Here is a 115343-nt window from a genome sequence, read left to right as displayed (position 1 = left end):
TCGGATCCTTTCCCTGATCTTGCTATGTCCTCTTCTTCTTTCCATTCCTTTTTTTCCCGCCGCTTGGAAGGAATCCTTTTTCTTTTCTCCCGTTCAGATTCTGAATCGAGCCTACCTCGTAAAAAAAGAGAAGTTTGCCGGAGAACTCCTAAATCGATTTGCGGATACATATTACGATTTCGGGCTAAGAATCGAATATATCATTCGGAAATATCCGTATTCGAATACGGAAACTCCCGTCAAGGACATTGGTAGAGAATTACTTTTGTCGAATCGTTTGGACTTCGTACGAATTTACGAAGCTTCCTTTCGACTTGCGTATTCTTCCGACACGGTGAAGCCGATTTTTCAGGTCGATTTAAGATTGGGAGGTTTGGAGATTCGCCCGGGCGAGTGGGCTGTGGATGGACAAGGGGACCTTCTTTATCGGACTTCGGACGGCCTTTTGTATTTCCAAATGTCCAAGGAAGACGCGGATCGCATCGTTGCCGAATCCAAGTCGACCCGCAGATCGTATCTTCCCAGTTTTGCCTACGACGGTTTTTTATACATAGCCTTCCAAAAAAAAGGACAACAATTCGATCTTCTGGAAACGAACCTGGCTCCCACTGCTTCAATATTGCCGGGCAAAGACATCGGTTTGAATTCCTTTACCGATGACGAATCCTCAGGTCATGAGATTTATTCCGCCGTTTTGAAATCTTCCGAAAGAAAGACCTTCTTTGAAGGAGCGACTTGGAAAAGATTTAGAAAGGGATCCATCGAATTATTTTTGAGTTCGCCGCAGCAGTCCCGGCCGCAGCAGTTGTTGTATATTTTAGGTGCTCTAGGCGCTTCCTTTTTGGCTTTGCTCGGAGGTTTGCTGGGCGGAAGTCTTTACGGCTCTCTAAAGAACGAGGCAAGATTCACGGAGAGGGAGAGTCGATTGAGGCTGAAATTGAATCTTGCGGACGTCTTGTCTAAAATTCGGGGTGAAAATCGATGATCGGATCAAAATTACGCGTGCTTCTCGCTTTTGCCTGTCTGTTTTCGGTGCTCGTCCTTTGGATAGAACCTTATTTTCCCGACGGCGTATATTACCGATCCAAACTCAAGGCGGCGTTTACATCGTTTAACAAAAATCTTGTAAACTTGGAACGTGAAATACGAACTAGCGATCCGAACCTATTGGATACGCAAAATCTCCCCGTGCCCGTGCGAAAATTCGCCATTTGGGACTCTTTGGATAGGACGGGTTCTTCTCCCGAGTTCGAAAACCGTGCGGTAAAGCAGTTATTGATCCAAGCTTGGGAAGGAAAGACGAGTCGCCTTTTGAGTCTCGAAGGGGAGCCGGTATTCTTTGTTCCGATTTACGATAAGCAACTCGCGGTTTTGGCCGTCTTGGACAAGGATAAATTCTATTTCGATGTCGAAGGTCGCAGCGAATATTTTTTTCCGGAATTGAAAATCGGATCCTTTAAAGAATGGGGCACCCCGAAAGGGGGAGTTGCTCCGATTCGAATTTCGGAGGACTTGCTTCTATCTTTAAAGGAAAACGGAAGCGATTTTCAGGCAATTACCATAGGAGAATCCGAATATCGGGCATATTATTTGTCTTTTCCTGAAAATCAATCCGCGTTTATACAAGGTTTCTTTCTTATAGTTCCGGAAGTAAATTCCAAACTTTTAATGTTTTTCCCGCTCTTATTCGCGGCTTTGTTGACTTTGGATCTGGCGATTTTTTTCCTAAGGAGAAGATCTACCGGATCCCTTCATAAAAATTCGGATATCTCTAGGCTGACGAAATTATTATCGGAGAGAATCGCGGAGGAAACCCTGAAAAAGATCGAATCGGCCAGGTCTTCGGCGCCTACGGAAATTCCGCCGCCCCCACCCCCGGTATACGAAACGATGAATTTATCGGGCGATACGTTCTACGTTTTACCTTTCGATCTGCCGAAGGATTCCTTTTTGACTCCGAAATTTTTAAGGGAACCGAAACGCCAAGTCGCGGGATCGGTACCGCATCGGATACCCGAATTGGTTTCCGTAGCCGAACCTTCGACGGATTTTGCGGAAACGATTCAAAGGAAAAGGGACTCCATTTTTACGGAGGAATTGGCAAAGCTAGTCGATAAGGTTCGATCCGGAAGTGCGGAGGAAATTCCGGCGACGTTGGAAAAGCCGAAAGATACCGGACTGCTTGCGAAGGCCCTGCGTGTCAGCGGACTCGCGGAAATCGGTTTGAAGGCGGCCAGAGGGATCGCTCTCCAGCACAAGTCCAGATTTTTCCTCTGGGCCAGAGCATGGTGGGGAATACGCAAGACGGATCCGAACGAGGAAATCGCCCTTTCGGAGCGTTTTCGAACTTGGTTGGACGAACAACCGATCCGGGAAAAGAGAAAAGTCTTGGAGGTTCTGGATGAAATTCACCAAGGTTTGGATTCTTCCTCCTCCTCTCTATTGAAGTACTATCTAACGATTTTTTCGTCCTATCGTCTGAAAGCCTTCACTATCCATTTTTATGATAGAAGAAGGGGAGCGTATCTCCCCGTGGTCACGTCCGGAATGCAGCCGTACACGAGGCAAAATATGATATTCTTGTACGGGGACCAATTTTTGGGGGAAGAGAACAATCAAGTTTCCATTATAGACGTTACGGAAGAACGCAGAAACGATCATTTCTTCAGGAAAAAATTCGATCCTGCGGATTTGGACGGAGTGATTCGGATCATTTCTTTTCCGTTGTTCAGGTCCGGTTTGGATTTTCGTTTTTTTCTGATGTTTCCGGATCCGCCGAATTCCGATTTTGCCGACCGAATCATGGAATCCGTGGAACGATCCATCGATCCTGTGGAGGAGGCCTTTCTTCAACTCGAAATAGAGCAGGCTTCGCACGCGATTCAGGACAAACGGGATCTTGTGCAGATTCAATTCTTATTGCTTCGTTGGGCGACCCACGGCGAAAGAAGTCGATGCAATCTGTTTAAGATTCTACTGAAAGGACAAAGAGACTATGACTCCGCCGAAAAATGGAGAAAGACGGTTTTGGAGCGGGTGCAACCTTTGTTAGGAGCCGAGGACTATGCGTTTGGGGTATCCCCGAGCGAGATATTCGTTCTTTCTCGGGAAGAAATGAAAGAAAGTCTTTCCGAAATTTTGGAACATACCGGCGAGAGTTGGGAAATCGTGTCTATGCCTTATCCCGAAGGCGGTAAGAATCTTTACACGTACATCTGATCCGATCGGGATCGGGGCACGGATTTCCATGCTCAAGATTTTTTTTGCTATCGTTACCATCATCTTCGTTTCCGGTCCTTTGATTTCCCAAGAGGAAAACCGTAGAGAATGGAATAAGAACGCGAAACAGAAGATTTTGATCCTGCACCAAAGCGGACAAGAAGCGCAGAGTCTTCCTTTTTTGGAGGAGTATGTAAGAAAAAATCCCGCTGAACTGATGTTCAGATTGTATTTGGCAAGAGCCTTGCTTTGGAGGTCCGATTTGGAATTGCCTAGGTACGACGAAGACGTTTTTTCCAGAATGGAAAAAACGAAGCGGATCCGGGACAACTATCTAAGATCGGCGGGCATCTTCGAAGAATCTCTCGATCGTCTTTCTAAAATTTCTCCTAGGGACCCGGATCTGGGCAAATGGTTTTTTTTGTGGGCGTTGGCGGAATGGTATGCAGGGAGAGAGGACAGAGCCGTTCAGATTTTTCGCAAGTCCTTCAAATACGATTTTCGATTAAACCAAGCGAATTATAATATAGGGGCGATCTACGAAAGCTTGGGACAATTAAAAGATTCTCGGATTTATTTCGGAACGTACTTGAAAAACGAAAAGGAGCTGAAAGAAGAGGAGTGATGGCACGCGTAGAACGCAGATTCCAGATGCTCCTGACCGAGGAAGAATTCGAACTATTGCGGAAAGAGGCGGGCGAAAGGGAAATGTCCGCTTCCGAATTACTTCGGACCTGCTTTCGAAACGAAATCTTCCGTTCCGATACGTACCGTCGACTGGAAGCGCTAAAAGAACTGACCCAGATCTATTCCGGAACCGAGATTTGAAATTACTTCTCGCTAAGAATTCCTTTTATACCTTGCTTTTAGGCGAACCTAAAGCCAAGAAAGAAATCCAAAGAGCACTCGAAGCGCTTACTAAAAAAAACGCTTTGTTTTGCGTTTCGCTGGCATCCGTCCATGCGATCCTTTCCGCGGAACGTGACTCTTCCCGCAGGGAAATTCTTTGGACCCAATCCAAAAAATTTTTCGCCGAGATCCTCCCCGTCAAAAAGGAGGAAATCTCCCTTGCATTAAAACTGTCGGCCTCGACGGACTTGAACTGGGAGGAATGGTTGGACGTGGCCTCCGCGTCCCTCTCCGACCTCGACGGAATTTTATCTCTGGATTCCCGGTATAGGAAACAGACTTTGATGAAAGTTCTACTCGCTGAGGAAATAGACCTCGACGGGATCGCTTAACGGACTGATCTGGTCCGCACCGTCCGCAGGATCATAGAGCGAATTGTAAGCTGCGATTTTAAAATAGAAGGTCAGTCCTTTTTGTAAAAACAGAAGTTTTTTGTCATACGGATCCGAAACCGGTTTTTTCTTTTTTTCCTTTGAGGGCTTATGAGCGTCTTCTTCAGGTTTTTCCGCATTCAAACTGATCAATCGATTGTCGATACACTGGCAAAGTTTTTGCCCTCCCGTATTTTGCCTAGTCGGGCAGGACGGATCTTCTCCGCGGATCGGATCCAAATATTCGCTCATCGGATGTTTTTCCCGATCTGAGATCGAAAGAACGGGCATTTTTCCTTTTTCCAAATCCGTACGAGTGCCTTTTAGAATTCCGACCATTCTGTTCGGGCCGACTCCATAATGAATCACATATCCGCCGGATTTTCCCCGAACCTCCTTTTCAGGATTCGGGGTCCAACTCAGACATAAGCGCGGACTTCCCGTATCAGGATAGGCATCATCCATGTACACGACCTGCAAACCCATGGGCTTGACCGGCGGGAGGTTCTCGTTATAAGAAAAAGACAGACTTTCCAGTTCGGGGCCTGTGTTTCCGGAAGCGTCCGGCTTGAATTTCAGTTTCGCTTGAAAATACTTGAAACGAGGAAGATTTTTATCCAAGGGGATCCTGTACGTCTGAAATTTTCTCTGCACCGACGGTGTTTCCGTTTCTTCGTCGGAGGAAAGATCTTCCTGCAAATAGTCTTCGAGTTTTCTTAGATCCACGGACTTCCAATTCGGTCCGTCCTCACTAGATCGAGGAAAGGGTCGGGGAGAAAATCGAAAATACAATTCTAGAAAGGAGGATTTCGGTATCTTTGCTTTCAGGGTCAGGCTTTCCGGCACCGAATTCGTGTATTTCGTTTTATATACCGGAGAGACGGCGGTTCCGAATTTGGCTCCGGCGGTAAAAGAGGACTGGTCGTAGGTTTGTCCGCTGTAGGGTGTGGAAAGTTCCTCCAAGTCGGGCGTTCCCTTTGCCGCCAGAAAGTCGTCCAACCAACCGTAAAAATTCTCTCCCAAAATGAACGGAGTGGTATCTTCCGGATGGAATCCGATTCGGAGGATCGACTCGCGGCGCGGAAGAGTCGCCCTATCGTTTTCCTTTCCGTTTACGTAAAATACGATTTCCCTCTGTATCGGTCGAAAATGGACCACGAGGTGATTCCATTTCGATCTGGAGATTCTTTCCCTTCCCACGATCCTAAGGGATGAGAAGGTTTTGTTCTCTTTTTCAAAGAAATTATAAAATTCTAATATGGGAATCTCGTCCTTTATTTTTAGATCCCAACCGAAACGCTTTCCGCGAGTGTATAATCCTCTGCTCAAGAGAGTGGCCTCCTTGTCCAGAGTTCCCGGTAAAAGAAATAGGGATATGTAATATTCCTCTTTTATATCGGAAGAGGTCAGGATACCTTTCGTTTTACCCGAGATTTTGATTCCGGATCTTTTTCCCGCGAATCTAGCCGATCTTTTTCCCGTATGCGATTGGGACTCGTCCACCATGTAAGAGGAAGACAGGACGCGATATCCGCCGGTCTTGTCCTGTAACTCTCCCGCCTGTTCTTCCTCGAAATCGAAAAAGAGATCGGCCCCCTGTTTTCTATCCCTAGGGGCTAAGTCCATAAGTAGAGTACCGTTGTCGGATTTTTTCAGTCTTAAATCTTTTGTATGAAACGAGTTTAAGACGAAGGACGCCTTTTCCGGAAAAAGCGCCGTGATATTCAGGAGCAATAGGAAAAAGAATACGGAGATTTTACCGAAGGAAGTACCGAATTTCCTCATCCTAGTCATCCCGATCGGCATTCGCTATTTAGCTGATCGAATCCAATTGACCCACGCGTCTCTCGTGACGTCCCGCTTCGAAAGTAGTGGTTAACCATTTTTGCGCGATACGAGCGGCGAGATCTTTTCCAAGAACTCGGCCTCCCAAAACGAGGACGTTGGCATTATTATGGCGTCTTGACATTTCCGCAGTGAATTCGTCGTGACAAAGCGCCGCCCGGATTCCTTTGAATCTGTTTGCTGCTATAGAGGCTCCGATCCCCGTCCCGCAAAGGGCGATCAGTCCTTCCACTTCGCCCGACAGCACCTTTTTGCAGGCTTCGCTTATGACGAGGGGATAATCCACGGAAGATTCGTCTTTAGTACCGTAGTCAAGGATGTCCACAGAATTTGCCAATTCGTGTCTAAGATATTCTTTTAACTCGAATCCTCCATGATCGGAGGCGATGCCTATTTTTTTCATATCCTAACGTTAACGTACGGGCGGGAATTTACGGATTCAAGCAAATTCCTTGAAAAGGCGGATTTTAATCTCCGACGCTTTCTTTCAAAAATTCGGGAGCGGTTTGAAAGAATTCCCAATGTTGCAATAACAAGGCTAAATAGAGATTCGTAAAGGATTCCAGCGGCAAGGGTTCTTCCGAAAGAGAAAGAGCTTCTGCGTCGAACAGACGGTTAAAAAATTCCTTTTTGGATTGTAGAAACGTACGGACCTCTTTTTCTTCCGTCGCCGAAAAACGGATCGTTTTTTCTTCGGAGAGAAGGTGGTTTTCGTAGAACGAATAGAGTAACTCCCGAGTTTCCCGGTAGCGTTCGTAATCCGACAAGAGAAGAGTTTTTTCTTCCTTGGAAAGTCTTAAACGGTGTACGCATTCCAAGCTCTGGTACAGCGACTTGGCTTCCGAAATGGAAATCCGTTCCACCCACCGGGCTTTTTCCTCCGTAGGCAGCTTGGAATGATAAAAATCCTTGATCTCTTTCGGAAAATTTCCGGCGGAAAAGCAGACGGAGGCACGCGTCGAGGTGCGGAAATACAAGGGCGCGGATCGGAGGTCAGTCGAAAATATTCCGGCCACCAAAAGGAGCCCGATACATTCCAAGCGATTCATTCTTTTAAACGGAGGCTTCGAACTCTTTCATGAATTCGATCAGGGCCAGGATTCCTTCCTTCGGCATGGAATTGTAGATGGAAGCACGTAGGCCGCCTACTAGACGATGTCCTTCCAATCCGTGTAGTCCTTGCTCTTCGGCCTTTTCCACGAACTTCGCTTCTAAAGATTTGTCTTTTAACGTGAACACTGCATTCATCGTGGATCTATACGGCTTTTTCACCGGAGCGCCGTATAAGGAGGAGGAATCCAGATAATCGTAGAGTAGCTTCGCTTTTTCCTCGTTTTCCCTTTCGATCGCCTCTATGCCTCCCTTTTGTTTGAGCCATTCGAAGACCAGCTTTGCCATATAAATAGAGTAGGTCGGCGGAGTATTGTACATGGATTTGTTTTTGATCGTCAGGCCGTAGTCCATCAAAAGCGGGATCGCACGGCCGGAACGACCGATAAGATCTTTTCTGATGATTAAAACGCTGAGTCCGGACGGGCCGATGTTCTTTTGGGCTCCCGCAAAAATGATCCCGAACCGGGATATATCAATTTTGCGGGAAAGAATCTCCGAAGTCATATCGGCGACTAACGGTGTTTTGGTGAATTCCGGTATGATCGGATACCTGGATCCGAGCAGGGTATTGTTGGAAGTGATATAAACGTAGGACGCCGTTTCGTTTATATTGGCGTCCGTCAACCTGGGAACTTCCGTATAATGATGAGAATCGCCGTCGTAGATTTTTTGGACGGGGTTATAGCGAAGGGCTTCTTCCATCGCCTTCTTGGCCCAAATCCCCGTTATGGAGTAGTCGGCACTTTCTCCTTCTTTCAATAAATTCAAAGGGATCGCGGAAAAATGCAATGTGGCTCCGCCGGAAAAAAAAGCGACTTCGTAATTTTCCGGAACGTAGAGCAACTCCCGTAAGAGTGAAAGTGCTTCGTCCAAAACCTCTCCGAATAATTTGCCACGATGGCTGTCTTCCATTATGGACATTCCGGAAGCTCGGTAATTCAAGAACTCCGAGGCCGCCTTTTCCATCACGGGCGTGGGAAGCATGGCCGGTCCGGCGCAGAAATTGTAGATTCTCCGATGAAACTCGCGCATGGAGCTAGGGTAAAAATCCTCCGTTCGGGGGCAACTTTCTTCCACCGAACGGGATACTCGTCCGGGAAAAATCCTTGGCAGCGGGGTCGGAAAGAGCGTAGGATAGCCATTCGTATCTCGCGTTGCGTTCATCGCAAACTTGCATTTCCAAGGAGTTCAAACATGTCACGGATTCGACCGATCGTCCTCTTGATCGCTTCCATCTTCGTTTGCGGGCAAATTTTAGCCCAAACGGGTCCTCGTTTGGGGGAAAGGGAGATTCGTTCTTCCGGGAGGGTCAATTTCGTAAACCGTTCGGCCGCTAGAGCCGACGAGGAAACGAGAGGGAATAATGCGAAGACAGGCGCGGATTTGGCGGAATCCCTGAAAAAGAACCCTCAAACTCCCGCTAGCGAAGAAGGAATCACGGTCGTGAGAGTCCTGCCCGAGGAGAAAAAATTCGGTGCGGACATTTTTAGCTTAGGTAAGGAAACGGAATTCGGGCACATCAATTCGATCCAACGGATTTTGGCCGGTTACGTAAAGGCGAACTTCGGCTACTCCGAACAGAATTCGGATACTCTCGCCACTTATATACTCTATTACAATGCGATCCATAGAAAAGGTACGGCTTATGTGAAAGGAAAGTACGGCGCCGAAGTGGTCAAGAACCTGACTCCGGAAAAAATAGGAATCGCGAGACGGTACAATGAATGGCCCGATAAGACTCAGATCATTATTCCGATCGTAGGCAATATTCTTTCCGAAGACGGAAGGGACGTACACACGGACGAACTCGAAAAGGAAGTCAATAAGGATCTGGATAAGAAAAAGGAAGGTCAGGAAGATAAGAAGAAAATGGACGACCTCCAAAAGGAAAAAATCCAGGACGAAAAAAAGAAATTAGAAGAGAAGAAAGAGGAAAACAAAAACCAGCAGAAACAAGCGGCCGAAAAAGAAAAGAAAATCGAAAGGGAGCTCCAGGAATTAAATAAGGACCCTGTAAAAAACAAACAAAAAATCACCCAAAAGCAGGAAGAGAAAAAACAGGTCCAGCAACAGCAGCAGCAAGCCAAAAAAGAAGAGCAGCAGCTGAAGGAGAAGGAAAAGGAGATCTCCAAAAAAGAGGAAAGCCGCAAGTCGGATACCAAGTCCGATTCTAAATCTTCCGTGAGCGATTCTTCCAAGACCGAATCCGGTAAGACTTCCTCTGCAGATTCCAAAAAGACGGATAGTCCCGACGATAAAAAGAGCAAGGAAGAACTTCAAAAAGAACTGAAGGACACCAAACAGGAACTGCAAACCGCCAAGGAAGAGCAGAAGAAAAAAGAGGAATTCGATAAAAACGTGGTCGGCGGAAAAATCCTATTTTTAAAGACCTTAAAATATCTTTCCGACGGGCATTACAGTAACGAACTTCATGTACTGGATCCGAGTAACGACGACGAAATTTCCAGAGGGGAATTCAATAAGATCTGCGGAAGAACCTTCGAAGTATTGGACGGCAAGGCTCTCGTGGTCGGTTACGAATCCGACCATTCCGCGGAACACAAACTCATACTGATAGACCAGGAGACACTTAAACCGGCTGTTTGGTCCAAGGATTCCGTATTCTGGCGATCTCCCATGATTTTGAAAGGAGAGGATGTATACGCTTTCGAAGAGAAGGACGGAAAATATTTCTTGGCCCGCTTCGACAAAGGACTTAAGAAAACGGCATCTTCCGAAGATGAAATCAGCCCTAACTCCAACGTAACCTTTTATGGAGACAAAATTTACGTAACCGGAAAAGAGGAAGGGTCCGCTTCGACTCAGATCAGCGTATTTAACAAGGCGGATTTAAAACTGATCAAGAAAATCAAGCCCTGAGAGAAGGTAGGATACCCCCCGTTCCTAAAACGGGGGTGATTCTTAAAAAGAGGATTACCTCATCGAGGTAAGATCACGGTACCCGCGGACCACTCCGTCCGCCAATGTCTTAGTGAACGTCAACGCGACTCTCGCTTTTTCGGATGCGATCATCACTTCGTGCGCGTCCACGCTATTCGGATCGTAGACCATTTTTTGCGTAAGCTCGTCTGCTTCGACCTGAAGATCATTTACTGATTTGAATGCGTTTCTCATCGCTTCGGAAAAACTTTCGGCAACGTAATCGGGCGAAACCGGCTCTTTGACGTCCTTATAATGTCTATCGTCCGCTGCATTTACCGAAACCTTGTCTCCTTTGGGAGTCAGAGGAAAGCGCGCATCCGAATATCCGGAGTTATAAGTGTACCAAAGTTTAGAATTAAAATCTATCTGCATCGTATTTTCCTAATGATTAAGCTCTTCCGATTTCGAGGGCTTTGTTGAACATCGCCTTCGAGCCGGTGATCATTTGCACGTTCGCTTCGTAGGATCTAGAGGCCGAAATCATGTCCGTCATTTCGGTGACTATATTAACGTTGGGCATTTCCACATAACCTTTTTTAGGGCCGATCTGGATCGCATCCGGATGAGTCGGGTCGTACACCATGCGCAAAGGAGACATGTCCTTTTCTATCTTCATCACTTTTACGCCTTTTCCCTCGCCGGGAGAAATCCCGAACGGGTAGACGGGGCTTTTCCAGCGAGTCCTGAGATTGACCGGGGTCAGAACGACCCTGTCCCTACGAAAAGGGCCGTCGCCGTTCGTATTTCTCGTCGTCGTCGAGTTGGCGATATTATTTCCGATCACATCCATGCGTAGACGTTGTGCCGAGAGACCTGTTGCAGAAATATTAATCGAAGTAAAAAGTCCCATGATCTTCCTTTCCTATTAGGCTATGTCCCATTTCGGGGATTAAGCCAGCCTCATTACGTTCTTTAAATCTCTATAATTAGCGTTCAAGCGGTCGGCCATAAGCATGTATTGCATTTGGGAATTGGAGGCATCTACGACTTCTTTTTCCGGATCCACGTTATTTCCATCGGCGCGCATGGTTGTAAGATAGTCTATGTTCGACTTCGGTTGCACTTGACGGTAATCCAGAGGGGTAAAGAAGGAAATATGTCTTTCGTCCTCGATTCTGGTGGGAATCGCTTTGGATGCTTCGATTTTTTCCGATTCCATCGCTCTCTTGATCATGGATTCGAAAATTACTTCGCTTCTTTTGAAATGCGGTACGTCCGCGTTCGCGATATTGTCCGAAATCACCTTTCTCTTCAACGTGGCTGCGTTCATGCCTCTTTCGAGCAGGTCTTGAGTTTTCATGAAATGGGTTTTTTCGAACATACGACACTCCCAACAAAAATTTCGGTTGAATTCGGGATTTCCCGAAGATAAAAAAAGATTCCGGCAGAAAAATTTCGTTCAAAAAAGCCGGTGTGAGGGATAATAGAAACATGGAAGAAGGTTCCGAGATAATCGAAATTAAGCCGGAATTGACGGCTCTTTTTAACGACTATTACGCCTTCCGAAACCAGTTGATGGATGCAATCGCCAAGAAACCCAAAAAAATTGTTCTGAATTTAGGGCGTATTCCCGTTATGAATTCGATTTCGATCAGTTCCCTTGTTTGGTTCTGTAAAAACGCCCGTAACGAGGGGATCGACATTAAGATTCTGGAAATCCATCCGGATCTGATGAAAACGTTCGAAATGTTGAAAATCGACGAGTACTTCCAGCAAATCTAGTGCCAACCCTACAGCTCAGGAGTTAGCCTAGGAAATTCCCTCGACAAAGGACCCGAAACCGATAGCCTGGGTCCGGATGAAAAAAGCGATCTTCTCTTTTGCTCTGATTTTATTTTTGTCGGACTGTCGTAAACCTTTACCGGAACGGATTCTGGGCGTTTGGGAAAATACGAAGACCTGTGGCGCGGAAGGGAATTGCAGATACCCGAATCTCGCTCTCGGTCCGAGCAAATTGACAGTTCTGGAAAACGGTTTGGCCTTGTATGCCGATCCGGAACTCGAGGGACCGAACAAAGGAAAGGAATTTCACATCGAATACCTTCTCGAGGAAGAAAACACGAAATCCAAATCACCGGAGTTGGTGTTTCGTTTCCTGAACTTGGGCTTCGAAATCCGTTATGTCATCGCCAAATTAGACGAAGAGGAATTGGAACTTTTCAATCCGAAAAAGGAGAATACGGAAACCTACAAACGGGTCGGAAAAAAATAGATGTTCGGTTCGGGCAAAAAGGGTTCGCTGCTGGTTCTTTCGCTTTGCCTTATATTGGGGGCAGTCCCTCTGCTTTCGGAAACGAATTCCGAAGAAACTCAGACTTCAGTGCCTGCCTCTCCCGAAGGAGAATTACCTCCGCCTCCGCCTCGGACGGACAAAAGCGAACTTTCTCGTCGTAAGTACCAGATCCTGGCGTTAAACACCGAGACGATCAACCTCCTTAGGGTGAATAATCTGGTCCGCTCCCTAGCCAATATTGAAAAGATCAAAAAATTGGATCCGGATTGTTTGGAGTACCACTATCTGAATGGAGCCTATCTGTATGCGATCGGACGCTATCCTCAGTCTAAAAAATCTTTGCTAAAGGCGATCGAAATCCATCCCGGACACGATCCTTCCTATTACTTGTTGGGGATGATTTTCGTACGGCGGAGTAAATGGGAATCTTCCGTTCCTTATTTTCAGAAAGCGGTGGAATTGGCGACTTACAACCCTTTCTACAGATTGAATCTGGCCCTCGCGTATTTCGAAACCGGACAATATCTGCGGGCGAAAGCCGAGGCGGAAAAGGCGGTGGAGTTAAAGCCGAATTTTCGGAACGCCAAATTGGTCCTGCTGAAATCCGATTTTGCTTTGGGAAACAAGGCTAACGCGTTGAGTCTCTGTAAGGAGTTTGCCAAGGAAGGATTTCTTTCCAAGGAATTCGCTTATATATATGCGCGCCTCGCGATGGATATCGATAAGAATTTCCGCAAAGCGATCAAGCTATATAACCAATTTCCGGATCTTCCGTTTAACGAGCGTAGATTTTTGGGTCACGCGTATTTCCACACGGGTAATTTTCGAGCCGCCGCCAACGTATATTCCGGTATTTTAGGCGCGAAAATATTAAGCGAAGAGGATAAGATCAACTATCTGCGATCCTTGGTGTTCACGAAGGATTACAGACGTCTTGAGACTTTCGTCGCGGGATGGATTTTGGAAGAACCGGATAAAAAGGTAAAAATCCAGGAGGCCCTGGACATAGCGGAATTATTGAAGGATAACGATCCGAAAGTTTATCACATGCTTCCTTCCCGATCGCCTTACTGATTTTCGGCCTCTTTTCGCTTCGTAGGAAAACGTAAAAGATAAGCGATGACCGCGATTCCTATGATCGCCATTCCGATCCTAACTCCTAAAACCGGAAGAAAAAAAGCGCTCAATGCCATGGTCACAACGATTGTGGAGATCGCGATAATTTTGGCGCGCAAAGGAATCGCTTTATGGATCCGCCAGTCCCGAATGAAGGACCCGAAATACCTGTTGTTCATGAGCCAATTGTAAAAACGTTCCGAGGCTTTTGCATAGCAGGCGGCGGCAGCCAAAAGGAACGGTGTGGTAGGGAGGCCCGGGACGAAAATCCCTATAATTCCGAGAGCGACGCAAACGGTTCCGATAAATATCAGCAGGAAACGTACGATTCGGGATTTGTGAGGTCGAACCTCGTCGCTGTAATCCTTGTATTCTCGAACCATGGAAAACCTCTAATATTCAATTTAGAATAAAAAAGGGAGGATCTCTCCTCCCTTTTTTAGAGAACGTGAATTTTTCGAACCGAAAAGATCAGGTATCTTTCAAGGCGGTTACGATTTCCTGAGTGGCCTTTTTCCCGTCCTGGAAGTACATCAGACAGTTGTCCTGAATGAACAGAGGGTTCGGAACGCCTGCAAATCCGGGGCTGAGAGAACGCTTGATAACGATGATCGTCTTTGCCTTTTCCACATCCAGGATGGGCATTCCGGCGATCGGAGAACCGGGGTCCGTTTTTGCCAGAGGGTTCACCACGTCGTTAGCTCCGTTGATGATGACTACGTCCACGGTATCGAAGGTCGGATTGATTTCGTCCATCTCCTTCATCTTATCGTAAGGGATATCCGCTTCGGCCAATAACACGTTCATGTGGCCGGGCATCCTTCCTGCGACGGGATGGATAGCAAACTCGACCTCTATGTTGCGATCGGTCAGTTGATTGTATAGATCCCGAACTGCGTGTTGGGCTTGAGCGACCGCCATTCCGTATCCGGGAACGATGACCACTCTCTGCGCCATATCCAAAAGCATGGCGACCTCTTCGGCAGAAGTGCTTTTCGTTTTTCCGGAATAGATGTCTCCGGAATCCGTAGTAGTGGTCGCTCCGCCTAGTCCTCCGAAGAGTACGTTTGGTAAAGAGCGGTTCATCGCCTTACACATGATCTGGGTTAGAATGATTCCGGAAGCTCCGACGAGGGAGCCGGCGATAATCAATACATTATTCCCCAATACGAATCCGGTGGCGGAAGCCGCAATTCCGGAGTAGGAGTTCAATAACGCGATTACCACCGGCATATCGGCTCCTCCGATCGGCATAACCAGAAGAATTCCCAAAATGGAACCTGCGATAACTACGTACCAGTACCATGCAATTACGGTGGGTTGGGTGACGTTTAAATAACCTAAATAGAGGGAAACTGCAAACAGCAGGATTTTTACGATTTGGTCACCGAAATAACGGACGGATTTTTCCGAAACCAATCCTTGCAGTTTTCCGAAAGCGATCACGCTTCCGGTAAAAGTCACTGCTCCGATGATACCGGTTGCGGCGGTGGAAATCGTGAATTGGTAATTGGAAAGAAATTCGGTATTCTTGCCGGTTTCCAAAATCTCCATGAGGGAATTTCCCCCGACCAAGAAGGAAGCCAAACCGCCGAACCCGTTTAAAAGTGCGACGAGTTGGGGCATTCCCGTCATTTCCACTTTGAGAGCGATGTACGTTCCGATTACCGTTCCGAGAAGAATTCCGGACGCGATCCAGATGATATCCTCTTGGCCGATTTTACCGTATTCTAGGAAGACTCCGACTACGGCTAAGAACATCCCTACGGCTCCGGTGAAATTCCCGCGTACGGCCGTTTTAGGATGGGAAAGCAATTTTAATCCGACGATAAAAAGAATGCTCGAAATTAAATAGAGTACGTTGATGAAAGCCTTATCCATTTAGATATTAATCCTTTTTCTTAAACATACCGAGCATGCGGTGGGTGACTACGAATCCTCCGACCACGTTGATCGTCGCACCGACGATCGCAAGGAAACCTAAAATCTTGACCAGCGGACTGTTGACAGCATGGAGAGTTAAAACGGCTCCGATGATCGTGATTCCCGAAATCGCGTTGGACCCCGACATCAGCGGAGTGTGTAAAAGGGGCGGAATACGGGTGATGACTTCGAATCCTACGAATACTGCGAGGAGGAAAATCGTTAGGTAGCCTACGAACTGTTCCATATTAAGCTTCCTTGGGGTTAGATCGGCGGAAAATCGTAAAAAAGCCGAAACCCTAAAATCTGTTCGTTCACTTTTCCGGGATGCCTGCTTCCTGAAAACCCTTTTTTCGAAGCAAGCAAGAGTCGCATCTTCCGCAGGGTTTTCCTCCGATCGGGTCGTAGCAGGAATGGGTCATGGAAAAAGGAACGCCTAATTTCGAACCGAGGAGGACGATTTCTTTTTTTCCGAGATGCTGCAGGGGAGCGCATATTTCCAGTGGATGCCCTTCCGCACCAGCTTTTGTCCCCAGGCGAACCGCATCCGCATAAGCTTTTAAAAATTCGGGCCTACAGTCCGGATAACCGGAATAATCCAAGGCATTCACACCGATGTACAGTCTCTTTGCTTGGATTCCTTCCGCCAAAGACACTCCAAAGGATAAAAAAAGGATATTACGACCCGGTACATACGTATTCGGAATACCGGTTTTTCCCAGGGAATTCTTCGGAACTTTCAGCTTTTTTTCGGTTAAGGAAGAACCCAAAAAAAATTTCGGCTGCAGTTTTTGTATTAAATGCGGGATTCCGAGATTCTTTGCGATACGTTTGGCGGATCTCAATTCGATCTTATGCTTTTGTTCGTAGTCGAAGGAAAGAGCCGTAGGATGATAACCGTCCGCTATTGCTTGGTATAGGCAAGTAGTGGAATCCAATCCGCCTGAAAAGAGAACCACCGCCTTCGGTTTTTCGGATTTCGAGGAGGTAAGAACACTGTTAGATTCGGATTTTGAAAGCATCGTAGAATATTGCGCTATACGATATCTTTCGGCCCTTCGTAAATACAGGCACTCGTACAGGTTTCATGAAGTGTGATTTTTCGCAGGAGAGGGAGATGGGGTTTCAGACGTTTCCAGAGCCAGAGGCAGATGTTTTCGCTCGTAGGGTTCTCCAATCCTTCCACATCGTTTAACAAATAATGATCCAAATGATTTTCGAGTAAGGGTTTTACCGACTTGCTCACTTCGGCAAAATCCATCAGCCAACCCGTGCCCGGATCTATTTTGCCTTTTAAATGAAGTTTGAAGCGAAAACTATGGCCGTGCATTCTCCTGCACTTATGTCCCTCCGGGACATTGGGCAGGAAGTGCGCGGCATCAAAACGGAATTCTTTTGTAAGTTCGATTTCTTCCATCAAGCTGGCCTAAGAAGGGTTTGCGGAAGGAGCACGAGGAAAGGGAATCTTGGATTCGCTCCCATAGACCCGGAACTCGGATCTCCGAAGAAAAAAAGGGAGGAAACTTCCCTTATTTGACCAATTCTTTAAGGATTTCCTGGCGCTTGGCGTCTTTTTGTTGTTGGTTCAACACTAGCCATTCGCGCTTGAGTTGCTTCTCGCTGAACCCCTTGGCTTCGGCGTATTTTTTGAGGAGTTTTGCGGTCTTCTGGTTCATACCTAACCAAATTTTCGGGTTTAAATCCGGTGTCAAGCAGTCTAGCATTCCTTGTAAGGGCAGGATATGCCGACAGGTTCGATTTCCACGGTAGCATGCGGGATATGAAATTCCTCAGCTATGTCTCGAATTCGCTCTTTCAATTTTTGCGCGTGGGAAATGGACGTGCCAGTCACTCCGACATGCAAAGTAAGGACGTGAAAATCCCCGTCCATGGACCACAAGTGCAGATCGTGGACGGACTCCACTCCCTTTACGTCCAGGATACGGGCTTCCAGTTCTTCCGTATCGATTCCTTCCGGTGCGGATTGTAGATGTAGGAGTAATATCTTTCTCAAATTCCGGAAAGCTTGGACCCCGACCCAGACTGCGATTAAAACCGAAAGGAGCGGATCCACCCAGGTCCAATCGAATAACAAAAGTGTAATGCTTCCGAAGAATACCGCGATCCATCCTAAAACGTCTTCGAGAAGATGCAAGGCTACGGTTTTGCCGTTCAGACCGTCCACTTTTTTCATTTTGAATAATGCCGCGCCGTTAACGGCGATTCCTAAAACGGACAAACCGAGCATTCCCCAGCCGTTCGGCGAGGAGGGATTCCACAATTTGGGAATCGCAAAGAATAGAATCAGAACGGCTCCACCAAACAATGCGATGGAATTGACCAGAGCCGCCGACAGCCCTAATCTCTTATATCCGAAGGTGAATGTTTGTGTTCTGGGCTTGGCGGCGATTTTTTGGAAGGCCCAGGCTAAAGCCAAGAAACCGCTATCTCCGAGATCGTGCAACGAATCGGAAAGAATCGCCAAGCTACCCGAAAAATACCCGCCTACGAGTTCCAAAATCGCAAACCCGAAGTTCAATACGAAAGCGTACAAGAAAGCCCTCGAGCCGTCGGGTGTTGGGCCGTGGGAATGGAAATGCCCGGTTTGTCCCGACCCATGATCGTGGTCGTCGTGGCTGTGCAAATGTCCGTGCATACGCCTAGGTTCTCTTTTCACTTTCGTTTCCGCCAAGTTCTTTTTTGGAAAGTGGTTGCAGGATAACGGTATCTACGTATCGATTAAGTTCCAATGAACACTTTGGATAAATCTGACAAGCTCCAATCGATCGCTTCCGAGGTTTCTAAATGCACGAAGTGTAAACTGCATACTACGAGAACTCAGACTGTGTTCGGAGAAGGAAATCCGGATGCGGAAGTCATGTTTATCGGGGAAGGACCGGGTAAGCAGGAGGACCTGACGGGAAGGCCTTTCGTAGGAAAGGCCGGAGAGTTGCTGACCCGAATCATAGAAAAAGGCATGGGAGTACCTAGGGAAAGTGTGTTCATCGCGAACGTGACGAAATGCAGACCGACGGTGGATCTAAAATTCGATAAGGACCGTCCGCCTGACGAAGAAGAGACGATCGCCTGCTCTCCCTTTTTGCTCAGACAGATCGAGATCATTAGCCCGAAAGTGATCATCACTCTCGGCAATCCTTCTACTAGATTCATTTTAAGAACCCAGGAAGGCATCACGAAATTGCGGGGAAAATGGGGGGATTTTCACGGAATTCCGGTGATGCCTACATACCATCCCAGCTATGTGATCCGAAACGGCGGCGACAACAGCCCGTTGAAACGGGACGTTTGGGAAGATGTCAAACTAGTCCTCCAAAAGTTAGGTTGGAAACGGGCCTAAACGGAAAGCGGTTTTACGGTCCCAACCGGATCAAACCGCGGATGAAGATCAATCTCCCTTTTTCTTTTTCAGCCAGTCGGCGATTTTTTGATAAATCTCCGACGCTGCATCTTCATGGGCGAATAGGGAGAGATGGTCGTAATCTATGTTCGCGCGATTGTCGCGACCGATTTCCACGAATTGAGAGGCCCCTTTTTTTCTACGATACACCGGGTGGATCGATTCCGAAGGAGCGACATTGTCTATCTTTCCCGCGATGAACAAAGTGGGAAAATCGGAGGATTCGAACTCCGCCCAGTTTTTGGGGTTTTCCTCCAAACTAGGAAGGTAATTCCAGAGATTCCTATATACGAATAGCGTGGAAGGATCGTCCTGATCGTAAGAGATAAAACGAGAACAGAACGTATCCTTTCCCTTACAGATGTCCGTCAGATCCTTGCCGAATCTCTTTTCCTTTTTCATGTCTTCCAGGAAACTATCGTTATATTTGTAATCCATTCCGGTCCCGAGAAAGAAACTTTTATAGATGGAAGAATCTTTTTTTCCGCGAAGGTAGTGAAGGACGGCTTGTCCGCCGAGAGAAACTCCCCCCAAGATATAATCCTTTCGGTTGCTCACTCTTTGGATTTGCGAGATCGCTTGTGGAAGGATTTTATCCCCGATTTCCTTTAAATCCAAATCCGCATAAGAATCGAAATGCAAAAGCCAGACCGAAAATCCGTTGCCGTTCAATACTCCGATCAGTCCGGAATAATCGCCAAGATACAGCGCCTTTTTGTTCACCAAAACGGGGTCGAGGATCAGAACCGGAGGATACTCCGAATCTATCTCGGAGAAGGTCGTTAAATAAACGTTCGGAGCAACGTTTGCCGTCTGCTTCGTGAATTTCTCCTCGGTGATCCTTACGTATCGAGTGCAGGAGGCGAATAAGGAAAAGATGAAAATCTGAAAAAGGAAGGTCGATGCTATTTTAAATTTCATTTTTTTGTCCGGGTTAATTCCTTTTGTTCAACCATTGTAAGAGAACGGGGAAGACCTCTTCGTCGGCTTTCTTTCCGATCAAAAGATCCGTGTGACCGTAATCGTCGGAAAGGCCTTTTCCCTTGGATGCTACGAACATGGTTTTATCCGAGGATCCGATCGTGTCGTAAACGTATCTAAGGGAATACATAAAACCGAGTTTATCCCTTCTACCTCCGATCAATAAGGCGGGAATTTTTATATTCGCCAATCCATCCGCGTAATTCGTTTTTCCGTCTTCGGACCGGAAGGATCCGGTTTCGATGACTTTATCCATTTGCCTCGCTTCCCGCTTCGTGACGGAAGCGATCGAAGAGGTCAAAACTCCGCTAACGATCTTGGGATCTATATTGTCCGCATGCCAAAACAATTCTTCGAAATTCTTTTTGGGTAAAAACGGAATTCCCGTACCCCCTCGGATTCGGGACCAAGTTTCCGTGGGAACCACGGGCCATAAATACAATCCCCAAGTGAAGTCGGACCACAGTTGGAGCGCTCTGGAAGGAGGATCCATGATCATGGGCGAGCCGATGGTGACTAGGTTGGCCACCCTCGTTTCTCCCAAGCTTCCGATACGGGCGTAGGAAATCATACCGCCCATGCTATGGCCGATCCAATTGACTTTCTCTTTTCCCGTAGCGTCCAGCACGTACTTAATAGCCGCGCCCATATCCTGCTTGATGTATTCGTCTATGGAATAGTCGAAGGTTTTCTCTCCGAAAAAGAGGGAAGGGGAACCGGCGTCTTGTCTTCCGCGCAGGTCCAAAAGCCAAACGTCGTACCCCTCCTTTTGGAGATTCGCGACTAAGGAGGATTTTTCGTTGATCTTAAAGTATTTCCGATTCGCTATGAAGCCGTGGCAGAGAATGACCGGATATTTTTTAGGATTCGAGCCGGTTGTCGGAGAAAAATGTTCTATCGTTAAATTCCAATTATCCGAAGTCTTCGGGTGTTGAAGGTCTCCGTTCAGGGCAATATTCGCGGAACACGAGGCGAATATCGAAAGGAAGAGGATCCAGAGGATTTTGGTACGAACCATACTCTGCGATACTCCCGTTTTCATTACGGACGATCAAGAAAAATTCCGGGTTGCCGGGCTCTGGCTCGTGGGTTCCCGAGTAGGGAGGAAACGCCGTTCATTCGTAGAAAGCGCGATTCTGTTCAAGTCTTAGGAGGGCCCTTCTTCGGAAATCGGAATTCTTTAAGGACTTTTCCCGCAAAGGCTAAGGTCGGAATTTTAGAATTTTGTTATGGACTTGGCGGATCGATAGACTATAGTCGCATTTTCGAAAAGGAACGATCCGAGAAATTTCCCGGAAATCCTATTCGCCCGAATTTTCCCCGATGAAAGGATCTTGATAAAAAGTTTTTTTTGAAACCAAAATCGGACTTTTCTTTCTTTTCGTCCAATGCTAGAACAACAGCGCCGAATAAACCGTTACGGATGATGCATTTAAAAATACCCGAATTTTTACGACCCCCGGTCTTTTCGGACGCGCGAAAAGACGCCTCCGTTCGATTGCTTTACGCCTTAATGCTTCTATGCTTGGGATTGATGCTGGCGTTTCGTATTCTACATCCTATTCTCGCGGATAAACCCAAACCTACTTATCTTTCTGTTTATTTGATTCCGCTTGCCGTTCTCGTGAGTCATATCTTGGCCAAGCGGGGAAAGCTCAAAGCGGCGGCCCATTTTTTGATCGGACTGCAATGGCTCATGATTTTTTCCATTGTGTTACGGGAAGGGGGAGTGCAATCGATCGCGTTTTCGTTTTGTATGGTTTTGATCGTCTTTTCCGCTTTGGTCCTTGGAAATCTGGCAGCGTCGATTTACACGATCCTTTCGATTCTGGTAGGCGCCGTAAGCGTCCTCTTAACGGACATGGATTTGATCCGGCCCGTTTATAAGGCCGTTTCGAACAAAGGAATCCTGCTCGGAGTTTCCATCGGCTTCATCATGATCGCGTTTTTGATGCGATTTGCAATGAGCGGATTCCGGAAGATCCAGGAAGAATTGGCGGAAGTGCAGAGATATGCGCAGATCGGAGGTTGGACCTTCAACATTCGGACGAATGAAATCGTCTTAACCGAGGAATTTCAGTACATTTTGGGAGAGGCGAATCCGAAAGGATCGAAGGTCGTATCTTTGAGGAAATTTTTGGACGCACATGTGGCGCCGGAAGAAGAACAAAAGATCGTAAACATTCTTCAGGATTGCATTCGCAGAAAAGACGATCCCGATTTTTCGTTGGATGTAGTATACGAGGCGATCCGTATCGACGGAGATAAAAGGTTCATCCATGTCCGCGGAAAATACAAGGATTCGAATACCTTATTCGGGACAAGTCAGGATATCACCGAGAAATTTTTGGCTCAGGAAAAATTAAGAACGAATCAGGAGTTGTTCGAAAAAATATTTCAGCTCAGTCCGTATGCGATTTCCATATCGAGAGTCAAAGATGGACGTTATTTCGACATTAACGAGAGTTTTACCCGCTTATTCGGTTACACGAGAGAGGACGCCGTAGGAAAGACGGCCTTGGACATCGGGCTTTGGGTTTATCCCGAGGAAAGAAAAAAGTTCATAGAGAAGATAATGCGGGACGGGATTCTGTTAAACGAAGAAACGTTTTATAGGACAAAGGACGGCAGGGTGCTTCACTGCGAATTTTCCACAAGATTCGCCTTGATAGAGGGCGAAGAAAGCATGATCAACGTGGTTCAGGACACTGCCGACCGAAAAGAGGCGGAGGGACTGCGGGTCTTGAATCGCGAAATTTCCGAACAAAACCTGCTGATCGCGGAGCAGAAAAGCGAATTGGAATCCACTCTCTTGAACCTGAGAAAGACGCAAAACCAATTGGTGGTATCGGAAAAAATGGCGGCGTTAGGTCAGCTCGTTGCAGGGATCGCGCATGAAATCAATAATCCGATCGGAGTGATTAGTGCGGCCAACGAAACGATCCGGAGCCATTTCAACCGTTCCACGGAACGGATGGAGGAAGCCTTTCTCATCCTTCGCGGTTTGGAGGAAAAAGGACGGGACGATCTGTATTCCCTGCTTCGAAAAGGGCACTATCACCAGGAATTGCTGTCTCCCAAGGAAACGCGAAAAAGAACCAAAGTTTTGGAGACCAATCTAAAAGAGTTGGGTATAGAAGGAGCTCATTCTCTGGCCGAGGAATTGGTCGAGGCGGGTCTCGAAAATGCGCTGACCGATTTTCCCGGTTTATTCGCAGGCAAGCACTCGAGAGAAGTCCTAATGTATGCGTTAGACGAAATTCAAGCGGCTCGTAGCTGTAGGCTCATTGAAATATCGGTGGATCGGACCTCCAAAATCGTCTATGCTCTTAAGAACTTTTCCCATTTCAGATCCGAGGGGGAGAAAACGGCGGTTCATCTCTATGAGAGTTTGGAAACGGTACTTACGATCTACCATAACCAACTGAAGACGGGGGTGGAAATCAGAAAGAATTACAACGAACTGCCTCCGATACAGGCTTATCCGGACGATCTATTGCATGTGTGGACGAACCTGGTTTACAACGCCGCCCAAGCCATGAATTTTAAAGGCGTATTGACTCTTGAAATTCATAGGATCGGAGATTACGAAGTCGAAGTCAGAATTTCAGATACGGGTCCCGGGATTCCCGAATCCATAGCGGAACGGATATTCGAACCTTTCTTTACTACCAAGGCGCAGGGAGAAGGATCCGGATTAGGTCTGGATATCGCGCGCAGAATCGTGGAAAATCATAACGGCACGATCCGCTTCGATACTTCCTCAAGCGGAACGAAATTTTTCATTCGATTGCCGATGGGTGGTTGAGTCCTTTGCTCAATGCGTTTTCTTTTTTAAGAACTTTTCTATCTTGGGTTTGATTACGTAGTGGCAATAGGGTTGGTCGGGATTGGTGCGATAATAGTTTTGGTGGTACTCTTCCGCTGGAAAAAATTTTTCCAAAAATTCGATTTCCGTAACGATAGGAGAGGTGAATCTGGATCCGGCTCCTTCCTTTGATCTGATCGCTATCTCTTTCTGTTCCTCGTTTTCGAATAAAATAACGCTCCGGTATTGGGGCCCTTGGTCGTTTCCCTGACGGTTCATCGTAGTCGGGTCGTGGGCCTCCCAAAAAATTTCCAGAATGTCGGAATAGGAAATTATCGTAGGGTCGAATCCGATACGGACCACTTCCGCGTGCCCCGTGGTTCCGGTACAGACCGATCGATAATTCGGAGCGAGGTCATTTCCGCCCGCATACCCGGAAACCAGAGATTCTACTCCGCTTACGAGCTGGTATACGGCCTCTATACACCAGAAACAACCTCCTCCCAAAGTCGCGAATTCCAGTTTCTTTTCCGTAGGCATTTTTCTCTCCGTACTGATTCCTAATTTAGATCCGGTTTTCTTTGGAATACGATAAAAAGAATCTGATTTTGTGGAATTTTCGAACGTATAAATTTTCGCTAATAGCGGAAAAATCACGATGATCCCGCAATTTTATCGCCAGGTAGGGATATGCAGTGGGAAAAGCCCTCGAATCCGTCAGAATCTCGTTCGAAAATTCACACGTTAAAAGCCAAATCTCCGAAAGGGGAAGTGCCGAATTGCACTCTTCTTCTGTCTAGAAACCTTTATGTTCGCCTATTGCAACATTGGGAGGGGGAAAAGCCTTTGTCGCGATGCTTGAACGAGCTCCTGGAATTGTATGCGGCTAGGCTGGAAAAGGGAGAGAAACTGAATTCCGAATCTTCCCTACTTCTCTACCAGCGCAAGAAGCCGAGGTCGTCCGAAAATTTTGATCGAATCAATTTTCGTCCGGAAGGAATGGATTGGATTCGTCTGGGGAATATCTCTCGCTGGCACGGAGTTTCCCGCTGTTTTTTATTCAGCTATATGCTTGAACTTTATTTTTGCGGAAAAGATGGAGAAAGCGGAGGGGCGGCGCGGAAACGTAGAGCGGCTTAAGGGACAGACTTGGCGAAAGAGCGAGAAATCAATCTTCCGGAATTTCACGCTCGTATTTTAGAATCTCCAGCTATAACGCAATTCGGTATTCCATCCTACTCCGTTCCCGCCCATGGATGCGGGACGGTACGTCGGATTGAGGCTGAATTGGAATCCCTCGGGGGTAGCATCTCCGGTCAGGAGCTTTTCTTTTTGCACTCCTAAAAAATAGGAATACAGGATCTGGGCACCGTAGGCGATACCGAAAAAGATCAAGGCGTCGTTGGACTGGGTGCTCGCCGTTTGGTAGTGTTTAAAGGCCCCTCCGGAATATGCCGATCCGATCAAAACTCGGATGAGCGTGGCGGAAGGAGGGTTTAACGTAGAGTTGCTCTGAGAGATCAGTAAATACTCATAAACCTTATTTTGGTAAGCGCTTTTCGCGGAATGGAATTCCCCACTCGTCTTTACGGAATAATATGCCAATCCGACAACTGCGGCAAAGGTCGCTGCCCCTTGCCATTTTTTTTCCGCTTTCCAAATCCCCCATCCGGGAAGAACCGCAGAACTCAGCGGATAATTCCAACGAGGCTTTTGCCACCACCGAATTTTTCCGGGCTGGGCGACCTCCTCCTTTTTAGGAGGGACTTCTTCTTTTTTTTGGGGCTCGACTTTTTTCGGTTCTTGCTTGGGTTCGTCTTTCAGACGGAGCTCTTGGATCTCTGTTTTCGGAATCGTTAAAACTTTTCCGTCGACTTCCATCTGCACATCGGTTCTTGTCTGATTGACTACTTTCCCTTGGAGTACCTTTCCGTTTTTTAGAGTCAGGGTTGCCCCGAACATTGCGGTGGATGAAACGAAAATAACGGACAAAATCAGCTTTCGTAGATACATAGGGAAAGTTCGCATTTCTCGGGTTTTAGCAACCCCGAGTTTAGAATTCACTGATTCGAAGGTTTTTTTGGCAATATCTTTCTTCAAGAAAAAACCTAATTTACTTGAAAAAAGGCAACCGGTTAAAAACTTTCTATCTACCGTGTCGGACACCTTGTTTTTCGAAAAACTGTACAACGCGAACAAGGACCACTTGTTCTCCTTTATTCGGCGTTCGGTGAAGGACGAATCTACCGCTCTCGATCTTTTGCAAGACACGTTTTTGAACTTTTTTAAACACTATTCCGGGAAGGGGAACCTTCCACAGGAACAGATCGCTCGGATGATTCTGTTTCGGATCGCCAGAAATCTGATGATCAACTATGGTAAATCCTATTATCAAAAGAACGTTTCTCTGATGGGCGGGGAAGAGGTAGCTTCCTTTTTCGGTTCCAAGTCGCAAGGTCCGGAAGGACAGGTTCTGGACGATATGGCAGCTCAGGATCTGACTCGAGCACTGAATGAAATCCTGGAAATACTGCCGGAAGAGCAGAAAACCGCGGTTGAACTTCGCTATTCTCAAGGGTGTAAGTTGGAAGAGATCGCGCAGGTCCTGAGTCTTTCCGTTTCCGGAGTTTCGAGGCTTCTGGAAAGGGCCGAAAAGGCTATTTTACAGGAAGGAAAGAGAAGAGGATTTAAACCGGAATCCTTTCTTAAGAGTTGAAGGAATTCTTTTTTATAATTTAAATCCGTGATTCTATCCGTCGAAAATAGCATTATTTTGAAAAAAACGAGCAACGGGACTCTTTACGATTTGTTAGTCAAACTGGAAGCGGAGAAATCGCAACCAAGCCGGATCCCGGAATTTAGAAACGGAGAAAGAGGATGAATGGGATGACACCTAATTTCGATGCCTATGCCGAGCTCTTAAAAAGAACTCGGGCCGTTTCTAAATTGCCGGATTTCGATCCTACTTGGATCGAAACATTCCCCCGCTTCGAAGTGGAGGCTATCGTTGTGGAAACTTCAAATCAGAAGAATGTCGTTGAACTTCCAAATACAAGTCGTCGGATCTTTTTCCTCTCTGCTGCAGCGGTCCTTTTAATCGGAATCGGTATAGGCGGATATTTCAAATTCTTTAAAGGATCTCAGGCTCCGGTTGTGGAAGGTTCCGTTTTAAAAGCGGCCGTGGTTTTCGTTAAAGGGGACGCGAAAGTCGTTCGGGAATCGGAATCTCCGATCCATATCGGAGATATCCTGACCGAAGGGGATCGTATCGTTACCGGGCCAGGAGGCTCAGTCGATATCGGTCTGACCGACTCTAGCATGATCCGGATCAAAGAAAAGTCCAGTTTGATGCTGAAGGGTATGAGAGAAACGGACGCTTCTCAAGTGAAACTTTCCCTCCTTTCCGGTCGGATCCTGAACTTGGTTGAGAAGGAAAAGAAAAACGCGAATTTCGTCGTGGATACTCCTACCGTGGTTGCTGCCGTTCGAGGAACTTCCTTCGAAGTCGCCGTTACTCCGGAAGAATCTTCGGTATTCGTATCGGATGGAGCGGTGGAAGTGACTCCTTTGGTGAACGATGAGGCAGAAAAAGTCCTGAGCGTAGGCGGCTTGGTAATCGTCACCGTCCAAAAAGCCACCTATTACGAAGATACGGATCGTGCAAAGAATTCCCTGCCGGAATATATCGACATGCGTAAGAACCTGAACGCCCTGGATAAGGAAGTGATGGAGACTACCAGAGGTCTTAAGACGGCAAAAACGGAAGCCGAATTGAGCGAGATCTATGACAAGAGCATCGAGCAAATCATTCTAAAAGACGGTCGTGAGTTGCGCGGAGTAGTCGTTTCTCAGAAAAAAGGAAAACTGATCGTTCAAACCTTAAAGGGCTCCTACATTCTGGACGAATCCGTGGTGGAAACGATTCGCTACTAAATCGTATTCTCCAATCTTGGATTTTCATAAAACCCGGGAATTCTCCCGGGTTTTTTATTTACGAAACTCCGCCTGAAAGATCGGTCTCGCGAAGCGAGAGTCTCCCTCTAAATTTATACTATTCCGTGCGAGATGGACCGATCGACGGAATAAGACCCGCCTCCCGAAAAGAACAGACTTATCGCCATGGATACTGCGAGAATGTGGTATTCGAAACCTTCCCCACCTTTGTCGCCGAACCAGTTCATAAAGAATCCATAATGTACGTGAGTCAACGCCGCCACGAAAAGTGTGATGCCGATTCCCAATGCAAAGAAACGGGTCAAAAATCCGATCGCCAGAAAAATCGATCCGGTAAATTCGAAAAAAATGGCGGCCGTTCCTAAAAATGCGGGAAACCCCAACGTATCCGTAAAATAATCCATTGCAACGTCGTAGCCTAAACCTCCGAACCATCCGATCGCCTTCTGAGCGCCGTGAGGGAAGATACACGTAAAGAGTCCGATTCTTAGGAATAGCGGACCGATTCCGGATTTTGTGGCAAAAAAGGTATAGAACATATCAGCCAAGAAATGTACGCTTGTCCGTGTTTCGATTCCAGCTATTTTTCACGCATGTCCGATACGAGCCTCGATTTTCCCTAGTCAAAATGAGTTGTCGAAGAGGCATATTGGTAAAATTTTGGTAATACGAACGCATCGGAAGGTACCTATGTCTGACGAGACTACCGAAAAAAAGAATAAAAAAATCAACAAGATGTCCGTTCAGGAGCTGGACCAAGCTCTTAAGGACGCCGTCGAGAAGATGAACGGGGAAACGAGCAAGTACGTACAACATCTTAAGGCGAGAAAGCAAGAATTGCTCGCTAAAAAGAAATAGCACTACTTTTGAATCCCGGGGTGCTCGTCTAAAACGGACGAGCGCCTTCTCCTCCTCTTCTACACACTTTAAGAACCATGCTACAGTTTATAGAGATCAAGCACCGGTTCGGCAGCTCCACCTTATTCGATAAATTCTCCTGGCACATCAAACCTGGATCCAAAGTAGCCCTGGTCGGACCAAACGGCTCAGGCAAATCCACTCTCTTCCGCATGGCGGAAGGCGACCTGGTGCCGGAGGAGGGAATCGTTAGTCGATCCAAACATACGGAAATTTCTCTTTTTCAACAGATTCCGGATTTCGACTTCGAAGTATCGGTCATCGACACCGCTCTTTCCAGACACAAACACTATAACGAATACATTTTACGTTCCCGTAATATTCACGCTAGGATGGATGCCAGCACGGATCACGATTCTTCGGAATTTACTTCCCTCCTGGAAGAGCAAAGCGCGTTGGAGGAATATGCCTTCACTTACGGAGTCCATGAATTGGAAGCCAAGGCGAAAAAGGTTCTAGGTGGGCTCGGCTTTTCCAACGAACAGATGGAAAGAAAAGTAAAGGAATTCTCCCCGGGTTACCAGCATAGACTAGGATTAGCGATCGCTGTATTGAATCCGGGAAATCTCCTTTTGTTAGACGAGCCCACGAACCACTTGGACCATTCCTCCAAAGAATGGTTGGCGGAATACCTAAGAAATACCAACCGATCCTTCGTCCTTGTCACCCACGATCCCGAGTTTCTGAACGCCACTACGGATACGATCGCGGAATTGAATCCTTCGGGTGTTTTAGAATTTAAAGGTACTCTAGAGGAATACTTCGAACACAAAAACGAGCTGTTGGAAAAACTTCGGATACAATTCCAAAAGGAAGAAGCCTACTTAAAGAAGAGAATGGAATGGGTCGAGCGCTTTCGAGCGAAAGCGACCAAAGCCCGAGCTGTGCAGAGCGTAATCAAAAGGCTGGAAAAACGGGATAAAGTGGATGCCCCCGAAGAATCTTTCTGGAATTCCAAAACCGAATACGATTTTAATTATATTCCCTGCGGAAATATGGCCTTTCGAATCGAAGGGGCGGATTTTTCCTACGGTGCCGAATCCCCCAATATTTTCGAAAACGCGGAATTGCACGTTTCTACAGGCGATAAAATCGCGGTAATCGGTCCGAACGGGGCGGGTAAGTCCACTTTTCTCCGGTGTCTATTGGGAATTCACAAGTTGAAAAAGGGATCCATCACATTCGGACCGAAAACCCGAATCGGATATTTTTCCCAAAATCATCATGAAAATCTGGATCCGGAAAAATCAATTCTCGAAACTGTTCTTTCCGCATATCCGGAAATTCCCGAGGTCGAAGCCAGAAACCTTTTGGGTTATTTCTCGTTTTCGGACGATAGGGTTTTTAAAAAGGTCGGTCTACTTTCCGGAGGAGAGCAAAGTCGACTGCGTTTAGCGTTGCTTGTTAAGTTGGGATCCAATTGTCTTTTTCTGGACGAGCCGACCAACCATTTGGATTTGGTGGTCCGCGAGAATCTTAAGAGAGCGTTAGGATCTTATCCCGGTGCGGTGCTCGTCATCTCCCACGATCCTGAATTTCTCAAGGACCTTTGCAATCGGACGATATCGGTTTCCGGGGGTCGTATCCGGGATTTGAACACTAGTTTTTCCGATTATCTTAAATTTCCTCCGGAAGACCTGCATGCCGAAGGCGGGTTCGCAAAATCCAACGAGGTTTCGGAGAAGGGCGAGTCCAAGGATAAGAGCAGGACTAGAAAGAATGCGGATAAGAATAGGGTAAAAAAGATCCAAAAAGATATCGAGCAAATCGAATCCAGAATCGCCTTGTTGGAAAAAAACAAGACGAATTCCGAGGAACTTTTAGCGGACCCTCAATTTTACAAGAATCGCAGTTATCAAATGGAGTTGGACACTTACAATCAGACCAAGGCGGAAATCCTTCGTTTGACGGAACAGTGGGAGACTCTCCAATTGGAGTTGGAAGAATTATCTTCCGCGGTTTGAAAGGGAGAACGAAATGAATCCGAAAGAGTTAAAAACGAGGCTGGACGCGCGAAGCGCGGGAAAGGACGATTTCTATTTGTTGGATGTGCGGAACCCGAATGAACAGGAAATCTGCCTGATCGAGGGCACGGATCTTCTGATTCCGGTTTCCGAATTACCGGCCCGCGTTTCAGAACTGGATGCATGGAAAAATTCCGGAAAAGACATCGTGGTTTACTGTCGCTCAGGTGGAAGATCCGGCAATGCCTGCGCGTTTTTGAAATCGACCGGTTTTTCCAAGGTATTCAATCTGGAAGGAGGCGTTTTGCAATACTCGGACGATGTGGACTCCACCTTAGCTAAATATTAAGGAAATTGAAATTTCCTCCTCTTCGACCTCGGAGGCGAGGAGTTCCCTATAAAAAATCCAAAATCGCCGGGATTACGATTTCCGGCTTTTCTATATGAGGTAGATGGCCGGATTCCTCCACTAAGAGAAATGTAGGTTTTAGTAACTCTTTTACGTAAGATCCGGTTTCCAGCGGAGTGGTGCGATCCTGCTTTCCCCAGACCAATAATACCTTTTTTTCCGCCCTGGCCAAGCTTTCATATTGAGGACGCGGATCCAAAGAAAGGAGGTTCCGAAGCGTGGAAAGGATGGCTGCACCGAATCCCTTGAATTGCATCTGCTGTCGGTATTTTTCCTTCCAACTTACCGGGATCTTGTTCAGGTCCAAGAAATCCCCTTTTTGACGTTCGGGTAAAGAGGGAATCAAATAGGAAGCCGAGACGTACTCTCCGATCCCTGGAACGTTCAACGGAAAGATTTCCGCCTTTGAGGAAAACGGATCGATCAATATTACTTTTTTGATTCGCTCCGGCCTTTTTCCTACGAACTTGGCGGTGATGGCGCCCCCCATGGAAAGTCCCATGATATGGAAGGGTTCCCGGATCTTTAATTCTCGGATCAGCTCTTCCAATTGGTTATCAAACAGATCCAAGTCGTATTTTACTCCCGGCCGATCGGAAGCGCCTCTTCCGTAAAGATCGAATCTTAGAACCCGAAATCCCGCGGAGACTAACGCCTCCTGAACTCCGTCCCAGATGAAGTACGGAATGGAAAAGCCGTGGACTAAGACGACTAAATCTCCGGTCTCGCTGCCGGAAAATTCGTAATGTGTCCAGCCCTGAGAGAGTCGAACGAATTTTCCCGAAGTGCTTTTTCGGGATTCCTGGTCCAATACTCTGGTTTCCGAAGAGCGCAGTGTGGGAATGGATGCTAAGCCTAAGAGAAGTATGGCTGCAATAAAGGAAGCGATTCTTTTTTTCATTCGATCGGATGAGGCGCTTCGGGCCGACATAGTCGGATCCGGCGTTCGTCCTTCAAAAGCGGATTTATTCGTCTTCACCTAAAAGGATCTTGCGAAAGAAAAGAAATCCTTCGTCTAACGGATCTCCCATTCCTCTCTTCTTCAACATTCCGGTCATATCCAGCACGATGATTCCGTACATCCAGGAATACATGGTCCTGGCTAAAGAAGGATATTCCTCTTCGGTGATGATGAATTCCCCCGAGCGACATCCTTCCCGGATCGTTTCCAAAAATACCCTATAACTGGTCGGTAGTTTCGGAAAGGCTTTGCGGTGCATGTGACCGTGCACGGTATTGAACATGACCTTGTGCAACTCCTGGTTATTACCGGAAAATTCGTAGTACGTTCTTGCGATTCTCGTAAGCTTTTCGTAAGCGGAATGCCCATGCAGTTTCGCTTCCCGCAAAGTTTCGGTAAGTTGAGCTTCGCCCTGGGAAATCAGAATTTTGATGATATCCTGTTGGCTTTTAAAATGTGAATAAGGACTCGCAACGCTGCAATCCAGCTTTTCGGCGATTCTTCTCATCGACAATCCGTCGATTCCGTCTTCGTTGAGAATTTGCATCGCTGCCTGAACGATGCTTTCTTTATTAAGACTATTTCTAGTGCGCCGTTTCGGTCGAGTGGCTGTTACGGTCATGGCTGCCTCCGGATAGAGACTAAAGGAATCTTACCTTCCTTTAGAAAATATTCTGTCCTATTCCAGTTATCTCGAAAATGCGTAGGAGATTCAAGAGTTTCCTTTCCAAATTCGGGGTTTTTCGGAGGATGGGTCCATAAAAAAGAAACGGATTCAACTTCATGAAAACACAGGAAACAACGAAAGCCAAACCCAAAAAGAAAGCCTCCGACGCTTCCAATAAGTCTGCAAAAGTGGAATCTAAGACTCCTAAGGCCAAAAAGACCGGAATCCGGTCGACAGGAGACAAAAGACAATTTCCCGCACCTTGGAAATTGCAGGGAGAAGGTTTTCTTTTTCCTCTCTTTTCTAAAAAGGCATACAATCTAGAGTCCTCTTTTATGGATGAAGAAGATCGCAAATCTTACGGAGGCGGACTAGGTGCTCTGCTCTTCGTAAATTATTCGAGTTCGGACGTAGGACCTTACCATGAAGTTCTGTACATACCCGGAAATTTCGAATGGAACGGAAAAAAATTCAAAAGAATCACCCGTATCTTCGTTTCTAGCCGAGAATCCGTCGAGGCCGGCAGACGGAATTGGGCAATTCCGAAAGAACAAGCGGACTTCGTATGGACGCGTCAAAACTCAGTTACTAAGATCGAAGTCTCTCGTGATGGCAAATTATTTTTACGCGCCAGCATACGTACGATAGGATTGAATTTTCCCGTGAGTACTTCCCCGTTCGGACTTTCTCTCCTCCAAAAACAGGACGGAGAATATCTAAATACTTCGTTTAATGGAACGGGAAAAGGGAAATTCGCAAGATTAGAGAACCTTTGGATCGACGAAACCGTGTTTCCGGATTTTTTGAAAGCCGGAGGATTCAGAACCGGGTTCGGAATTTCTCCTTTCGAAATGGTTTTTCCCGAAGCGATCAAGCAAACCGAATCATCAACGATACAATAAAAACTTAAGAGGAATTACGTTAATGGAAGAAGCTGTTATTTTAGACGGGATTAGGACTCCGTTCGGAAACTTCGGCGGGACTTTGAAGGATCTCAGCGCCGTGGACTTGGGAGTTCATGTATCGAAAACCTTATTGGAAAGAACCAAGATCGATCCGGCCGATATCGGGGAATCGATTTTCGGGAACGTGATTCCGACCGGCAAAGAAGCGATATATCTGGCCAGACATGTCGGATTGAAAACCGGTCTTCCTTTGGGAGTTCCCGCTCTGACTTTGAATCGTCTCTGCGGCTCCGGAATGGAAGCCATCATTCAAGCGGTAAAAAAAATATATCTGGGCGATTCCGATGCGGTACTGGCGGGAGGTACCGAATCCATGAGTAATGCTCCTTACGTGGTCCGAAATGCGCGCTGGGGAGTTCGCTACGGTTCCGCGGAATTCGAGGATTCACTGGAGCAAGGTCTCACGGACCAATACGTAGGCCTGATCATGGGAGCCACTGCGGAAAACTTGGCGGATCAATACAAAATCTCCCGGACCGAACAGGACGAATGGGCCGGAATTTCCCAGTCCCGGGCGGAAAAAGCGACTGCGGAAGGAAAGCTGAAGGAAGAAATCGTTTCGGTCGCGATCGGCGGAAAAAAACCGATCACCCTGGAAAAAGACGAATTCATCAAGGGAGCCGCTTCTATCGAAAAATTGTCCTCCTTAAAACCGGCATTTCGCGACGGAGGAACCGTAACGGCGGGTAACGCGTCAGGGTTAAACGACGGTGCCGCGGCGACCATAGTTACTTCCGCTTCTTTCGCGAAGAAAATCGGTAGGAAGCCCCTTGCGATCGTGAGAGGTTACGGACACGCAGGTTGCGATCCGGCAAAAATGGGGATCGGTCCTGCGATTGCTATCCCGGCCGCATTAAAAAAGGCGGGATTGAAACTTTCGGATATGAGTTTAGTGGAAGTGAACGAAGCGTTTGCGGCCCAATATTTAGCGGTCCAAAAGGAACTGGGCTTGAATCCGGAGATCACCAATGTTAACGGCGGAGCCGTCGCGATCGGGCATCCTCTCGGAGCGAGCGGTGCCCGTGTCACGATTACTCTGGCCTATGAGTTAAAGAGGAGAAAGGCCAAATACGGTGTAGCTTCGCTTTGTATCGGAGGAGGGCAGGGGATCGCACTGGTTCTGGAAAACCCCGAAGCCTGATCCTCAAAATCCGCAGAGTCTTCCGGTTCTTCTGATCGGTTATTTGACTCGGACGCCTCTGTGGAATACCGCAACTATGCTTCCAGGAAAGGTGGTTCCTTCAAAAGGGGACCATCCGCTCTTGCTCCTGATATTCTCTTTCCGGAACGTCGTGGGCGTATAAAAATCCAAAACGGTAAAACTCGCACAGTATCCGGTTTCCGGTTTACCGAAGCCTTTTCCGTACTCTTCCGGAAGGAATTCGTTAACGAAGGTTCCCGGATTCTCGGCGCAGATTTCCGCGATTTTTTGCAGACTGATCTCCGCCTCCCGGTGGAGCCAAGTCACGAAGAGGGAATACGTATCCAGCTGGGATATACCCGAAGTTCCTTTTCGCTTTTCTTCTACCGAATGAGGTGCGTGATCCGTGGCGAGGTAATCGATCCAACCCTCTCGAATGCCTCGTATCAGTTCAGCTTTATCTTGCGGACCTCTTAGAGGAGGATTCATCTGGAACCAATGCCTATTCTCGTCGGTGAGCATCGTTCTATCGAAATAAAGATGGGTAGGAGTCGCTTCGCAGGTGACGGATATTCCTTTTTGTTTTGCTTTGACGATCTTTTGCAGCCCTTCGCCCGTGGAATAATGGCATAGTTTTCCTTTGAGATTGTATTTTTCTATAAGATACAATGCAAAGTCGGTGGCCAAGGTCTCCGCTTCCGGCGGGCGCCGATCTTCATGCAACAGTTCCGTTTGGTGTTTTTCCAGAATTTCCGGATCTTCGCAATGGAAGCTAACGTTCTTTCCTTCGTAATGTCGGATCGTATCCTCCAACTGTTCGTTGGAATGAAAGAACAATTCACCGACCGACGGTCCCATAAAGGCTTTGTAAGGAACGTTTAGGGAAAGGGGTTTGGTCTTCGGTCCGATACCGGCGTAAAGAGTGATTCGAACCGGCGATCGATCGGCGAGGCTGCGCTTGCGGGAATAGGTTTGGTCGTCCGTAGGGGGAACCGGATTGTTGGGCATATCCGCGATGTGGATGACTCCTCCGTTGATTGCGGCGAGTCCGACCGAAAGAAAGTCCTCCTTGTAGATATGCTTTCCGGTTTCGTCTTCCCTTGCATGAACGTGAATGTCCCCGAACCCGGAAAAAATTACGACCTTGTCGGGATCGAAACAAAGATCTTCCCGGGACGGCGATTCGATCAGACGTCCCTTTTGAACGGAAGCGATGCGGCCGGAGTTCGGATCGATTTCGATCACTCCGAGAAAAGATTCCGTCGAGGTTTGGAATCTTCCGGAAATTCTACGAACGATTTCCGCCATTCCGAGTCGCCGTCAATATCCTTTCTTCTCTATCGCGTTCAACAATTTCGTCAGCGTAGAGGAGGGACCTTCGTCGGATTCGATTTCCGAAGCGAGGTCCTGAGCTTCCGACAACCTTCCTTCCAAAAAGTAAAGTTCCGCAAGATGGAGTCGGTTCCGTGAATGTCTAGGATTACTCAGGCGGACTTCCTCAGAGAGACGGATCGCGTCCTGCCGTTTCCCGATTTTTTTGAGACAATAAGACGCGAGGAAGGTCGCTTCGGAGTCGTGTCCTTTCCGCCGGATTTCTTCCGCTGCGGATAAAGCCTTGCCGAAGTCTTTTGCTTTCAGCGCCGCCTTTAAGATCAGCTTAGCGCGGTTCGGATCTCCGGACGGGAATTTTTCAAGTTCCGAAAGAATTCCGGAAAGTTCTTTCGGGGAATCCGTCATCTTGATTTTTTGTAGCGCTTCCTGCCAAGAACCGTCATGAAAAGAAACTGCGGACGGAAGATTGGAGCCCGGTGCCGATCGGAAAGACTGGATCATCCTATTGAATTGGTCCGCGAGGCTCCCGATTTCGTCCCAGGCTTCCGCACGGAGTTCCCTTTCCAAATCACCCTCGGTAGCGAGTTCAAGACCCGAATACAATCTCTCCAACGGACGCAATAAAAGGAAGGATAGAAAAGCGTAGATCCCTATCCCGAAAAGTAAAAGGCAGAGTAAAAACGCCAAAAGCGGCTTGGCTAAGAGTTTGGTTTGGAAAGCGAGATAGTCTTTGTACGGAATTCCGGTTTCCTTGGATTGGGTTTTTCCAGGTGATTTTTGTATTAAGGAATAATAATATTTCTCCGTGGTTCCAGGAATTGTTCTGAATCTCGGTTCTCCGTCCGGTAGGAGTTCCCTCATCTGATCCAATATGGATTCCCGAAGATCTTCCCCTTTTTCCGAGGAATTCCGGATCGAACCGGAAAGGATTTTCAGATATTGGGCCAAGGGTTCCCGTTTGCCTTCCGCTTCCAGGATTTTCAGCGCTTCTTCCTTCAATCCGGTCTCGGACAAGGCTCTGATCTTTTTCCTGAACTTCTCCAAGTCTTTGGAGAGTGCGGCCATTTTTTCCGCATATTCCGGACTTCCTTTTAAGGTTTCCGCGACTCCGGAATATGCGGGATATTCTGATACTACGGTTTTCGGATTCTCCCAAAGAAAAGAGAGAATCAAGTCCCGCTTCGTCTCCTTGAAAATGGAGGAATTCAAACTTCCCGTTACCCCGGAGGAAAATTCCTCGGTATTATTTACGGTGAAAGTGTAGGAGTTCGGAGGCAGATCTTCCGCCTTCTGTCTTTCACTTACGGTTTCCCTTAACGAGTCGAGACTGGGTTGTAGGAACAACCAGCTACTTCCCTGAAAAACGAAGAGTAGAAGCAACACGATTCCCAGAAGAATCGGGTTCTTGATGCTGAACGCTTCTCCCGAGGCTCTTAAATGAACCAACCAGGATACGAATAATGCGACCAGAAAAATCGGATTCCAAAAGGATAGAGCCATCGCTCTGTCGACGGGTAGAGCGATTTCTCCTGCGTGAAAAAGAAGAGTGGTTCCGAACAATAAAAGAAACGGAACCCATAGGGAAATCGCCATTAGTTTCAGATCCGCCCTAGGCGCCTGAAACGCTCGGACTGCCCCCAGTATCAGTGCTCCTCCGAGATAGGTGCACACGATCCAGGCCAAAAATTTTTCATCTCCGATTCGAATCATATCGAACGAACTTCCGGAAAAATCGTAGGAAGGGGGAAGAGCGCTAGTTCGCAAAACGTGCAGGATTAAGGACGCTAAGGCAAGAATGAAGCCTCCTGCAAGAAGAGCTCTTCCCGTTTTGACGGAGGCCTGAGGATTGAGGAAGAAGAAGTAGGAAATCAGATGGGAGCAGGCCAGTATGGAACAAGGGATCGAAATCCAACGATGGAGGAAGGAAATCGGATAAAAAAGGGAGGTTCCGACGAGGAAAGCGGCCTGCATTAAGGCGAAATAGAGAAACACCCATCCCAGATGAATCGTGGATTCGAATTTATCTTTCGGTGCCAGCAAAAAGAAAGCGCATAGCCCTGAGACGATAAAGCCCGTAAGATAGCACACGCTAGCGAAGGTAAGGACCGTCATTCCATTCTCCCGGATGTGTTTGGTTCCGATCGTCGGAAACGTATGCCGACCGTATCGGAAGGAGGTACGTCCCGATGTTAGGATTTCCCCGAAACAAGGGAAAGTCTTATTTCACGCAAATTGCGGCGAATTTCAAGTTCGTGGGACTGGAACCGAATTCCCCGGTACTCAGATTTACGGTTTGGAAGTTTCCATTATCTCCTTCCGGAGTGGTGGACCAGAAAATGCCTACCGCTTTCAGTTTTTTGTCCGCTCTTTTTGAAAAGGTTTTAAGTTCCTCTCTGTCCGGTAATCTTTTACGTTTAGCGGAACAGTATTCGACGGCTTCTTCCCAGGTGGCGGGTTGTCCGGCGACGTCATCCCATCCGTGCTTTCCGTAAACGGGAGTTTTATCCAGATATTCCATTAGGATGAAATAGCCGAAGAAGAGGATCAAGGCAACGGAGGCAAAGCCCGCTAGCTTTACCAAAACCGAAGAGGAACGAGGCGGTTCCCCTGTTTGCGGGAGTTCCCGCATGGTTTGAGTGATTTTACTTGCGACGGTTTGCTGCTGCTGTCTCGTGTTTTGTCTTCCTTGGTCGGGCCTACGCTTTCCTTGGTTTCCCCCTCCCTGGTGTCCTCGGTTCCCGCCTTGTTGTTTCTGCTGGGGATCCCGGTTTTTCTGTTGGGAGGATTTGCGGGGAGGCTTGCGACGATTCGCCATACGGGAAGTTTCCTTTGTCTTTCTAATTTGGAGCGTTTTACCGCCGACGGTCCGTGAAATAAAGGTGCCGCTTCACAACGGATTCCGGAGGTGGCCGCAAAAAAGAATCTTTACCACGAGGACCGCATTTCGTAAAGAAAAAACCATTTCGACCTAGGGAAAGGGTTTGGACTTGCAGGAAAAAGGTCGAACGAAACCGGTTCAGCGAAAGGATTGTCCCAGAATGGAAACGATTCGTATCGGATTGATCGGAGCCGGAACCGTAGGTTCTGGCGTTTTAAAGATCCTAAATGAGGAATCTCGCAGGCTGGAAAAAGAATTCGGATTGTCTATCGTCCTGCATTCCGTTTGCACTCGTTCTCCTCGTAAGGTCGCGGATCTGCTGAAGCGGTTTCCGAATGCGGCGCTTACCGACGATATCGAGAAGGTCGCCGGCAATCCCGAGATCGACATGATTCTGGAATTGGTCGGCGGCACCGCCGTTGCCGAAGAGATCGTAATCCGTGCGCTAAAGGCGAAGCAAACCGTAATTACCGCTAACAAAGCTTTGTTATCCGAAAGAGGGGAATATCTATTTCGCTTAGCGGAAGAAAGCGGAGTCGAGATCGGTTACGAAGCGGCTGTCGGGGGTTCGATTCCCGTGATCCGCGCCATCCGGAATTGCCTGACAGGAGACCGTTTTTTAGGGTTATACGGAATCTTGAACGGCACTACGAACTTTATACTTTCCAAGATGGAGTCGGAAAATCTGGATTATTCCGAGGCTCTAGCCTTAGCGCAAGAGAAGGGATTTGCGGAAGCTGATCCGAGCTTCGATGTGGAAGGAATCGATACGGCGCACAAAATAAGCATTTTAGGATCCTTGGCCTTCGGTGAGAAAATTTCTTTACAAAGCGTGACTACGGAGGGAATAACAAAGATTACACGACTGGACATCCGATTCGCAGCGGATCTAGGTTATCGAATCAAATTGCTAGGACTGGTCCGTAAATTGGACGGAAAAATCGAGGCTAGAGTACAACCGGTGATGATCCCCGTGCAGCATGCGTTTGCGAGCGTCATGAACGAAACAAATGCGGTATATTATAAAACTTCTTATGCCGGACCCGGACTTCTTGTCGGTAAGGGGGCGGGAGCGTTACCTACGGCTTCCGCAGTAGTGGCGGATCTCGTATATTACGGTCTACGTAAGAAAAAGAATCTTCCGGTGGAACGGAATCGCTTTCCCGCAGCGAATATTTCCGAAGCCAATCAGACGGAGGCAAGGTATTATCTGCGGTTCAACACTTTGGACCAGCCTGGAGTACTCGCGGAAATCGCGAAAGTACTCGGGACAAACGCAGTATCCATCTCTTCGGTGCGACAAAATGAGTCCGAAAGGGAGCCGGTGGAAGTGGTCGTGGTGACTCATCCTTGCGTCGAAGCCTCTATTTTAGCCTCTTTAGGAAGGATCGATTCTTTGGACGTTATCATGGAACCGTCCGTTGCGATTCGTCTGGAGGATAAACTCTAAAAAAATGGAGGAATTCCCTTTCACGCTCTCCTTTCACGGAGGCTATGGCGGGGAACATTTGGATTTATTTTTGGATTTAGACGGATTTTCTCGTCTAATCACATTCGGAACCGCAGCGTCCTTATGGGACCGATTGCAGGAAGGGGGCAAGGTTTCGTTTCTACGAAAGGAAGACCATCGCCGGGTTTATTTGGAATTCGAAGGGGAAATCGACGGTAAAGGTTGGATTCGGATTCTCGCCCGCGGGCAGGTCCGAGTGGAATCTAAGTTGAAAAATATCGCCGGATGCCGGGAAATATCGGCGTCCTTACAGAACGGTAAACTGCTGTTATAGCACGGAACAGGAAAAAATGGCAAGAACGGAATTCGAAGGGCTGTTTATAGAAACGAGGCGTCTTCCAGTAAAGGAAAAGGAAGTTTTAGTGGTGACTATGAACGGAAAGGTCACCAATTCTAACGCCTTTGAAATTTCTCGCAAAATCAACTTCGTATTCGACGAAGGTGTTTACGAGATCATTCTGGATTTATCCGCTTTGGAATATATCAACAGCGTAGGGGTCGCGACCTTGCTGACTCTGATAAAAACGGTGGACCAACATAACGGCAAGATCGTCATCGGAGGACTGAATCATTTTTTAGAAAACGTAATTCGTTTAATGGAATTACCTAAGAAAGTAGCGATTTATCACACGATGGACGAGGCAAAAACGGCCTTTTAAGGAATGCTCTGAGTTCCGAACTTCCTGGAAGAGAAAGGATTGGGAGGAGCTTAGGAAGTGACTATCGACTCATCGGAATGTTTCTCCTCTATCCAATCCTCATCCATAAATTCCAAAGGATTCTTTGTGCGTAATTTCGACTCGGCCGCTACGTAGATTTTCTCTTCTATCCGATTTAATAGCAGATCCATTCCCGTTCCTTTGAAAGCCGATACGTAAACAGTATCCGGATCGGATTCTCTTATCAGCTCTACTCTAGCTTCTTCGGGCAGATTGTCGACCTTGTTGAACACTAAGATCATAGGCAAATCCGCAAGACCGAGATCGTCCAGAATACATTCCACGGCCTCCATATGAAGTCGGTATTCGGGATTCGAAATATCCACTACGTGCAGAAGTAGATCCGAATCCGCCAGTTCTTCCAAAGTTGCTTTGAAGGCGTTCGACAATTCTGGAGGAAGATCGTGAATGAATCCCACGGTATCGGAGACGATGATTTCCCTTTCCTCCGGAAATCGAAGTCTTCTGGAAGTCGGGTCCAATGTCGCAAAGAGTTTGTCTTCGGATAACACTTCCGAGTTCGTCATTCGATTTAAAAGCGTGGATTTTCCCGCATTCGTATAGCCTACGATTCCGCAGACCGGAATTTCGTTTTTCTTCCTCTTTCGTCTCGCGATTTCCCGACGTTTCTTCAGGGATTTCAATTCCTGTTCTAAACGGGAGATCCTTTCTTCCACTCTTCGTTTGCCGATCTCGAGCTTGGTTTCTCCGGGACCCCTTCCTCCTATCCCCCCCGTCAGCCTAGACATATTGTCGTCCAGTTCCGTAAGTCTACCTTTCAGGTACTTCAACTGAGCCAATTCCACTTGTAACTTCCCGTCGCGGCTTTTGGCGTTTCTTGCAAAGATATCCAGGATCAGTTGGGTTCGATCGATTACTTTCAGGTCGGCATAGTCGGAAATTTTTTTGGCCTGAGAAGGAGTCAGTTCCAAATCGAAAACGAGAAGCTCCACCTGTTTTTGAATGGCCTTTAGTACGATTTCTTCCAATTTCCCTTTGCCTAAGACGGTGGCAGGATCCAATCTATTTTTCTTTTGGATAAACGAATCGACAACATGGACTCCTGCAGTGCGGCAAAGTTCTTTCAGTTCCTCTATCGATTGGTTAGGAGTTCTTCCTCTTTGTTGTTCGGGGTACACTCCCACTAAAAAGGCGCGATTTTCCTTTTGCGATCCTTTGAAATTGCGCCTGTACCTGGCCATTCTATCTTCGAGATCCAGAATTTCTTCCAGGATCCCTTCCTGCAATTGTCCGGGGCTGCGTCGGGGAAGAACGGTCCAAGGTTCCCCTTCCTCGTCTTCCGGTTTGATGCAAGCGGAGTAATAGGATTTCGGAAGCCCGGCTTCATCCACCGTGATCGCAGTAATATAATCCAATCGTAATAAAGCAAGGTCGGTTAAATCTTCTTGGTTAAGAGCCTCGTCTTTTAGGTGAGTATGGACCAGGCGCAATCCTCTGAGCCTTGCATCCGAAGTCCGGATTCTATCCAACCAAGGAATGACGATGGAGCCATCCGAACCCACAATGACGTGAGTAACGTATCCTGTTCTGTCGATTAAGATACCGACCTGGCGGCTGATTTCGCGGGAAAGTTCGGAAAGGGTTCTGGAAACTTCCGGTGTTACAATCATGTTTTCCCGGATCCTTCGTTCGGAAAGTTTCTTTAAACGTTGGATTTGATTGGACTTGAGACCGGATAAGTTGCCGCTGAGCTTACTGATAAAAGTGACTCCTTTCGACTTAGGATAACAGTTCTGGCCCGGTTCGTCAAGTAGTTCCACCGACTCGTTGGAAGGAGGGGTTGGTGTTCGGTTGACCCGAAAAAAACGGATTCTTTTTTTCGGAAAAGAATAACTTCCGTAAAAATGTTGTTTCCTATCGGTTTATTATAGGTCGGGATCCGAAAAAATACTGGTCCGCTATTCTACAAAGGTCGAAAAAAAGAATAGAGATTCGGAGAAGGGATCTTTTCCTGGAACCGGTTCACTTTTTTATTTAAAATGCAGATACGTACCGGTCTAAGTATTTTTCTCTTTCTTCTCTCCGTCGGGACCTTTTTGGTTCCCGGAAACCGTTTCGCGCAAAGATCTCCTTCCGGGAATGCGCCGAACTCGGAAACTTCGGACCAGCAACCTTCCAGCGATCCAGGAAATCCTTCCAATACGGGGGGGACTCCCGCGGAAAATCCTTCGTCCGACGGGAATACCTTCCTAGATAAGAAAGAAATTAAAAAATACAACGACCAGTTCAAGAAAGGCCTTCTCTCGGTGTTCCAGGCGGAAGCCAATCACAATGTGGCCAAATTGAACCGGATAGGACTGACCCACCCGATTCCTAGAGTTCGTGCGGCAGCGGCATTGGCTCTCGGACGCTTGGGTGCAAAATCCGGAATCAAAACCTTGCATAGAATGATCGATCGGGACGGTGAATCGGTCAGGCAGGCGGCGTACCAAGGGTTGGCCGATATAGGCTCTCGGACCTCTCTGGATTATTTTTATACCGGAGCCAAATCCCCCGACAAAGAGATCCGGATCGCCAGTTTTCGTGGGATGGGAAAGACCGGAGATCCGGGAGCTAGGGAAGTCCTTCTCCGAAAAGGTCTGACCTCCGATGAAAAGGAAATCGTAAAAGCCTCGATCTCGGGCTTAGGCCATTACCAGGCCCCGGAAGACATTAAAGTTTTTATAGATTATCTGAACTCCTCCGACGAGGAGTTGCAGAAAGTCGCCGTGGAAGCGTTGGGGAATCATAAGACCCGTACGGCAATGCGGATTTTAGAGGACGCGTTTCGTGATAAGGAAAATCTGAGACTTCAGATTTTGGATACTTTGACCGCTCGAAAAAATACCTTTGCCGTCTTTGCTCTACTCCGGATTTTGAACAATTTCTCCGATTCCGAAGCCGTCGTTAAGGAAGTTGCGATCCGATTGTATAAGTTAAAAGTCTTCGGAAGATATATGACCGTCAATTCCGAAAACGTACCGTTGTTAAAAGAACCCTTCGTGGGAGCTCCCAAGATCCGCGATTTGGACGGAGGGGAAGTCGGCAAAATTCTGAAGAAGAGTCCCAAGCGTTATATCCTGGATTTGAACGGACAACGAGTAGAGGATTTTTATTATAAAGTTTCCGTGAATACGAAATTCAAGGACGCCTTTTCGGATACGGCCTCCGGTTGGGTGTTCGGATCCTACATCAAAATCAGAAATATTGCCCCCACTAAGAAGTCAAAAAAAGGGAAACGACCCTCGATTCTTGACGAAGAAACTCCCGCGCCTCAACCGACTCCGCCTCCTTCCGATGCGGGTGATGAGAATCCTCCTCCCGAGGCACATTGACGGGTTTTGAAACTCGGGTTGTCGGATTCGTGCTTATAGATTCGAAATCGGAGACTTCTCCCTCTAATCGACAGGATTCTTAGGATGATTCCCGTTCGATCGGAAATTCTGTCCGCTTTCGAGGTTGTAGCTCGAAAGGCGGGTGCCGAGATATTAAAGGCTTTTCGAAGCAGTTCCGAATTCCGTCTAAAGGATCCGATGCAGGTTTTGACGGACGCGGACCTTGCCTCTCACGAGATTTTGGCCGGTTTTTTTGCCCGCGATTTTTCGGAGATTCCTCTCGTTTTGGAAGAACAGGAAAATTTGGAACCGCTACCTAAGACGTACTTTGTCTGCGACGAACTGGACGGGAGTGCATTGTTTTCTCGAGGTATTTCCGATTTTAGCGTAATTTTAGGTTATGTGGAAAACGGAAGGCCCTTTGCAGGATGCATCTATTTTCCTATCAGCGATTCTTTCGTTTTTGCGGAGAGGGGAAAAGGAGCTTATTTGGACGGTCGGCGGATCGAATTCTCGGGTTCTTTTCCCCTAGCCAAAAGCGTCATTTCATTAGAAATAAATAATACGTTATCCGAGGACGATTTTTCCTGGATATTCAAGGTCGTAAAGAGGGCAATGACCTCCAGATCCTTGGGAGCTACGGGGGCAGGTTTTAGGGAGCTTTTGTCCGGCGGAACCGATTTATTTCTGAATTTGAACGGGGCGAAAGTTTGGGACTTTGCGGCAGGCGCTGTCGCGATCGAAGAAGCGGGTGGGGCCCTACTAGATAAGAACGGGCAATCGCTAGTTTGGGATAAGATCAGAATGTCTGCGGTGATCGGAAAGGATAAAAACCTGATTGGAGAAGCCTTCGGATTAAAGCCCGGATGAGAAGATGAATTTTTCTTTCTAAATCCAATTTAACGCTTTTAAGTCCGTCGGAATTCGCTAAAAATAAAGGAGCCGGGAGAGGAAATGCAAGATCTATTAAATCTGCTAGATTCAAAACAGATAGATATGTTCACCGTTACCGTAAGGATCCTTTTAATCACCTTTTGTGCGGGTTTGATCGGATGGAACCGGGAGAAAAAAAATCACGGAGCCGGATTCAGGACACATATACTGATCGGACTGGGTTCCACCATTCTCATGTTATTATCCATTTATGTTCCGGATTTTTATTCCGGTGCGCTTGCCCCGGGAGATCCTACTCGGATCGCTGCGCAAGTGGTTTCCGGTGTGGGTTTTTTATGCGCGGGTGCCATCATTAAATCCGGAATGAATATCAAGGGATTGAATACTGCCGCTTCCATCTGGGTGGTGTCCTCGATCGGTCTCTTAGTGGGAGCGGGAATGTATTTCGCTTCCTTTTTGACTTCGGTTTTCACTCTAATCATTCTGATCGTTTTCGATATGGTCGAATCCAAGTATTTCGGAAAATACGAATATAAGGTACTTATATTGGATTTAAAGCAGAAGAAATTCCATCGGAAAGGGTTTCGTGAACTCTTGGCCAAAAACGATCTGAAACTGGTATCGGAATCCTTTATGCAGGACTTTCAAAACAAAAACGCTCAGATTAAACTGACGATAGCCGTACCCCACGGGTTCGACGTTTTGAACATCGTGGACGACGTCAAAGATTTGGCGGATATCCTCAAGATCAGTATCGAATCCGATTAAAATTCTGGCTTTTTACGAATTTTGTTAACCGAAATCTTTTTCGGATTTGTAATTTTATCCCGCGGCAAATCCTTTTTTTTGCTTGTTCTGTTCCTCGTTTTCGGGGATAAACTCCCTTTCGTTTAACCGGAGATCATCCATGAAAACCAAATTAACTTTGCTTGTATTTCTTCTGTCGGTCTGCGTGGCAGGAATTGTTTCCGTATTCGCTCAGCCCAGAGAAACGGCTGCTCAGTGTTCTACTTTAAAAGAAGAGCATAAACTTAAAGAATGTCTAGCCTGTATGGAACGTCCGATCAAACATGTCTACCATCCTCATCTTCCCGACGGAGAAAGATGTAAGAGACTCTAGTCGTTTCCGATTTCCGTCCGGGCTCGAACATGTTCTTGAGCCCGGCATCCGCGAATCGTTTCAGAAATTCTCCCGAATTCAGTCCTTTATAAAATCGGAATTTGCTATACGTTTTCCGGAAATGCCGGAAATTATGCCATCCATACCTGCGGTCTGATTGCAATGTACGGTCGAAAACTCGAAAGTTCGAGATCGAACGAAAACAATAAAACGTATCCGTAAAATGACAGAAAAAAGAATTTCAATCCCGCCTGATCTTGCGCAGGAATTCGTCAAAACCACCCGCTTACTTGCGCTATCGGGTAAGAAGAATTTTAAAAAATATCTATATGATCCCTTGATTTACGCGGGTTGGGAACGGGAAAAGTCCGTATCTGCTCTCGTATCCAGTCGTATGATGGATAAAATCCAAGAGGAATCACGCGATCCGGCCTATTTGCATACCATTCCACACCATTGCAAGCGTTTGATCTCTCAGGCTCTCACGGAAAATTTGTCCGCTTTGGGAGATTCCTGTATCTTTTTTTTGGAAAAGATACAGGAGGATCCGAAAATATCCATCTCAAGAGAAGCTCTCGAATTCGTGTCGCTGATCGAAAAACCTTTAAACGAATTCGCGCTTTTGACGCGGAGCAATAGCGAAAAATTATTCGAGGATTCCATCCGTAACTTTTCCCAAGAGGAATTAAAGTCGGCTTTTGAACCCGTAAAATTGGACGCCACTCGACAAAAAGTATATCTTGAAACGGAGATACATACGCTATACCAGCAGATATTGGCCGCCAGCAAATCGAACAATCTCGCCCGATGTAAGAGGTTGCTTTCCAGATATATCATAAACTACAGCGACTCGGAAGTCTATAGCCAACAGGAGGTGGAGAACTTGATCGGTGCCCTGGAAAAGAGGGACCAAGGATTTAAGCAAAACTTAATGGATTCGATCGCGATAGAATTGTATTATTCGATTACCAGAGGTATACTCGAAGGGAACGCGAAAAAAGCAATACAAGGAATACGAAAATACGCTCACACGTTCGAAGGGGATCCGAATATGAAATACTATTACGAGATAGATTCTCTCGAGCGCAAATTGTACGCTATCATTCAGACGAAAGACTTAATGAAGGATTTGAAGAAGGGTATATAAAATGGCAAATTTGACTTTCGACGAAAAGGCGGACGGTAGCCGACTGATCCTTAAAGTGGCGGGAGAAATCGACGCTAAAACCGCCCCGGATCTGAAATTAAAATTGGAATCGGCCGTGGGTAACGGAATGAAAACGATTGTCTGCGATTGTAGTGCGCTAACTTATATCGCCTCCGCCGGGATCGGAGTTCTGAATTCGATTCAAAAATTCTTAAAGGAAAAATCCGGAGAGATCGTGTTCTGTAGTCTTCGTAAAGAGGTAAAAGACACGATGGAGCTCATGTACTTCACCAAGAAAGTACGTATATTTCCGAATTTGGAAGAAGCTCTCTCGATCGTATAAGGGTCGGGAACATGGATCCGGAAAACGAAAAAGTCTGCGTTTTTACCAACGACTTGGACGAGTTGTCCAGGATCCGGGGCGAAGTGCGCGCTTTTCTGGGGGAAGGTTGTCCCGACTTGATAAAAGGAAGGATCGTTTTTTGTCTGGATGAAGCGGTAACGAACGTGATCGAACACGGTTTTTCCGAAGGGCAAATATCCAGCATAGAACTGAAAATGCGGAAAAACAAAGGTAGCTGGAAATTTTCCCTTACGGACGAAGGGATCCCTTTCAATCCGACCGAAGCGAAGAACGAAACCTGGAAGGAACTCTACGAAAGCGGTGCGGACGGCGGATTCGGACTGAGGTCCATTAAAAAGGTGATGTTGTTAAGATATAGAAGATTGAAAAATCCCCCGCGGAACCGGCTTACCTTGATTCACTCGAGAAATAAAGAATGATAAAGAATAAACTCTTACGTACGGTACTTCCGGGAATCCGGGCCAAGCTCTCCTTTTTTACGGCCGCCTTGGTGGTTTCCATACTTGCCTTTACCTCCGCCGTTCACTACTCGCAACAAAAAAAGGCTTTGGAAGAAAAGATTAACTCCGAGCTGAAGGCTCCTCTGGACTACGTGAACACCGTGGTTTTGGATTTGGAAAACTTAAGTAGGAGCATGATTCTGATCGAGGAATTCAAGATCAGGGTCAAAGAAAAGAAAAAGGAACTCAGCAAATTTAAGAGAACGGTTGTCCAAAAGGAATCCGGTTTTTTGGGCGCCTTAAAGTCCTTCGGTCAATCCATAGGATTAAACGTAAAGAGAGGAAACGTATATAGGAGCGTCGATACCTATTTTACTCGCTACCTTTCCGAAAAAGAGATTCAGGAGTTCGAGACGAAGGTTCGGAATGAGCTTAGAAAGGAAAACGGAGCCCCGATCGAAGCTCAGGTATACGAGAAGATTCGTACGATCGCGGAAAAAACCGCGATAGCAAGGCTGAACGGTGAAAATGCACGGTCCCGTATCGAAGAGATAGAGGAAGAATTAAAAGTTACGGAATCCGAGTTGCCTAAATCCGATTCCGATCCACGTAAAAAGAAATCATTGCTCGATACGAAAACCAAACTTGAAAAGGAAAAAAAAGCTTCTGAAAAATCCGTTTCGGATAGCGAAAAGAAATCCGCATTGGAGGAAACAAATCTAGCCAAAGCGTTGCAAAATTTCTTTAGAGGATCCTATAAGGACGGGATTTCTTCCCTGGGTCTTTTACCCGACAAGATTCGGATTCTTGCATATGATAGATCCGGAAAACAAACCCTCGATACCGGCCTCCTTTTTCTACAATCCGCCGGCACTGCAAAAAAATTACTCAACCAAAAGGAATTCGAACAAAGCAGGAATTCGTTGTTTCAAGGTTCCGACGTCTTAGAGGTGATTCGAGAAAAGTCCGAGCCCGAAAGTTTCGAAACAGGCGGAAGGCAGTACGAAGTGGTGTATCGTCCCGTTTTCCGAAACCCGGGCACTGCGGAGCGTTCCAAAATTTTGGCGGAGGAAGTCTCCAAAAACGGCAGCGGCTGGAGAGGGTTTTTAGAGGAAGACCGAAAGCTCTCCAAGGAATTCGGGGAGCTTACCCAGAAACTTAAGGTTCGGATATCCGAACTGAGAAAGGAGGGAAAGTCCAAGCCTGCGGCCGATCCGACGTTCCGGAGTCTTTCTTTCCAATATCGAAAACTTCTAAAGAAAAGGGACTCCAGATTAAACGAACTCCATCCGTATGCGTCCGTTTTCGAGAAGGCGCGAACAAAATGGACGGAAGAGAGAAAATCCTTGGAGGAAAAATCCTCCTCACTTGCTAAAGAGGTTTTGGAATGGGAAAAGATGTTGAAATTCCCGCCGAAGCAAGGGGAAACACGGAAATCTCCGGAGGATATCCGGGAGAAATTGAGGGAACTCGAAGCCCAGATAGAAGAGATAAAGGATTCGCTAGTCCGCCTCGAGGCCGTTAAGGAGGACTGGAGCTCCTTCGAAGAACGCAAAGCCGAGGATTCCGTTTACGGTTTAAGAGAAGCCGCGTTGGAGGACTTCGCCTTTTTGCCGTTCAAAGCAGGTTCCTCCTCGATTCGTAGGTATTATAAGGATTCCGAAGAAAGAAATCATGTCCGGGAAAAATGGAAATTATTGAGGGAGTGGATATTGTCCGGAAATTCGGAGACGGAACTTCCGAACCTTCCTAGAAACAAGACGTTCCTAACGGAAGCTGGCATTTTGATTCGGAGTAGAAGCGAGGCGGAGGAAGTCATGTGGGAATTGGATTCCACTCCGTTAGTCGCCGTTCAGGAAAAAGAAACCAAGGGTTTAGTCTACGACCTTCTCCGTAAGGATTTGCTAGGATATAACTTGATTTTAATAGATAGAACCGGAGGTGCAAGACAGATTCGCGACAACCGGGAAGAGCTGATCCGTTATACCGGTCTGATAGGCGGGGTGGCGATTCTCTTGGCCTATGGGCTGGCCTGGTTCGTCGTGAGAAGGATCCGGACGATCAGCATCAAGGCGGAGGAAATCGGCGGAGGGAATTTAAAAGTGGAATTTCCTCCCGCCGGTTACGATGAGATCGGCATATTGAGCGAATCGTTAAACGAAATGGTCCACGGATTGAGGGAAAGGGAGGAAATGAGAGGAGAACTTCTCGCCGGCGAGGAGATTCAAAAAAGGCTTCTTCCCGAAAAACTACCGACTAGTCTCAACGACTACGTGGAATTCGGCGCCTTTTATAAAGCGATGGCGGGTGTGGGCGGAGACTATTACGATTTTATAGAATTGGGTCAAAATAAGATAGCGTTCTGCATCGGAGATGTTTCCAATCACGGAGTAGGACCAGCCATTGTGATGGCGCTCTTTCGGGCCCAGATCCGCGCTATTCTTAGAAGAGGGGAACGGGACCTGAAGAAGATCCTTTTGGAAATGAATTCCCAGCTATACGAGGATACGCCTGATCATATATTCGTGACTTTTTTTCTGGGATTTTTCGATGCGAACACTTCCAAGGTCGAATATATCTCGGCGGGTCACGTAAAACCCCTGTTTTATGATTCTTCGGAAAAGAAATTGCACGAACTTCCTGCGGGCGGTCTTCCGATCGGAATGGATGAAAATTCCTTTTTCGAGACCACGATCGAAAAAAGAGTTCTGGCCTTGGATTCCGGAGACATCTTCTTCGAATATACGGACGGATTAGACGAAGCTCGGAACCCGGACGGAAACATGTACGGACGAGAGAGATTGGCCCGATTACTTTTTGCGAACGGGGAAAAACGCCCGGAAAAACTGATCCAAACGATCGTTGCCGATTTGGAAACGCATACTGCCCAAGAATTGGGAAAGCCGGGTATCTCTCGGCTTTCCGACGATATAGCGATGATCGCTATACGAAAACGCTAGCTTGGTAGTGTTTCCTGGGAATCAAGGAAGAATGAGATCCTTCCAATCGTCGAAATTTCCGTCGGATCCGTAAACGAACTCCGACGCGGAATTCGTATCCAACTTCCGCTTCCAGGTTCCGATTTTTTGTTCGGCTTCCCGCAATCCTTTGATGAGAACACCTCTGAGTTCCGTAAGAGAGGAAAATGTCTCGTCCATAACTCCGGATTTCTCGGCGTCTTCGACGGCTCTGGATTTGTTTCGGAAGGAATCCAAAAATTCGCGGCGAAGGGATTCTATCTCTTCGTTCTTTCCGTCCTTTTTTAAGGCCTCTATCTTGGCTCCTTGAAAAAGGTCGAAAGCGGACGAAGCACCCATTACCGCTAAGACTGCTTCCGAATACGCATAGTATGCGATTCCGGGTCTTAGGAATCCGCTGAACGCGTGAATTTGTCTTCCTCCGTAGTTCTGCCTGAGCACCAAGGATACTACCGGTACGGGAGAAACAATATTCGTATCTAGAGATTCTCCCCCGATCTGCTGGATCCGGAGTCTTTCCTGTTTCGTTCCGGGAACGAATCCGGGCGCGTCGGAAAGCATCAGTACCGGAATCCGATGTTTGTTTACGAACTCCATAAAAATTCTGAACTTTTCCGTTCCCGGTGCGTCCGGGGCTCCTCCGTCTTTGGGTTGGTCCGCTATGATCGCGACGGTTTTTCCTTTCAAACGCCCGAGGCCGGTGAGAAGACTGGTGCCGGGATCGGATTCGAAGAATTCCAAAAAAGAATCCGGATCCAATACTTTTAAAACGACTTCCCGTTTCATATCGTAAGGAATGGAAGGATCCGAAGGTAAGGTCACTCTTTCCATAGGAACCAGTGTGTCCGATTTATGTTCGCGGGTCCTTAAGAGGTGGAAGAACTTTCGAATAATGGAATATGCTTCGGCTTCCGAAAAAGCTACGAACGTCGCCCAACGCTTGGCGTCGGAAAATTCCTTTTTGACGGAGCGTTCTTTTGATTTGGCGGAATCGTCCAGAAAAAGCCACGCGTCTCCTGCGGCCGTAAGTTCCGGTATTAAGATTCCCTCAGGATGTTTTACATAATGAAGGCACGCCCCACGGAATTCCTGTAGGGATTTTTGAAAATCCCTACGAGGGCGTAAAGAATCCGTATCGTCCAAATGAGAACTCCGGAACCACTTGCTTCCGTAAACGAGAAGGAGATCCGCACCCGCTTTATCGGCGATCTTGATCGATTCTTTCGCTTTAACGATACAGGAAAGGGAATGAAATCCGAAGCTGGTTCTGGGACCTAAAGCCATTACCGGAGCGGAACCGAAACGGACCAACCCCGCTATCAAAGAACCAGAACCCGAATAGTCCTCCTTTACGCTTAACAGCGAATTGGTTTCGGAGTTCGCAGCCAATTCGTTCTCTTCCAAAACGACCCAATCTTCTTTGTGCGAACGTGGGATATAGGTTCCGGTGCTTTCGCGGTTGCCGGTAAGAACTTCCTGGATTTTTCTCAGATACCAGAGTAGATGCACCTTATCGCCGGCGATAAAATCGACGGTTCCCGTCGCTTGTCCCATAATTCGGGCTCCGCCGATTTCGTAATTGGTCAGTTTTTCTCCCGTTACGGATTGGATTACGGCGGATCCGGTCAAAACACGGTAGGATTCTTCTTCGTTTAATATCAATTGTAATGCGGCTTGCGAGGACCCATAGACGTCCAATCCCGTGGAGGAACCCACTCCGACTGCGACGACGACGCAATGTTCAGGCTTTGCATCGGGTCTGTATCTGCGGAATTCGCAAGAATACTTCTTTTCCGTTTCGGAACAGATTTCCCTCAATATCGGATCTCCGTGGGATTCGATTGCGGCTTTGAATTCGGAGGCGGACACCCGACGGGAAAGCAAAGCGTTGAAAAAGAACCCTTCTGCGGCGCGATTTAACGAAACCATTCCTTCCTTGATATTCGCTCCCGCTCCATCGTTCCATACGTATAGAGGAGAATCCTTTCGGTACGCGTAATATGCCGCGGCGATATACTTTCTCCCTTCGAGATCTCCCGTAGCGCCTCCTGCTATCCTGGAATCCTTGAAAAAGAAAACCGCGTCTTTTCCGCCGATTTTTCCGGTGAAAATCTTTGCTCCCGGTATACAGGTTTCTTCGATTCCCGTTTTGGAATTCTTTCTGACGACGTCGTCCGCACCGGAGAGCGATATTTCTCTGGCCGTATCCTGATCGAAGGATTCTCGGATCCAATGTTCTAAAGGCCATTTCCCCTTTCGGAACAGCGCGGCATTTTTGGATTCCGAGGCCTCGGAGTAGGGAAATCTCGGATCGTCGGGATGAACCATGTCCACTCTCAGCTTTCCTTCCTTGAAGAAAAAGGAGAAAGTCCGGATCGCGTTTCGTTCGGAATCGAATATTTCCAGGATAAATTGGCTGTAAAAACCGTGGAGAAAGAATCTAACCACCGAATTTGCGGACTCCATTATTTTTTCATAATTTATTTTGGAGCCGCAATCGCCAGTCAGGTCGAACGGAATCGGAACGTCGGTGCTGATGATTTCCAATCTGAAGGAATCGACCTTGTTCAACGTTTGAGCGCCTTGTAGAATGCAAGCGGCATTTTTAGCGGCTGTTTCCAATCCGGACCGAAAGACGTTTAGATCGGATTCGGGAGTGATCGGAGAAAATACGATATATTCCTTTTCCTTGCCGTCATTTACCAAGTAAAGGTAATGCACTTTATCGGGGGAAAATAATCTGGAAATACTTCCCTTGGATTTCCAAAAGGAGATTTTCTCTTCGAATCTACGTTTCATAGTTTCGGAAAGTTCCTCGGGGATGAGGGGGAGCGTGGATTTTTCCAGCGAGGATTTGAAACGTTTTTCTAGCCCTTCGGGATTTTCCTGCGACACTAGAGACCAAGGACTCTTTACAAATCGTATGTAATCGAATACGTGTTTTCGGGAAATCGTAGGATTTCCTCCGCGGAATTTTTGCGGACGATTTCCTCTGATTGCGAGAATTCTTCTGGCGGTCTTTTCCAAGCCCGGTTCTTTTTCCCTTTCTTCCAGGTAGATGATGCCGTTCAAGGAAAGATCTACGGATCTTGTGGAAGGTGCCGTTGATGAGAACTTCTCCAGGATCTTGACGAAAAGATCTTTGCCTTCTCTTAGGTTCGCGTATGCCCGCACCAGATTCAGGAAGGCTTCCTTTTGTTCTTTCGTTCGCCTGACAGGACTCCAGTTTGCGATTCCGTAGGAATGAAAAGCAGCGGACAACAATTTCCGGGTCGCTTTGGAAGGGCTATAACCTTCTTCGTTCCACTTGGAAAGCAACCTGTGAATCTCTCCGAAATGGGAAAATTTCGTTCCGGGATCGGAAGAGAACAACCTTCGAACCAAAACATGAAATTTTAATATTTCAAGATAGAATGTGCCCCAGCGTCGGATTTCCGCCTCGGATTGCGTTTCCAAGTCGTAGGATTTCAATAAATATTCCATTTTTGGAATGGAATATTCCTCCCGGAACGTTCCGGAAATCCAGGAAAGTAGTATTTTTCTCAAATCCTCCCCTTCGATGGAGTTTAGGATCTGTTCGGAAAGGTTCGCGGATTCGGGCCCCGTCGGAAGGAATTCCCAATTTTCCCAAAGAGAATCGGATAGGCGCAGCCTTTCCTCGACTTCAGAAGAACTATTCTCCGTCGAAGCTTCGGTCTCGATTTTAGCTAAAATTTCCCCTTCGGCGAATCCTTTTCCTAGGATCAAACCGGAAGCGCTCGTTCCCCTTATTAATCTGGAAGGATCCCCATGCTCCGCGAGGTAAATCAACTTTCCGGTGATCGGAGATTTTAATACCGTTTCCATTTTCATGGCGGAAATCACCAAGAGAGGTTCCCCTTCTCGGACGAATTCTCCTTCTCGCCAAGGTCTTCCCGTTTTCGGGTTGTCCGGTATCTTTACGAAAGTTCCTTGAAAGGGGGAACGCAATTGTCCTTCTTCGTCCCGTGTTTTGCTTCGTTTATTGGAATGGATTATGTACCGGAGAAATCTCAGTTTGCCGTTTCCATCTACGAAGCGTACGGAGTGAAAGGACGGTCTTCGATCGACTCTTACCGGAATGATTCTCCCCCGAAAATCGGCGACGAATTCCTCTCCGGAATTTCCGCCGGAAGTCACCTGTACCCTGCCGAAATATTTTCCGTCGTATAGGATTTCATAGGAATTGAATCCTACTTTGAACATCCTGATTTGAAGATTGGAGCCGGAAAATTTCACGTCGAATTTATGCGACAAATACTCCGATTCTTCGGACTTCAATAATCTGGGGAGATCTCCGTCTTTAAGCGCCTCTTCGACCGCTAGATTCGAAGAGAGAATACATTCGGAAAGGCAGCAAAACAACGCCCCCTCTTGATGATAAACGAAATCCTCTTTGACCAATTCGGGATTTTGATTCAGAATACGATTATCGTATCCTCCCTGACGAAAGGATTCGTGGCGGATCAGTTTTAAAAGCTGTTCGTGGTTGGTTGTGATCCCCTTAACGTACAATTCGCACAATGCTCTTTCCATTCTTAAAAGGGCTTCCTGTCTACTGGTTCCGAAGGCGATCAATTTGCCGATCATAGGGTCGTATTCCCCCAGGATGCGGTCCCCTTTTTTGAATCCGAAGTCGCATCTCACTCCGTTAAAAGTGGGGAGCTCCAGCTCGGTGATTTTTCCCGGTGCAGGGGAATAATTTTGAAAAGGATCCTCAGCATAAATTCTGCATTGGATAGAATGATTTCTTGCCGAGAATCTTCTTCTTACCACCGAATCGAAAGGGATTTCGATTTCGCGTCCGTCGAAGAAAAGAATCTGCCACTTGGCAAGGTCGATTCCTAAAGATTGATCAGTAACGGGATACTCCACTTGCAGACGGGTATTCATTTCGAGAAAACCGAAATTTCCCTTATCCCCGTCCAAAAGAAACTCTACGGTTCCCGCTCCGCAGCCGTCCGAATATCCCGAGATATGCGCGATCCTCTCCGCCGATGAGAGTAGTTGGAGTAAGGTTCGATCGTCCAAAAAAGTTTCGCCGCTTTCTTCGACGATCTTTTGGTTTCTTCTTTGAACGGCGCATTTTCGTACGCCGACCGCAACGGAATTGAATATTTGCACTTCGAAATGCGCAGGACTTTCCACGAATTTTTCGAGAAAGTACGTTCCGTTTCCGTAAGCCTGCTTGCCGATTCGTACCGCGCTTTCTATCGCATTTTTCAATTCCTCTTCGGAGTAAGCGACAACCATTCCTTTGCCTCCCCCGCCCGCATCCAGTTTTACCATTACTGGATAACCGATGCGCTTAGCTTCTCGGAGTGCTTGGTCTTCCCCTTCGGTGATCGGTCCGCTTCCGTCGAAAAGAGGAATTCCGTTTTCTCCCGCCAGTTTTCTTGCGTCTAATTTGTTTCCTACTCTCCTCATCACTTGGGCTTTCGGTCCCATAAATATTATATTTTTTTTATATATAAGAGAGGCAGTTTCCAACGTCTCTACGAACCGGAAATCTTCGGACAAAAATCCGTATCCTGGATAGACAGCGTCGGCGTTCGATAACAATATCGCCGCTACTATCCTTTGAGGATCTGAATACCCGTCGGGATCTCCGATATAGAGAATTTCGTCCGCAGGTTCGTACCAGGATTGACCTCGATCCGGATCCGTGACGACCGCCACCGATCTGATTCCTTCCTCACGCAAAGCTTGAAAAAATCTCTTCGCTATTTCTCCTCTGTTCGCAACCAGGACTTTTCTCAGTTTTCCCTTTCTTTCTGGCAAAGTTTCGCTCGATTCGGAAAGGTTGGGATTCAAGGATTTGAGAAGGCGAACCGCCGCCTCTATAACGGGGAGACTGATCGTAGCTTCTATGGCGGATTCCGGTTCCGGTTTTCTTGTGGGTATCATTTCGCTTTCCTAAAGTGAAAGAAGAATTTCCGAAAAGGCGTATTCTTCGACGTGCGTTATACTGAGTGAGATGACGGAAGATCCGGTCTTCTTCATGTAGTCCGAAAGGCTTCCGTAAAAACGGCAATACGGTCTTCCGAATTCGTCGTTTCGTATTTCGATTTCGGAATATAGAAACCGAAAGGCCGGAGGCAAATGGAGTCGGGGGCCGTCCAAAGCTTTGACGAATGCTTCCTTGGCGGAGTATCTTCCCGAAAAGAATACCGCGCGTTCCGGCATCGACTTCGTGGATGCCTTTGCAAGTTCCCAACTAGTGAAGGTTTTGTCGAAGAAAGCGGTTCCGGGTTCCTCGAGCGCCTTTCTGAATTCGGGAATAAATACCAGATCGACGCCTATCGATAGATTCGTATGCCCGAGCTTTTGGACGGATTCGGGAAGCATGGGTTTCAGAGCGATCATCGTCTAAAAACCCTTGCCTTGTCTAAAGGACGAATCCAGTAAAAGGGAGATTTCCTCCCGTTCGAAATAGGATTTGGTCTTGCGTTCGTAAAGCGGCTTTCCGATCTCCATTCTAATTTCGTGATATCGATTCCTTCCCGAAATTTCTCTCCGACGTCTAAGAGAGAGATATTTTGCCCTTTCTTGCGGAGTCAACGCTGCCAGGAAGAAATTGGAATGCAGAAGTAGGCAAAGAGCTCCTATATGGCCGAATCCTAATGTAGTTAGTATTCCGGCCTTAAAGGAATGTTTTCCGAAATTCAAGGACTCGTCGGTAAACGCGAGAAACGGAAAGGAATTCATGTCGGGATCGACTTCTTCCAGATTTCGATTTCCGGTAACGACCCCTTCCTCTAAACTTTGCAGGACACCTACGGTCTGCCAGGCGGCGGCTCCTCCTTTTGAATGCCCGGTCAGAGATTTTTGCGAAACGACCGGAAGCAGATTCCCGGGAGCCCTTCCCAATCCGTTTAGCAAAGTATAAAGGAGTTTGTTTTCGTTCTTGTCGTTAGCCTTGGTCGAAGTGTCATGCTTGTAAGCGAAGTCGATATCGTCGACAGTCAGTCCGAAAGATGCCAAGGCGGATCGTAAAGGAGAAATTCCTTCTCCTCCGGGCTGAAAGTCGCCGGAAAGAAGCGCGCGTACCTTGTGAAAGAATTCGTCTCCGTCTTTTCCGTAACTTTCGACGACGCGTTGGCGGTCCTCTTCCCACTTGGCCAAAGCTTTTTTTCGATCTTGGATATTCCAAAATCGATTCGCCTTGTCTGCGGATTCCGCTCCTAACGAGAGTAGTCCTAGTCCCGGTGCCGGAATGGAAGCTTGGATTCCGTCGGTTTTGGATCCTGCATACGCGAGAATACCGTAGACCGGGAGAGCTGCTTCTAAAGCCAAATCTCCTCGAGCCAAAAGTATGACTCCTCCTCCTTGGGCTTCTACGAAACCGTTTCTCCGAATGTCGTTGGGTCTGCAGACGGAGGACGGTTCGATTCCCGCTGCCTCCATTTCAATGCTGTCCGCGGTGGCTTGCATATCGCCGAATCCGATCACTCCTTCCTCGGAAAAATCGTCGAACGCTCCGGCTAACATAAACTTTGCTTTTCCGTCCCGTATCATATTTGCGGCCATTTCCAAGGAAACGCCAGCCGTCGCGCAGGCGGCAACGGGAGTTTGGACCGGGCCGTAAGCTCCTACATAGGAAGTGAGCGCCCACGCCGCCGTAACGTTAATTAAGGATTCTTGAAGTGCATCGTGTTGTCTCTCGCTGCCCATTAAAAAATCCTGAAACATTCGCTTCATTTTTCCCATTCCGCCCAGGCCCGAACCTACGGTGGATCCTACTAGTCCTGGGTGTAGATAGGCGTAAAGTTCGACGGGCTCCATGCCCGCTCTCAAAAAAGCCTCACAGGTGCAATAGAGATTGTATAAAGTGATTCGATCCACCTGTTTGCTCAGCTCTTTCGGGATACCGTAGCGGATCGGATCCCAGCCTTTGGGAATCTGTCCCGCAACTTTTCGGTTTACTCCGATCGCTTTTTTAACCTTAACTACGCTTCCTTTTCTTCGTTTAACGAACCATTTGTCTTTTTCCGTATCGTGGTAGATTTCAGTAGCTTCCGATTCGGCTTTGCGGAATTCCTCGGCTTCTTTTTGAGTTGCGGCCGGGACGAAGAAATCTTCCTCTAACACTACATCTACGAAAGCGAATAAACCGTTCGCATCGAAACCTCTATCGGCCGGGTCTATCAACCGGATCCCGGTATTTTGAAGGATTCGTTTTTCATAACGCTCCTTCGCTTCCCACTCTTGGATCGCCTCTCCCGATTCCGCATCGGTCCAGGTCCGGCCCTTATCCGAAGCCTGGTATTTTACCAATCCCATAATCCAGGCTAGTTCCAAAGCAGCCTCAAGGGAAAGAGATCCGGTTTTTTCGAGTTCCCAGCGGCTTAAGGAGCTTCCTCCGGGTCCGATTTCCGCAAACCCGACGACGCAGATCAGATTTTTCAAATCGATATGCGTAAGGTCGCCGTAAGTCGCGAGTTCCTTCTCGTTCGGTGTGGACGGATGGAAATAAAGTTCCTTCGGTAACGGGCGAACTTTCTGCGGCTTGACTTCCGTTCCCAAAATCTCGGAACGGATCGCAAACGCTTCCCGTTTGTTTTTAGCTTCATTTACGATATTCGATCTTATTTTCGCCAAAACTTTACCTAAATCGGGTTGGGAGTCCAAACCTCCGGTAAAATCCGCTTTTAGTACGCCAACTTTAGAATTTTCGAATATATGACGTGCCAGTCCGGAAATTAGGGCTCCCATTTCCCTTTTGGAAAAAGTAAGGACATCGGTTTCCCTTTCCAGAGCTTCGGCGACCAAATCGTTGGCCTCCATTAAACCCGTTCCTCGGACCCAACCGATTACGCAACCGATGATCCGAACGTTCTTGCCCCAGTCTTCGGATTCCGAATATTTTTTTCTGAACAAGGCCTCTAATCCTAACTTCGTTTCTGCATAGAGTCCGTCCTTACCGAATATTCCGTGATTGGGAGAAAGGGGAAGAATGACGTTCAATGGGGAAGCGTCCGGGCCGAGGGCTTTTCTTCCTCTTCCTAAGACTCCGATCAGCTTTTCCACGCCTACCAGCAATACCTGTAACGAAATGAGGGAGGATTCGTCCAACTGCGACACCGAATTCTCCTCTCCGATCGCTCCGAAAGGTAGCAAAAGATCAGGCTCCCAGTTTTTGGAGGAGAGCCAATCCGAAAGTTTACGAACGTCCTCGAGAGAACCTTGCGAGAAGGGAAGGATTTGCAGGCGGGATTCAGGGGACCCGTATTCCTGAAAGACTCTCTTATAAAGGCGAACTTTTTCGGAGGAATAAGAGGTGGTCGTTAAGATCACGTCGGCTCCCCCGGAAAGCAACGCTTGGACGGTTTCCAAAGCTATGGAGTTCGGGCCCGCTCCGGTTACCAGTATCTTTTTACCTGCAAACGTAACGCCTGCGGCGATCGCTTCTTCCAATACTTTTTCGAAAGAAGCCGTTTCGGAGGAATCGACTTTGAAATTACTTCCGAAATCAGAGCTCGTTTTGAGATGAATCCTAGAATATAACAATTCCTTGATATTATTTTTGTCTTCCGTTTCCGAATAACGCCAGGTTCCGTCCGCTTCGATATCTAACTTAGGTCTCAGTACGGAAGGTGCCGCTTTCCAAACGGGAGAGGACTTATCTTCGGAAGAAATTCGGAAGATTCCCTCTAAACAGGAGACCGCTTCCTTTGTGTTCGGAGAAGAAAGTCTCGTTCCCGAAACCCAATATTCGAACACGCTTTTTAAAAGCCGGGTACGATGATTAGTCAGATAGACTTTCTCTCCGGGACTAAGATGAGTCCGTTTTCCCGAGGAAATTTCGGTAAGAATTTGAAGGAGTTTCTTCTTTGCCCATTGTTCGGAATTTCCGAAGACCACCGCCTTTTTCTCTTCGAAAAGAGGTTGTAGATCCGCGACGGAGGAGTTGCGGGTTCTCGCTTCCGAAAGAAGATTCAGATCTCTCACCAAGTATTGAGCAAAAGGATCTTCTCCTAAAAGTCTAACTCTGAGATCTCGGATGTTTTTACCGAAAACTCCTTCCGCTCCGAAATATTTTCTTTCCAATTCTTCCAATGCGGCTGCGTCTACTTTTGCTCCTCCTGAGGCACCTTTTGCGGCCGAAAGTTTAGGAATTCGAATCCCCTTACTCTGTGCGAAAAGGTCTACTGCCTTATCCAACCACTTAGAGGCTTCTTTTGCGCTGTTCAAACGACTGGAGAGTGCGATCGGACTTAAGAGACCTTTGCGCAACGATTCTCCTTCGCGAACAAATAACGGAAGAAAGATGCTGACCGCAAAAATTCCCGATTCAGAAAGACTCCTTTCCTGCTTTAAATGGCGAAAGATCTCGGTCCGTCCGAAATCCGGAGGGAAATGTTTTTTGACGGTCTCTTCGAATGCGGTCCTTAAATAAGGACCGGGTTGAACGTATTGCGACTGTTCACTTAACAATTTATTCAATTCGCGAATCGGTTTTTCATGACCTCCGTCGAGGCTAGGAGTCCTAAATTCGGCGCCCAGATCGGCCATAACCTGGTTTCTTTTGGATGAATTTCCTCCGAACAGAGAATCGATCGTTTCTTCCTCGGAAATTTCGTCCGGTCTTACTCCGGCCTTTAGGGAGAGCAACGAGAGCAGGGCATCTTTTCTGTCCAAAGCCGCGTCCGCTTCCTCTGCCGAATCCGATTCGGAGACGGTCGCTTCTACTTCGGGTTCGATTTTTTTGATTTCCGTCTTGGTTGCGATTTCCAAAGCTTCGCTCTTCGTATCGAACGTGAGGGAAGATTCCGATTTTTCGCTCCAAGAAGCTTGAGGAACGTCCTCCGATTCGTAGAAGACCGCGTTTCGATTTTCCTCTATATGCAGAATTTCATAAGAAGCAGAATCCGAAACGTCGCGGATGGTCTGTCTTGCCATCCCCGCAAGATCTCCTCTCGCCCCCAGATCGATTAACCTTCTTACATTCAATTCACCGAACAATACGTCCTGTGTTCGGATCCATTGTACCGGCATCGCGAACTGGTATGCCAACAGTTCGATTAACAGAATCCGGCGAAGTTCGGAATCGGAAGCGTCCGGGCGTTTTCCGGAAATCACTTCCGATAGGATCTGGCTTTGGGAAATTTCGAAAACCTGTTCCAAGAATTTCCTATCTATGGAAAACGGTTTCGCGATCAGATTCGGAATGTATTTCCCGTCCAATTCGGAAAAATCGGAATGCGAGGGAACGTTGAATTCGAGGGTTTTCCGGAATTCGGAGACACCGGAAACTAGAATTCTGGAATGGAACGGGACATCTATCCCTTCCAATCGGATCGTCGTTTTTTTACCCCTTACGATCTCCTTGAATTTCGCTTCCATTTCGGAAAGGGCTCTGAGATCGCCGGTGACGGAATATTGTTTATCTCTAATATTTAGATTTACTACTTCCAAAGGGAGACTGGTACTTCTACGGATCTCTTCGACCACTCCTAGGATTTTTTCTTCCGTCAACCCGACATGTCGATTGCCTAGGACGACGCTCATCCCGTAGGGACTCTTTCCTTCCGAATCTCTGGGAACCAGATCCTGCATCGTAAGTCCGCGTCCATAGACGATTCGGATAACGTTCTCTAATCCGAGAAATCCTCTGGCGGAAAGCGAAGAAAATTCTCCTAAGGAATGTCCCGCAAAAGGCGCATGAGAAACTAGGAATCCTCTGCCTTTTAGAATTTCCCAATCCGCCATGGACTTCGTAACCAAGGCGACTTGGGTGAATTGGGTCAAATGAAGAACCCCTTTCGGGTGATTCCAGATTCGATTGCCTACTTTTAAGGAAGTTGGATTGTCGCGGACGATTTCGATCAGCGAAAAGCCTAGTTCTTCCGTCGCGGTTTTTTCCGCACGCTCCCAAACTTTTCTCGCTTCCGGAAATTCTTCCATCAGCTTCAATCCCATACCCTGCGATTGGGAACCTTGGCCGGTAAATACGTAACCCGTAACCGAAGGAGAAACTACTGCGCGCGCATTCAGTTTGATTTCTCCGGCTCTGTTCTCCACCTTGATTTCGAGAACCATATCTCCCTGATGAGAGGACACGTGCCGGGCCTCCACACGAAGTTCCTCAGTAAGATATACGGGGGCCTCGAAGGTCTCCGTAAACGAAAGAACTCGGGAAGAATCGCCCTTGCAGACTTCTCTTACCAAAAGTTTCAATATTTGGGAGGAAGTCCATAGTCCATGAACGATCTTATCCTTCCAGCCGCCGAGGACGGCGAAATCCGAGTCGGTATGGATGGGATTGGTATCTCCGGATGCGGCGGAATAATCGGACATGTCGGCCGGCGCCGTCAATGTTTCTGAAAATATTCTGTATGGGGAAGCTAAAGGCACGAAAATTTCCGCTTCTTGAAACACGGCAAAAAAGCGATCTAACGAGCCGCGATGCCCTGCAGGAATACTCTCTTCGATTTCGAATCTTCCCCAAGGTTCGATCTTGCCGCCGTCTATGATTTCGATCTTACCTTGCGCGATATACGATTCGGAACCGGAGTCTTCTTCGCGGACCAGCGCCTTATCGGATTCGAATTTGAAGACGCATCCTATTTTGGGATCTTGCGAGGTTTCCGTTTTTCGGATCCAAGGCAGGGAAAGTAGTACTTCGATCTGAGCGAAGGATTGGATTCGTATTTCCTTTCGGAACGGTAATGAATCCGAATTTCGAATATCGGAGGTAGTGTCTCGAATTAAAAATCCCGTTTCGAAGGAACAGATCGGCGATCCCTCTTTGGACGCTTCTCCGATCACTACAAGCTGCAATCCTAGGGGAGTCTTCCTGATCTTTGCGAGACGGACTTTGGAACGAATTCGATCCTTAGGCTTAAGGGAAGCGACGGATTTTTCCCACCGGAACGATTGGGAAAGGTGAAGTAGTTTGAAAAGATTCGCGCCAGGAAGCGATAACAAGGGAGAAACAAGAATCTTCCAAGCGAACGTGGAACTCATCCCTAAAGGAGGAATCGGCTCGGATCTAAGATCCGCACGCCTCAATTCACCGATCGCTTTTCGAAAGGATATTATACTTTCCTTGTCTAAAACGGTCTCGTGCACCGATTCGTTCATGAAAAAACTTTCAAGAGAGGAAGGATTCGGGGCCGTGCTCCAGGATGTTTCGTAAAGTTTCAGGATGGATTTCCGCTTTGTTTCTAAATCTTCCGAAACGAAGCGGCTTCCCTCTTGGTCGAAATAGAAGCGGCGTCGAAAGGGAACGGAAAGATCGTCTCCAGGACGATGGAAGAAAATTTCCAGTTGTGCCGTAATCGGATCAACCAACCGTAACTCGATCTTCAATTTTCCTTTTTCGTAGACTTGAAGCAGGATCAGTTCGTTCGCGGGACTCAGTTCCCAAGAGAAAAGGCGATCGGGTTTCGGCTGCAGTAAAAAAGGAAGATCGGAAGGTTCTCCGTTGATTCTAGGTGCGGCAAGAACTCCGGAGAGAAATCCGCTTCCTAGCTTGGATAGGAGAGGAGTCCACTCCGCCAAAGACGGTTTCGAATCCGCGGAAATCCGAATGGATCCTCCGATACCGGATTCGTTCGTGAATACTTCCAATTCGTCGGAAAGGGATTTTTTTGTTTCCCAGAGATCGGACCAATCTATATTTCTCGGATTATTTTTTAAAGGAAGGATTCCCTGGATAAAATCGGCGAAAATGGAAGAGATCGATTCGTTGAGAGTCTTGATTCCGGATATCGCTTTCGGTCCTGGGATCCAGGGGCAAGAATCGGGATCGATTCCGACGCAATGAGAATACCAAAGCGAATCCGAACGGATCCATTTTACGAGATCCTCGTCCAGTAAGGGTATGAAGTTCACGGGTTTTCCGGGCCGTCTGCATACTTCTAGAAAAAAAGCCCTGTCCTCCGGAAGCAAAAGGATTTCCTTTGCCTTTGGATAAGAGGCTTCCCAATCAAGAAGTACTTCTTTCGGTTTTTTGAATATTTCCGGATCGCTTGCGAAAGAGTCACTGGCCTCCGAGCAGGAAGGAAGCATGCGTCCTTCGAATCTATACACTAGTTCCTGAAAACGATTCCGAAAGCTGCGGTCTATGAATGGATGGTCCGGCCAATCCCCTTCGGGCGAAAGAAGTCGTTCTCCGGGGCATACCAGTTCGACGAAACGTTCCAAAACTTCGGTATAGGTCATCCTTTCAAGGTCGCCGAAATAGGGTTTTGCAGTGGAATTAATAAGCGAAATCAATTCCTCCTTTCTATCCGAGACGTTCTTCCTTGCTTCTTCCGCCTCTTTTCCTCTCGTGAGTTCTTCTGCCAAAAGGGAAAGTTTAGTCCAGGTATTTCCCGCGTAATAGATATCGGCTCCGAGACCCGATTTTCCGGAGACGACTCCTCCCGCATTTTTTCCATCCTTCGTGGATTGCCAATCGTGAGATCCGGATAATTCGACTAACGCTTGTTTGATTCTTTCGGAGGTCGCGCATTCCTTGGCGGCCATCAGTCTCGTTCCTAGAAAAACCGCATCCACAGGCATAATCGTTTCCCGGTTCCATGTTCCGAAGAGCCAGCGTTTCGCGTCCTGGGGCTCCGCGATTCCGCCTCCTACCCCGAGGATCAGATTCGTGCAGGAGCGAATTTCGGAATACATGGAAGAAACCAGGTTTTCCAAATCTTCCCAGCTATGATGACCTCCCGCAGCTCCGCCCTCGATCTGCATTAGAATAGTGGATTCGGGAATTCTTTTCGCTATAGATATCACTTGTTGGATCTGGCTTTTCGTTCCCGGCTTAAACGAATTCAACCATATCCCATAGGATTCAAAATCCTTAATAATACGGACCGCCTCTTCCGTTTCCGGAATCCCTGCGGAGATGGTTACTCCTTCGATGGGCGCGCCTTCGGCCTTCATCTTTTTTACCAAAGGAACTTGCAAATTCCAAAGATAAGCGTCCAAATACAGAAGATTGATTACGATCTTCTTACCCGGAGGCAGTTCCCGACGGAATCGATCCATCCGTTTTCGGAAGATATCTTCGGTGACTTGGCCTCCGCCGGCCCATTCGACCAAAAAACCCGCTTTGGCGGCGGCAATCACCATGTCCGGTTCTACGGTAGAAGGGGTCATTCCTCCTCCGAAAACCGGCGGATGTTCCGTCCATACCGAATAGGAATTGCGGATAAATTCCTTTCCTTTCGGCAAGCGTACTAATTCGGGAGCGAAATCCTTCCATGCTTTCGGAAATTTCACTGAATCAGTGCGCTTAAACGAACGGAATGATTCCTCTTTTTCCAAGTTTTCCAGAAGGAAGGATTTTCCTTTCAGATAATTCGAGCAGAGTCTGTCCGTTCCGGCGCCGGGTCCGAAGGAAAGAAGTAAGATTTTGCCGGGTTCGTTCGTAAGTTCTTTGATGCAGGCTCCCCAATCTAAAGAATCTGCGACGACCATTCTCGCGAGAGACAAAGGGAGTCCCTGTTCGTCTTTCAGGTTTCTTCCGTCTCGGGTATCGAAAACGGGAATATCCAAATCTTCGGGACGAACGTCGAACCCTATCCGTTTCAGATCCTGCTCCAAGAGTACGGGAACCCTTCTTAGCAACTGGCAATGAAACGGCGCGGAAATATTCAAAAATCCCCATGAACCGAGATCCGGAAAATCGGATCGAGATAGAAAGTCACGGAATTCGAGTAAGGACTCGGTCGATGAGCAGAGAACCAGGGAGTCCGGGCCGTTTTTCAGACCCAGATAAACGGTATCTTCCGCAGCTCGATCTAAATTAAATTTTTCTAAAATTTTTACGAGATCGGCTTCTCCAGCCTTCAATGATGCCATAGGAGAAGGAACTTCGTCGGACTTTACGAATCTTTTGTATGTGGCGTCGATCTCCAACACCGGGAACTCGTCCTGAGAACGCAGGGAAAGATGAAAAATGGCTCTTAGTATTTTGGAGCAATTGAGTAGAAAGGATTCTTTATTTTTGGAGGATGAAAGAAGAATCGCCGCATAGATCCCCTGGGAATGACCGAAGGCTCCGGCCGTAGTCGACCTTAGCGTTTCCCAGTCGTTCTCTTCTTGTAGAAAGCGATATAAACCCGCCGCTTGAGATATGAAAATAAGCGGAACACTGTAAGGACAAGGCACTAGGTGGGCCGCAGCCGGAGTCAGTTCCGGTCGTTGTAGCCAGTCGGAAAGATGAAAGCCGTAAGGTAGAAGTAGAGCCGCGCGTTGCTCGGATAGAAGGGAATATTCCTCTAATAAAGTCGAGCAGACGGTTTCGAAAAAATCCCCGTTTCCGATACTCTCTTCGTAAAAAGATCTGATTTGCGGCAGAGGATCCGATCCTTGTCCTCCGAAAACCGCATACACTTTATAATTCTTTAAAGATGCCGATTTTAGGACGGTGAATGAGTCGGAAGGATAAGATTTCGTTTCGATAGGGTTCGCTTTCATTTTAACATCCGTGGACGGAAACTTATTGCAAGTCAAAGTCCAGAATTTAGTGACAAACCGCTCGATCGATTTTCAAGAAAAAAACGGATTCGTTAGATTAAAAATTGGATACTATGTATTTGAACTATGTTCGATCGATTTAGCAATCGCTACAATTTAAAGAATTTCTTATTTTATGAATCGAATGCATAGAATTTAAGCTAGTGAACGTAAGTTAGCTAACTTATGTTAGTTAACCGGTGTTCGCTAAGTTATATCGCAAAAATAAACAGACTGTAATCTTTTTGGGACGAAGTGTCGTAAGCTTGGATCTGTGAGGATCGAGATTCGGATGGATTTATTAGTTTATTATAAATATATAATTAAAGGAAGAGGGGAATAAAATTATTCCTTAAGAATGAAGGAATATCGCTTTTTCAAAGGGTTCCGAAGCGATACCCGTGGGTAGCATGAGCACGTTGCCGTTTTTTAGCGGAATTTTCGGAACCATGAAGCTGATCCCTGCAAACGTAGGCAGAAGAAATTTACTGATAGCCATGACTCCGAAAACGTCGAACCCGGTTGTGGCGATGACTTTTATTCCCGAAAATCCGATTTTGTGGATTTTGCGGATCATCCATAATCCCGAGGTCTGGGTTTCCATCGTGATATCCGTGATCACTCCCGCTAATTCGGACCGGTTCTGTAAGAAAAGGTTCCACCCTTGTTCCGCATCCGTCGCACGTAAGACTCGGCAGCCGAGATTTTCCAAATAGGCCTTCAGGTTATTTGCGTAACGATCATTGTCGTCGACTACGAGAACTAAAGGTTTCACGGTAGGATTTCGGCTCCTGCATATTGGTTATCGGTCAGCTTACGGTAGATTCCGTTTTGTTCCATTAAAGAAAGATGATTTCCTTCTTCTATAATGCGTCCGTTGTCCATCACGATGATTCTGGGAATATCCTTGATCGTGGAAAGACGATGCGCGATGACGAAAGTGGTTCGATTCGCGAATAATCGTCTGAGTGCGTCGCTTACGAGCCGTTCCGATTCCAGATCCAATGCGGACGTGGCCTCGTCCAAGATCATGATTTCGGGATCACGGAGTAGGGCCCTTGCTATCACTAACCTCTGGCGCTGCCCTCCCGAAAGATTCAGACCTCTCACTCCGAGAAAGCTGTCGTAACCTCGGTCCATTTTTTTGATGAAATCGTGGGCGTGTGCCAACCTCGCGGCGCGAATTACGTCTTTTCGAGTCGCGCCGGGTTTTCCGTAGGAGATGTTTTCCGAAACCGTTCCGTGAAATAAAAAGATATCCTGAGTTACGATCCCGATCTTTTTCCGAAGACCGGAAAGGGAAAGGTCCTTGATATTGACCCCGTCGAATTCGATGGATCCCGAACTCGGATCGAAGAATCTGGGAATTAGGTCCATCAAAGTGGATTTGCCGCAACCGCTGGCTCCGACGATCGCTATCGTTTCGCCAGCTTTTACGTTCAAATTGATGTCTTTCAATACTTCGGTACTGGTCCCAGGATAAGCGAAGTTAACGTTTTTGAATTGAATGGATTCGGAAAGTTCGAAGGATTCCACCTTAGCGATTTCGCTGTGATCCTCCGTTTCCAGATCCACGATTTCGAAGATGCGTCTCCCGGCGGAAATCGCCTGGGATACTTTGCCCACCATTTGGGAAAGTTGAGTTAAAGGCCTTAAGAGAAACAATAAAGTCAGTAGAAAGGCCATGAAATCCCCCGTGGAGAATCGGGAAGTTCCGGACCCGGCAAAAATGAATTTCGCTCCTAAAGCGAAGAAACCGAGCACTACGAGCGAAGACGTCAACTCCACGAGACTCGGGGCGACTTGGAGATAATACTGTCCTTTAAAATTCCTGCGATAAACGTTCTGGTTAATCTTTCCGAACTTCTCTTTTTCGAAGCGCTCCGTGTTGAAGATTCGGATCACTTTAATGCCGGAAATCATTTCCTGAAGATTTGCGTTCAAGTCCGCCATCTTTTCCTGCAGTCTTTCCGTAGAACGTGTGATCTTTTTAGTGAATAGTGTCACCGGCAAAATGATGATCGGAACGGCAGCACAGGCGATCAGAAGCAACTCGGTATTCAGATACAATAAGACGATCAAGTGGGTGATGACGTAGAAAAAATTAATCGTCGCGTCTCGAAAGTTGGACGAAATCACCGCCGCAACCACTTCGACGTCGTTGATGATCCGGCTCATCAACAATCCCGTTTTTTCCTTAAAGAAGAACGTTAAGGGAAGCATTTGGTTTTTTTCGAAGAGTTCCTGCCTTATATCCCTTACGGCTTTGTACCCGGCGGTAGCTAAGCAGAAAACGGACGCGAGATACGTGATCAATTTGAGGCCGTAGATGGGCAGGATAAGAAGGCAAACCGCCCATACCACCTCTTTGGGCTCCATATATTTCGTCCTACCGTTCGACCACTGTTTCGCGCCCACCAGGATCTTTTTGACCCTTTCTACGGCGTCCAAGCTGTCGTAACCTTGGTACCTCTCCTTCAGCAGGATGTCCTGCTCGGGCTTGGTAAGTTCGAATTGGAATCTGGTATTGGGATCGGCCCCCATAGTATCGAAGAGGGGGATGACTGCGGTGAGAGAAACTGCGTTTAAAACTGCGGTGGTCAGCGCGAACAGAATACCTAACGCGAATCGGTACTTGTACCGGACCGAATAGGCCATTAAACGGAAGAATATCTTCATCGCATCAGCTTTCGGAAACGATCCTGGAAAAGTTTCGGACCAAATCCAAACCGTTCTGAGTCATAATCGATTCCGGATGAAATTGTACTCCGAAAAGATTCGTCTTGTTTTTGTGCCTTACGCCCATGATGACTCCATCCTGGGTTTTGGACGCGATCTCCAGGTCCTGCGGAAGACTTTCGGGTTGGATCACCAAGGAGTGATAACGTGTGGCTAAAAAGGGAGACGGAATTCCTTTGTATATGTCCATTCCGTCATGTTCTATGAGGCTGACTTTGCCGTGCATGATGCTAGGAGCGTTTACGATCTTCGCTCCATAAACTAGTCCGATCGCTTGGTGGCCGAGGCAAACTCCTAAAATAGGAAGTCGGCCGGAAAGTTCCCGTATTACGTCCAGGCAAACTCCGGAATCTTCGGGACGTCCCGGACCAGGACTTAAAACGATTCCTTGCGGACGTAATTCTACGATACGCTTCAGATCTATTTTGTCGTTTCGAAAGACCTCCACCTTGTTTCCGATCTGGCAGAAGTATTGGTAAAGATTATAGGTAAAGGAGTCGTAGTTGTCGATGAGAAGGATCATCTATTCCATTCTCCTTTAAGGCCGTTACGGGCGAAGTCCACCGCACGCAAAAGAGCGGCCATTTTATTTTTCGTTTCCTCCAGTTCGCCCTCCGGTGAGGAATCATAGACCACGCCGCCTCCGGCCTGTACGAAAGCTCTTTTTCCGTAAAAGGAAATCGTTCGGATAACGATTGCCATGTCAGTATCGCCCGCGTAAGAAATATAGCCAAGGGCTCCCGAATAGATTCCTCTTCGAGTCTTTTCCAACTCGTCTATGATTTCCATGGCCCGAATTTTCGGAGCGCCGGAAACCGTTCCGGCGGGAAGAGTCGCTCGGAGCAGATCGTACACGGATTTTTCGGAATCCAATTCGCCGAAGCATTGGCTTACGATATGCATCACATGGGAGTATCGTTCCACGATCTTAAATTCTTCCACCTTGACACTTCCTGGTTCGCAAACTCTGCCTAGATCGTTGCGTCCCAAATCCACCAACATGATATGCTCGGCAATTTCCTTGGGGTCGGAAAGAAGATTGTCTTCCAACGCTTTATCCGATTCGGGAGTCGCACCTCTCGGTCGGGTGCCCGCTATCGGTCTGAGATACGTCTTGCGGTTTTGGCATTTGACCATGATCTCGGGAGAAGAGCCTACGATGGAAATGTCGTCCAGCTTTAGGAAGTACATATAAGGACTGGGATTTACGGTTCTCAATCCGCGATAGACTTGAAACGGAGGAACGCCCGGATGGAACTCCAGCTTTCTGGACGGAACGACTTGGAATATATCTCCCGCGTAGATGTATTCTTTGGCTTTTTGGACCGCTTTTTTGTATTCTTCGTCCGGAATATTCGGAAGGTATTCTAGAGGCTCCTTCGTTTCCACCGGATATCTTACCCAGTCGGGAACTTCTCCCTCTCTAAGATTCCTTTCGATCGCGTCGATTCTTTCTAAAGTCGTTTCATAGCAAGTTTTCGGATCTTCGAATTCGGACAGCCTAGCGTTCACGACGATCCGCAGTAATCTATCCACGTGATCCACGACCAGAACTTCGTCGTATAGAGCGAAGTAGGCGTCGGGTGCAGGCTCATCCTCCGGTTTCTCGTCCGGAATCGTCTCGTAATAACGAACGCATGGATAGGCTAAAAAGCCCACTGCTCCGCCTTGAAAGGAAGGAAGTCTAGGATCCGGAACATAGACGTCCTCTCCCATGGAATATTCCAAAAGGAACAAAGGATCGTACGTGATGATTTCCGTTTCCGGTTCGTTCCGCTTGGAGATGTAGAACAATCCGTTTTTACCGTACAACAAACGGTAAGGATCCTTTCCCAGGAAGGAGTTCCTACCTACGTTTTCTCCTCCTTCCACGGATTCCAACAAAAAGGAATGCTTGGCCTCCGTTCCTCCCCATTTGGCAAAAAGGGAGACAGGAGTTTCCAAATCCAAAAACACCTGTTTGAAGATCGGAATGAGATTCCCGGAGCGGGATCGTTCCAGGAACTCCTCGTATGTAAGGGAAAATTCCTTCAGAGGTTCGGTCCTTCGATTCCTTTCCCTTCGGAAAGGTAGCGGGAAATAATCAGTCGTTGGATCTGCGAAGTCCCCTCGTAAATCTGGAAGATCTTCGCGTCCCGCATCAATTTTTCGACGGGATATTCCGAATTGAATCCGTATCCGCCCAAAACCTGGACCGCGTCGGTGGTGATTCTCATACAGGCGTCCGCACAAAAAACTTTCGCGATCGAGGCCTGGTACGTGTTTCTGAATCCTTGGTCGATCAACCAAGCTGCTTGGTAGCAAAGAAGGCGACCCGCCTCGATGTCTCGGGCCATTTCGGCGATCATAAACGAGATCGCTTGGTTTTCCATGATCGGTTTTCCGAATGCGGAACGTGTCTTGGCGTATTCGAGCGCGTGTTCCATCGCGGCACGAGCGACACCGACCGCTCCGATTGCGACTCCAGGACGGGTATGGTCGAAGGCGCCCATGGCGATTTTAAATCCGTCACCTTCCTTACCGATCATCTGGCTTTTATGAACTTTCACCTCTTCGAAAGTGATTCCGCGGGTGTCCGAACATTTCTGACCCATATTCAGCTCTTTCTTTCCTATGATGACGCCCGGAGTTTTGGAGCTTACGATAAAACCAGTGATCCCCTTGTGGCCGGCTGCCGGATCCGTTTTTGTGAGAACGAAAAACCAATCCGCATAACCCGCGTTGGTAATCCACATTTTGGAACCGTTGATGATGTACTCGTCTCCGACCTTTCTTGCGGTCGTTCTGATGCCGGCCACGTCGGATCCGGCTCCAGGTTCCGTGACGGCGTATGCACAAAGCTGGAATTGTTCCGTCATTGGCTGGACCCATTTTTTCAGGACTTCTTCGCTGGCGCCGATCAAAACCGGAGCGAGGGCCAGGTTGTTCGCCAAAATCGCAGTGGCCATTGCGGAACATCCCCAAAAAAGTTCCTCTCCGATGATCACATCGTCCAATTCGTGCATACCGGCTCCGTTGAATTGCTCCGGAATATGAATATTCATTAGGCCGATTTCCCAGGCCTTTTTCAGAATTTGAAGGGGATATTCCCCGGTCTTATCATGATGCTCGGCCTTGGGGCGAATTTCGTTTCTGGAAAAATCTCTGGCTAAATCCCGGAGCGCTTTTTGATCGTCCGACAGTGCAAAATCCATTCTATAGATACCTTATATGGGATGTCGGGACCTCCGGGAACGGACGGATGGTTTTTTCCACCTGATCCCGAGCGAACTCCGATATCGTGTCGCGTTCTTCGGCAGAAACAAACGCAGAATGCGATCGGGTTTCACCCGTTAAAAGTGCGGGGGATGGTGGAATTTCCCTAAGGAACCCTAAGATACAGGTTCTATGTGGAAGGTTTCGAAGTCAAGAACGTACGTTCGGGAGATTCGGCCGAGAAATTTTACGATTCGTAAGTCAACTGCCGGGTTTCAGGCATTTTTAATTCTATTTTTGACGAGAAGGCCGAGCTGAAATCTTAGGATTTAGGGGACAAAAAAAATTGTCGGTTGAGACCAGGTAAGGGGGGATTCCGTTCCGTGGGAAAGATTTTTTTTCCATTTTTTTTGTTTTTTTTGGAACAAAAAAAGGGGCGTCCAATTTAGTAATTTTTTATATAGGATAATGAATTTTGATTGTTGCGGACGGATTTAAAAAGAAAGTATCTTATCCCCAGGTCGTTTTGGCACGTTCCGGGACGACCAATTAAAAAAGGAAGATCACAATGAAAAAACTTCTACTCGCCGTTACGGCACTCTCTCTTGTTGCAGCTTTTGCTCTCAGCGCGGAAGAAAAAAAAGAAGCTCCGAAAAAAGAAGACCACAAAAAAGAGCACCACAAAGCTGAGCACAAAGAGCACGCTGAAAAGAAAGAGCACAAGAAGTAATCCGGTGAACGGATTAACCCTTCGCACTTGATTCGAGTGTGGAGCGACAACTGGGCTGCCCGAAAGGGCGGCCCTTTTTATTTTTTCCGGAATTTGAAATTGGGACGAATTTAAAGAAAAAAAGGGTTCGTTCAATTGTTTGGGCAAAAAAATGCCGGCGTAACGAAAATACCGTTAGCACCGGACTAAGTGTGAAGCGACGATCGGACCCTAAGCTAAAAGGGTCCTGATTCGTATAAATGCTGCCGTTTTGGAACCTGTCAGCTACTTTTTCCCGAATGCGATCGAGGATAAAATCTTGGAACTGTTATTCCGGTGTTGCCATCCCGAAGTGCTTTTTCGTTCTGGCGGGATGGGGAAAATTGAATGTCGGAAATATTCGAAAATCGACTTAGGAAGCTGCGTTTAGAATTCTGCTTCGATGGGAATGCGCGGATCTTCTTCCCAATTCCAAGGCCAATCTTCCGTTTTTCATCCGATTGGGGTGTAGGTAGGGCGTTTGGGTTGCGATGCGTACGATCTGTTTTCCGTATTTTTTCGCCAAAAGATCTTTTAACTCTCGAGTCTCGCTGCTGATCACGTCCACAGAAGCGTCGAATGCCCGGAGTAAAGGTTGTTTGGATTTCGGTTTTCCGTTATCGATCTCGTGAGTGATAATTCGTTTAATACTAGGGTCTAAAATAAGTTCTTTGATCGGTTCCGCATCCACGACCCCTCCGTCTAAAAACTCGTCCCCTTCTATGATCGGAATTTCGAATAGCAAGGGGAAGGTCATGGAGGCGAGGATGATATCGATCGCATTCCCTTCCGTTCGCAACTCTCGTACCCCTTTGGTTAGATTAGAGACCGCCACACCCATAGGAATGGGGAAGTCTTTCAGATTCTTTTCTCCCAGATAGGGTCTGAGCAGGGTACGGATTCTGGCCCCGCTCAAAATTCCGGAGTACTTTCGGAATCCTTTCCGAAGAGGTTTCAGGATCTGAGAAATCGCGTTCCCTTCCCAAAAATCCTTTTTTTTCAACGTAAGAATGAATCTCGTAATTTCCTCGGGCGGCAGTCCCGCCGCGATCAAGGAACCGATCAATGCCCCGGAGCTGGACCCGGTGATTTTGGCCGGACGGAATCCGATCTCCTTCAATCCTAAGACAAAGCCGGAATGTGCAAAGAAACCGAAGAATGCGGAATTCAGAGATAGAGCGTCGAACCGTTTTTTGATCCAAAGATTCGGGGATTTGGCCATTGGAATGTGATAGAAACTCAGGCGCGGATTGTCCATATTTTTAAGCGAATATTTTCTCCGAACCGGATTCCGAATCCGAAAATGAGTTTTTAGACCCCGAGCTAGGATGCGAATTAGAGTATGGAATTGCGAACGATCTATATCACGACCAAGAACGAAGAGGAGTCTCTCCGGATCGGAGAGGCTCTCGTCACGGAGCGCTTAGCGGCTTGCGCGAACATTCTTCCGAAAATCAAATCCATTTATCGATGGCAGGGTCGGATCGAAAAGGACGAAGAATCCGGCCTGCTTTTAAAAACTAGGGCGGACACCGTCGAAAGATTGATCGCAAGAGTGAAAGAAATGCACGGATATACTGTTCCATGTGTGGTGAGCTGGAAAATCGAGGAAGGAAATCCCGACTATTTGGATTGGATCGAAAAAGAGACTTCAAAATAATGATTTCCTTTCCGGAGAGTATTTCCTACCGTCGGATCGTTTTATAACCTAGGCCGGTCACATTCCTGATCGGAAAGATTCCAGGAGGCGAAATATGGACGGAGTTGCGAAGAAATTTTGGGAATGGTTCGCGGGGAAACATCCCGACTATGCCCGATTAGATCGGATCGAAGACGAAGAACGGGACAAAAGGTTCGACGAGCTCATGGATCGTCTTCAGGAAGTAAACGAGGAATTTTATTTCGAAATATCCGGGGGAGAAGAAGGCCCTCAGGAATTGACGATCATCACCGCCGGTGGAGAGGGACTTTACGGACAGGCAGAGAGATTCGTGGATCTGGCTCCGGAAATTCCGGGATGGGAAATTTTTTCCGCGGACCATTCCCAAGCACAGGGTTTTACCGTTTCCTACGAAGGAATCGAGCTGGATTCGGAGGATATCTGGTTTTTACCTCTCGAAAAGTCCGACCAACCCGAGGCTTTCGGTTTGCGAGTGGGACTTCCGGATTACGAATCGTACGCGCAGCATGCCGGATTGAGGACGGCAATTACGATCCTATTGGAGACAATATTGGGCGAGGAAGTCTTTGCCCGGGAAGTGCAGCATTTCGAGATGGTCACGCTACCTCCCGATCCCGACGAGGAAGGATATATCGAGCTTATCGAATTGCCCGACTATCTAGAATGGAGAAAAGAGAGAGAGAATGCATGAGAAAAACGCCCCTCTTACTGGTGATCTTTCTCGCGTTCGTGCTTTGCAGGAAGGAAGCCGTTCCGGTTCTCTCCGAATCGTACGACAAAGAAGGCGTTCAGTTCTCGTATCCTAAGGGTTGGCAGGTGAGTTCCGACGAGACGTTTCAGGAAGGAAAAACCAGAACTCGTCTGATCAATTTGGACATGATGAACGGAGAAGCCATGTTTCAAGTCATTGTCCTGTATAGCGAGACGGACGAAGCGTTCTTTCTTTCGACCGTGGATAGCATGCGCGGGAGAAAAAAGGAGTTCTTCGTTAAAAATAACTCCGGAACAGAGGTGCAAGAGGAAGGTCTGGTCGCGTTAAACGACAATTTGCCCAAAGGAATCACCTCGGGCGTTCGGGAAAAATATACCGTGCAAGCCAGGGGGGAAACGTTCAGTTATCTGAATCGTTTTTATTTTTCGCAATCTCCCGGTTTGTCGCTTTTCTTTACCACGCAAACGGCTGTGGAGAAGGACAATAAGGATGAGCCGATTTTTCGGGCGATTTTAGAATCCTTTCGGGCTTCTTCTAAACGGTAAAAATCGGGTCCCGGCAATGGGACCCGAAAGGTGAGATTTTATTCCGCTTGGATGACCAAGGTGGATTGCGGATTGGAGCCGTGCAGAACGCTTAATGCGTAAATCAGCACGGTCGGCACCGCATACAAGGGGTCATAAGTATCCATGGCGATGGCTATCCTATGTCCGGCCGGCAGATCGTAAGCTACCGCATTTAAATCCACGGAGAGGCTCCGGACTTCCCCCGAAGCGGCGTCGAAAATCGTAGCGGTTCCGTGAGTGATCAAGGTTCCGATTCCGGAGCTATCCAAATCGTAGAAATACACGTTCACGTTCGCTTTTCCCAACGATGAAGAAATTCTACCGTTCCAAAAGAGCTTTCCTCTGATATTCAAAGCGCTAGGAAGAGGATCCGACTCGTATACGATTCCGTTGATTCTACTTACCAATTCTACGGGAGCGGTTACCGGAACGTCCAGATGCGCGGCCAGAATGTCCGAAATCAAAGGGACGCCGGTAGTCGCAATCGTATCCGCTCCGGATAAAATCACGGTATTCGAATTCGAAGTATTTTGGGTGGTGGAAATCTGTCCGTCCGTAAAAAAGGTTCTTGGTTTGAGATAAAACGTCTTTTGGCTTACTGTGGGGGAAGGCCAAGAGGAAAAACTGACACGATCGCCGTTGAACCTTTTTTGAAAGGTTACGGGGGGCTTGCTCATGATTCCGTTGTCGATTCCCTTTAACCAATAGTCGAACCAATCATACGCGTTCGTCCAAACATAATTAGATAATCCTAAAATTCCTCCGATCTCGGCGCTGGCATGGATTCCTTCGTTCATATCCAACTTTTTGGGAACGGTGAGCTGGGAGTAATAGTCCAGAATCTCGTTCGGATTGAAGAGGAAGTCTTCGAAGTTATTGGACATGTAAACCGGTTTTCCCGCTGCGTTGATTTGGTTCACGAAATTGTCCGGGGACCTGTCTTGGGCCCAGGAAGATACTGCCGGAATATTCGTATGCGCGAGTAGGTTTTGAAAATTCTGTGCGATGACCGGATCCATGTGTCCTGTAAAATAGCCGGAAGCGATCAGAATGAGCCCCCACACTAAACGCGGAGTGTCGTTTCCGTACAAGGAACGTTTCAAATCTCCCCATCCGCTCATTGCGACTGCGGTTTTGATTCTAGGTTCTACGCTGACGCCCAGTAAGGAAATTCCCGCTCCGTAAGAGATTCCTCCCATTCCGATATTCGCGGAATCGACGGGAGCGTTTGCCAACAACCAATCCAGGATGGAACTCAAATCGGAGCGATCCAAAGGACCTGCAGTATTGATGAGTCCGCCGGAAGTTCCGAATCCTCGAGTGTTATAGGTCAAAACCACGTATCCTTTCTTTGCCAGTTTCGCGGCCGGCACGAGATATTCGTATTTGTTGATCGCCCAACTATTCACGAATACGACAGCCGGAACTTTGGCACCGGAGGGAAGGTTAGCCGGTTTGAAAATATTCGCGGTCAACACGACTCCGTCGGAAGCGGTTACCTGGATGGAGTCATCAAAAGTAAAGGACCCGTCGTTTTCCTGGGCAAAGGCCGCATTGATTTGGCTTGAGGCATCGCTTGTGCTGTATGCGGAAGCCTGGGTCGTATTCACTTGGCCCAGGGAAGCTTGGGAACTTCCGGGAACCAGAGATGCTAAGAGGGCTGCATTTTGCCCCGAGGAATTTCCGGATTCGTTCTTACAGGAGGAAAGAACTCCGGAAAAAAGAAGGAATAGAGTTATGCAGAGCATAACTAACGTTCGATATCCAATTCTCATTTTTTTAATTTCTCCTTAAGCTTTTGGCATGGGCCGTTTCGTTCGCTTAATACAAAAGGAGTATATAGATGAGGGTTTTGAGATTCGTCTCGGATCCTGAATTGAGACGAATTAAAGGTCTTGATTACGGATTTAAGACGTTTGATATCAGGAATTTTTAAGACTACGAAGGTATTCTCTGGGAGAAAGGCCGGTCACGGATTTGAAGGCCAAATTAAAGGTCGCTTTGGAGTTAAAACCGGAGCGATATGCGACAGAAAGTATATTCGCATCCCGTTCTTTCTTTAAAAGCTGCATCGCCTCTTCGACACGGAAAGTGTTTACGAAGCGGGAGAAATTCGTTTTTCGATGCTGGTTCAGATATTCTGACAATTGATATGGTTTGATATCCAATTTACTGGAGAGAATCTGGAGAGAAAGATCCTCCTCTAAATAGAGCTTTTCCTTTTGCATCAACGTTTCTAATTTCTGCTTCAACTCGTTTAGGTCCACGCTTTCCAACCGCGAGTTCCGGTAAGCTTCGCGGACGGACGGACCGATTTCATGAAAGATCTGCGGAAACCATATTTGAGCCAGGTATCCGATCGCGGCGTAAGCTATGGTTCCGACCATGGACAAAAGCAAAAGATGGATATCTCGTAAAAGATAGGCGAGCACGATCAGAAACGTAATACTTCCGCTTCCGAAAATGATGTACAGCAATAGTCTCGCCCCGGTGCTTTCCTTCAGATTTCGAAAGTGAAAGACGGATCTTGTTTCCCATACGACTCTTAAATAATAGTACAAGTTTCCCACGTAGGCCAATAATAGTAGGATGTCCAACCAACTAGTTCTACCCGTCGTGAAATATTCGATCGGTTTGGACGCGAAAAGGCTCGGGGAAAAAAAGGAAATCAGAGGAAAACCGAGAAAGAAGCCGACTGCCGGTAGATAAAAGACCAATTCGAAACGGGAAAACCTTCCTTCCGTCGCGGTAATGGAGAATAGGCTGTACATTCCGGGACCTAAAAGCCAAGCGAAGGGAATGTAGAAATGATTTATGAACAAAGGTTCGAAATAAATATCCTTTAATAGGAAATAAACGGAAAGAATTTCCGCGGATACGCTGACACATAGAAGGGCAAGAATCCTAAAAGTAACTGTGCGTTCCGGTCGAAGCACCGCTCCGGTTCCGATCAACAGACAGAATAAAAATCCGAAGAACGCGATTTCCTGTAGGAAAGAATGCACGGATTTAGGAAAAAACAGATCGGAGGTCGTTGTCAACCGATTTCGATTCGAATCTACTCCGGCTTTAGTTTAGAAAAAACGTCCGATCTAAAAGCGGATTCCGATTCGTATCAAGTAAAAGCGCCCCCTCCCTTTTTTTTTAAGGGAATTCACTCTAAGTTTATTCCGGAAAACATCGACACTAGAGATATGGCGCCGCTCCGGATATTCGTATTGTTCTGTCTATTTTCTCCCCAGGTATTGTTTTCCCAAGACAGGACCTTATTTAGATGGAAACTGAAGGCAGGCGATGATCTGGAACTGAACGAATACCACAAGGTGAGAGCGAGACAAGGCGCTAGAGTCCTGAATCGAGAGGATAAAAACCGTATCCTTTTAAGGGCGGAAAATTGTAATCTCCAGGGTTGCGAACTGACCGGCGTCTTTGATACGTATACGAAGTTTCCCGAGATCGATCCCGCCTTTTATAAAGATAAGACCTATCGGAGCCGTTTCTTTTTGACCAATTTAGGGGAATATCGCGTGCCTCCCGAATATACCATGCCCAACCTCAGATCCCTTCCCGGTTTTTCGGAATCCGAAGTTTCGGAAGGAGGGCAATGGACGATGCCCGCATCCGAGAGTTTCCAATTTCCGAGATCTAGGATCGAAATTCCTGTGGAAGCGAAATACTCCTTTCGAGGAATTCGAGATTGGGAGTATGCGGGAAAGCGGGGGAAGGCGGAATTGATAGAATATAATTATTCTCTTATGCATGACAGCGAGGTCGTTTCTGCGGGAACTCCCTATAAGGTCTACGGTTTTGCGAAAGGGAAAGTGTTTTTCGACGCGCAAGCCGGCGTCCCGCAATATAAACACGTGCAGTTGGTTTACACGTTTCTGTATCCGAACGGTATCGCCTCGGAAATGGCCTTCGATATCCACGGGATCTACAACAAACAGAGAAGTCTAACCGATCCGGATAAGGATCGTATCGAGGAAGAGATAAAGAAATACTTAGGAAGACCTGCGGATCCGCATTCCCGGCCGACTGGAAAAAAGGAATCGAAGAGGAACGGTTTGGATTGGCCGGAATGGGAAGAAGGTTCGCCGGAACCTACCGGCGGCAGCCGAGCCCCGGTCGAGGTTAGAAAATCGGAGGAAGGAGTTACTCTTTCCATAGATAATCTTTTGTTCGATACGAATCGTTCGGATTTGAAGGAGTCTTCCCGGGAAGTCCTGGCTAAAATTGCGGAGATTCTGAAGAAATATCCCGACAAAGAGATTCGGATCGGCGGCCATACGGATGATCGAGGCAGCGCCGATTATAACTTAAAACTTTCCCAAGATCGGGCTTTATCCGTTTTACAGGAACTTCGCGATCGTCATGCGATCTCGGAATCGAGAATGTCGTATAAAGGGTACGGTAAAACGAAGCCGATAGCGGATAATGCCTCGGAGGAATCCAGATCCAAAAATCGCCGCGTGGATATCACGATCGTGCTGGATTAACGGAGGTCGCTTTTACTCGTGTATATAACCCCAGCTTTCCAATACTTTACGGACTTCTTTTCCTAACGCTGCCTGCTCTACGGAGTCAGAATTTCCCGAAAGGCCGGCGTCGTTGTATAGATAAGGAACTTTGGAGTCCGTGAATTCATAAGGAACATGGGAGGAAGCTACGATATCCGGCGCAAAAAGATAGACTTGATTCGCCGCTTTTTCAGTAAATCCCCATTTCCCGGATTTGTAATTCTCTATGACGCCGTCTTTCCATAAGGAAAGTCTAAAACGAAACGTCGGTTCCACCGTCTCGACCTTCAGCGTCGCCTGCTTGCCCGCAGCTTGGTCCAATCGGATCGAAATGTTTTTCTGCCCCAACGACAGAACAGTGGACGGAGTATCCGTATCGAATCTGTAAATCCCGCCTTCCACATATAGTTCCGCTTTTCGGACACAATCCCGTTCCGGAGCGGGTAATTTTAGGATAAAGGAATTCTTTTTCAAAGCGTTCTCGGACAGCGTTTTTCTGGCCTTTTCGAGCAGCGGATCGTTTTCTACGGCTAAATTTCTAGTTTCATGAGGATCCTTTACTAAATCGTAAAGTTCTTCGGGCATTTTGTGCGGTTCTCCCTCTCTGGTTCTGCGAACACTATCGTAGCCGGGATATCTTCGGATCAGCTTAAAGGATCCGGTCCGGATCGATTCCGAAAACCTTCCCTCCGTATATACGTTTTCCTCGTGCGTCGGACCCGTTTTTCCGAACATCGCAAGGGAATAGTCGTTGCCTTTGCATTCGTTCGGAATACAGGGAAATCCCATGGCTCCGACTAACGTAGGAAAAAGGGAAAGTAGGGAAACCTGTCCTTCGAATTTCCGTTTACGTACCGAAGATTCGAATCGTTTCGGCGGATGGAGAATCCACGGAACCTTGATCTCTTCTTCATAATGGCTCTCTCCGTGAGCGTGAAGATTTTCCGCCACGAAATGGTGATGATAATAATGTTCCACTTCCTGGAGCTCTCCGTGATCGGCGACCACGGCGATCCAAGTCCTATCGTATACTCCGGTGCGCTTTGCTTCCTCTAGGATTTCTCCGATTACGCGATCCGTGTAAAGAATTTCCGCCATGTATTTCTTCACATAAGGGTCGTACTTCGCCCATACTTCCTTTGGCGTCGCCTTTTCCAACGCTTCGAGATATTTACGCTCCGGTAGATACGGATAATGGGGAGTGTTAATATTAATATGTAGGAAAAAACGCCTGTCCTTGTTTTCTTTCAGGAATTTCTTGGATTCCTCCAATATCAATTCGGTATCCGCTTTGTCCTTTCCGGGCTGAAACAATCGGTGGAATCCCAAATCGACTCCGACTCCGGTGTAATCCAACAGAAAAACGTTATTCATCAGGCTTGCGGTTACGAAACCAGCTTCCCTAAGATGATTGGGCAGGGTTTTCGGCCTTTTGGAATAGAATATCTTCCTGTGCAGATTCGTGGAATAGAACCATGCGTTTCCCATTCCGAGTTCCGAGGCGATTTGCGAAGTAAAGAAGGAAAGCATGGACGGTTTGGTCCAGTTTCCGTTGGCGAATGCATTTTCGAAAATTACGGATTCGGAGGCGAGTCGGTCCAGAACCGGACTGGTAGGAGCGGGAGAACCTCCGAAACCGAGACGATCGGGCCGCAGAGAGTCCACTACGATCAAGATCAAATTCTCCTGAGATCCCCAAGCGGCGGAGTCCGCGACTTTGGAAAATAGCATCGGTTCTCCCAGGAAGAGAAACGAGTTCGCCTCTTTCGGAAGCCATCTGAATGTCCACTGAGGCTTGGGATTCTCGAACAACAGCTTGGCGGTCGGAAGTTCCAAGGTCACCTGATGGTCTTCCCAAGAATTCCCATTTCCTTCCAGGTATTTTGAAAAGACGGATTCGGAACCGAGAAGGATCTCCAGTTGCCCGGACGAGTGGGCTCTTTCTCCGTTCGCGGATAACAAGGTCGTGGAGAAGGAAAGGACGATATTTTCGGGAGATTTCAGCTTTTCTTCCTTTTTTAAGAAGTTCGAAGAGATTCTGCAATCGCCCCCTTGAAAGAGAAAGAGACTGTCTCTGGAGTCGTTTAATAGATTTTCCTTATCTAGCAGAATCGTAAATTGGAGATTTCTCCATCTTTCCGAAACGGGAATATCGGAATATCGTCCCGGATTTTTCTTATAATGGTAAGGGATCCTGCCGATTTCTTTTTCCGGATTTCCCGCGCATTTGCTCTCGGGTTCGGACAGTGCGCGCACTCCGTCCCAGACGAGCAAAGAAGGATCTTCTTGGCCCTGCGTACGAAAAAACAACCGTTTACAATCGGTTAGGCAGAGGAAAAGTCCTAAAACAAGATAGATTTTATGTCGAACCATCAGCGGAATATAGGTACAGGATTTTTAGTTTCCTTCCGTTTACAACCCGAAACCGGGTAAATGAACGGTATTCGGCGAAACGAACGTTCTGTTTCTGCCGCGTTTGCTCCGTAAAAAGCAATAGACCGGTAAACTCGAAGGTAAAAAATGAGGGTGGCAGTAAGACCTCCCTTAAGATAGGAGGCAGGATCCAAATTAGGAAAGGATTATGGCAGAAAAAGGCATATCAAAAGACCTGATCGGTACGAAACTGGACCGCTACGAATTCGACGTAGAGCGCGGAAAAATCCGCGAATTTTGCCAGGCGATCGGCGAGACGGACCCAATATATTTCGATGTGGAAGCGGCCAAGAAGGCCGGTTACGAGGACATTCCCGCCCCACCTACGTTTCCTACCGTGATCCAGTTCTGGGGCTATCCCAAGATCTGGCAGGATATGGAGAACATGGGAGTCGACATTTCACGTATTCTTCACTTAAAGGAAAAATATACTTATTTGAAAACGTTATATCCCGGAAGAGTTTCTTCCCAAGGGGAATGCGTTAATGTGACCGTGGGAAAGATGGATACGATGACCTTCAAAACGACGATTCGCAACGCCAAGAGCGAAGTCGTTCTGGAAGTGGAGATGGCCATCTTTATCAGAAAGCCGGGACAGTGATCGGAGGACATCCATGAGTAAAATAGAATTTGATAAATTGGAAGTAGGGCAGGAACTCCCGCCTCTCAAGACGGAAGCGGTTACCCACGCGAATCTGGTTCGGTATGCCGGAGCTAGCGGGGATTTCAATCCGATCCATAACGATCCTGATTTTGCCCGTAAGACGGGATTGGACGGAACGATCGCGCACGGAATGTTCGTTATGGCTCAGATCGGAAGACTCTGTACGAATTGGGCGGACCAAAAGCAGATCAAGGAATTCGGAGTCACGTTTAAGGCGATGACCAAGCCGGGACAAAAATTGACCTGCACCGGAAAGATCAAACGTAAGAAAGAGGAGAACGGCGAAAAACTGCTAGTAGTAGCGGTCGAAGCCGCTGACGATTCGGGAGAAGTGAAGGCTTCCGGTGAGTTAGTGGTAGTTTGCTAAGATTTTCCTAGCAAACCGGTTTGAACTGGTTTAGGTAAGCCCTCGATTTTCGAGGGCTTTTTTATTTCTTCACGATATCTGAATAAATAAAAATCAATTGCCCATGATGAACGCGACGATCGTACGTTTCGTTTTATTCGTAATGGCGAATCTGATGCTCTTATTGCCGAGCGGATTCGATCGCGATAATGGTGATATCGTCGTATCTTTGTTCGTCCCCTCTAGATCGTTCTTCCATCAGTACCAACTCTTCGAGCAATTCCTGAAGGTTGGAAGAGTGCATGGAATTCGCTTTGATCGCAATGGAATCCACGGTGCTCCAGCGGTTTTCTTTCCTTCTGTTTTCTATGAGTCCGTCGGAAAATAACAGAAGCCTGCTACCGACAGGGAATGGAAAAGTATTGAATTGGATTTCCAAATCGTCGAAGAGCCCGAGAATCGGGCCCGTTTTATGTAATAGTTCGTATGCGACGTCTGGTCTGAGAAGCACCTGATCCGGGTGTCCTGCCGACGCATAAAGCAATTCCTTTTTCGCCAAATAGACATCAGCGACGAAACAGGGAAAAATACTCTCCAACGTATCGAATTTTCTCAAAAAGCGTCCGTTCAACTCTCTCAATACTTCGGTGGGGCAATCCAATTTTTTGAGTTCCTCGTATTCCGTCTTCAGAGCCATAGTCATCAGACTCGCCTGGACTCCGTGACCTACCGCGTCCGCCAAGAGCACGCGTATCTTTCCCGGCCGAACTTCTGAGATATCCAGAAAATCCCCTCCCACTTTTTCGAGTGGTTTGTACACGTACTCGAAATGGATGCCCGCGATTTCCCTGTCCGGAGGGGTCAGTATTTTTCTCTGCACGTTTTGTGCGATCTCCAATTCCCGGTTGATCTGCTGCAAAGTATCGTTCAGGGTTTTGGTCCGATCCTCGACTTTCTGCACGAGCTTTTCCTTCATCTCGAACAACTCGAGGTTCATCGTTTGCAGATCTTCGGTAAGGATTTTCGCCTCCTTGTATTTGGAGGAACGATCGGACGCGATGACCAGCGATTGGAGAAAGACGAAGAAAACCAGCGCAAAATGGGAAACCTCGTACGAGGAAACCTTCAATACGTAGGTATAAAACAGGTCGATCCCTATTCCTAAAAATAACAGTCCGGTTCCGTACAGAATATAAGCCGAATTGTTTTCCTTGTCGAAGTCGATCGTATAGATCACGTACAGGATGTAAGCGATCACGATTCCCATAAATATATGATAAATCACTAATTTTTCACTGTTGAATGCCAGAGATCCGAACAGAGTCGCTACGGCGAATACGACCGCGATAAATATGGAGCCTTTGACGAACTTAGTGGAAACGTAAGCTTCGAACGTACTTTGAAAAAACAGAAGATAAAACGGAACGCTTACGATCAACGGAATCTGGTCCAATAACTGAATGGCTTCCTGAGGAAGGGACGGAAAGAATTCCATCAACAACTTTGTGTTCGTCACCAATGCCCGGATGCTGATCGCGATACTCATAAAGCCGAAATACAATGGAGCTTTGCTCGATCGCAAATAAAGATAAAGGGAAATATGATAAAGACCCATGATCATGAGGCTAGAGAACGCGAAAATGTCCGAAAAGATCGTTCTCGTCCGATAACTTTCCATGACGTCGGCGGGTCCCATCCTTACCGGCGAGATGATTCCTCCTTGCCGCGAATAATAATTGGATACGAAAATCTCCAAGCGGACTTCGTTGGAAGACGCGATAAACGAATAAAATTTGGGTTGGACCCTCGGAACGGTTTCTTTAGGAGAATGGGAAGGATGTCCCGTTTGCCCGAGCTGGATTCCGTCCATATAGATGGCGTAGGAGGTAAGGACGGAACCCAAGCCGACAGTCAGTACTTTCCCCACCCAGACGTCCGGAATCAGCATCCGCAGACGATACGTTCCGTAGCCGATTTTTTCGTAGGAGGAATGAACCTCCGTTTCCCGGTTCCAAGCCCCCGGTACCGTGATTTTTCCCCGGAAGGTCTCTAGTACCTTTCCCGCTTCCTGACTCCAAAAAAATTCCCATTCTCCGGAAAGATCGACAGGACCGGAGGAAGCGTCCCGTATCCCGCGTAGGTCTATACTGCCTTGGTAAGCCCGGATATTTTCCTCCTTATGCGACGGTGTCAGCGTCAAAAGGAAAATCAGAAATCCTACCGGACCTAAAAGGAAGAATAAATACTTAGATATGTGCATCTGTAGGGAATTCCTAAATCATCCTCTGCTTCCTGTTGCCATAAAGTCAATCTTTCTCCGCCTAACGTAGGCTAATGTTCTCTAAAATTGGAAAAAAATTATTGTCCGATTTTGAAAAGGAGAACCGAAGGCCGGATTTCGTGACTGTAAAGCGGCTTTTTCCATTTTGCGGATTGTTCCAGTCATAAATATCTTCGGAATCGCATGCTTTAGGGATCGGAGTTCGGGAAGTAAGGCATCCTCGGAACTCCGGCCCTAAATCAGACGTTTTTTTTCCGACATTCGCTACGCAAGAATGGACAAAAAAAACCGTAATAGGGAAGTCTTGAACCATAGTTTCGAGGATAAAATGGGAAATAGCGGAAGCCGAGTCGTCGGCCTTGCCTTAGGAAGCGGTTCTGCCCGAGGGTGGTCGCATATAGGAGTGATCCAGGAATTGGAGAAACTCGGAATTTACCCGGACATAGTTTGCGGGACTTCTATCGGTTCTTTGGTTGGAGCCTTCCACGCTGCCGGGAAACTTTCCGCGCTCGAGAGGTGGGTGGAAAGTTTGGAATGGCGGGACATTCTCGGCTTCATGGATTGGAGTTTCGGCGGTGGATTGATACGAGGGAAAAAACTTTTTGATTTTTTTGCCCAGGAATTTCGGGACGCGGAAATCAAGGATCTGGCCCTTCCTTACGGGGCGGTAGCCTCCGATCTTGATACAGGAGTCGAAGTGTGGTTAAAGAGCGGGTCCGTTTTCGAGGCGGTTCGCGCGTCCATTTCCTTGCCCGGAATTTTTACACCGGTCGCCAAAGAGGGAAGGTGGCTCGTTGACGGAGGGCTGGTCAATCCGGTTCCCGTTTCTTTGTGCAGAGCAATGGGAGCCGATTATGTAATCGCCGTGGATCTGAACCAGGACCTTCTGGACAAAAAGGATGAGGAGGAAAAGAAAGAAATTTCTCCCGAATCCGGATCTCGTTGGAGATCCTGGACCGCCAAATTCTGGGGCAAAGATTTGGATGAACATCTCCAGAAAGAAAAGGACGAAAAGCCAGGAATCATGGAAGTGGTTTCTAAAAGCATCAATATCATGCAGATTCGGATCACTCGTAGTCGTATGGCCGGCGATCCTCCGGATGTTTTACTCGCTCCTAGATTACGTTATATAGGGTTGATGGAGTTCCATCGAGGTAAGGAAGCGATAGAAGAAGGAAGGGAGATCGTAAGAAAAATGGCTCCCGCTTTAATCATTCCGAAATGAACGGATCCGAATTAGGGATTGCAATGAAAACGACAGGTTTCAGACTCCCGTAAGATACCTCGGACATGAACGTAGCAAAGGTCGTTGCAAGGTTTTTATGAATCGATTTTCGTTCGGTTTCTTTTTGATTTTCGTTTCCTTCACTTTTTATTGTAGGGAAAAAGAGGAACCGCCCATTCTAGAAATCAGAGACATGCTCGATTCTACGCATATAAGCGAATCGATCGAGAAAGCGAAAGTGCAAGCGGAACGCTCCGGAAAAACGGACCAAATCCATTATCTGCGCGGTTGGATCCAATATCTAAGGAAAGAGGACGACCAGGCGGAAAAAGAATACCGTATCTGTTTAAAAGAAAATCCCGAATCTTACGATTGTTCGAGAGGGATCGGTTTGATTGAGCAGCACAGAAAGAATTATGAAAAGGCGGATTTCAATTTTCAGGAAGCTTTGCGAAGCGCGGAAAAACGGCGGGACGCCGAGGCAATTTCCGTTTTGAGAGTGGATTTGGGAAATCTATTGTTGAGGCAGAATCGTCGTTCGGAAGCCCTCGTCGAATACGAAAAATCCCTGGCCGCAAAGCAAGACGGGGCCGCTTATTTCGGATTAGGATTGACTTCTCTGCTGCAAGGGAACCGAGCAAGGTCTAAAGAATATCTGGAAAAGGGATTAAAGACTTCTTACAGGGATTCTATATTGAAGGCGGAAACATATTATCTACTGGCAAAGCTGCAATACGATTGGGAAAAAAATCCGCAGGCGGCCGCCGTTTCCGCAAAGAAAGCGTTCGAACTGTTTCCAGCCAAACAGGAATACGCGAAATCCTGGGAGCAGTATTCCAAAGCTGCAAAATAAGGTAAAAAACCTGTGAAATATTTTTCCATACTATTCAGAATCATTCATAAACAGATCATTCTTCCTTTCCAAGAGTCTCACGCTCCCGTTAACGAAGTCTGTCTCGGAACTTCCGTCGGTCTCATCTGGTCGATGACGCCTTTGATAGGCATCCAAATGTATCTAGGTCTGGCGACCTGGATCCTTTTCCGGATCGTCCGGATCCGTTTTTATCTCCCGATCGCCATCGCCATGATCTGGATCACGAATCCCGTCACTTTACCTTTTTTTTATTATATATTTTATGTATTAGGAAAATTTACTCTTTCCATTCTCGGGGTACCTTCCGCCGAACTGGATTTCGGAGTGATCTACGACGTGATGGCCAAATCGGACTCGATGGGGTTTCTTTCCGGCTTATGGTATTGGACCGTGTTTCTTTTGGATCGCATGGGACTGCCCATGTTTATCGGGGGATTCGTAGTCGGAATCCCTGCGGCAATCGCGGGATATCCTCTGACCTATAAGATGTTGAACGCGTACAGGACAAGACTCGCCGAACGGGAAGGAATCACTCTGAAAGAATGGGAAGAAAAGCACGTGAGAAAAGACATCGGGCTCTTTTCCGAAAAGCCTTCCTTGAATCCTAAGTGAAGTTCGGATTCTAGAATTTTAGCCCGAGTCGATTCGCTAGAGTATCGGGATTAAATTGGACCGATTTAGGTTTCTTTTCCGCTTCTCGAATGAGGGAAACGATCGCGCGGTTGATCGGAGCCGCGTGACCCACACGATCCGCCAATTTCAGGATTTCTCCGTTTAAGCTATCCACTTCGGTTGTCCTTCCTTGGTTCAGGTCTTCCCACATGGAGGACCTCGCTTCCGGGTCGATTTTGATCAAGCTGGACGCTACCCTAAAAAATAACCAATCCGGAAGTTGCAGGATGGTAGGTGCTAGTTGCGGGATCATCTTTCCGGTTCGAACCGGGCGGATTCCGGCAAGTTTCAGGACCTCGAATGCCTCGGACATCATTGCGGAAAGGATTCTACGATATCCTCTTTGGGAAAGTTCCTCGCGGAGCGGAATTCCCGCGAGAGCGTTCAGGCTATTGTTCAGGTTGAATAGCAGCTTTCCCCATAAGACTCCGTCCATATTGGGGTGGGTCTCCGCTTCCAAACCCGAGCTTCTCAAATATTGCACCACTTTTTTACCGTGTTGGTTGTCCTGAACGACCAGGTGCCCACTCGTTCCCCGATGAAATTGGCCCTTTCCTTTGGCTACCACGTTAAACGGGACCATGCCGGCCAAAATTCTTTCTCCCAGATGAGGGATCGTTTCGTAAAGAAAGGATTTGTTTCTCACGCCGTTCTGAAAACTGAGCACGATCGCCTTTTCCCGTTCCGAAGAGGAAAGGTGTTTGTTTAACGATTCCCCCAATTCCTTCGTATCCCTGCTTTTTACGGTAATCAAAAAAATCGTGGCGCCTCTGACATCCTTCAGGTCCGTCACGTACTCGATCTTGTTCGGGGGAATGGAAAAAAATTTTCCCGTAAAATCCGAAATTCCCAGACCGAACAACTGCACTTCCTTGCGGTTTCTCTCCCGTCCCACGAACACCACGGGAAAACCGGCTTGGACCAGATGAGCGCCTATATAGGTCCCGATACTACCGGAACCCAGGATTGCGAATTTTGGGAGATCCTCATGCATACAGGGGCCAAAGATTGCCGGTAAAACCGGAAAAACCAAGTAAAATAAAAAACCGGGAACCCCTTTCGGAGCACCCGGTTTTAGCCCTAGGTCGTTCTAACTACTACTGGTTCGCTTTTGCGTTGGAAGCCATTTTCAGGAAATAACCTTCCACATCGTACCAAGTTTTACCGGAATTCAGCGTATTGGAAGCTTCCAAATGGTCTACACCGGTGGTTAGGATTCCATAATCCGGGCCTCCGTTGAAGGTTCCCCATTTTAGGGAAGAATACGGAACCAATCCGTCGCAAGTCGCACCTTGTCCGTTAAACAATCCACCTGCCGCACAAGCCGGTTGGAGGATTCCCATTAGCGGGTGTTGGATGAGATCCGGGATGGTGATGTAAGATCCGTAAGAGTAGTATTTTACGCTGGAAGCGTTTGGAGTATAGGAGTTGAACAGAGCCGTTCCCGAAGTAGTCAGGGATCCCAACGCTGCCAAAGCGTCCTGTTGTCCGCCTCCATACACCAATTGAACTACGACTCCTAGAACTGCGCTTACGAACGGTTTGATCCAATCCGGAAGAACATTGCTGATTATGTCCGCTATCGGAGAACCGCGGTGCGGCGTATTTAAGGTGGTCAAAGTGGATACTTTGGAAGAAAGGCCCAAATTGGAGATTGCATACCGGCTATCCAATCCACCTTGGGAGTGACCTAAGATATGCACTTTGGTAAAGCCGTTGGCCGCCATATAGACGTTGATTTTGCTAGCCAATTGCGCTCCCCGAACTTCGTTGGATTGTGCCGCAGTTTTGGTAGGAGCGTATACGGTTGCTCCTTGAGAGGTTAGGTATGAATCCATTCCTCCCCAATAACTGATAATGCTGATGACTCCGCTGGAGTCCGTTCCCCATCCGAACAATCCGTGGGAAAGGATGATGGGATAAGCTCCCGCCAACGGTTTGGAGGAAGATCCTCCTCCGGATGCAAACAATGAGCCGCTACAAATAAATAGGATCAACAAGGAAAGTCCTAGTTTACGCATGGAATGTTACCTCTTTTCTCTTCACTATTCTCTAGTTGTCGTTTTCAGATTCGCTTTGTGGGTTTGTTCGCTTTTTTATCTATGTATCGCTCGGTATAAGAGCGCTTCGATACTCTATTCCAAACAAATGCTTTGTCAAGAGAAAACGTTCGAAAAAAGAGATTTAAAAAATACATTTGATATAAAACTAAATTTTATAAATAACAATCGTTCTTTATAAAAAGTCCCTTGTCTGCTCTGGAACTTGTTCGGTGAAAAGGAATCTCAAATAAAAGTGAACGATTGTTTATTTTTTTGAAAAAAAACGCGCAAAGAAGTGTTGAGTATCTTGTTCAGAATCAATTTCCCTTTACGGAATTTGAATGACGACCTTTCCGAAGTGGGAGCCGCTTTTGAGATATTCTAAAGCTTCCTTGGATTCCTGTAACGGAAAGATACGGTCGATCACCGGTTTTAATGCCGCTCTTTGTAAGGCTCGATTCATTTCAAGAAAGGAATTTCTAGAACCTACCACGATTCCCTGCACCTTGATTTGGTTCATGACGAGAGGGAGAAGATTCAGATCTTTTGTGGATCCCGCTAAGATTCCGATGAGATGGATGGTTCCGAAAAGTTTTACGGCTCGGATGGATTGTTCTAGAGTCCCGGCTCCTCCCACTTCCACCACATGATCGACTCCTATGTTGTCGGTCCACTCGCGGGCTGCGTCTCCCCAACCTGGAGTATTTTTGTAATTGATTCCGAAATCCGCTCCCAGCTCTTTTCCTCGAGACAATTTCTCTTCGGAAGAAGACGTTAGACACACTGTCGCACCCGCCAGTTTTGCGAACTGCAAGGCGAACAAGGAAACTCCGCCGGTTCCCTGTACTAAAACGGTATCTCCCGGTTTGACATGGTTTTCCACGAAAAAGGAGGACCAAGCGGTTAGCGCAGCACAAGGAAGCGTGGACGCCTCTTCGTAACTCAGATGGGAAGGCGCGGGCACCACTCCGCTCGCCGGAAGGATGGCCAGTTCTCGGAGGGTTCCATCCAGAGGTCCTCCTAGAGTTGTGCGGAGTTCCTTTTTGGTGGCCGGGCCGTCGATCCAATACGGCGCAAAGACAGCGTTGACCTTATCTCCCGTACGGAATTCGGATACTTCTTCCCCGACTTCCAAAATTTCTCCCGCTCCGTCACTGCAGGGAATCAGAGGGATCGGAAATTTAGGATTGTATTTCCCGTCCACAACCAGGAGATCCCGGTAGTTCAGCGAAGCCGCGCGGAACCGGACCAAAACTTCTCCCCGACCTGGTCGTCCCGGATCGGGGAGATCCACAATCGAAAGATTCTGTTTTCCGAATGCGTTTAACCGAGCGGCTTTCAAGAGAGTTTATTTGATTCCCAATCCGGGTTTTTCCGCACCCACAAGGATGCTCATATTTCCGGCTGGGTGCTTGTTCTCTTTCATTAATTGATGAGCTTTAGCGGTTTCGTCGAACTTGAAAGTTTGCGCGAGCACCGGATCCACTTTTTTGTCGATCACCAGTTGGTTGATTCCCGCACAGTTTTCATCGTTTGCAAAGTGGGATCCTTGTAGCCTTTTTTGTCTCATCCAAAGGTAACGTAAATCCACGGTCGCGTTGTATCCTGTCGTACCCGCGCAGATTACGACCATTCCTCCCGTTTCGCAAACGAATACGGAGGTGGGGATTGTCGTTTCTCCCGGGTGCTCGAATACGATTTTCGGATTTTTTCCTTTGCCCGCAATTTCCCAAATCGCCTTTCCGAATTCCCTCGCATTCTTAGTCCATTCCATAAAGACTTCGGGCTTATTGATATCGGATGTGAGAGCGCCCCAATGTTTGAAGCGATTTCTATTGATGACGCCTGCAGCGCCGAGGTTCTTGCAGAATTCTATCTTATCGTCGGAAGAGACGACTGCGATGGGGATTCCTCCGGCGGCTTTTACGATTTGGATCGCCATAGCGCCTAGTCCTCCGGCTCCCCCCCAGATCAAAACCACGTCTCCCGGTTTTACGTCGTTGGGCTTCCAGTGATGTAACATCCTGTACGCAGTTGCGCCGACGAGCATATAAGCCGCCGCGGCTTCCCAGGTCAAATGCTTCGGTTTCGGCAAGCATTGGTGGTCTTGGACTTTGCAGAATTGCGCGAAGGATCCCCAGTTGGATTCATAAGCCCAGATGATTTGCGAAGGAGCAAACATGGGATCGTTGCCCGCTTTTACCCACGGATCGTTTCTATCCCACATTCCGCAGTGGATTACGACTTCGTCTCCCACTTTCACGTTTTTGACGTCCGCACCGACTTTATAGACGATTCCTGATGCGTCGGAACCTCCGATATGAAACGGTTCGGGTTCCCCTTTTTTATTTCTCGCAGCGATCACATCGACCGGATATCCGAGACCGGCCCATACGTTATTGTAATTGATTCCGGCGGCCATTACGGCGACTAAGACTTCGTCTGGACCGATTTCAGGTACTTCGATTTCTTCCTGTTTGATGGATTGGATCGGATCTCCGAATCTTTCGGGACGGATGACCTGTGCATGCATTTTTTTAGGGACCACTCCCACTGGAGGAAGCTGGCCTACTGGTACGATTTCGGGTGCGCTCATGCGGACCAGAAAAACGTACTTACGTTCCGATACGACCAAAAAAAACCGGTTTCTCTTCTGCCGGTACGGTGAATTTTACGGAATTTGTGTTTTGGACTTAGGGAGAATTCAGAATGAAATCGATCCTTTCTTCGATTCCTTTGACCCGATCCTCGAAAAAACGCTCCGAAGCTATGGACAGGATCAAGCTGTGCATGGTATCCACAAGGAGGGAAAGTTTCAGGTCCGGTCGTTTGCTAGGCGGATTCCTGGAAACGGCTGCTTCCAATAATTTTCTATATTGGGCTCCGTAATGATTCGTATATTCCAATACTAGATTTTCCGGAGCGGAATATACGAGGCTGAAGGGAAGTCTGGCCCGTTCCGGAAATTCCCGGACGATATCGATAATCGACTGAAAAACGGAAATGACTTCTTCCCGGAGTCCTTTGTCTTTGATGATTCGGCTCCGAATTCCGTTCAGTATCATCAGATGGGTGGCGACCAGGGCTTTGCGAAACAGGTTTTCTTTGGAATGAAAATGGTGGTAAATACTGGGTTGTTCCAAGCCGCATTCCCGGCTGATTTCTCGGAGAGAGGTTCCATGGAATCCTTTTCGAGCGAACGCGATCGCTGCCCCTTCCAGGATCCTTTCCCGGGAGTTTCTGTATTTTCCGTTGATAGGGTAGACCGGGCTACCGTCCTTTTTCTTCACCGATGAACCTCTTTTTCGGGGACACCAATAGTAGCGTCCCGTTTTTCATTTTTCGGAGGCCTTTCTTTCCGCCCACCATGTTTTCGAAACATGTATTCTTCTACGCTACAACAAATACCGGATTTCCGCAATTCAATAACAAAGGATCGAGGGCGGTAAAGGGAACTTCCGAATAAAAATCCGAAAAGTCAGGAAATCGAGAGCCTTAGAATTCCTTTTTGAATACTTCGAAATAGTTTTTAATTTCACTCGTTCCTTGCAATCTCCCTTCCGTTCCCGGCTGGCTAGTTCCCGGGGACTGCGGTTGGTTGGCGGGATCGGTCGGGTCCCTGCCGAAGGCCGTGGAAGGAGTATATAACTGGCTCCCGAACAGGAGCTCGAAGTTGGCCACGTTAGACTCCGATTCTTCGAGACGGATCTCCACTAGAAAATGATTTTCCCCGTATCTCGCTTCCCATTCGTACACGAATGCGGTTTCGGCCAATCCCGTATATAGTGGAGAGAGCTTTCTGTCCTGGCTGTCCGAGATGAAGATCTGGACCATTACGGATTGGTCGGGGATTTCATGAGCTAAGCCGATTCCTAGTTTTCGGATCACTTTTCTGTCTTTGCCGTCAGGAAATTGCAGCTTGAAAATCACCGAGTTTCCCTTGAACACGGATCCGGTAAATTGGGATTTGCGATCTATAACGTAGCCCCTTTCTTTCAGCGTGGATCGTACTCCATCCACAAGGCTCCTCAAAGTGGGAAGTCCACCGGTCAAGGATTCCTTAGTGTGCACAGGGGTTCCCGCCGGAGTGGTTTGTGCGTCGCTCTCGGAATGTAAAATGAGAAATATTAGGAGCAGAAACGGAAAGAATCCGACTCTGCCCGGATCGAATCGGAAAAAGCGCATACGTTCCAATCAGACTAACCTCGATGCTCCTTTCTTTCCAGATTTTTTCTCACTTCGCACCGAATTTCCGGTTAGAATAGCTTAGGATTTCGGGCGATCGATCGATAGTTTTACTGTGCGTCCGCTCGAACACAAAAATCAGGGACAGGAAATGGCATGAAACTGAAAAAAAAATCCATATATATTCTGGTGTTTCTTCTCTTTTCGACTTCGTACTGCGTTACTCAATCCAAGTACGACTCGTTGCAAGATGCGTATAACCGTAAAGCCAGGGATTTCGAAACCTCCGAAAAAGAAAGACAGGGACTACTTCGGTCCGTGGACGACCTGAAAAAATTGCAGGAAGAGACCCAGCACAGGGTTTTGGAATACAGAAACCTTCTTTCCAGTTTCAAAAGCATGATCGATGCGGGAAAACTGAAGATACGGATCGTGGACGGCAGGATGGTTGTCGTTCTTTCTTCCGATATTCTTTTTCCTCCGGGTTCGGCCAGTCTTTCCGCGAAGGGTGCGGATGCGATCAAGGAAGTGACAGGAATTCTCGCCTCTTTGCAAGGCAGAAGATTCCAAGTAGAGGGTCATACGGACGACGTCCCGACCGGAGTGAAAGGCTATTCGAACTGGGAATTGGCCTCCGCTAGAGCTTTGAACGTATTGCATACGATGACGAAGGCGGGAATGCCGGAAGACAGAATCAGCGCAGCTTCTATGGGATCTTCTCGGCCCGCAGTTCCGAACACTACGCCGGAAAACAAAGCCGCGAATCGTAGGATCGAGATCGTAATCGTTCCGGATTTATCCAACCTACCCGGAATCGAAGAACTCAAGAAAATGAGCGAGTAGGGAAATTAGGGAGCCATCTCCGCAAAAAAACTTTCGGCATCCAGCCGGATTCGGAATACTTCGCAATTCCGCAGGTCTTCTTTCGGCTGCAGGTTCAGTAGGAAAAGCATTCTGGAAATCCAATACCCGTGAGTGCAGATTCCGACTCGGACCGGAACCGGAGTCTGCAGAATGCTTTTTAGAAAGGAAAGAATTCGCTCGTCGAGTTGTCGTTTGGTTTCTCCTTTCGGAAAGCTAAAAACGTCCCAACGCGGATCGAAACTTTTCCATTTGGACCATGAATGAATGCCGAAATGCGAGTCTATGTCCGCGATATGCATTCCCTGCGCTTCTCCCAAGTGTACTTCTCTTAATCTAGCATCGAATCGGACGGGAATTCCGAATCTCTCGGCGAGAGGGAGAACGGTTTCTTTTGCCCTGGTTAAGTCGCTGGAATATATGAATTCGATTCCGTCCGCCAAAAGCGCTTCAGGCAAAATTCCTACCTGTTGCTTTCCGCGGACGGAGAGGGGGACGTCCAATTGTCCCTGCAGCTTGGAGAGGGTATTCCAATCCGTTTCTCCATGGCGAAAAACGGACAATATCTTCGTCGGTTCCGATGGCCATTCCTCTTTCAAAATTCCGATTCCTTTATCCTTTAAAGAAATGAATATAATGCTATTCTAATAGAGATGAAAAGAGCCAAGGAGATTGCTGAAGTGAGAAGGACGATTCTATTTGCAGAAAGGATATGGATCGGAGATAGGGCCTCCGTATCATATCCTAAGAACGGTTTCTCGCTGGCGATTCCTTGGTAGTAGTTCGTGCCGCCTAGACGGATTCCCAGTGCTCCCGCCATTGCCGCTTCGCAAAGACCGGAATTCGGACTCGGATGTTTTTTTCCGTCGCGATACAGGGCTTGCAGAGAAAGGACCGGGTGGAGGCGGAGAAGCGTCGCTGAAACGGAAACCAAGGGAGCCGTCAGCCTCGCCGGAAGAAAATTCGCGAGATCATCCGTTCTGGCGGGAAGAGTTCCGAACCTCGCGTATTTCTCGTTCCGATACCCGAAAAGGGAGTCTAGAGTATTTACGGACCGATAGAGCATGGCCCAAGCGGGCCCGCCGAAAATCGCGTAAAACAGCGGCGCGGTGATTCCGTCGACCAAACTTTCCGCGACGCTTTCCACGCAGGCTCGGACGATTTCGCTTTCGGAGAGATTTTGTGTGTCCCGCCCGACGATCCTTCCCACTCTTTCACGGGCTTTTTCCAGGTTTTTTTCCTCTAAGGCCAGACGCACCGCCCGGCTATGATCCAGGAGATCCCTGAGCGCTACTGCGGTATAGATTATAAAAATAGAAAATATAAATTCCAAAAGATAGGAAACATGTCGTGCTGCGGCGATTATCGCCCAAGGCAGGAAGAAAGAAAGTAGATAAATGCACATGGATGTCGCGGATCCTGCAAGGAAGGGTGAAAGAAAGATCCTTCTGGTCTTCCTTTCCAAAAAGCGCGCGGCTTTTCCGATCCATCGCACCGGGTGGGGCAGCCAGCTCGGGTCGCCTAACGCTAAATCCAAAATCAGTGCCGAAAAAACCGCGAACTGAGGGTTCATTTAAAACCCAGAAGGCCGTAAATAGCCGACATATCCACGGATTTCCGAACACCTTCGGCCAGGAGATCGATCTTGGATTCCACATCGTAGTTGCAAGTTACCCTTCCTACCGGTTGCATCCCTTTTTTTACCCGGATCTTATCGATAAAATGTCTTCGGAACTCGTCCCCGTCAAAGACTCCGTGCAAATACGTTCCCCAAATCCTTCCGTTCTTTTCGGAATGGCCCAACGGATCTCCTTCGTTGGACACGAATGCGACCGGTATTTGCTCCTTCAGTTCCGTGATTCCATGATGGATCTCGTAACCGTAAACCGTCTTGCCTGACGGAGAATGGATTCCGGAAACCTGCTTCAGCGCCTTTTCCTTTTGAAGGGTGGTTTCCAGCGGAAGAAGTCCCAGGCCCTCTGATGTTCCGCGATTCGATTCGATCGAATACGGATCGTTGATCCGATTTCCTAGAATCTGATAACCTCCGCAGATTCCTACGATCTCGGTAGCTCCGTTTTGAACGAGGGAAAAGATGATCTTCGCAAAACCGGAATCGTTAAGGAATTTTATGTCCGAGGCGACGTTTTTGCTGCCTCCTAAGATCAATACGTCCGGAGATCCCACATCTTTGGGAGAACGTGCGATTCTGACGCGAACGTCCTCTTCCCAACGGAGCGCGTCCACGTCGGTATGATTCGAGATTCTAGGTGTGTCGACCAACACGACATCGATCCGATCCCCGAGAACGGATTTGTCGCTCAAGTTTCCTGATTTGAATTCAAGAGAATCCTCTTCAGGCAGGCTGAGGTCGTCGAAATGCGGGACCACTCCTAAGACCCGTTTTCCGGTGTAAGTTTCCAAGTATCGCACGCCGGGAAGCAACAGTTCAGGGATGCCTCTTAGACGATTGATGATGAATCCCGAAACCAGGTTTCTTTCCCACTCGGCCATGGTATCCAAGGATCCGACCAAAGCTCCGAAGACGCCTCCGTGATCGATATTTCCCACTATAATCACTTTAGCTTCGGCATATCTGGCCATATTCATATTTACGATATCATTATTTTTTAAATTTACTTCCGATACGCTTCCTGCGCCTTCGATCACGATGGCTTCGAATTCTTCCGCCAGAGAATCGTAGGAACGTTTTACCTCTTCGAAGGCTTTCGGTTTAAATTCGGTATAGTCTCGGAAATCCATCCCTCCGACCGGTTTCCCATTGAGTATGACCTGTGAATCTTTTTCGCTGGAAGGTTTGAGAAGGACGGGATTCATTCGTACGTCCGGAGTTACTCCCGCGGCCTGAGCCTGTAATGCCTGTGCCCTTCCGATTTCGCCTCCTCCGGGAGTTACGAAAGAATTCAACGCCATATTCTGGGATTTGAACGGCGCTACGTCGATTCCGTCTTGGCGGAGAATTCTACAGAAAGCCGCCGCCATCAGGCTTTTTCCCACGTTCGAGGCGGTGCCTTGTATCATCAGCGCCGGGGTCTTTCTTTTGGTTATCGGAAGCGGCCCGTCGGATCCGGTTTCGTTTAGGATATTTCTTAAGGAATCCGTTAGAATCTCGTTTTCCTTGGGGGTCCTTACTGCGACACGGATAAAATCGGATCCTATTCCTTTTGTACCGTCGAATCTTCTGACGGATATTTTATATTCTTTTAATAATCGATCGCATACTTCGGAGACGGAAAGTTTTTGCGGCGATAGTTTTAACAGGAGAAAATTCGCGTCTCCCGGAAAAATCCGAATTTGACGGATCGATTCCAGCCGTTTGAAAAGGGAATTTTTCCAATCCTGCACGTTCTCCCGGGAGAGTCGGAAGAATTCCTGGTCTTCCGTTGCTTTTTCCAAAATTGCCGCGGAAAGTCTGTTGAAAGACCAGAGAGGCAATTCCTGTTCCAGGCGCCTGCAGATAGCGGGGGATGCGACGCAAAACCCGATCCTTAATCCGGGAAGGGCAAGGATCTTCGTGAGCGATTTCAGTACGATAACGTTCGGAGAATCGTTTTTTAAAAAGGTCTTTCCCGTCGGACAAAAATCCAAAAAGGACTCGTCCAAAATCCAGATCGTTTCTTGGTGCCGACGAATCAGCTCTTCGATTTTTTTCTCATCCAGGATTTTTCCCGTAGGGTTATTGGGGTGCCCTAAGAAAACGAGATTTCTTTCCGTTTTCCGGCGGATCAGTAGGGAATCGAGGGCCTCATAGTCCGGTTCGAATCCGTTTTCCTCGGAAAGGACCAGCTTTTCGATCGGGATCCCTTTTTTTTCCAATACGGATTCGTAATCGGTATAGGAGGGAACGGGCAGGATCGCATTCGTAGAATTTAATATACGGGGAAGGAAATATAGGAGTTCGGAGGCCCCGTTTCCTAAAACGATGTTTTCGGCCCGGATCCCCCAATTCTTTTCCATGGAGCGTTTTACGGATCCGTAATGCGGGTCCGGATAATGGATCAACCTGCTGATTTGGGATCCGATCAAAGGCCGGACCCAATCCGGAAGACCTCTAGGATTGATGTTCGCGGAAAAATCCGTAATTTCTTCGAGGACGCAGTTCAGTTCGGCCGCGATGGCGTCCACGTTTCCGCCGTGTTCAGAAATTTCCACTGGAATCGTATTCTCCTTGGTGCGATCCGGAATTCGGTTTGAGTCTCAACGGGATCCCGCTTACTAAAAAAAAGGCTTCGTCCGACTCTGAGGCTACCGTCCGGTTACAGATCCCCAAGAGATCCCGATAGGATCGGGAAAGCGCCGAATCCGGAACCAATCCGAGGCCTACTTCTCCGCTTACGAAGATCACTTTTCCCGGAAAGCCCGACCTCGCGGAACGAAGCATGTCCGAAGTCGCGGAGACGATGGCGTTTTCTTCCAAGGTTTGTCCCTTTTGCTGCGCCTCGTACATAAGATTGTTGATCCATAGGCTTAGGCAATCCACGATCGCCACCGTCTCTTCCTGAGAGGAGAATTTTTGAAAGACTCCGTTCAAATCCGACGGTTCTTCTACGGTATCCCAGCCTTGGCCTTTTCTTTCCTCTTTGTGTTTGAGAATCCTGCGGTCCATTTCTTCGTCGATTTTCGGGCAGGTCGCGATAAAAATTCTTCTTCCGGGCAAGGACAAAGCGGTATCCAAAGCGAATCCGCTTTTTCCGCTTCTGTTTCCTCCGGTTACGAGAATTATGCCGGCCATCTCCCCTCCGATACTGTTCCGTAGAAATTCAATCCGACCAAGCAAGCGCGACCGCTCTTATCCATTTCTAGAACGGAAACCGATCCGGAAAAGAGCCTAAATCGGATGTATTCTTTCGGAGGAAGGTCTAAAAAAAGGCAGATTAGAATCGCGAGAAGACCTCCGTGAGAAAGGAGTATTACGTTCTTCTTATTTTCCAACTCCGTTTTTGCGAATTCCTTTAAACGTTCCGCGCGATCCAGAAAAGAGGATATCCTTTCTCCACCTTCGAATTCCAAACTCGGATCCAAAACGGAAAATCGTTCCGCATCGGAAGGGTTGGATTTATAGAATTCCGTAAAAGACCTGTTTTGCCAGATTCCGAAACGGAGTTCTTCCAAAGAATCCAAAGTCCGATATTCGAGAGAGGAAAGAAATTTCATACGTTTCAGCGACTCCGTACATATCAGCGAGGAACTCGCAAACAGGGAGACGTTTTCGGGGTCCACTTTTTCCGATAAATTTCGGTCGATCTCCTCCGCTTCTTTTGTCCCCGCCTGAGAAAGTCCGAAATTTCCTCCGTCCGAAAAAACTCCTTTTCGCCGATTTTCCGTTTGCGGGTGACGGATCAAGTACAAGGTCGATTTCATTTCCTCTTCCGATTTTCCACGTTTTCTTTCCATTTGCGGATTCCGGTCGTAACGACATCGTAAACGGATTTACCGATCAGACGACCGATCTCCGTATGCTTTCCCACATAAATTTCAGCACGATCCCGATCGGGGGAAACGATTCCGATACAATCGGTTCCCGTCCCGGTCGCGATTCGTTCGCCTTCCACAGGAATCCGTGCGTCCAAAACCGCCGCAGTTCTGGCTTCGGTAGCTACGGAAACGGCCTCTATGGAGGCGGATAGGCTCAACGGAACGGAGATCTGAACTAGTAAGTTTATGGTTCCATAATATTCTAAAAATTTTGAGGATTCCGCCACATGCACCGCGTTTCCTAATCCTATGGTGCCTACGACTCTGACCCAAAGATCGGAGAGAGCCGATACCGACTCGGAATAATCGAGAAGAGAGGCGCTCGTCAGAAATCCGATCGAATCCGAATCGGACCTTCCCGTATCGATCAATCTTTCCCGAAAATATTCCTTCGGATCTTCCATCGGCGAAAGGTCTCTGTCGGAGACTTTGTGCCAGATCGCTTTGTTCGTTCGCGCCCAGCCGTCGCCGAGTACGGTCCAGCCTAACGAGAAATGCGGATGGAGAAAATCCACTTCGAGCCAGGTTTCCCCACTGAGGACCGGAGGGGCGAAGGGTAAAACGGGGTTCAAGATTTTCTCCGGATACAGACGTTTACGAAATTCTCTGGGACGTTCGGATTGGAGGCCCAATGGGCGTGAACGTAGGATCCGATGACGTTGTTTTTGGAATAACCTTCCGAAAAAGTCTGGTCTCCTTTTCTTTTACGAACTCTGTAGAGGGGGCGAATGCCGTCTTCGTTTAATAAATTAAAGCTGGAATAACGGAATTGATGCCCTCTAAACCGGACTCCGGCCTGTCCTATAATACACGCCTCTTGGACGGTGGCTTCCACATATCCGAGAGCCTGGAGCTTATCGTGCATCTGCACGGTTGCCGGGAACAACCCCACCATGGGAAAACTGTTCGCATCCTTGGTGCGAATCTCTTGCGACAAATACATCAACCCGCCGCATTCCGCGTATATCGGTAGACCGCTTTTTCCCGATTCGCGGATTCCCGTCCGGATGGATTCGTTTTCGGACAATTCGCGAGCGTACAATTCCGGATATCCTCCTCCTATGTAAAGACCGTCCACTTCCGGAAGTTTCCGATCGGCAATAGGAGAAAACGGCACCAATTCTGCTCCGGCGTTTCGTAATCTTCTCAAATTATCTTCATAATAAAAATGGAAAGCGGCATCTCTAGCGATACCGATCCTGCATTTCGATTTCGGAGGTTCCAAATTTAAGTCGGGGCGGAGCGATTCCGAATAATTTTTTTCGGATGCGATTTTCCAGATTCGATCCAGGTCGAACCATTCCTCGCAGGTGTTTCCCCAATACTCCAATTTTTCGGGCAAAGATTCCGTCTCTTCCGCACTATGCAATCCGAGATGTCTTTCCGGAAAGGATTGCTCTGGAGATTTCGGAAAACCGCCTAATAAGGGTAAGTCCGGAGACAGAGCGTCGCTTAAAATGGAGCGATGGTTTTGGCTCCCTAAAAAATTCGCTACAACTCCCTTTACGTCCAAGTTCGGGTCGTATTGTTTTAATCCGTAAGCCAAGGCTGCGATGGTTCTGGACATCCCCCCCGCATTCAATACGACTAACGTAGGGGCTTGCAGCCATTTCGCGATTTCCGCGCTGGATCCCGCTTCCCCCGTGGGAGAGATCCCGTCGAACAATCCCATGACCCCTTCCAGAACGGCGATATCGCTCCCTCTACTTGCGTGATGGAAGGTATCCAAGACGGCTTCCCTACCCATCAACCATCCGTCTAGATTCTGACACGGCGATCCCGAGGCGAAGCTATGATAAGTGGGATCGAGATAATCGGGGCCGCATTTGAAGACCGACACTTTAAGCCCTCTTTTTTGGAGCGCTTTGCACAATGCGAGCACCGTCGTAGTCTTTCCGACCCCGCTGCTCGCTCCGGCGATCAGGATTCTAGGAATTCCGGTCTTGCCTTCCATTTTATTTCCTTAAAAGTCGATTCCGATCTGAGCTTTGATTCCGGACTGGAAAGGATGTTTGACCGAGCGGATTTCGCTTATCAGATCCGCTTGTTGCAAAATCGGTTCCGGGCAGTTTCTTCCCGTTATGATCACATGGACTTGGGACGGACGTTCTCGAAGAATGCGAACCGTTTCGTCTACTTCCAGCCAACCGTAATGGAACGCGTAGGTGATCTCGTCTAAAACGACGATATCATACTCCCCGCTCAGGATCATTTTTTTGGAAAGTTCCCAAGCCTGTTTAGCGGCAGTCTTGTCCCGATCTAGGTCGTCGCTTTCCCAAGTAAACCCTAAGCCCATGACATGGAAATCGAGCTCAGGGATCGTTTTGGCGAATTTCCTTTCCCCGGTTTCCCATTTTCCCTTGATGAATTGCACGACTCCGCATTTTTTTCCTCGCCCTAACGCGCGAAATACGACTCCCAATGCGGCCGTAGTCTTTCCCTTTCCTTCTCCGGTATTTACGATGAGAAGGCCGCGCCGATTCTGGTTCGATTCTTCCAAGTTATTCCTTCGCTCCGTTCGTTTCCGCGAAAGGTAAGGATTCCGAATTCTTTTTTCGTTTTCGATACTTGTGGGAAAAATCCGGAGAATAAAGGCGGGAATCGGCGAAGTCCTCGCAATCCAAAACCTTCCCAACGAATACGATCGCGGTCGCGTTTATCTTTTCCTCTTTTGCCTTTTGCGCTATGTCGGATAATGTTCCTGTAATGATCTTTTGCTCCGGCCAAGACGCTTTTTGAACGATCGCCGTCGGACAATCTTCTCCATAAAACGGGATCAATTCTTCGGTGACTTTTTTTAAAAGCGTCGCGCTTAGAAAGAACACGAGAGTAGCTCCGGAGCGGGCCAACGTTTCGAGCTTCTCCTTTTCCGGCATCGGGGTTCTTCCTTCTGCGCGAGTGATGATAACGGTTTGGGAAACTTCGGGCAAGGTAAGTTCCTTTTTCAAGGCGGCCGCCGCGGCGGTAAAAGAGGAGACTCCCGGAACGATTTCATAGGGGATGCCGAGAGCATCCATTCTTCTCATCTGTTCCGCAGTGGAACCGAAGATGGACGGGTCACCCGTATGCACTCTTGCGACGTCCTGTCCCTTCTCCTGGGCGCTTTTCAGAACTTCCATGATTTCGTCTAAAGTCATCTTAGCGGAATCCAGGACTTTCGCCTCAGGATTCGCCCTTGCGATCACTCGTTCCGGGACCAGGGATCCGGTATAGAGGACGATAGGGCAGGTTTCGATCAATCTTGCACCTTTTAGCGTAATGAGCTCCGGATCTCCGGGACCAGCGCCGATAATATAAACTTTCATTATAATTCTCTTATGAACATTTCAGAATGCTTTCACGGACGATATTCCAGACAGGCAAAGGCATGCTTCCTATCCATCTTAGGTCGGAATATTCGGTACCTTTCCAGATCACTTTATCGCTATTGTCCTGAACCAATGTAAAAAGCCTTTCGCTGATGGAGGAGTTCCTGTAGACGGAAAATTTTTCGTATATGTCTTCCGGACTCGTTCCGCCTTGTATCAGATAAGGGAAGACAAAGCTCTCCGCAAGTTCCCTATTTCCGATCCGCAACTTGACGCAACGACCGATCGTCTCTTCCGGGGTAAAAAATCCGACATCTTCGAAATTGCAAGGTTGCTTCAGGTTACCGATCAGATAATATTCCCCGTCGGTTTCGTAAAGAACGGCGCCGCCCAACCTTCCTAATCTTCCGGTGCTCTTCGTTTCGATTCCCAATTCTTTCGGTTTTTCAACGGACTTTACCGCTCCTTGGAGAAGCTGGATCGCTTTTAGCGCGGTTTGGACGGATTTGTCCTGAGGGAGCTCCTCCGGTTCCTGCTCCCGCTCTTCCTCTCCGTCGAATACGGAGGTGGCTGTTCTTACGAAGGCGCCGGTAATTTTAGTAATATTTAAAGTTCTTTCCTCGCTTCTTTCCGGCTGAGAATGAAGAGAACCTTCCGTACGGAGAGAGAAACCTTTTCTCTGTCCCGTATGGATCTCCCCGTTTTCCAAGGAATACTTATTCGTATATCCCCTAGGAGTCACAAAATACCCTTCATATACGAAACTGTTCGTGGATCCGACGATAACGGTGGTGTTCATTCCGATTTCGAATTCCAAGAAATGCTCCAAATCGGAGAGGACCACGCTTTGGCGTCTTCTATAGGCGCTCTTTACCAACGCGACCGGGGTTTCCGCCGGCCTATATCTGCCTATGATCTCGGCCGCTTCGAGAATCTGCCTTTGTCTTCTGCCTGAGGCAGGGTTGTACAATGAAATGACGAAGTCTCCGCTGGCGGCCGCTTCGATTCGTTTTGCGATCACCGGCCAAGGAGTGAGAAGATCCGATAAGGAGATTCTACAGGAGTCGTGAACTAGAGGAGCCCCGACGAGAGATGCACAGGAATTATCCGCACTGATTCCGGGTAGAATCCGTATCTCGGGAGAATCTCCCCGCTTCCATCCTATTTTTCTTAACACTTCGAATACCAGACCGGCCATTCCGTAAACGCCCACATCTCCGGAAGAGATGAGCGTGACTTTTTTTCCGGACGCGGCTGCCTCTACGGCTGCCTGTGCTCTTCCGATCTCTTCCGTCATTCCCGTTCTCGTAACCTGTTTGCCGGTGAGAAGGTGGCGCACCAAACCTATATAAGTCGAATAGCCGATGACGTATTCGGATTCTCGGATCGCATTTAAGGCTGCGGGAGTGATGTGAAGATCGTCTCCAGGGCCTATGCCGACTAGATTCAAAATTCCTTCATTCATTTGCGGGCCTCCTCTTTAAGCGCAGGGATCGGGGATCGTGGGACGAACGGAATTCTTGCGACCGCCACGGTGAGATTTTTCCCTTCCGGCGATCCTTTGTACTTTTGTTTCGGAACGAGAAGGGAGGAAGCGCCCGAAGCTAATAGGGCCGCGGCTTCGCAGACCGATCTGGTTTCTACGTATTTCAGGGCGGTTTCGGAAGGATTAAGAATGCCTTCGACACTGTCCAATCGATCCGCGGAGTAGGTTAAAAATTCCCATCCGTATTTCCGAGCTAATTCTAGGAAAGCGGTTTCATCCTTTTTTTTATCTATGCTGGCGATCGCTTTCACGCTTTTGAAACTTAATCCCTGTTCGTCTAACGTTTTTCTGATTCCGGAATCCGCATCTTCGAAAGTAATATCACGATCGCAACCTAAACCTAAAATCAGACTCTTAGGATAGTAAATTACCGAATTATTATATAACTCCGGATTTTTGTCTTTGATCCGGATCCGATCCGTAGCCAGTAGAACGATTTCGTAACGGGTTGGGTCCGCGTTTTCGAGACTAGTGCTGTATTCCACTCCTTTGGGAAGAGGCTTGTCTATAGGCCACCAATCCGCCTCTCCGGCTTCCTGCACGAATAGGACGGGAGCCTCGTTTACCACCGCCGCACAGGCGCGAGTAACGTTCCTGTCCGCGTCCTCCAGATTCCAGCCCAATTCTCTTCCAAGAATATCCACCGTTAAGGTTCCGGAAACGTCCGAAGCTGTCGTAACTACGGGCATGCTTCCCAGCGCATCCGCGACGATATTGGTGAAGGCGTTTCCTCTTCCCACATGACCGGATAGAACGCAGATGGAAAAAAGGGCTTTGTCATCCACGCAGACTACGGCGGGATCGACCTTTTTGTTCTTAAGTAATGGTGCGATCATGCGGACCACAGCGCCTACGCTTATTACGAAAATATGGCAATCGTAAGCGTTGAAGGTCTCCCTAAGAGTGGAATCCATGGGAAGGGAAAGCGGCAGGGAATCCCTCGGCCCTTGGTCGATGAACTTAGGGGAGACGTAGATATCCGCACCCGATAGGGATTGTTTAAGCTTGGCCCCGACCGCTAATCCGTGTTTGGTGATACAGTAAATAGCGTAAGGTTTTCTGGGTTCATTCATGGGCCTCTCCTCGCAGAACCCCTTTCCGTTTGCGTATGGAAAGGACGACCGTGGAGAAATAATCGCAATTCTGGTTTTTGATCGTATCCAAATCCGCCACTATGTTCTGCTTGTCCGTGGTCGCATAGGATACGTAGGAGGCGTTTTCCATTAAATTCAATTCTTTTAATATACCGACCAATTCCGGGATTTTTTGGCCGACCTTGGTGAGTACGATCGTATCGAAGTCCTCCACGAGACGAGGAAGATCCTCGAGTCCGTATGTCGCCGGTAGGACGCAAAACCTTTCCTTTCCGTCGGCTAACGGAATTCCTAGTTCGGCCGGGATCGCAGTAATAGAGCTCACACCGGGGACGATTTCTATTTCGATTCCCGGCCACCTTTCAGGAGCCTCTTCCCTGAGATAATTCCACGAACTGTAAACGGAAGGATCTCCTTGAGTGATAAAAGCCACGTTTTTTCCCTGTGTTAAACGCATTCCGATTTCCTTAAAGGCCTTATCCCAGGCGGGAATCAGGATTTCGGGGTCTTTGGACATGGGAAAGTGCAGAAATAGTTTTTCCTGCTCCGGGTTTTCGCGGACAAGGGGAGAACAAACCCTCCACGCGAACGAAGGGAGATGTTCACTGCTCTTGGGGATGGCCAACACTTCTACTTCGTTTAATATCGAAACCGCGCGCAGAGTAAGTAGGTCCGTCGCGCCGGGGCCTACGCCGACTCCGAATAATTTGCCTAAGGTTTGAATGGAATTCATATAGTTTCCTGTAATGGTTTCGTTGCGCTAAAAATGTGAATGGGATTCAATGCCTCGTACCGCAGATAGTCGGCGAGTTTTTGGCCCCTCGAAATGTTCATAAGAATAACTTCCTGGTCTATTCCTAAGGATTTGAAAGTGGAATAGGCCTCGGAAACGTTGTCCAGCGTGATCGCGTTGACGACGATCCTTCCCCCCGGATTCAGTTTCCGGTATGAAGTTTCGATGATTTCGGCTAGACTTCCTTTCGATCCGCCCACAAAGACGCAATCGGGGGCGGGAAGATCCGCGATCGCTTCCGGTGCACGACCGTGTATTATGATAACGTTATCCGTTTTGTGGGAGAGAACGTTTTCCTCTATAATCTCGATTCCCTCGGGATCGATTTCAACTGCATAGACTTCTCCGTCATACGCGAGATGCGCCGCTTCGACGGAGACCGAGCCGGAACCGGCCCCTATATCCCAGACGATCGAATTCGGTCTGATCTCGAGAGCTGCGAGGGAAAGAACTCGAACTTCTTTTTTCGTGATCAATCCCTTTTTCGGAATCCGCTTCGCATATTGCATTTCATCCAAATACGGCACGGTCGCCGGCAGCCGTTTATCGGATTCGTCGCGGATCAGAATCAATACGTTCAGATCGGAAATGTCCGAAGCCTCGCTTAATTCTGAAATCGTGAATTTTCTGGCGGTTTCGCCCGCGCTTCCCAAATTCTCGCAGACGTATGCGGTCCATTTTTCCTCTCCGTACTTTTTCATATACTTCGCTATCGCGGAAGGACTATTGGAAGCGTCCGTAAAGAAACCTATTTTATTATGAAATTTTAATTTATTGACGAAACCCCTCATTTTTCTGCCGTGCAAGGAGATGATTTTGGCGTCTTCCCAATTGATTCCTATTTTGGAAAAAGCTCTTTGCATGGAGCTGGGAGCCGGTAGGAATTCGATATGTTCGGCTCCGATCTTTTTACGGATCATTTTTCCGATCCCGTAAAAAAGCGGATCTCCGGAAGCCAAAACGCAGACCGTGTTTTCCTGGCAGAGCTCCGCGATTCTGTCTATCGCAGAAGAGATATTTTCCTTGAGCACGATCCGTTCCCCTTCGAATTGGGGAAAAAAATCCAGATGTCTCGAACCTCCCGCTAATACGGTGGACTTTGCGATCGCTCCCATCGCGAGACTCGACAGGCCGACGCAACCGTCGTCTCCTATTCCGACGACCACTACCGCTTTCAATTCGAGTCCCCTTTGGACGATAAAAGAAGGAGGGCATGAATGATCGCGACTGCGATAGTGCTCCCTCCTTTTCTACCCCTGGTCAGTATATAAGGTACGGGTTCGGACATTTCCAATAGGGCTTCTTTGGATTCCGCGGCGGAAACGAAACCCACGGGAACTCCCAAGACGAGAGAAGGTCTGATTTTTTCTTCTTTGATCAACCTTACCAATTCCAAGAGCGCCGTTGGGGCGTTGCCTATCGCAATGATGCCTCCGTTTAAAAGGCCCAAGCTAGCGGCCTTACGCATGGATTCCACGGCTCGTGTGGAATCGAGCTCTTTGGCTTTTGAAATAACGTCCGGATCGGAGATAAAGCAGTGAGTCGTGCATCCGTAAGAATCCAAACGATCCTTATTCAGACCTATCTGAATCATCTGAACGTCGCACACGATATTGCATCCGTTTTTTAGGGCGGATATTCCGGACATTACTCCTGTCGGATGGATTTTTACGAGCTCCTTGAATTCGAAGTCCGCGGTCGCGTGAATCACTCTCCGCACAACTTCCCAATCGTCCGGCGAACGGTCATGGGGTCCGGCTTCCCGATCGATGATTTCGAAGGAACTGTTTTCAATGCTTCTACCCAGCGATGTCATTTGTCTCATATCATTTACGTTCATTCGGGTTTCCTCGCTTATCGAATATAATTACGCGACGTACTGTCCTAGTGGAATTCCGTCAAAGTCGACGAGATGGCAAGACACTTTCAGATCCGCGCCGGCGTGTTTGGTGCAGTTTTCCGATACTCTTTTGCAGAGGACGGAAAGCACATTCATATGGCCCGTCTCTTTCCAGAGTTCCAGAACGTGTCTCGCCGTGTTCGCAGTCTTGGTTTCCGTGCAAACCGCTTCCGGAACTCCTTCCGTTCTCGCGATTTCCGCTAAGAGTTCGGTATTAACCGAAGAGCCGGCTCGGTGAGTCATCATGACGCCGTCCGCCATCTTGGAGAGTTTTCCGATCATGCCGACTACGACTACGAATCTCATGCCTTCTTTGGCGGCGCTTTTTAATCCCGTTCCGATGAAATCCCCTACTTGTATAAAGGAGGCCGGTTCCAAATCCGGAAACAGATCCATTGCGAACTTCTCCGATTTTCCGCCGGTAGTGAGCACGACAGTGTCCGCTCCCAATTCCTTTGCGACGGATACCGCCTGGATGACGCTCGCTTTGTACGCCGCCGTAGAGTAGGGTTTTACGATTCCCGTAGTGCCTAAAATGGAGATTCCTCCGACTAGACCGAGACGTTCGTTCATCGTCTTTTTGGCCATTTCGAGTCCGCCAGGGACGCTGATCCTTACTTCCGCGCCGGTATATTTGGATCCATTCAGTTCTTCTAATACCATTTCCGTGATGTTCTTTCGAGGAACGGGATTTATGGCGGGACCTCCGATCGTCAGTCCGAGTCCTGGTTTCGTTACGGTGGCGACACCTTCTCCGCCGATCAATACGATTTCGTTTCCGTCGTTGAGACGGACTTCGGCGACCAGCTCGGCACCGTGAGTACAATCCGGATCGTCGCCCGCGTCCTTGATTATGCTGCAAACCGCCGCTTCCCCGTTCGATTCGCACCGATGCAATTGAAAGATCACCTTGCGCTTGTTGGGTAGCGTCGTTTCTATTTCGGAAAGCAATTGGTTCGTGACCAATACTCTTACGGCGGCTTTAGCCGCAGCCGCCGAGCAAGCACCCGTCGTGAACCCTTCCCTTAATTCCTTTCCCGCCATCGAATTCGAGTACCTTTAAACTTCCGTCCGTGTCCTATCCTCTTTCGGTACGTCCTGTCGAAAATAGGATTCCGATCCTATCGTATCCCGCCCGATTCCTTTCGTTTCCAAAAAAGAGGCGATCTCGTCCAAAATCCGTCCGTTTCCGCTTAAAAAGAAATTCGAATAGGAATCTCCGGAATTCAATAGCCAACGCGCAAAGGAGAGGGCCGAATCTACGGACCAAGAGTCGCCCGTGGATCGGACAGGAACGAATTCGACCCCCGTCGCGTTTCCGATCCTTTCTTCTCGGATCCAATCCACTAAGGACGGATCTTCATGTTCGCTTAACAGCCATACTAATTTGGTAAAATCGACTCGTTCTTTGAATTTTCCGGAAGAGATTAGGCTGATCGCGGAAGAGATTCCGTTATCGGTCGCGAAAAGAAGGGTTTTTCCGGAGTTCGGCCAGGTTTCGTTACCGGCGAATTTTCCCCAGGGTCCCGAGAATTCGAAATCGGTTCCGTTCTGGCATTCCGAAAGATGATTCGATACCCGACCTTGATGTACTTTTCTAATCAGAAGCTCGAATCGATTTTGATCCGAATCTTTCGAAAAGATAGTGTAGGCCCGTTTGAGTTTTTTTCCCTCCTCGCCCGCGTCTAGACCGGAATTCAAAATGATATATTGCCCTCCGCAGAAATTCAAGGGGCTATCCTTCGGCAAGGAGAATGAATACAGATCGTATCCCGAGCCTATCGGAATTTTGGATTCCAGAGTCGCTTTTTTGGGAGGAGTCGCCACGAACGATTACCCGGGATAGATTTCGTGCACCAAATCGTGCATTTCTTCGAGGTCGTTAAATAATACATTCAAATTTCGGAATGTACTTTTCAATTCCAACTCCACTTTCTTGGTCAGGATAAGAAGGGATCTATAATACGAAAGTTTTGGATCCGTCGGCCCTAAGCTCGCGATTTTTTCCTCCAGCTCGGTCAGACTCCCTTCGTAAAAGCGTATCAGCGACTGGAAGTCCTTGGCTTCGGATAAGCTCCGGATCGGTCCGGGAGCCGCGATCACGTTTTGTCCGATTTCGTTGATCTCGTGGACGCGAACCGCTTCGTCCTTAAGACCCAATATGTTCATCATTCCCAATCTTAATGCGGCTATCTCGTGGCAGGCCATGATTTCTCTCCTATTGCATGATCGAATCCACTAGTCTGGATACGATTTTGTCGTTTAATAAATGATCCTGTACTATCTCCGGGGCGTCGGGTTCCTGCACCCCTTGGTACCAGATTCCGTCCGGGTAGACCACGAGAGAAGGACCTTCTCCGCAGCGACCCAAGCAGGATACTCTAGTCACCCTGAAATCCTTCTGCTTTCCCGAATTCTTGATTTCGGACCTTAGTCTTGCGATCAGACTGCCGCTTCCCTTATGAGCACAATCTATATTATCGCAGACTAATACGTGTTTTTTCAGGTTCGGGTGCGGATATGCGTGAGGAGCGGCTTGGGAGTGCGTCTCCATGTGTCGCACGCTCCATAAAAGCGCTTTAAGTCCTCCGACTTTATCGGTAAGGCCCGGAAGTTTTTCCCTATACTCGCAGGTGGCGCAAGGAAGGCGACCGGTTCCGAGAATCGTTTCCCGAATTCTTTCGTCTAGGATCTCGTGGACGATGCGATCGGAACCGAAATGTCCCGCAATCATCGTGCGGATCCAGGGATAGTTTGCGGAAAAGGAAGACAAACGTTCGGACGCTACTGCGATCAGTTTTCCTCCGAAGAGGAAATAGGGAAGAACCAGTATCCTTTCCGGACGTAGTTTCGCGGCGATTTCAAGACTTTCCTGGAGCTGAGGTTTCGTTATTCCGATGAAAGTAGGCATAACGAAATGATAATAGTTGGATTCCTCGAAAAGGCGAACTATCTTATAAAAATCTGAATTAGCATCCGCATCCGAAGATCCTCTCCCGACCACCAAGACAGCGGTTTTCTCGGGACGACTTTCCGATTTTTTCAACGCGTCCCCGGTTCTCAGGTGCAGCAGTTCCAACATTTTAGGGTGGACTCCGATAGCACTGGCGGGAAGAAATTCCGTATTCGGAAATTGTCGGCTCGCTTCGTCCAAAACCAACGGGATGTCGTTCTTGGTGTGTCCTGCGGAAAAAAGAAAAAGTGGAACGACTACGATTCTGGAGCAGGACTTGGCGAATTCGTATAATGCGGATTTGAAATCCGGGGCGGCCAATTCTATATACGCGCCGCGAACTTCCAAGTCCGGTCTTCTCACGGAATAATCCGAGACGAATTTTTCGAATTCCTCGTTCGAGCCGGGTTCACGGCTTCCGTGACCGACGATCAGAACGCCGATCCGACTCGACA

Annotated in this window: 103 protein-coding genes (2 of these 103 running past the window's edge); 41 read left to right on the top strand and 62 right to left on the bottom strand. The window is 47.8% G+C overall.

What is annotated here, in order from left to right:
- The 5 genes in view from EHO61_RS03515 to EHO61_RS03495 are tightly spaced (at most 28 nt apart) and all read left to right on the top strand, a layout consistent with a single transcriptional unit that may run on beyond the window.
- Positions 1–985 carry the 3' portion of a hypothetical protein gene (locus tag EHO61_RS03515; protein ID WP_135812233.1) on the top strand. The gene continues 29 nt to the left of window position 1, outside the view, so the window shows 985 of its 1014 coding nt (coding positions 30–1014); its start codon lies beyond the left edge, outside the window; its stop codon occupies positions 983–985.
- Positions 982–3219: a hypothetical protein gene (locus EHO61_RS03510; RefSeq protein ID WP_135812232.1), complete on the top strand. Its 2238-nt coding sequence runs from the start codon at positions 982–984 to the stop codon at positions 3217–3219. The genes EHO61_RS03515 and EHO61_RS03510 overlap by 4 nt, the downstream gene beginning before the upstream one ends.
- 28 nt (positions 3220–3247) lie before the next feature.
- Positions 3248–3844: a tetratricopeptide repeat protein gene (locus EHO61_RS03505; RefSeq protein ID WP_135812231.1), complete on the top strand. Its 597-nt coding sequence runs from the start codon at positions 3248–3250 to the stop codon at positions 3842–3844.
- Positions 3844–4047, top strand: a complete 204-nt coding sequence (locus EHO61_RS03500; RefSeq protein ID WP_135812230.1) for a CopG family transcriptional regulator — start codon at positions 3844–3846, stop codon at positions 4045–4047. Before EHO61_RS03505 ends, EHO61_RS03500 begins: the two co-directional genes overlap by 1 nt.
- Positions 4044–4460 carry a hypothetical protein gene (locus EHO61_RS03495; RefSeq protein WP_135812229.1) on the top strand — a complete coding sequence of 139 codons (417 nt, stop codon included), beginning with the start codon at positions 4044–4046 and terminating at the stop codon, positions 4458–4460. The genes EHO61_RS03500 and EHO61_RS03495 overlap by 4 nt, the downstream gene beginning before the upstream one ends.
- On the opposite strand, the gene EHO61_RS03490 is transcribed toward EHO61_RS03495, so the two are convergent.
- From EHO61_RS03490 to serC, 4 genes are all read right to left on the bottom strand, one after another.
- Positions 4422–6284 (bottom strand): fibronectin type III domain-containing protein, encoded by a 1863-nt coding sequence (locus EHO61_RS03490; RefSeq protein WP_135812228.1) that lies wholly within the window; start codon positions 6282–6284, stop codon positions 4422–4424. The two genes, EHO61_RS03495 and EHO61_RS03490, sit on opposite strands and share 39 nt — an antisense overlap.
- 28 nt (positions 6285–6312) lie before the next feature.
- Complete coding sequence (gene rpiB / locus EHO61_RS03485) at positions 6313–6747, bottom strand: ribose 5-phosphate isomerase B (protein ID WP_135812227.1); 435 nt, start codon at positions 6745–6747, stop codon at positions 6313–6315.
- Positions 6748–6811: 64 nt separating this feature from the next.
- Complete coding sequence (locus EHO61_RS03480) at positions 6812–7393, bottom strand: hypothetical protein (RefSeq protein WP_135812226.1); 582 nt, start codon at positions 7391–7393, stop codon at positions 6812–6814.
- A 4-nt stretch (positions 7394–7397) separates the two neighbouring features.
- Positions 7398–8489 (bottom strand): 3-phosphoserine/phosphohydroxythreonine transaminase, encoded by a 1092-nt coding sequence (gene serC / locus EHO61_RS03475; RefSeq protein ID WP_135812225.1) that lies wholly within the window; start codon positions 8487–8489, stop codon positions 7398–7400.
- Between the two features lie 162 nt (positions 8490–8651).
- On the opposite strand from serC, the gene EHO61_RS03470 reads away from it, so the two are divergent.
- A complete protein-coding gene (locus EHO61_RS03470) occupies positions 8652–10337 on the top strand; it encodes a P83/100 family protein (protein WP_135812224.1) in 1686 nt (561 codons plus the stop codon).
- Between the two features lie 54 nt (positions 10338–10391).
- Here EHO61_RS03470 and fliE read toward each other — a convergent pair whose 3' ends face one another.
- The 3 genes from fliE to flgB are packed head-to-tail and all read right to left on the bottom strand — an operon-like array spanning position 10392 to position 11721.
- Positions 10392–10772: a flagellar hook-basal body complex protein FliE gene (gene fliE, locus EHO61_RS03465; RefSeq protein ID WP_135812223.1), complete on the bottom strand. Its 381-nt coding sequence runs from the start codon at positions 10770–10772 to the stop codon at positions 10392–10394.
- A gap of 16 nt (positions 10773–10788) precedes the next feature.
- Positions 10789–11250, bottom strand: coding sequence for a flagellar basal body rod protein FlgC (flgC, locus tag EHO61_RS03460; RefSeq protein WP_135812222.1), 462 nt, complete (start codon positions 11248–11250; stop codon positions 10789–10791).
- A gap of 39 nt (positions 11251–11289) precedes the next feature.
- A complete protein-coding gene (gene flgB, locus EHO61_RS03455) occupies positions 11290–11721 on the bottom strand; it encodes a flagellar basal body rod protein FlgB (RefSeq protein ID WP_135812221.1) in 432 nt (143 codons plus the stop codon).
- Positions 11722–11831: 110 nt separating this feature from the next.
- On the opposite strand from flgB, the gene EHO61_RS03450 reads away from it, so the two are divergent.
- The 3 genes from EHO61_RS03450 to EHO61_RS03440 all read left to right on the top strand — a co-directional run bounded on the left by EHO61_RS03450 (position 11832) and on the right by EHO61_RS03440 (position 13707).
- Entirely contained in the window at positions 11832–12122 is a 291-nt protein-coding gene (locus tag EHO61_RS03450) for an STAS domain-containing protein (protein WP_135812220.1), read from the top strand.
- A 76-nt stretch (positions 12123–12198) separates the two neighbouring features.
- Complete coding sequence (locus EHO61_RS03445; protein WP_135812219.1) at positions 12199–12612, top strand: LIC10301 family lipoprotein; 414 nt, start codon at positions 12199–12201, stop codon at positions 12610–12612.
- Positions 12613–13707: a tetratricopeptide repeat protein gene (locus EHO61_RS03440; protein ID WP_167884795.1), complete on the top strand. Its 1095-nt coding sequence runs from the start codon at positions 12613–12615 to the stop codon at positions 13705–13707. It abuts the gene before it with no gap.
- On the opposite strand, the gene EHO61_RS03435 is transcribed toward EHO61_RS03440, so the two are convergent.
- The 7 genes from EHO61_RS03435 to EHO61_RS03410 all read right to left on the bottom strand — a co-directional run bounded on the left by EHO61_RS03435 (position 13701) and on the right by EHO61_RS03410 (position 18328).
- A complete protein-coding gene (locus tag EHO61_RS03435) occupies positions 13701–14132 on the bottom strand; it encodes a YbaN family protein (protein WP_135812218.1) in 432 nt (143 codons plus the stop codon). The two genes, EHO61_RS03440 and EHO61_RS03435, sit on opposite strands and share 7 nt — an antisense overlap.
- Positions 14133–14220: 88 nt before the next feature.
- Positions 14221–15630, bottom strand: a complete 1410-nt coding sequence (locus EHO61_RS03430; protein WP_135812217.1) for an NAD(P)(+) transhydrogenase (Re/Si-specific) subunit beta — start codon at positions 15628–15630, stop codon at positions 14221–14223.
- Positions 15631–15637: 7 nt separating this feature from the next.
- Positions 15638–15919 (bottom strand): NAD(P) transhydrogenase subunit alpha part 2, encoded by a 282-nt coding sequence (locus tag EHO61_RS03425; RefSeq protein WP_135767342.1) that lies wholly within the window; start codon positions 15917–15919, stop codon positions 15638–15640.
- A gap of 67 nt (positions 15920–15986) precedes the next feature.
- Entirely contained in the window at positions 15987–16694 is a 708-nt protein-coding gene (gene queC, locus EHO61_RS03420; protein WP_135812216.1) for a 7-cyano-7-deazaguanine synthase QueC, read from the bottom strand.
- Between the two features lie 14 nt (positions 16695–16708).
- Positions 16709–17089 (bottom strand): 6-carboxytetrahydropterin synthase QueD, encoded by a 381-nt coding sequence (queD, locus tag EHO61_RS03415; protein ID WP_135812215.1) that lies wholly within the window; start codon positions 17087–17089, stop codon positions 16709–16711.
- A gap of 112 nt (positions 17090–17201) precedes the next feature.
- Positions 17202–17348, bottom strand: coding sequence for a hypothetical protein (locus tag EHO61_RS17185; protein ID WP_167884794.1), 147 nt, complete (start codon positions 17346–17348; stop codon positions 17202–17204).
- A gap of 41 nt (positions 17349–17389) precedes the next feature.
- Positions 17390–18328, bottom strand: coding sequence for a cation diffusion facilitator family transporter (locus EHO61_RS03410; RefSeq protein WP_135812572.1), 939 nt, complete (start codon positions 18326–18328; stop codon positions 17390–17392).
- Positions 18329–18421: 93 nt separating this feature from the next.
- On the opposite strand from EHO61_RS03410, the gene EHO61_RS03405 reads away from it, so the two are divergent.
- Positions 18422–19030: a uracil-DNA glycosylase gene (locus EHO61_RS03405; protein WP_135812214.1), complete on the top strand. Its 609-nt coding sequence runs from the start codon at positions 18422–18424 to the stop codon at positions 19028–19030.
- Positions 19031–19078: 48 nt separating this feature from the next.
- Here the strand turns inward: EHO61_RS03405 and EHO61_RS03400 are convergent, their stop codons facing one another.
- Both EHO61_RS03400 and EHO61_RS03395 read right to left on the bottom strand, forming a co-directional pair.
- Positions 19079–20011 carry an alpha/beta fold hydrolase gene (locus EHO61_RS03400; RefSeq protein WP_135812213.1) on the bottom strand — a complete coding sequence of 311 codons (933 nt, stop codon included), beginning with the start codon at positions 20009–20011 and terminating at the stop codon, positions 19079–19081.
- A gap of 13 nt (positions 20012–20024) precedes the next feature.
- Complete coding sequence (locus tag EHO61_RS03395; protein WP_135812212.1) at positions 20025–21089, bottom strand: alpha/beta hydrolase; 1065 nt, start codon at positions 21087–21089, stop codon at positions 20025–20027.
- Between the two features lie 408 nt (positions 21090–21497).
- On the opposite strand from EHO61_RS03395, the gene EHO61_RS03390 reads away from it, so the two are divergent.
- The gene (locus EHO61_RS03390; protein WP_210415301.1) at positions 21498–23879 is read left to right on the top strand and encodes a sensor histidine kinase; all 2382 of its coding nucleotides are present in this window, start codon (positions 21498–21500) and stop codon (positions 23877–23879) included.
- A gap of 9 nt (positions 23880–23888) precedes the next feature.
- Here the strand turns inward: EHO61_RS03390 and msrA are convergent, their stop codons facing one another.
- On the bottom strand, positions 23889–24419 hold the full coding sequence (gene msrA, locus EHO61_RS03385; RefSeq protein WP_135812210.1) for a peptide-methionine (S)-S-oxide reductase MsrA: 531 nt from the start codon (positions 24417–24419) through the stop codon (positions 23889–23891).
- 150 nt (positions 24420–24569) lie between these two features.
- Between msrA and EHO61_RS03380 the strand changes: the two genes are divergently transcribed.
- The gene (locus EHO61_RS03380; protein ID WP_135812209.1) at positions 24570–25019 is read left to right on the top strand and encodes a DUF1564 family protein; all 450 of its coding nucleotides are present in this window, start codon (positions 24570–24572) and stop codon (positions 25017–25019) included.
- Positions 25020–25076: 57 nt separating this feature from the next.
- Here the strand turns inward: EHO61_RS03380 and EHO61_RS03375 are convergent, their stop codons facing one another.
- Positions 25077–25892 (bottom strand): LA_0442/LA_0875 N-terminal domain-containing protein, encoded by an 816-nt coding sequence (locus EHO61_RS03375; RefSeq protein WP_135812208.1) that lies wholly within the window; start codon positions 25890–25892, stop codon positions 25077–25079.
- 154 nt (positions 25893–26046) lie between these two features.
- On the opposite strand from EHO61_RS03375, the gene EHO61_RS03370 reads away from it, so the two are divergent.
- On the top strand, positions 26047–26595 hold the full coding sequence (locus EHO61_RS03370; protein WP_246032015.1) for an RNA polymerase sigma factor: 549 nt from the start codon (positions 26047–26049) through the stop codon (positions 26593–26595).
- A gap of 161 nt (positions 26596–26756) precedes the next feature.
- Positions 26757–27812: a FecR domain-containing protein gene (locus EHO61_RS03365; RefSeq protein WP_135812206.1), complete on the top strand. Its 1056-nt coding sequence runs from the start codon at positions 26757–26759 to the stop codon at positions 27810–27812.
- 113 nt (positions 27813–27925) lie between these two features.
- Here the strand turns inward: EHO61_RS03365 and EHO61_RS03360 are convergent, their stop codons facing one another.
- Complete coding sequence (locus EHO61_RS03360) at positions 27926–28372, bottom strand: DoxX family protein (RefSeq protein ID WP_135812571.1); 447 nt, start codon at positions 28370–28372, stop codon at positions 27926–27928.
- Between the two features lie 151 nt (positions 28373–28523).
- Between EHO61_RS03360 and EHO61_RS17180 the strand changes: the two genes are divergently transcribed.
- The 3 genes from EHO61_RS17180 (at position 28524) to EHO61_RS03350 (ending at position 31064) form a co-directional block, all read left to right on the top strand.
- Entirely contained in the window at positions 28524–28691 is a 168-nt protein-coding gene (locus EHO61_RS17180; RefSeq protein ID WP_167880163.1) for a hypothetical protein, read from the top strand.
- Between the two features lie 77 nt (positions 28692–28768).
- Positions 28769–30715, top strand: coding sequence for an ABC-F family ATP-binding cassette domain-containing protein (locus EHO61_RS03355; protein WP_135812205.1), 1947 nt, complete (start codon positions 28769–28771; stop codon positions 30713–30715).
- Between the two features lie 13 nt (positions 30716–30728).
- Complete coding sequence (locus tag EHO61_RS03350; protein ID WP_135812204.1) at positions 30729–31064, top strand: rhodanese-like domain-containing protein; 336 nt, start codon at positions 30729–30731, stop codon at positions 31062–31064.
- A 46-nt stretch (positions 31065–31110) separates the two neighbouring features.
- On the opposite strand, the gene EHO61_RS03345 is transcribed toward EHO61_RS03350, so the two are convergent.
- Both EHO61_RS03345 and EHO61_RS03340 read right to left on the bottom strand, forming a co-directional pair.
- Positions 31111–32055, bottom strand: a complete 945-nt coding sequence (locus EHO61_RS03345; RefSeq protein WP_246031990.1) for an alpha/beta fold hydrolase — start codon at positions 32053–32055, stop codon at positions 31111–31113.
- Between the two features lie 34 nt (positions 32056–32089).
- Entirely contained in the window at positions 32090–32707 is a 618-nt protein-coding gene (locus tag EHO61_RS03340) for a TetR/AcrR family transcriptional regulator (RefSeq protein WP_135812203.1), read from the bottom strand.
- A 161-nt stretch (positions 32708–32868) separates the two neighbouring features.
- On the opposite strand from EHO61_RS03340, the gene EHO61_RS03335 reads away from it, so the two are divergent.
- On the top strand, positions 32869–33654 hold the full coding sequence (locus EHO61_RS03335; protein ID WP_135812202.1) for an acetoacetate decarboxylase family protein: 786 nt from the start codon (positions 32869–32871) through the stop codon (positions 33652–33654).
- A 22-nt stretch (positions 33655–33676) separates the two neighbouring features.
- Complete coding sequence (locus EHO61_RS03330) at positions 33677–34858, top strand: acetyl-CoA C-acetyltransferase (RefSeq protein ID WP_135812201.1); 1182 nt, start codon at positions 33677–33679, stop codon at positions 34856–34858.
- Between the two features lie 39 nt (positions 34859–34897).
- Here EHO61_RS03330 and EHO61_RS03325 read toward each other — a convergent pair whose 3' ends face one another.
- The 3 genes from EHO61_RS03325 to EHO61_RS03315 all read right to left on the bottom strand — a co-directional run bounded on the left by EHO61_RS03325 (position 34898) and on the right by EHO61_RS03315 (position 39005).
- Positions 34898–36166: an amidohydrolase family protein gene (locus EHO61_RS03325; protein WP_135812200.1), complete on the bottom strand. Its 1269-nt coding sequence runs from the start codon at positions 36164–36166 to the stop codon at positions 34898–34900.
- Between the two features lie 12 nt (positions 36167–36178).
- A complete protein-coding gene (locus EHO61_RS03320; RefSeq protein WP_135812199.1) occupies positions 36179–38302 on the bottom strand; it encodes a HAMP domain-containing protein in 2124 nt (707 codons plus the stop codon).
- 106 nt (positions 38303–38408) lie between these two features.
- Complete coding sequence (locus EHO61_RS03315; protein WP_135812198.1) at positions 38409–39005, bottom strand: LIC_10572 family protein; 597 nt, start codon at positions 39003–39005, stop codon at positions 38409–38411.
- Between the two features lie 223 nt (positions 39006–39228).
- Here EHO61_RS03315 and EHO61_RS03310 point away from each other — a divergent pair, with 223 nt between their 5' ends.
- From EHO61_RS03310 to EHO61_RS03300, 3 genes are read left to right on the top strand one after another with little or no spacing between them, the layout of a single operon-like run.
- Positions 39229–40518, top strand: a complete 1290-nt coding sequence (locus EHO61_RS03310; RefSeq protein ID WP_135812197.1) for a homoserine dehydrogenase — start codon at positions 39229–39231, stop codon at positions 40516–40518.
- A 4-nt stretch (positions 40519–40522) separates the two neighbouring features.
- A complete protein-coding gene (locus EHO61_RS03305) occupies positions 40523–40852 on the top strand; it encodes a hypothetical protein (RefSeq protein WP_135812196.1) in 330 nt (109 codons plus the stop codon).
- Positions 40853–40868: 16 nt separating this feature from the next.
- Complete coding sequence (locus EHO61_RS03300; RefSeq protein ID WP_135812195.1) at positions 40869–41237, top strand: STAS domain-containing protein; 369 nt, start codon at positions 40869–40871, stop codon at positions 41235–41237.
- Between the two features lie 50 nt (positions 41238–41287).
- Here the strand turns inward: EHO61_RS03300 and hflX are convergent, their stop codons facing one another.
- Positions 41288–42928, bottom strand: coding sequence for a GTPase HflX (hflX, locus tag EHO61_RS03295; RefSeq protein WP_135812569.1), 1641 nt, complete (start codon positions 42926–42928; stop codon positions 41288–41290).
- Positions 42929–43297: 369 nt separating this feature from the next.
- Between hflX and EHO61_RS03290 the strand changes: the two genes are divergently transcribed.
- The 8 genes from EHO61_RS03290 to EHO61_RS03255 all read left to right on the top strand — a co-directional run bounded on the left by EHO61_RS03290 (position 43298) and on the right by EHO61_RS03255 (position 51557).
- Positions 43298–44632, top strand: coding sequence for a HEAT repeat domain-containing protein (locus tag EHO61_RS03290; protein WP_135812194.1), 1335 nt, complete (start codon positions 43298–43300; stop codon positions 44630–44632).
- 84 nt (positions 44633–44716) lie between these two features.
- Positions 44717–45502, top strand: coding sequence for an inositol monophosphatase family protein (locus EHO61_RS03285; RefSeq protein WP_246031989.1), 786 nt, complete (start codon positions 44717–44719; stop codon positions 45500–45502).
- An 84-nt stretch (positions 45503–45586) separates the two neighbouring features.
- A complete protein-coding gene (locus EHO61_RS03280) occupies positions 45587–46294 on the top strand; it encodes an MgtC/SapB family protein (protein WP_135812193.1) in 708 nt (235 codons plus the stop codon).
- A gap of 139 nt (positions 46295–46433) precedes the next feature.
- Positions 46434–46646: a hypothetical protein gene (locus EHO61_RS03275; protein WP_135812192.1), complete on the top strand. Its 213-nt coding sequence runs from the start codon at positions 46434–46436 to the stop codon at positions 46644–46646.
- A gap of 223 nt (positions 46647–46869) precedes the next feature.
- A complete protein-coding gene (locus EHO61_RS03270) occupies positions 46870–47793 on the top strand; it encodes a hypothetical protein (RefSeq protein WP_135812191.1) in 924 nt (307 codons plus the stop codon).
- A gap of 1 nt (position 47794) precedes the next feature.
- Positions 47795–48136, top strand: coding sequence for an STAS domain-containing protein (locus EHO61_RS03265; RefSeq protein ID WP_135812190.1), 342 nt, complete (start codon positions 47795–47797; stop codon positions 48134–48136).
- An 11-nt stretch (positions 48137–48147) separates the two neighbouring features.
- On the top strand, positions 48148–48576 hold the full coding sequence (locus tag EHO61_RS03260; protein ID WP_135812189.1) for an ATP-binding protein: 429 nt from the start codon (positions 48148–48150) through the stop codon (positions 48574–48576).
- On the top strand, positions 48573–51557 hold the full coding sequence (locus EHO61_RS03255) for a PP2C family protein-serine/threonine phosphatase (protein ID WP_135812188.1): 2985 nt from the start codon (positions 48573–48575) through the stop codon (positions 51555–51557). The genes EHO61_RS03260 and EHO61_RS03255 overlap by 4 nt, the downstream gene beginning before the upstream one ends.
- 21 nt (positions 51558–51578) lie before the next feature.
- On the opposite strand, the gene EHO61_RS03250 is transcribed toward EHO61_RS03255, so the two are convergent.
- The 8 genes from EHO61_RS03250 to EHO61_RS03215 form a co-directional block, all read right to left on the bottom strand.
- Positions 51579–57500: a carboxyl transferase domain-containing protein gene (locus tag EHO61_RS03250; RefSeq protein ID WP_135812187.1), complete on the bottom strand. Its 5922-nt coding sequence runs from the start codon at positions 57498–57500 to the stop codon at positions 51579–51581.
- Positions 57501–57509: 9 nt separating this feature from the next.
- Positions 57510–57959, bottom strand: coding sequence for a holo-ACP synthase (locus tag EHO61_RS03245; protein ID WP_246031988.1), 450 nt, complete (start codon positions 57957–57959; stop codon positions 57510–57512).
- Between the two features lie 3 nt (positions 57960–57962).
- Entirely contained in the window at positions 57963–68018 is a 10056-nt protein-coding gene (locus tag EHO61_RS03240) for a type I polyketide synthase (RefSeq protein ID WP_135812186.1), read from the bottom strand.
- A gap of 391 nt (positions 68019–68409) precedes the next feature.
- Positions 68410–68832 (bottom strand): response regulator, encoded by a 423-nt coding sequence (locus tag EHO61_RS03235; protein WP_135812185.1) that lies wholly within the window; start codon positions 68830–68832, stop codon positions 68410–68412.
- Positions 68829–70736: an ABC transporter ATP-binding protein gene (locus tag EHO61_RS03230; protein ID WP_167884793.1), complete on the bottom strand. Its 1908-nt coding sequence runs from the start codon at positions 70734–70736 to the stop codon at positions 68829–68831. The genes EHO61_RS03235 and EHO61_RS03230 overlap by 4 nt, the downstream gene beginning before the upstream one ends.
- 4 nt (positions 70737–70740) lie before the next feature.
- Positions 70741–71319, bottom strand: a complete 579-nt coding sequence (locus EHO61_RS03225) for an anthranilate synthase component II (protein ID WP_135812184.1) — start codon at positions 71317–71319, stop codon at positions 70741–70743.
- A complete protein-coding gene (gene trpE / locus EHO61_RS03220; protein ID WP_167884802.1) occupies positions 71316–72740 on the bottom strand; it encodes an anthranilate synthase component I in 1425 nt (474 codons plus the stop codon). The genes EHO61_RS03225 and trpE overlap by 4 nt, the downstream gene beginning before the upstream one ends.
- Positions 72741–72826: 86 nt before the next feature.
- Positions 72827–73990, bottom strand: a complete 1164-nt coding sequence (locus EHO61_RS03215; RefSeq protein WP_135812182.1) for an acyl-CoA dehydrogenase family protein — start codon at positions 73988–73990, stop codon at positions 72827–72829.
- Positions 73991–74559: 569 nt separating this feature from the next.
- Between EHO61_RS03215 and EHO61_RS17175 the strand changes: the two genes are divergently transcribed.
- Positions 74560–74721 (top strand): hypothetical protein, encoded by a 162-nt coding sequence (locus tag EHO61_RS17175; RefSeq protein ID WP_167880165.1) that lies wholly within the window; start codon positions 74560–74562, stop codon positions 74719–74721.
- Positions 74722–75112: 391 nt separating this feature from the next.
- Here the strand turns inward: EHO61_RS17175 and EHO61_RS03210 are convergent, their stop codons facing one another.
- Positions 75113–75961, bottom strand: coding sequence for a patatin-like phospholipase family protein (locus tag EHO61_RS03210; protein ID WP_246031987.1), 849 nt, complete (start codon positions 75959–75961; stop codon positions 75113–75115).
- 120 nt (positions 75962–76081) lie between these two features.
- On the opposite strand from EHO61_RS03210, the gene cutA reads away from it, so the two are divergent.
- The 3 genes from cutA to EHO61_RS03195 all read left to right on the top strand — a co-directional run bounded on the left by cutA (position 76082) and on the right by EHO61_RS03195 (position 77677).
- A complete protein-coding gene (gene cutA / locus EHO61_RS03205) occupies positions 76082–76399 on the top strand; it encodes a divalent-cation tolerance protein CutA (RefSeq protein ID WP_135812181.1) in 318 nt (105 codons plus the stop codon).
- A 94-nt stretch (positions 76400–76493) separates the two neighbouring features.
- Entirely contained in the window at positions 76494–77111 is a 618-nt protein-coding gene (locus EHO61_RS03200; RefSeq protein ID WP_135812180.1) for a hypothetical protein, read from the top strand.
- Positions 77108–77677 (top strand): hypothetical protein, encoded by a 570-nt coding sequence (locus EHO61_RS03195; protein ID WP_135812179.1) that lies wholly within the window; start codon positions 77108–77110, stop codon positions 77675–77677. Before EHO61_RS03200 ends, EHO61_RS03195 begins: the two co-directional genes overlap by 4 nt.
- Positions 77678–77715: 38 nt before the next feature.
- Here EHO61_RS03195 and EHO61_RS03190 read toward each other — a convergent pair whose 3' ends face one another.
- Together EHO61_RS03190 and EHO61_RS03185 are read right to left on the bottom strand one after the other, a co-directional pair.
- Positions 77716–79473, bottom strand: coding sequence for a CocE/NonD family hydrolase (locus EHO61_RS03190; RefSeq protein ID WP_135812178.1), 1758 nt, complete (start codon positions 79471–79473; stop codon positions 77716–77718).
- A 147-nt stretch (positions 79474–79620) separates the two neighbouring features.
- The gene (locus EHO61_RS03185) at positions 79621–80739 is read right to left on the bottom strand and encodes a helix-turn-helix domain-containing protein (RefSeq protein WP_342776037.1); all 1119 of its coding nucleotides are present in this window, start codon (positions 80737–80739) and stop codon (positions 79621–79623) included.
- Between the two features lie 153 nt (positions 80740–80892).
- Between EHO61_RS03185 and EHO61_RS03180 the strand changes: the two genes are divergently transcribed.
- Positions 80893–82194, top strand: a complete 1302-nt coding sequence (locus tag EHO61_RS03180) for an OmpA family protein (protein WP_135812177.1) — start codon at positions 80893–80895, stop codon at positions 82192–82194.
- Between the two features lie 12 nt (positions 82195–82206).
- Here the strand turns inward: EHO61_RS03180 and EHO61_RS03175 are convergent, their stop codons facing one another.
- On the bottom strand, positions 82207–84525 hold the full coding sequence (locus EHO61_RS03175; protein ID WP_246031986.1) for a sulfatase: 2319 nt from the start codon (positions 84523–84525) through the stop codon (positions 82207–82209).
- A gap of 271 nt (positions 84526–84796) precedes the next feature.
- Between EHO61_RS03175 and EHO61_RS03170 the strand changes: the two genes are divergently transcribed.
- Together EHO61_RS03170 and EHO61_RS03165 are read left to right on the top strand one after the other, a co-directional pair.
- Entirely contained in the window at positions 84797–85249 is a 453-nt protein-coding gene (locus tag EHO61_RS03170; RefSeq protein WP_135812175.1) for an FAS1-like dehydratase domain-containing protein, read from the top strand.
- Between the two features lie 13 nt (positions 85250–85262).
- Positions 85263–85679 (top strand): MaoC family dehydratase, encoded by a 417-nt coding sequence (locus EHO61_RS03165; protein ID WP_135812174.1) that lies wholly within the window; start codon positions 85263–85265, stop codon positions 85677–85679.
- Between the two features lie 160 nt (positions 85680–85839).
- Here EHO61_RS03165 and EHO61_RS03160 read toward each other — a convergent pair whose 3' ends face one another.
- Positions 85840–87918, bottom strand: coding sequence for a SpoIIE family protein phosphatase (locus EHO61_RS03160; protein ID WP_135812173.1), 2079 nt, complete (start codon positions 87916–87918; stop codon positions 85840–85842).
- 325 nt (positions 87919–88243) lie between these two features.
- On the opposite strand from EHO61_RS03160, the gene rssA reads away from it, so the two are divergent.
- The 3 genes from rssA to EHO61_RS03145 all read left to right on the top strand — a co-directional run bounded on the left by rssA (position 88244) and on the right by EHO61_RS03145 (position 90650).
- Complete coding sequence (rssA, locus tag EHO61_RS03155) at positions 88244–89164, top strand: patatin-like phospholipase RssA (protein ID WP_246031985.1); 921 nt, start codon at positions 88244–88246, stop codon at positions 89162–89164.
- A 97-nt stretch (positions 89165–89261) separates the two neighbouring features.
- Positions 89262–90017, top strand: coding sequence for a tetratricopeptide repeat protein (locus EHO61_RS03150; protein ID WP_135812172.1), 756 nt, complete (start codon positions 89262–89264; stop codon positions 90015–90017).
- A 12-nt stretch (positions 90018–90029) separates the two neighbouring features.
- Positions 90030–90650, top strand: a complete 621-nt coding sequence (locus EHO61_RS03145; RefSeq protein WP_135812171.1) for a DUF2062 domain-containing protein — start codon at positions 90030–90032, stop codon at positions 90648–90650.
- Positions 90651–90660: 10 nt separating this feature from the next.
- Here the strand turns inward: EHO61_RS03145 and EHO61_RS03140 are convergent, their stop codons facing one another.
- From EHO61_RS03140 to EHO61_RS03115, 6 genes are all read right to left on the bottom strand, one after another.
- Positions 90661–91704 carry a 2-dehydropantoate 2-reductase gene (locus EHO61_RS03140; RefSeq protein ID WP_135812170.1) on the bottom strand — a complete coding sequence of 348 codons (1044 nt, stop codon included), beginning with the start codon at positions 91702–91704 and terminating at the stop codon, positions 90661–90663.
- A gap of 103 nt (positions 91705–91807) precedes the next feature.
- The gene (locus tag EHO61_RS03135; RefSeq protein WP_135812169.1) at positions 91808–92731 is read right to left on the bottom strand and encodes an esterase/lipase family protein; all 924 of its coding nucleotides are present in this window, start codon (positions 92729–92731) and stop codon (positions 91808–91810) included.
- A 349-nt stretch (positions 92732–93080) separates the two neighbouring features.
- The gene (locus tag EHO61_RS03130; RefSeq protein WP_135812168.1) at positions 93081–94094 is read right to left on the bottom strand and encodes a zinc-dependent alcohol dehydrogenase family protein; all 1014 of its coding nucleotides are present in this window, start codon (positions 94092–94094) and stop codon (positions 93081–93083) included.
- A 6-nt stretch (positions 94095–94100) separates the two neighbouring features.
- Positions 94101–95348: a crotonyl-CoA carboxylase/reductase gene (gene ccrA / locus EHO61_RS03125; RefSeq protein ID WP_135812562.1), complete on the bottom strand. Its 1248-nt coding sequence runs from the start codon at positions 95346–95348 to the stop codon at positions 94101–94103.
- Positions 95349–95445: 97 nt separating this feature from the next.
- A complete protein-coding gene (locus EHO61_RS03120; RefSeq protein WP_135812167.1) occupies positions 95446–96042 on the bottom strand; it encodes a TetR/AcrR family transcriptional regulator in 597 nt (198 codons plus the stop codon).
- A 205-nt stretch (positions 96043–96247) separates the two neighbouring features.
- Complete coding sequence (locus EHO61_RS03115) at positions 96248–96937, bottom strand: hypothetical protein (protein ID WP_135812166.1); 690 nt, start codon at positions 96935–96937, stop codon at positions 96248–96250.
- Positions 96938–97093: 156 nt separating this feature from the next.
- On the opposite strand from EHO61_RS03115, the gene EHO61_RS03110 reads away from it, so the two are divergent.
- Positions 97094–97780 (top strand): OmpA/MotB family protein, encoded by a 687-nt coding sequence (locus EHO61_RS03110; protein WP_135812165.1) that lies wholly within the window; start codon positions 97094–97096, stop codon positions 97778–97780.
- Between the two features lie 5 nt (positions 97781–97785).
- On the opposite strand, the gene EHO61_RS03105 is transcribed toward EHO61_RS03110, so the two are convergent.
- The 18 genes in view from EHO61_RS03105 to EHO61_RS03020 are tightly spaced (at most 27 nt apart) and all read right to left on the bottom strand, a layout consistent with a single transcriptional unit that may run on beyond the window.
- The gene (locus EHO61_RS03105; RefSeq protein WP_135812164.1) at positions 97786–98397 is read right to left on the bottom strand and encodes a histidine phosphatase family protein; all 612 of its coding nucleotides are present in this window, start codon (positions 98395–98397) and stop codon (positions 97786–97788) included.
- A gap of 20 nt (positions 98398–98417) precedes the next feature.
- Positions 98418–99371: an adenosylcobinamide-phosphate synthase CbiB gene (gene cbiB, locus EHO61_RS03100; protein ID WP_135812163.1), complete on the bottom strand. Its 954-nt coding sequence runs from the start codon at positions 99369–99371 to the stop codon at positions 98418–98420.
- Complete coding sequence (locus EHO61_RS03095; RefSeq protein WP_135812162.1) at positions 99368–101971, bottom strand: cobyric acid synthase; 2604 nt, start codon at positions 101969–101971, stop codon at positions 99368–99370. The genes cbiB and EHO61_RS03095 overlap by 4 nt, the downstream gene beginning before the upstream one ends.
- Complete coding sequence (locus EHO61_RS03090) at positions 101958–102551, bottom strand: bifunctional adenosylcobinamide kinase/adenosylcobinamide-phosphate guanylyltransferase (RefSeq protein ID WP_135812161.1); 594 nt, start codon at positions 102549–102551, stop codon at positions 101958–101960. The genes EHO61_RS03095 and EHO61_RS03090 overlap by 14 nt, the downstream gene beginning before the upstream one ends.
- The gene (locus EHO61_RS03085) at positions 102539–103213 is read right to left on the bottom strand and encodes a histidine phosphatase family protein (protein WP_135812160.1); all 675 of its coding nucleotides are present in this window, start codon (positions 103211–103213) and stop codon (positions 102539–102541) included. Before EHO61_RS03085 ends, EHO61_RS03090 begins: the two co-directional genes overlap by 13 nt.
- Positions 103177–103866, bottom strand: coding sequence for an adenosylcobinamide amidohydrolase (locus EHO61_RS03080; RefSeq protein WP_135812159.1), 690 nt, complete (start codon positions 103864–103866; stop codon positions 103177–103179). The genes EHO61_RS03085 and EHO61_RS03080 overlap by 37 nt, the downstream gene beginning before the upstream one ends.
- Entirely contained in the window at positions 103863–105248 is a 1386-nt protein-coding gene (locus tag EHO61_RS03075) for a cobyrinic acid a,c-diamide synthase CobB (protein WP_135812158.1), read from the bottom strand. Before EHO61_RS03075 ends, EHO61_RS03080 begins: the two co-directional genes overlap by 4 nt.
- Positions 105249–105257: 9 nt before the next feature.
- Complete coding sequence (gene cobO, locus EHO61_RS03070) at positions 105258–105794, bottom strand: cob(I)yrinic acid a,c-diamide adenosyltransferase (RefSeq protein ID WP_246031984.1); 537 nt, start codon at positions 105792–105794, stop codon at positions 105258–105260.
- Between the two features lies 1 nt (position 105795).
- Positions 105796–106599 carry a precorrin-4 C(11)-methyltransferase gene (gene cobM, locus EHO61_RS03065; RefSeq protein ID WP_135812157.1) on the bottom strand — a complete coding sequence of 268 codons (804 nt, stop codon included), beginning with the start codon at positions 106597–106599 and terminating at the stop codon, positions 105796–105798.
- Between the two features lie 10 nt (positions 106600–106609).
- Entirely contained in the window at positions 106610–108067 is a 1458-nt protein-coding gene (gene cobJ, locus EHO61_RS03060; protein ID WP_135812156.1) for a precorrin-3B C(17)-methyltransferase, read from the bottom strand.
- On the bottom strand, positions 108064–109221 hold the full coding sequence (locus EHO61_RS03055) for a cobalt-precorrin 5A hydrolase (protein ID WP_135812155.1): 1158 nt from the start codon (positions 109219–109221) through the stop codon (positions 108064–108066). Before EHO61_RS03055 ends, cobJ begins: the two co-directional genes overlap by 4 nt.
- Complete coding sequence (gene cobI, locus EHO61_RS03050; protein WP_135812154.1) at positions 109214–109975, bottom strand: precorrin-2 C(20)-methyltransferase; 762 nt, start codon at positions 109973–109975, stop codon at positions 109214–109216. The genes EHO61_RS03055 and cobI overlap by 8 nt, the downstream gene beginning before the upstream one ends.
- Positions 109972–111213, bottom strand: a complete 1242-nt coding sequence (gene cbiE, locus EHO61_RS03045; protein WP_135812153.1) for a precorrin-6y C5,15-methyltransferase (decarboxylating) subunit CbiE — start codon at positions 111211–111213, stop codon at positions 109972–109974. The genes cobI and cbiE overlap by 4 nt, the downstream gene beginning before the upstream one ends.
- A complete protein-coding gene (locus EHO61_RS03040; protein ID WP_281276625.1) occupies positions 111210–111875 on the bottom strand; it encodes a precorrin-8X methylmutase in 666 nt (221 codons plus the stop codon). The genes cbiE and EHO61_RS03040 overlap by 4 nt, the downstream gene beginning before the upstream one ends.
- 27 nt (positions 111876–111902) lie before the next feature.
- Complete coding sequence (locus EHO61_RS03035) at positions 111903–112979, bottom strand: cobalt-precorrin-5B (C(1))-methyltransferase (protein WP_135812152.1); 1077 nt, start codon at positions 112977–112979, stop codon at positions 111903–111905.
- A 15-nt stretch (positions 112980–112994) separates the two neighbouring features.
- Positions 112995–113762 carry an FAD-binding oxidoreductase gene (locus EHO61_RS03030; protein ID WP_135812151.1) on the bottom strand — a complete coding sequence of 256 codons (768 nt, stop codon included), beginning with the start codon at positions 113760–113762 and terminating at the stop codon, positions 112995–112997.
- 6 nt (positions 113763–113768) lie between these two features.
- On the bottom strand, positions 113769–114143 hold the full coding sequence (locus tag EHO61_RS03025) for a DUF3209 family protein (RefSeq protein ID WP_135812150.1): 375 nt from the start codon (positions 114141–114143) through the stop codon (positions 113769–113771).
- 10 nt (positions 114144–114153) lie between these two features.
- Positions 114154–115343, bottom strand: partial view of a CbiX/SirB N-terminal domain-containing protein gene (locus EHO61_RS03020; protein ID WP_210415299.1) — the 3' portion only. It continues 13 nt past the right edge of the window; 1190 of the gene's 1203 nt are visible here — the last part of the coding sequence; its start codon lies off the right edge, out of view; the stop codon is at positions 114154–114156.

This window comes from Leptospira fluminis, from assembly GCF_004771275.1.
Lineage (GTDB): Bacteria > Spirochaetota > Leptospiria > Leptospirales > Leptospiraceae > Leptospira_B > Leptospira_B fluminis.
This window is presented reverse-complemented; position numbering and strand designations above follow the sequence as displayed.

What these genes read in the sequence shown, in the direction of transcription:
- EHO61_RS03510 (WP_135812232.1), top strand. Translation starts at nt 982, where the DNA reads ATGATCGGATCAAAATTACGCGTGCTTCTCGCTTTTGCCTGTCTGTTT.
- EHO61_RS03505 (WP_135812231.1), top strand. Translation starts at nt 3,248, where the DNA reads ATGCTCAAGATTTTTTTTGCTATCGTTACCATCATCTTCGTTTCCGGT.
- EHO61_RS03500 (WP_135812230.1), top strand. Translation starts at nt 3,844, where the DNA reads ATGGCACGCGTAGAACGCAGATTCCAGATGCTCCTGACCGAGGAAGAA.
- EHO61_RS03490 (WP_135812228.1), bottom strand. Translation starts at nt 6,284, where the DNA reads ATGAGGAAATTCGGTACTTCCTTCGGTAAAATCTCCGTATTCTTTTTC.
- rpiB (WP_135812227.1), bottom strand. Translation starts at nt 6,747, where the DNA reads ATGAAAAAAATAGGCATCGCCTCCGATCATGGAGGATTCGAGTTAAAA.
- EHO61_RS03480 (WP_135812226.1), bottom strand. Translation starts at nt 7,393, where the DNA reads ATGAATCGCTTGGAATGTATCGGGCTCCTTTTGGTGGCCGGAATATTT.
- serC (WP_135812225.1), bottom strand. Translation starts at nt 8,489, where the DNA reads ATGCGCGAGTTTCATCGGAGAATCTACAATTTCTGCGCCGGACCGGCC.
- EHO61_RS03470 (WP_135812224.1), top strand. Translation starts at nt 8,652, where the DNA reads ATGTCACGGATTCGACCGATCGTCCTCTTGATCGCTTCCATCTTCGTT.
- fliE (WP_135812223.1), bottom strand. Translation starts at nt 10,772, where the DNA reads ATGCAGATAGATTTTAATTCTAAACTTTGGTACACTTATAACTCCGGA.
- flgC (WP_135812222.1), bottom strand. Translation starts at nt 11,250, where the DNA reads ATGGGACTTTTTACTTCGATTAATATTTCTGCAACAGGTCTCTCGGCA.
- flgB (WP_135812221.1), bottom strand. Translation starts at nt 11,721, where the DNA reads ATGTTCGAAAAAACCCATTTCATGAAAACTCAAGACCTGCTCGAAAGA.
- EHO61_RS03450 (WP_135812220.1), top strand. Translation starts at nt 11,832, where the DNA reads ATGGAAGAAGGTTCCGAGATAATCGAAATTAAGCCGGAATTGACGGCT.
- EHO61_RS03445 (WP_135812219.1), top strand. Translation starts at nt 12,199, where the DNA reads ATGAAAAAAGCGATCTTCTCTTTTGCTCTGATTTTATTTTTGTCGGAC.
- EHO61_RS03440 (WP_167884795.1), top strand. Translation starts at nt 12,613, where the DNA reads ATGTTCGGTTCGGGCAAAAAGGGTTCGCTGCTGGTTCTTTCGCTTTGC.
- EHO61_RS03435 (WP_135812218.1), bottom strand. Translation starts at nt 14,132, where the DNA reads ATGGTTCGAGAATACAAGGATTACAGCGACGAGGTTCGACCTCACAAA.
- EHO61_RS03430 (WP_135812217.1), bottom strand. Translation starts at nt 15,630, where the DNA reads ATGGATAAGGCTTTCATCAACGTACTCTATTTAATTTCGAGCATTCTT.
- EHO61_RS03425 (WP_135767342.1), bottom strand. Translation starts at nt 15,919, where the DNA reads ATGGAACAGTTCGTAGGCTACCTAACGATTTTCCTCCTCGCAGTATTC.
- queC (WP_135812216.1), bottom strand. Translation starts at nt 16,694, where the DNA reads ATGCTTTCAAAATCCGAATCTAACAGTGTTCTTACCTCCTCGAAATCC.
- queD (WP_135812215.1), bottom strand. Translation starts at nt 17,089, where the DNA reads ATGGAAGAAATCGAACTTACAAAAGAATTCCGTTTTGATGCCGCGCAC.
- EHO61_RS17185 (WP_167884794.1), bottom strand. Translation starts at nt 17,348, where the DNA reads ATGAACCAGAAGACCGCAAAACTCCTCAAAAAATACGCCGAAGCCAAG.
- EHO61_RS03410 (WP_135812572.1), bottom strand. Translation starts at nt 18,328, where the DNA reads ATGCACGGACATTTGCACAGCCACGACGACCACGATCATGGGTCGGGA.
- EHO61_RS03405 (WP_135812214.1), top strand. Translation starts at nt 18,422, where the DNA reads ATGAACACTTTGGATAAATCTGACAAGCTCCAATCGATCGCTTCCGAG.
- EHO61_RS03400 (WP_135812213.1), bottom strand. Translation starts at nt 20,011, where the DNA reads ATGAAATTTAAAATAGCATCGACCTTCCTTTTTCAGATTTTCATCTTT.
- EHO61_RS03395 (WP_135812212.1), bottom strand. Translation starts at nt 21,089, where the DNA reads ATGGTTCGTACCAAAATCCTCTGGATCCTCTTCCTTTCGATATTCGCC.
- EHO61_RS03390 (WP_210415301.1), top strand. Translation starts at nt 21,498, where the DNA reads ATGCATTTAAAAATACCCGAATTTTTACGACCCCCGGTCTTTTCGGAC.
- msrA (WP_135812210.1), bottom strand. Translation starts at nt 24,419, where the DNA reads ATGCCTACGGAAAAGAAACTGGAATTCGCGACTTTGGGAGGAGGTTGT.
- EHO61_RS03380 (WP_135812209.1), top strand. Translation starts at nt 24,570, where the DNA reads ATGCAGTGGGAAAAGCCCTCGAATCCGTCAGAATCTCGTTCGAAAATT.
- EHO61_RS03375 (WP_135812208.1), bottom strand. Translation starts at nt 25,892, where the DNA reads ATGTATCTACGAAAGCTGATTTTGTCCGTTATTTTCGTTTCATCCACC.
- EHO61_RS03365 (WP_135812206.1), top strand. Translation starts at nt 26,757, where the DNA reads ATGAATGGGATGACACCTAATTTCGATGCCTATGCCGAGCTCTTAAAA.
- EHO61_RS03360 (WP_135812571.1), bottom strand. Translation starts at nt 28,372, where the DNA reads ATGTTCTATACCTTTTTTGCCACAAAATCCGGAATCGGTCCGCTATTC.
- EHO61_RS17180 (WP_167880163.1), top strand. Translation starts at nt 28,524, where the DNA reads ATGTCTGACGAGACTACCGAAAAAAAGAATAAAAAAATCAACAAGATG.
- EHO61_RS03355 (WP_135812205.1), top strand. Translation starts at nt 28,769, where the DNA reads ATGCTACAGTTTATAGAGATCAAGCACCGGTTCGGCAGCTCCACCTTA.
- EHO61_RS03350 (WP_135812204.1), top strand. Translation starts at nt 30,729, where the DNA reads ATGAATCCGAAAGAGTTAAAAACGAGGCTGGACGCGCGAAGCGCGGGA.
- EHO61_RS03345 (WP_246031990.1), bottom strand. Translation starts at nt 32,055, where the DNA reads ATGTCGGCCCGAAGCGCCTCATCCGATCGAATGAAAAAAAGAATCGCT.
- EHO61_RS03340 (WP_135812203.1), bottom strand. Translation starts at nt 32,707, where the DNA reads ATGACCGTAACAGCCACTCGACCGAAACGGCGCACTAGAAATAGTCTT.
- EHO61_RS03335 (WP_135812202.1), top strand. Translation starts at nt 32,869, where the DNA reads ATGAAAACACAGGAAACAACGAAAGCCAAACCCAAAAAGAAAGCCTCC.
- EHO61_RS03330 (WP_135812201.1), top strand. Translation starts at nt 33,677, where the DNA reads ATGGAAGAAGCTGTTATTTTAGACGGGATTAGGACTCCGTTCGGAAAC.
- EHO61_RS03325 (WP_135812200.1), bottom strand. Translation starts at nt 36,166, where the DNA reads ATGGCGGAAATCGTTCGTAGAATTTCCGGAAGATTCCAAACCTCGACG.
- EHO61_RS03320 (WP_135812199.1), bottom strand. Translation starts at nt 38,302, where the DNA reads ATGACGGTCCTTACCTTCGCTAGCGTGTGCTATCTTACGGGCTTTATC.
- EHO61_RS03315 (WP_135812198.1), bottom strand. Translation starts at nt 39,005, where the DNA reads ATGGCGAATCGTCGCAAGCCTCCCCGCAAATCCTCCCAACAGAAAAAC.
- EHO61_RS03310 (WP_135812197.1), top strand. Translation starts at nt 39,229, where the DNA reads ATGGAAACGATTCGTATCGGATTGATCGGAGCCGGAACCGTAGGTTCT.
- EHO61_RS03305 (WP_135812196.1), top strand. Translation starts at nt 40,523, where the DNA reads ATGGAGGAATTCCCTTTCACGCTCTCCTTTCACGGAGGCTATGGCGGG.
- EHO61_RS03300 (WP_135812195.1), top strand. Translation starts at nt 40,869, where the DNA reads ATGGCAAGAACGGAATTCGAAGGGCTGTTTATAGAAACGAGGCGTCTT.
- hflX (WP_135812569.1), bottom strand. Translation starts at nt 42,928, where the DNA reads ATGATTGTAACACCGGAAGTTTCCAGAACCCTTTCCGAACTTTCCCGC.
- EHO61_RS03290 (WP_135812194.1), top strand. Translation starts at nt 43,298, where the DNA reads ATGCAGATACGTACCGGTCTAAGTATTTTTCTCTTTCTTCTCTCCGTC.
- EHO61_RS03285 (WP_246031989.1), top strand. Translation starts at nt 44,717, where the DNA reads ATGATTCCCGTTCGATCGGAAATTCTGTCCGCTTTCGAGGTTGTAGCT.
- EHO61_RS03280 (WP_135812193.1), top strand. Translation starts at nt 45,587, where the DNA reads ATGCAAGATCTATTAAATCTGCTAGATTCAAAACAGATAGATATGTTC.
- EHO61_RS03275 (WP_135812192.1), top strand. Translation starts at nt 46,434, where the DNA reads ATGAAAACCAAATTAACTTTGCTTGTATTTCTTCTGTCGGTCTGCGTG.
- EHO61_RS03270 (WP_135812191.1), top strand. Translation starts at nt 46,870, where the DNA reads ATGACAGAAAAAAGAATTTCAATCCCGCCTGATCTTGCGCAGGAATTC.
- EHO61_RS03265 (WP_135812190.1), top strand. Translation starts at nt 47,795, where the DNA reads ATGGCAAATTTGACTTTCGACGAAAAGGCGGACGGTAGCCGACTGATC.
- EHO61_RS03260 (WP_135812189.1), top strand. Translation starts at nt 48,148, where the DNA reads ATGGATCCGGAAAACGAAAAAGTCTGCGTTTTTACCAACGACTTGGAC.
- EHO61_RS03255 (WP_135812188.1), top strand. Translation starts at nt 48,573, where the DNA reads ATGATAAAGAATAAACTCTTACGTACGGTACTTCCGGGAATCCGGGCC.
- EHO61_RS03250 (WP_135812187.1), bottom strand. Translation starts at nt 57,500, where the DNA reads ATGATACCCACAAGAAAACCGGAACCGGAATCCGCCATAGAAGCTACG.
- EHO61_RS03245 (WP_246031988.1), bottom strand. Translation starts at nt 57,959, where the DNA reads ATGATCGCTCTGAAACCCATGCTTCCCGAATCCGTCCAAAAGCTCGGG.
- EHO61_RS03240 (WP_135812186.1), bottom strand. Translation starts at nt 68,018, where the DNA reads ATGAAAGCGAACCCTATCGAAACGAAATCTTATCCTTCCGACTCATTC.
- EHO61_RS03230 (WP_167884793.1), bottom strand. Translation starts at nt 70,736, where the DNA reads ATGAAGATATTCTTCCGTTTAATGGCCTATTCGGTCCGGTACAAGTAC.
- EHO61_RS03225 (WP_135812184.1), bottom strand. Translation starts at nt 71,319, where the DNA reads ATGATCCTTCTCATCGACAACTACGACTCCTTTACCTATAATCTTTAC.
- EHO61_RS03215 (WP_135812182.1), bottom strand. Translation starts at nt 73,990, where the DNA reads ATGGATTTTGCACTGTCGGACGATCAAAAAGCGCTCCGGGATTTAGCC.
- EHO61_RS17175 (WP_167880165.1), top strand. Translation starts at nt 74,560, where the DNA reads ATGAAAAAACTTCTACTCGCCGTTACGGCACTCTCTCTTGTTGCAGCT.
- EHO61_RS03210 (WP_246031987.1), bottom strand. Translation starts at nt 75,961, where the DNA reads ATGGCCAAATCCCCGAATCTTTGGATCAAAAAACGGTTCGACGCTCTA.
- cutA (WP_135812181.1), top strand. Translation starts at nt 76,082, where the DNA reads ATGGAATTGCGAACGATCTATATCACGACCAAGAACGAAGAGGAGTCT.
- EHO61_RS03200 (WP_135812180.1), top strand. Translation starts at nt 76,494, where the DNA reads ATGGACGGAGTTGCGAAGAAATTTTGGGAATGGTTCGCGGGGAAACAT.
- EHO61_RS03195 (WP_135812179.1), top strand. Translation starts at nt 77,108, where the DNA reads ATGAGAAAAACGCCCCTCTTACTGGTGATCTTTCTCGCGTTCGTGCTT.
- EHO61_RS03190 (WP_135812178.1), bottom strand. Translation starts at nt 79,473, where the DNA reads ATGAGAATTGGATATCGAACGTTAGTTATGCTCTGCATAACTCTATTC.
- EHO61_RS03180 (WP_135812177.1), top strand. Translation starts at nt 80,893, where the DNA reads ATGGCGCCGCTCCGGATATTCGTATTGTTCTGTCTATTTTCTCCCCAG.
- EHO61_RS03170 (WP_135812175.1), top strand. Translation starts at nt 84,797, where the DNA reads ATGGCAGAAAAAGGCATATCAAAAGACCTGATCGGTACGAAACTGGAC.
- EHO61_RS03165 (WP_135812174.1), top strand. Translation starts at nt 85,263, where the DNA reads ATGAGTAAAATAGAATTTGATAAATTGGAAGTAGGGCAGGAACTCCCG.
- EHO61_RS03160 (WP_135812173.1), bottom strand. Translation starts at nt 87,918, where the DNA reads ATGCACATATCTAAGTATTTATTCTTCCTTTTAGGTCCGGTAGGATTT.
- EHO61_RS03150 (WP_135812172.1), top strand. Translation starts at nt 89,262, where the DNA reads ATGAATCGATTTTCGTTCGGTTTCTTTTTGATTTTCGTTTCCTTCACT.
- EHO61_RS03140 (WP_135812170.1), bottom strand. Translation starts at nt 91,704, where the DNA reads ATGCATGAGGATCTCCCAAAATTCGCAATCCTGGGTTCCGGTAGTATC.
- EHO61_RS03135 (WP_135812169.1), bottom strand. Translation starts at nt 92,731, where the DNA reads ATGCGTAAACTAGGACTTTCCTTGTTGATCCTATTTATTTGTAGCGGC.
- ccrA (WP_135812562.1), bottom strand. Translation starts at nt 95,348, where the DNA reads ATGAGCGCACCCGAAATCGTACCAGTAGGCCAGCTTCCTCCAGTGGGA.
- EHO61_RS03115 (WP_135812166.1), bottom strand. Translation starts at nt 96,937, where the DNA reads ATGCGCTTTTTCCGATTCGATCCGGGCAGAGTCGGATTCTTTCCGTTT.
- EHO61_RS03110 (WP_135812165.1), top strand. Translation starts at nt 97,094, where the DNA reads ATGAAACTGAAAAAAAAATCCATATATATTCTGGTGTTTCTTCTCTTT.
- cbiB (WP_135812163.1), bottom strand. Translation starts at nt 99,371, where the DNA reads ATGAACCCTCAGTTCGCGGTTTTTTCGGCACTGATTTTGGATTTAGCG.
- EHO61_RS03090 (WP_135812161.1), bottom strand. Translation starts at nt 102,551, where the DNA reads ATGGCCGGCATAATTCTCGTAACCGGAGGAAACAGAAGCGGAAAAAGC.
- EHO61_RS03085 (WP_135812160.1), bottom strand. Translation starts at nt 103,213, where the DNA reads ATGGAAAGAAAACGTGGAAAATCGGAAGAGGAAATGAAATCGACCTTG.
- EHO61_RS03075 (WP_135812158.1), bottom strand. Translation starts at nt 105,248, where the DNA reads ATGGAAGGCAAGACCGGAATTCCTAGAATCCTGATCGCCGGAGCGAGC.
- cobM (WP_135812157.1), bottom strand. Translation starts at nt 106,599, where the DNA reads ATGAAAGTTTATATTATCGGCGCTGGTCCCGGAGATCCGGAGCTCATT.
- cobJ (WP_135812156.1), bottom strand. Translation starts at nt 108,067, where the DNA reads ATGAATGAAGGAATTTTGAATCTAGTCGGCATAGGCCCTGGAGACGAT.
- EHO61_RS03055 (WP_135812155.1), bottom strand. Translation starts at nt 109,221, where the DNA reads ATGAATGAACCCAGAAAACCTTACGCTATTTACTGTATCACCAAACAC.
- cobI (WP_135812154.1), bottom strand. Translation starts at nt 109,975, where the DNA reads ATGAATTCCATTCAAACCTTAGGCAAATTATTCGGAGTCGGCGTAGGC.
- EHO61_RS03040 (WP_281276625.1), bottom strand. Translation starts at nt 111,875, where the DNA reads ATGAACGTAAATGATATGAGACAAATGACATCGCTGGGTAGAAGCATT.
- EHO61_RS03035 (WP_135812152.1), bottom strand. Translation starts at nt 112,979, where the DNA reads ATGGCGGGAAAGGAATTAAGGGAAGGGTTCACGACGGGTGCTTGCTCG.
- EHO61_RS03025 (WP_135812150.1), bottom strand. Translation starts at nt 114,143, where the DNA reads ATGGCCTGCCACGAGATAGCCGCATTAAGATTGGGAATGATGAACATA.